Source organism: Halorubrum sp. CGM5_25_10-8B (assembly GCF_005435095.1).
Lineage (GTDB): Archaea > Halobacteriota > Halobacteria > Halobacteriales > Haloferacaceae > Halorubrum > Halorubrum ezzemoulense.
In genome coordinates this window covers 56,260-168,454 of sequence record NZ_SGTY01000002.1, presented here as the reverse complement: position 1 = coordinate 168,454, position 112,195 = coordinate 56,260, and the positions used below count along the sequence as shown (strand labels likewise).

103 protein-coding genes and 3 tRNA genes (2 of these 106 running past the window's edge) are annotated in these 112,195 nt (G+C 69.3%); 49 read left to right on the top strand and 57 right to left on the bottom strand.

Annotated features, from left to right (window positions below; translation table 11 throughout):
• From EXE51_RS02385 to EXE51_RS18100, 5 genes are all read left to right on the top strand, one after another.
• A protein-coding gene (locus EXE51_RS02385; RefSeq protein WP_137691968.1) for a hypothetical protein crosses the window boundary here: on the top strand, positions 1-1,793 show its 3' portion. The gene continues 1,429 nt to the left of window position 1, outside the view; only the last 1,793 of its 3,222 coding nucleotides appear in the window; the start codon falls outside the window, past its left edge; its stop codon occupies positions 1,791-1,793.
• 83 nt (positions 1,794-1,876) lie between these two features.
• On the top strand, positions 1,877-2,329 hold the full coding sequence (locus EXE51_RS02380) for a DUF5791 family protein (protein ID WP_137691967.1): 453 nt from the start codon (positions 1,877-1,879) through the stop codon (positions 2,327-2,329).
• Complete coding sequence (locus EXE51_RS02375) at positions 2,326-3,228, top strand: NAD-dependent epimerase/dehydratase family protein (protein ID WP_049931726.1); 903 nt, start codon at positions 2,326-2,328, stop codon at positions 3,226-3,228. Before EXE51_RS02380 ends, EXE51_RS02375 begins: the two co-directional genes overlap by 4 nt.
• Positions 3,229-3,351: 123 nt before the next feature.
• Positions 3,352-4,524 (top strand): bifunctional oligoribonuclease/PAP phosphatase NrnA, encoded by a 1,173-nt coding sequence (locus EXE51_RS02370; RefSeq protein ID WP_049931724.1) that lies wholly within the window; start codon positions 3,352-3,354, stop codon positions 4,522-4,524.
• Positions 4,525-4,613: 89 nt separating this feature from the next.
• Complete coding sequence (locus EXE51_RS18100) at positions 4,614-4,745, top strand: hypothetical protein (RefSeq protein WP_254921855.1); 132 nt, start codon at positions 4,614-4,616, stop codon at positions 4,743-4,745.
• 72 nt (positions 4,746-4,817) lie between these two features.
• Here the strand turns inward: EXE51_RS18100 and EXE51_RS02365 are convergent, their stop codons facing one another.
• Entirely contained in the window at positions 4,818-6,032 is a 1,215-nt protein-coding gene (locus EXE51_RS02365) for a proteasome-activating nucleotidase (RefSeq protein WP_049931723.1), read from the bottom strand.
• Between the two features lie 193 nt (positions 6,033-6,225).
• Here EXE51_RS02365 and EXE51_RS02360 point away from each other — a divergent pair, with 193 nt between their 5' ends.
• The 4 genes from EXE51_RS02360 (at position 6,226) to rad50 (ending at position 10,992) form a co-directional block, all read left to right on the top strand.
• Entirely contained in the window at positions 6,226-6,489 is a 264-nt protein-coding gene (locus EXE51_RS02360; RefSeq protein ID WP_049931722.1) for a helix-turn-helix domain-containing protein, read from the top strand.
• An 86-nt stretch (positions 6,490-6,575) separates the two neighbouring features.
• Positions 6,576-6,992: a hypothetical protein gene (locus EXE51_RS02355; RefSeq protein ID WP_137691966.1), complete on the top strand. Its 417-nt coding sequence runs from the start codon at positions 6,576-6,578 to the stop codon at positions 6,990-6,992.
• On the top strand, positions 6,989-8,308 hold the full coding sequence (gene mre11 / locus EXE51_RS02350) for a DNA double-strand break repair protein Mre11 (RefSeq protein ID WP_137691965.1): 1,320 nt from the start codon (positions 6,989-6,991) through the stop codon (positions 8,306-8,308). Before EXE51_RS02355 ends, mre11 begins: the two co-directional genes overlap by 4 nt.
• Positions 8,305-10,992 (top strand): DNA double-strand break repair ATPase Rad50, encoded by a 2,688-nt coding sequence (gene rad50, locus EXE51_RS02345; RefSeq protein ID WP_137691964.1) that lies wholly within the window; start codon positions 8,305-8,307, stop codon positions 10,990-10,992. Before mre11 ends, rad50 begins: the two co-directional genes overlap by 4 nt.
• Before the next feature lie 381 nt (positions 10,993-11,373).
• Here the strand turns inward: rad50 and EXE51_RS02340 are convergent, their stop codons facing one another.
• The 3 genes from EXE51_RS02340 to EXE51_RS17650 form a co-directional block, all read right to left on the bottom strand.
• Positions 11,374-11,841 carry a hypothetical protein gene (locus EXE51_RS02340; protein ID WP_086216174.1) on the bottom strand — a complete coding sequence of 156 codons (468 nt, stop codon included), beginning with the start codon at positions 11,839-11,841 and terminating at the stop codon, positions 11,374-11,376.
• A 25-nt stretch (positions 11,842-11,866) separates the two neighbouring features.
• Positions 11,867-12,289 carry a hypothetical protein gene (locus tag EXE51_RS02335; protein ID WP_086216173.1) on the bottom strand — a complete coding sequence of 141 codons (423 nt, stop codon included), beginning with the start codon at positions 12,287-12,289 and terminating at the stop codon, positions 11,867-11,869.
• A gap of 97 nt (positions 12,290-12,386) precedes the next feature.
• On the bottom strand, positions 12,387-12,560 hold the full coding sequence (locus tag EXE51_RS17650; RefSeq protein ID WP_167373101.1) for a hypothetical protein: 174 nt from the start codon (positions 12,558-12,560) through the stop codon (positions 12,387-12,389).
• Between the two features lie 102 nt (positions 12,561-12,662).
• Between EXE51_RS17650 and EXE51_RS02330 the strand changes: the two genes are divergently transcribed.
• The 6 genes from EXE51_RS02330 to EXE51_RS02305 all read left to right on the top strand — a co-directional run bounded on the left by EXE51_RS02330 (position 12,663) and on the right by EXE51_RS02305 (position 20,345).
• Positions 12,663-15,461 (top strand): DNA-directed DNA polymerase, encoded by a 2,799-nt coding sequence (locus tag EXE51_RS02330; RefSeq protein WP_137691963.1) that lies wholly within the window; start codon positions 12,663-12,665, stop codon positions 15,459-15,461.
• Positions 15,462-15,607: 146 nt separating this feature from the next.
• Complete coding sequence (locus EXE51_RS02325; protein ID WP_049931712.1) at positions 15,608-16,534, top strand: ABC transporter ATP-binding protein; 927 nt, start codon at positions 15,608-15,610, stop codon at positions 16,532-16,534.
• A 52-nt stretch (positions 16,535-16,586) separates the two neighbouring features.
• Complete coding sequence (sufB, locus tag EXE51_RS02320; RefSeq protein ID WP_129452286.1) at positions 16,587-18,017, top strand: Fe-S cluster assembly protein SufB; 1,431 nt, start codon at positions 16,587-16,589, stop codon at positions 18,015-18,017.
• A 1-nt stretch (position 18,018) separates the two neighbouring features.
• Entirely contained in the window at positions 18,019-19,233 is a 1,215-nt protein-coding gene (gene sufD, locus EXE51_RS02315; RefSeq protein WP_137691962.1) for a Fe-S cluster assembly protein SufD, read from the top strand.
• A 139-nt stretch (positions 19,234-19,372) separates the two neighbouring features.
• Entirely contained in the window at positions 19,373-19,858 is a 486-nt protein-coding gene (locus tag EXE51_RS02310) for a rubrerythrin (protein ID WP_049932324.1), read from the top strand.
• Between the two features lie 43 nt (positions 19,859-19,901).
• The gene (locus tag EXE51_RS02305; protein WP_049932320.1) at positions 19,902-20,345 is read left to right on the top strand and encodes a metal-dependent transcriptional regulator; all 444 of its coding nucleotides are present in this window, start codon (positions 19,902-19,904) and stop codon (positions 20,343-20,345) included.
• A 29-nt stretch (positions 20,346-20,374) separates the two neighbouring features.
• On the opposite strand, the gene prf1 is transcribed toward EXE51_RS02305, so the two are convergent.
• From prf1 to EXE51_RS02285, 4 genes are all read right to left on the bottom strand, one after another.
• Complete coding sequence (prf1, locus tag EXE51_RS02300; RefSeq protein ID WP_089308649.1) at positions 20,375-21,625, bottom strand: peptide chain release factor aRF-1; 1,251 nt, start codon at positions 21,623-21,625, stop codon at positions 20,375-20,377.
• A gap of 135 nt (positions 21,626-21,760) precedes the next feature.
• Positions 21,761-23,569, bottom strand: coding sequence for an arginine--tRNA ligase (gene argS / locus EXE51_RS02295; RefSeq protein ID WP_089308650.1), 1,809 nt, complete (start codon positions 23,567-23,569; stop codon positions 21,761-21,763).
• A 285-nt stretch (positions 23,570-23,854) separates the two neighbouring features.
• Positions 23,855-24,790, bottom strand: coding sequence for an NAD-dependent epimerase/dehydratase family protein (locus EXE51_RS02290; protein ID WP_086220086.1), 936 nt, complete (start codon positions 24,788-24,790; stop codon positions 23,855-23,857).
• A gap of 217 nt (positions 24,791-25,007) precedes the next feature.
• Positions 25,008-25,448 (bottom strand): DUF302 domain-containing protein, encoded by a 441-nt coding sequence (locus tag EXE51_RS02285; protein WP_049932310.1) that lies wholly within the window; start codon positions 25,446-25,448, stop codon positions 25,008-25,010.
• A 162-nt stretch (positions 25,449-25,610) separates the two neighbouring features.
• Between EXE51_RS02285 and EXE51_RS02280 the strand changes: the two genes are divergently transcribed.
• From EXE51_RS02280 to EXE51_RS02255, 7 genes are all read left to right on the top strand, one after another.
• Positions 25,611-26,027 carry a helix-turn-helix domain-containing protein gene (locus EXE51_RS02280; RefSeq protein WP_049932308.1) on the top strand — a complete coding sequence of 139 codons (417 nt, stop codon included), beginning with the start codon at positions 25,611-25,613 and terminating at the stop codon, positions 26,025-26,027.
• A gap of 84 nt (positions 26,028-26,111) precedes the next feature.
• Positions 26,112-27,395, top strand: coding sequence for a M20 family metallopeptidase (locus EXE51_RS02275; protein WP_137691961.1), 1,284 nt, complete (start codon positions 26,112-26,114; stop codon positions 27,393-27,395).
• Positions 27,396-27,482: 87 nt separating this feature from the next.
• Complete coding sequence (locus tag EXE51_RS17460; RefSeq protein WP_158413872.1) at positions 27,483-27,632, top strand: hypothetical protein; 150 nt, start codon at positions 27,483-27,485, stop codon at positions 27,630-27,632.
• 2 nt (positions 27,633-27,634) lie between these two features.
• A complete protein-coding gene (locus tag EXE51_RS02270) occupies positions 27,635-28,228 on the top strand; it encodes a class I SAM-dependent methyltransferase (protein WP_094583387.1) in 594 nt (197 codons plus the stop codon).
• 143 nt (positions 28,229-28,371) lie between these two features.
• Positions 28,372-28,608, top strand: a complete 237-nt coding sequence (locus EXE51_RS02265; protein WP_086216166.1) for a sulfurtransferase TusA family protein — start codon at positions 28,372-28,374, stop codon at positions 28,606-28,608.
• Positions 28,605-29,750 carry an NAD(P)/FAD-dependent oxidoreductase gene (locus EXE51_RS02260; RefSeq protein ID WP_137691960.1) on the top strand — a complete coding sequence of 382 codons (1,146 nt, stop codon included), beginning with the start codon at positions 28,605-28,607 and terminating at the stop codon, positions 29,748-29,750. Before EXE51_RS02265 ends, EXE51_RS02260 begins: the two co-directional genes overlap by 4 nt.
• Before the next feature lie 2 nt (positions 29,751-29,752).
• Positions 29,753-30,391, top strand: a complete 639-nt coding sequence (locus EXE51_RS02255) for a DUF1641 domain-containing protein (RefSeq protein ID WP_049932297.1) — start codon at positions 29,753-29,755, stop codon at positions 30,389-30,391.
• 144 nt (positions 30,392-30,535) lie between these two features.
• Here EXE51_RS02255 and EXE51_RS02250 read toward each other — a convergent pair whose 3' ends face one another.
• Together EXE51_RS02250 and EXE51_RS02245 are read right to left on the bottom strand one after the other, a co-directional pair.
• On the bottom strand, positions 30,536-31,123 hold the full coding sequence (locus tag EXE51_RS02250) for a DsrE/DsrF/DrsH-like family protein (protein WP_086220080.1): 588 nt from the start codon (positions 31,121-31,123) through the stop codon (positions 30,536-30,538).
• A 2-nt stretch (positions 31,124-31,125) separates the two neighbouring features.
• Positions 31,126-31,371, bottom strand: a complete 246-nt coding sequence (locus tag EXE51_RS02245; RefSeq protein WP_049932293.1) for a sulfurtransferase TusA family protein — start codon at positions 31,369-31,371, stop codon at positions 31,126-31,128.
• Between the two features lie 246 nt (positions 31,372-31,617).
• On the opposite strand from EXE51_RS02245, the gene EXE51_RS02240 reads away from it, so the two are divergent.
• Genes EXE51_RS02240 through EXE51_RS02225 form a run of 4 tightly spaced genes read left to right on the top strand, consistent with a single transcriptional unit; the run spans position 31,618 to position 35,024 of the window.
• Positions 31,618-32,811, top strand: coding sequence for an MBL fold metallo-hydrolase (locus EXE51_RS02240; protein ID WP_137691959.1), 1,194 nt, complete (start codon positions 31,618-31,620; stop codon positions 32,809-32,811).
• An 8-nt stretch (positions 32,812-32,819) separates the two neighbouring features.
• Entirely contained in the window at positions 32,820-33,377 is a 558-nt protein-coding gene (locus tag EXE51_RS02235) for a YeeE/YedE family protein (RefSeq protein WP_137691958.1), read from the top strand.
• Positions 33,378-33,836, top strand: a complete 459-nt coding sequence (locus tag EXE51_RS02230; RefSeq protein WP_049932289.1) for a YeeE/YedE family protein — start codon at positions 33,378-33,380, stop codon at positions 33,834-33,836. It begins immediately after the preceding gene.
• A gap of 12 nt (positions 33,837-33,848) precedes the next feature.
• The gene (locus EXE51_RS02225) at positions 33,849-35,024 is read left to right on the top strand and encodes an inorganic phosphate transporter (RefSeq protein WP_049932287.1); all 1,176 of its coding nucleotides are present in this window, start codon (positions 33,849-33,851) and stop codon (positions 35,022-35,024) included.
• A gap of 28 nt (positions 35,025-35,052) precedes the next feature.
• Here EXE51_RS02225 and EXE51_RS02220 read toward each other — a convergent pair whose 3' ends face one another.
• On the bottom strand, positions 35,053-35,898 hold the full coding sequence (locus tag EXE51_RS02220; protein WP_049932286.1) for a universal stress protein: 846 nt from the start codon (positions 35,896-35,898) through the stop codon (positions 35,053-35,055).
• 259 nt (positions 35,899-36,157) lie between these two features.
• On the opposite strand from EXE51_RS02220, the gene EXE51_RS17645 reads away from it, so the two are divergent.
• The gene (locus tag EXE51_RS17645) at positions 36,158-36,322 is read left to right on the top strand and encodes a hypothetical protein (protein WP_167373091.1); all 165 of its coding nucleotides are present in this window, start codon (positions 36,158-36,160) and stop codon (positions 36,320-36,322) included.
• Positions 36,312-37,370 (top strand): sulfite exporter TauE/SafE family protein, encoded by a 1,059-nt coding sequence (locus EXE51_RS02215; protein WP_394334817.1) that lies wholly within the window; start codon positions 36,312-36,314, stop codon positions 37,368-37,370. The genes EXE51_RS17645 and EXE51_RS02215 overlap by 11 nt, the downstream gene beginning before the upstream one ends.
• Positions 37,371-37,528: 158 nt before the next feature.
• Here EXE51_RS02215 and EXE51_RS02210 read toward each other — a convergent pair whose 3' ends face one another.
• Positions 37,529-39,139 (bottom strand): iron ABC transporter permease, encoded by a 1,611-nt coding sequence (locus tag EXE51_RS02210; RefSeq protein ID WP_049932282.1) that lies wholly within the window; start codon positions 39,137-39,139, stop codon positions 37,529-37,531.
• 113 nt (positions 39,140-39,252) lie between these two features.
• Between EXE51_RS02210 and EXE51_RS02205 the strand changes: the two genes are divergently transcribed.
• The 3 genes from EXE51_RS02205 (at position 39,253) to EXE51_RS02195 (ending at position 42,385) form a co-directional block, all read left to right on the top strand.
• On the top strand, positions 39,253-39,816 hold the full coding sequence (locus EXE51_RS02205; protein ID WP_086216159.1) for a gluconate 2-dehydrogenase subunit 3 family protein: 564 nt from the start codon (positions 39,253-39,255) through the stop codon (positions 39,814-39,816).
• Positions 39,813-41,483, top strand: coding sequence for a GMC family oxidoreductase (locus EXE51_RS02200; protein ID WP_094495588.1), 1,671 nt, complete (start codon positions 39,813-39,815; stop codon positions 41,481-41,483). Before EXE51_RS02205 ends, EXE51_RS02200 begins: the two co-directional genes overlap by 4 nt.
• Before the next feature lie 248 nt (positions 41,484-41,731).
• Positions 41,732-42,385: a dolichyl-phosphate hexose transferase gene (locus EXE51_RS02195; RefSeq protein WP_233125185.1), complete on the top strand. Its 654-nt coding sequence runs from the start codon at positions 41,732-41,734 to the stop codon at positions 42,383-42,385.
• Positions 42,386-42,808: 423 nt separating this feature from the next.
• Here EXE51_RS02195 and EXE51_RS02190 read toward each other — a convergent pair whose 3' ends face one another.
• The 4 genes from EXE51_RS02190 to EXE51_RS02175 all read right to left on the bottom strand — a co-directional run bounded on the left by EXE51_RS02190 (position 42,809) and on the right by EXE51_RS02175 (position 48,710).
• On the bottom strand, positions 42,809-45,112 hold the full coding sequence (locus tag EXE51_RS02190; RefSeq protein ID WP_137691957.1) for a glycosyltransferase family 39 protein: 2,304 nt from the start codon (positions 45,110-45,112) through the stop codon (positions 42,809-42,811).
• Positions 45,113-45,176: 64 nt separating this feature from the next.
• A complete protein-coding gene (locus EXE51_RS02185) occupies positions 45,177-46,325 on the bottom strand; it encodes an extracellular solute-binding protein (protein ID WP_049932273.1) in 1,149 nt (382 codons plus the stop codon).
• Positions 46,326-46,364: 39 nt separating this feature from the next.
• Entirely contained in the window at positions 46,365-47,546 is a 1,182-nt protein-coding gene (locus tag EXE51_RS02180; RefSeq protein ID WP_137691956.1) for an alpha-1 4-glucan-protein synthase, read from the bottom strand.
• Positions 47,547-47,576: 30 nt separating this feature from the next.
• Positions 47,577-48,710 (bottom strand): lysylphosphatidylglycerol synthase transmembrane domain-containing protein, encoded by a 1,134-nt coding sequence (locus EXE51_RS02175; protein ID WP_089308661.1) that lies wholly within the window; start codon positions 48,708-48,710, stop codon positions 47,577-47,579.
• 119 nt (positions 48,711-48,829) lie between these two features.
• Between EXE51_RS02175 and EXE51_RS02170 the strand changes: the two genes are divergently transcribed.
• Together EXE51_RS02170 and EXE51_RS02165 are read left to right on the top strand one after the other, a co-directional pair.
• Entirely contained in the window at positions 48,830-49,132 is a 303-nt protein-coding gene (locus EXE51_RS02170; protein ID WP_049932269.1) for a hypothetical protein, read from the top strand.
• A gap of 72 nt (positions 49,133-49,204) precedes the next feature.
• Positions 49,205-49,765 (top strand): rhomboid family intramembrane serine protease, encoded by a 561-nt coding sequence (locus EXE51_RS02165; RefSeq protein ID WP_086220264.1) that lies wholly within the window; start codon positions 49,205-49,207, stop codon positions 49,763-49,765.
• A 97-nt stretch (positions 49,766-49,862) separates the two neighbouring features.
• Here EXE51_RS02165 and rpsJ read toward each other — a convergent pair whose 3' ends face one another.
• The 5 genes from rpsJ to EXE51_RS02140 form a co-directional block, all read right to left on the bottom strand.
• Positions 49,863-50,171, bottom strand: coding sequence for a 30S ribosomal protein S10 (gene rpsJ, locus EXE51_RS02160; protein ID WP_004048854.1), 309 nt, complete (start codon positions 50,169-50,171; stop codon positions 49,863-49,865).
• Positions 50,172-50,174: 3 nt separating this feature from the next.
• Positions 50,175-51,440 carry a translation elongation factor EF-1 subunit alpha gene (gene tuf, locus EXE51_RS02155; protein WP_049932267.1) on the bottom strand — a complete coding sequence of 422 codons (1,266 nt, stop codon included), beginning with the start codon at positions 51,438-51,440 and terminating at the stop codon, positions 50,175-50,177.
• A gap of 166 nt (positions 51,441-51,606) precedes the next feature.
• Positions 51,607-52,602 carry a homoserine dehydrogenase gene (locus tag EXE51_RS02150; protein ID WP_089308662.1) on the bottom strand — a complete coding sequence of 332 codons (996 nt, stop codon included), beginning with the start codon at positions 52,600-52,602 and terminating at the stop codon, positions 51,607-51,609.
• A complete protein-coding gene (locus EXE51_RS02145) occupies positions 52,599-53,216 on the bottom strand; it encodes an amino acid-binding protein (RefSeq protein WP_049932264.1) in 618 nt (205 codons plus the stop codon). Before EXE51_RS02145 ends, EXE51_RS02150 begins: the two co-directional genes overlap by 4 nt.
• A gap of 334 nt (positions 53,217-53,550) precedes the next feature.
• Entirely contained in the window at positions 53,551-55,740 is a 2,190-nt protein-coding gene (locus EXE51_RS02140; RefSeq protein WP_049932262.1) for an elongation factor EF-2, read from the bottom strand.
• Between the two features lie 194 nt (positions 55,741-55,934).
• Here EXE51_RS02140 and EXE51_RS02135 point away from each other — a divergent pair, with 194 nt between their 5' ends.
• Positions 55,935-56,576, top strand: coding sequence for a bifunctional 4-hydroxy-2-oxoglutarate aldolase/2-dehydro-3-deoxy-phosphogluconate aldolase (locus tag EXE51_RS02135; RefSeq protein ID WP_137691955.1), 642 nt, complete (start codon positions 55,935-55,937; stop codon positions 56,574-56,576).
• A gap of 55 nt (positions 56,577-56,631) precedes the next feature.
• Here the strand turns inward: EXE51_RS02135 and polC are convergent, their stop codons facing one another.
• The 13 genes from polC to rnz all read right to left on the bottom strand — a co-directional run bounded on the left by polC (position 56,632) and on the right by rnz (position 74,865).
• A complete protein-coding gene (gene polC, locus EXE51_RS02130) occupies positions 56,632-61,677 on the bottom strand; it encodes a DNA polymerase II large subunit (protein WP_137691954.1) in 5,046 nt (1,681 codons plus the stop codon).
• Between the two features lie 34 nt (positions 61,678-61,711).
• Positions 61,712-62,131, bottom strand: coding sequence for a PPC domain-containing DNA-binding protein (locus EXE51_RS02125; protein ID WP_049932257.1), 420 nt, complete (start codon positions 62,129-62,131; stop codon positions 61,712-61,714).
• A gap of 246 nt (positions 62,132-62,377) precedes the next feature.
• Entirely contained in the window at positions 62,378-62,758 is a 381-nt protein-coding gene (locus tag EXE51_RS02120; RefSeq protein WP_049932256.1) for an iron-sulfur cluster biogenesis protein NfuA, read from the bottom strand.
• A 77-nt stretch (positions 62,759-62,835) separates the two neighbouring features.
• Positions 62,836-63,165 carry a DUF5783 family protein gene (locus EXE51_RS02115; protein ID WP_094593426.1) on the bottom strand — a complete coding sequence of 110 codons (330 nt, stop codon included), beginning with the start codon at positions 63,163-63,165 and terminating at the stop codon, positions 62,836-62,838.
• A 293-nt stretch (positions 63,166-63,458) separates the two neighbouring features.
• Positions 63,459-65,594, bottom strand: a complete 2,136-nt coding sequence (katG, locus tag EXE51_RS02110) for a catalase/peroxidase HPI (protein ID WP_137691953.1) — start codon at positions 65,592-65,594, stop codon at positions 63,459-63,461.
• A gap of 333 nt (positions 65,595-65,927) precedes the next feature.
• Positions 65,928-67,355 carry a dihydrolipoyl dehydrogenase gene (gene lpdA / locus EXE51_RS02105; protein ID WP_137691952.1) on the bottom strand — a complete coding sequence of 476 codons (1,428 nt, stop codon included), beginning with the start codon at positions 67,353-67,355 and terminating at the stop codon, positions 65,928-65,930.
• Positions 67,355-69,010 carry a dihydrolipoamide acetyltransferase family protein gene (locus EXE51_RS02100; RefSeq protein WP_137691951.1) on the bottom strand — a complete coding sequence of 552 codons (1,656 nt, stop codon included), beginning with the start codon at positions 69,008-69,010 and terminating at the stop codon, positions 67,355-67,357. The genes lpdA and EXE51_RS02100 overlap by 1 nt, the downstream gene beginning before the upstream one ends.
• Positions 69,011-69,097: 87 nt before the next feature.
• Positions 69,098-70,084 carry an alpha-ketoacid dehydrogenase subunit beta gene (locus EXE51_RS02095; protein ID WP_007345778.1) on the bottom strand — a complete coding sequence of 329 codons (987 nt, stop codon included), beginning with the start codon at positions 70,082-70,084 and terminating at the stop codon, positions 69,098-69,100.
• Complete coding sequence (pdhA, locus tag EXE51_RS02090) at positions 70,085-71,188, bottom strand: pyruvate dehydrogenase (acetyl-transferring) E1 component subunit alpha (RefSeq protein WP_049932323.1); 1,104 nt, start codon at positions 71,186-71,188, stop codon at positions 70,085-70,087.
• Positions 71,189-71,538: 350 nt separating this feature from the next.
• Positions 71,539-71,943, bottom strand: coding sequence for a CopG family transcriptional regulator (locus tag EXE51_RS02085; RefSeq protein ID WP_049932250.1), 405 nt, complete (start codon positions 71,941-71,943; stop codon positions 71,539-71,541).
• 124 nt (positions 71,944-72,067) lie between these two features.
• Entirely contained in the window at positions 72,068-72,700 is a 633-nt protein-coding gene (locus EXE51_RS02080) for an RPA family protein (protein ID WP_049932248.1), read from the bottom strand.
• Position 72,701: 1 nt separating this feature from the next.
• Positions 72,702-73,628, bottom strand: coding sequence for a replication factor A (locus EXE51_RS02075; RefSeq protein ID WP_137691950.1), 927 nt, complete (start codon positions 73,626-73,628; stop codon positions 72,702-72,704).
• A 304-nt stretch (positions 73,629-73,932) separates the two neighbouring features.
• Positions 73,933-74,865: a ribonuclease Z gene (gene rnz, locus EXE51_RS02070; protein ID WP_094593428.1), complete on the bottom strand. Its 933-nt coding sequence runs from the start codon at positions 74,863-74,865 to the stop codon at positions 73,933-73,935.
• Between the two features lie 117 nt (positions 74,866-74,982).
• On the opposite strand from rnz, the gene EXE51_RS02065 reads away from it, so the two are divergent.
• Positions 74,983-75,261, top strand: coding sequence for a hypothetical protein (locus tag EXE51_RS02065; RefSeq protein ID WP_137691949.1), 279 nt, complete (start codon positions 74,983-74,985; stop codon positions 75,259-75,261).
• 196 nt (positions 75,262-75,457) lie between these two features.
• The gene (locus tag EXE51_RS02060) at positions 75,458-77,404 is read left to right on the top strand and encodes an ABC transporter ATP-binding protein (protein ID WP_094495602.1); all 1,947 of its coding nucleotides are present in this window, start codon (positions 75,458-75,460) and stop codon (positions 77,402-77,404) included.
• Between the two features lie 46 nt (positions 77,405-77,450).
• On the opposite strand, the gene EXE51_RS02055 is transcribed toward EXE51_RS02060, so the two are convergent.
• Entirely contained in the window at positions 77,451-77,762 is a 312-nt protein-coding gene (locus EXE51_RS02055; protein ID WP_137691948.1) for a hypothetical protein, read from the bottom strand.
• A gap of 176 nt (positions 77,763-77,938) precedes the next feature.
• On the opposite strand from EXE51_RS02055, the gene EXE51_RS02050 reads away from it, so the two are divergent.
• On the top strand, positions 77,939-78,718 hold the full coding sequence (locus tag EXE51_RS02050) for a creatininase family protein (RefSeq protein ID WP_086215299.1): 780 nt from the start codon (positions 77,939-77,941) through the stop codon (positions 78,716-78,718).
• Between the two features lie 20 nt (positions 78,719-78,738).
• Here the strand turns inward: EXE51_RS02050 and EXE51_RS02045 are convergent, their stop codons facing one another.
• The 3 genes from EXE51_RS02045 to EXE51_RS02035 form a co-directional block, all read right to left on the bottom strand.
• The gene (locus EXE51_RS02045) at positions 78,739-79,137 is read right to left on the bottom strand and encodes a DUF5790 family protein (RefSeq protein WP_049932236.1); all 399 of its coding nucleotides are present in this window, start codon (positions 79,135-79,137) and stop codon (positions 78,739-78,741) included.
• Between the two features lie 124 nt (positions 79,138-79,261).
• Positions 79,262-79,489 carry a hypothetical protein gene (locus tag EXE51_RS02040; RefSeq protein ID WP_137691947.1) on the bottom strand — a complete coding sequence of 76 codons (228 nt, stop codon included), beginning with the start codon at positions 79,487-79,489 and terminating at the stop codon, positions 79,262-79,264.
• A gap of 64 nt (positions 79,490-79,553) precedes the next feature.
• Entirely contained in the window at positions 79,554-80,369 is an 816-nt protein-coding gene (locus tag EXE51_RS02035; RefSeq protein WP_094495605.1) for an aldo/keto reductase, read from the bottom strand.
• 198 nt (positions 80,370-80,567) lie between these two features.
• On the opposite strand from EXE51_RS02035, the gene EXE51_RS02030 reads away from it, so the two are divergent.
• Positions 80,568-82,244 (top strand): methyl-accepting chemotaxis protein, encoded by a 1,677-nt coding sequence (locus EXE51_RS02030; protein WP_094495606.1) that lies wholly within the window; start codon positions 80,568-80,570, stop codon positions 82,242-82,244.
• 1 nt (position 82,245) lies between these two features.
• The gene (locus EXE51_RS02025) at positions 82,246-82,995 is read left to right on the top strand and encodes a bacteriorhodopsin (RefSeq protein ID WP_137691946.1); all 750 of its coding nucleotides are present in this window, start codon (positions 82,246-82,248) and stop codon (positions 82,993-82,995) included.
• A 21-nt stretch (positions 82,996-83,016) separates the two neighbouring features.
• Here EXE51_RS02025 and EXE51_RS02020 read toward each other — a convergent pair whose 3' ends face one another.
• Together EXE51_RS02020 and EXE51_RS17640 are read right to left on the bottom strand one after the other, a co-directional pair.
• The gene (locus tag EXE51_RS02020) at positions 83,017-84,075 is read right to left on the bottom strand and encodes an Lrp/AsnC family transcriptional regulator (protein WP_137691945.1); all 1,059 of its coding nucleotides are present in this window, start codon (positions 84,073-84,075) and stop codon (positions 83,017-83,019) included.
• 158 nt (positions 84,076-84,233) lie between these two features.
• A complete protein-coding gene (locus EXE51_RS17640; RefSeq protein ID WP_167373093.1) occupies positions 84,234-84,392 on the bottom strand; it encodes a hypothetical protein in 159 nt (52 codons plus the stop codon).
• 301 nt (positions 84,393-84,693) lie between these two features.
• Here EXE51_RS17640 and EXE51_RS02015 point away from each other — a divergent pair, with 301 nt between their 5' ends.
• On the top strand, positions 84,694-85,785 hold the full coding sequence (locus tag EXE51_RS02015) for an anthranilate phosphoribosyltransferase (protein ID WP_049932227.1): 1,092 nt from the start codon (positions 84,694-84,696) through the stop codon (positions 85,783-85,785).
• Positions 85,786-85,803: 18 nt separating this feature from the next.
• On the opposite strand, the gene EXE51_RS02010 is transcribed toward EXE51_RS02015, so the two are convergent.
• The 3 genes from EXE51_RS02010 to EXE51_RS02000 form a co-directional block, all read right to left on the bottom strand.
• Positions 85,804-86,643 (bottom strand): NAD+ synthase, encoded by an 840-nt coding sequence (locus tag EXE51_RS02010; protein ID WP_137691944.1) that lies wholly within the window; start codon positions 86,641-86,643, stop codon positions 85,804-85,806.
• 104 nt (positions 86,644-86,747) lie between these two features.
• The gene (locus tag EXE51_RS02005) at positions 86,748-87,395 is read right to left on the bottom strand and encodes an NUDIX hydrolase (RefSeq protein WP_094495609.1); all 648 of its coding nucleotides are present in this window, start codon (positions 87,393-87,395) and stop codon (positions 86,748-86,750) included.
• The gene (locus EXE51_RS02000; protein WP_094520571.1) at positions 87,392-87,775 is read right to left on the bottom strand and encodes a hypothetical protein; all 384 of its coding nucleotides are present in this window, start codon (positions 87,773-87,775) and stop codon (positions 87,392-87,394) included. The genes EXE51_RS02005 and EXE51_RS02000 overlap by 4 nt, the downstream gene beginning before the upstream one ends.
• A gap of 165 nt (positions 87,776-87,940) precedes the next feature.
• Here EXE51_RS02000 and EXE51_RS01995 point away from each other — a divergent pair, with 165 nt between their 5' ends.
• The 3 genes from EXE51_RS01995 to EXE51_RS01985 all read left to right on the top strand — a co-directional run bounded on the left by EXE51_RS01995 (position 87,941) and on the right by EXE51_RS01985 (position 90,826).
• Complete coding sequence (locus EXE51_RS01995; RefSeq protein WP_137691943.1) at positions 87,941-88,897, top strand: DUF5787 family protein; 957 nt, start codon at positions 87,941-87,943, stop codon at positions 88,895-88,897.
• A gap of 34 nt (positions 88,898-88,931) precedes the next feature.
• The gene (locus EXE51_RS01990) at positions 88,932-89,339 is read left to right on the top strand and encodes a cyclic nucleotide-binding/CBS domain-containing protein (RefSeq protein ID WP_049932217.1); all 408 of its coding nucleotides are present in this window, start codon (positions 88,932-88,934) and stop codon (positions 89,337-89,339) included.
• Positions 89,340-89,461: 122 nt separating this feature from the next.
• Positions 89,462-90,826, top strand: a complete 1,365-nt coding sequence (locus EXE51_RS01985) for an LLM class flavin-dependent oxidoreductase (protein ID WP_086219935.1) — start codon at positions 89,462-89,464, stop codon at positions 90,824-90,826.
• A 391-nt stretch (positions 90,827-91,217) separates the two neighbouring features.
• Here the strand turns inward: EXE51_RS01985 and EXE51_RS01980 are convergent, their stop codons facing one another.
• Positions 91,218-91,691, bottom strand: coding sequence for a deoxyuridine 5'-triphosphate nucleotidohydrolase (locus EXE51_RS01980; protein WP_049932211.1), 474 nt, complete (start codon positions 91,689-91,691; stop codon positions 91,218-91,220).
• Positions 91,692-91,966: 275 nt separating this feature from the next.
• On the opposite strand from EXE51_RS01980, the gene EXE51_RS01975 reads away from it, so the two are divergent.
• Positions 91,967-93,952, top strand: coding sequence for an aconitate hydratase (locus EXE51_RS01975; protein ID WP_049932208.1), 1,986 nt, complete (start codon positions 91,967-91,969; stop codon positions 93,950-93,952).
• 134 nt (positions 93,953-94,086) lie between these two features.
• Here the strand turns inward: EXE51_RS01975 and EXE51_RS01970 are convergent, their stop codons facing one another.
• From EXE51_RS01970 to EXE51_RS01935, 8 genes are all read right to left on the bottom strand, one after another.
• Complete coding sequence (locus EXE51_RS01970; protein WP_049932207.1) at positions 94,087-94,740, bottom strand: 30S ribosomal protein S7; 654 nt, start codon at positions 94,738-94,740, stop codon at positions 94,087-94,089.
• A complete protein-coding gene (locus EXE51_RS01965; RefSeq protein WP_006111505.1) occupies positions 94,737-95,165 on the bottom strand; it encodes a 30S ribosomal protein S12 in 429 nt (142 codons plus the stop codon). The genes EXE51_RS01970 and EXE51_RS01965 overlap by 4 nt, the downstream gene beginning before the upstream one ends.
• Positions 95,166-95,430: 265 nt before the next feature.
• The gene (locus EXE51_RS01960; RefSeq protein WP_049932204.1) at positions 95,431-95,850 is read right to left on the bottom strand and encodes a NusA-like transcription termination signal-binding factor; all 420 of its coding nucleotides are present in this window, start codon (positions 95,848-95,850) and stop codon (positions 95,431-95,433) included.
• Entirely contained in the window at positions 95,850-97,064 is a 1,215-nt protein-coding gene (gene rpoA2, locus EXE51_RS01955; protein ID WP_049932202.1) for a DNA-directed RNA polymerase subunit A'', read from the bottom strand. The genes EXE51_RS01960 and rpoA2 overlap by 1 nt, the downstream gene beginning before the upstream one ends.
• Complete coding sequence (locus tag EXE51_RS01950; protein WP_137692014.1) at positions 97,057-99,984, bottom strand: DNA-directed RNA polymerase subunit A'; 2,928 nt, start codon at positions 99,982-99,984, stop codon at positions 97,057-97,059. The genes rpoA2 and EXE51_RS01950 overlap by 8 nt, the downstream gene beginning before the upstream one ends.
• Positions 99,985-99,990: 6 nt before the next feature.
• A complete protein-coding gene (gene rpoB, locus EXE51_RS01945) occupies positions 99,991-101,820 on the bottom strand; it encodes a DNA-directed RNA polymerase subunit B (protein WP_004599095.1) in 1,830 nt (609 codons plus the stop codon).
• Positions 101,821-101,822: 2 nt separating this feature from the next.
• Positions 101,823-103,388 (bottom strand): DNA-directed RNA polymerase subunit B'', encoded by a 1,566-nt coding sequence (locus EXE51_RS01940; protein WP_006111499.1) that lies wholly within the window; start codon positions 103,386-103,388, stop codon positions 101,823-101,825.
• Complete coding sequence (locus EXE51_RS01935; RefSeq protein WP_004599097.1) at positions 103,385-103,615, bottom strand: DNA-directed RNA polymerase subunit H; 231 nt, start codon at positions 103,613-103,615, stop codon at positions 103,385-103,387. Before EXE51_RS01935 ends, EXE51_RS01940 begins: the two co-directional genes overlap by 4 nt.
• A 239-nt stretch (positions 103,616-103,854) precedes the next feature.
• Between EXE51_RS01935 and EXE51_RS01930 the strand changes: the two genes are divergently transcribed.
• Positions 103,855-103,927: transfer RNA gene (locus tag EXE51_RS01930), tRNA-Asp, on the top strand.
• 30 nt (positions 103,928-103,957) lie between these two features.
• Positions 103,958-104,030 (top strand) — tRNA-Asp (locus EXE51_RS01925).
• 212 nt (positions 104,031-104,242) lie between these two features.
• Here the strand turns inward: EXE51_RS01925 and EXE51_RS01920 are convergent.
• The 3 genes from EXE51_RS01920 to EXE51_RS01910 form a co-directional block, all read right to left on the bottom strand.
• Positions 104,243-105,247, bottom strand: a complete 1,005-nt coding sequence (locus tag EXE51_RS01920; protein WP_049932199.1) for a histone deacetylase — start codon at positions 105,245-105,247, stop codon at positions 104,243-104,245.
• Positions 105,248-105,679: a histone family protein gene (locus EXE51_RS01915; RefSeq protein WP_049932198.1), complete on the bottom strand. Its 432-nt coding sequence runs from the start codon at positions 105,677-105,679 to the stop codon at positions 105,248-105,250. It lies immediately after the preceding gene.
• Between the two features lie 89 nt (positions 105,680-105,768).
• Entirely contained in the window at positions 105,769-107,259 is a 1,491-nt protein-coding gene (locus EXE51_RS01910) for a single-stranded DNA binding protein (protein WP_179231124.1), read from the bottom strand.
• 246 nt (positions 107,260-107,505) lie between these two features.
• Between EXE51_RS01910 and EXE51_RS01905 the strand changes: the two genes are divergently transcribed.
• Positions 107,506-107,578, top strand: a tRNA-Arg gene (locus EXE51_RS01905).
• Positions 107,579-107,914: 336 nt separating this feature from the next.
• Here the strand turns inward: EXE51_RS01905 and EXE51_RS01900 are convergent.
• A complete protein-coding gene (locus EXE51_RS01900; RefSeq protein ID WP_089308680.1) occupies positions 107,915-109,750 on the bottom strand; it encodes a sodium:proton antiporter in 1,836 nt (611 codons plus the stop codon).
• A gap of 489 nt (positions 109,751-110,239) precedes the next feature.
• Between EXE51_RS01900 and EXE51_RS01895 the strand changes: the two genes are divergently transcribed.
• Positions 110,240-110,488, top strand: coding sequence for a hypothetical protein (locus EXE51_RS01895; protein WP_241897935.1), 249 nt, complete (start codon positions 110,240-110,242; stop codon positions 110,486-110,488).
• A gap of 133 nt (positions 110,489-110,621) precedes the next feature.
• Positions 110,622-111,302: a hypothetical protein gene (locus EXE51_RS01890; protein WP_137691942.1), complete on the top strand. Its 681-nt coding sequence runs from the start codon at positions 110,622-110,624 to the stop codon at positions 111,300-111,302.
• A 38-nt stretch (positions 111,303-111,340) separates the two neighbouring features.
• On the opposite strand, the gene azf is transcribed toward EXE51_RS01890, so the two are convergent.
• Positions 111,341-112,195, bottom strand: partial view of an NAD-dependent glucose-6-phosphate dehydrogenase Azf gene (gene azf / locus EXE51_RS01885; protein WP_049932190.1) — the 3' portion only. It continues 39 nt past the right edge of the window; the window shows 855 of its 894 coding nt (coding positions 40-894); its start codon lies off the right edge, out of view — the gene reads right to left on this strand; its stop codon occupies positions 111,341-111,343.

Below are 112,195 nucleotides of genomic sequence, written 5' to 3'. Positions count from 1 at the left end.
CGAACGGAACGGTACAGGACGTGAGCGTCGACCGCGCCGTGACGAGCGACGAGGCGACGGACCGGTACCGCGTCCGCGTGTCGGTGACCGGGACGTACGCGCCGCGCGACGACGCCCCCGACGGGCCGACGGCGACGTTCGGCGCCGCCGACCGGGACGTTGCCGGGCCCGACCTCGCCGACACGCCGGCGGCCGCGAGGGCAGAGCTGAACGTCGAGACGGCGGGCGACGTCGATCGGATGGCTCGCGACGCCGTCGAACGGGGCGACGAGAGGCGGTCGACGGTCGTGTACGGCGACCGATCGGGCGCCGACCTAGACCGGATCGCGGCGGACATCTCGACGCTGTCGGAGCGCGTCCGCGACCTGGAGACCGAGGCGTCGATGGCCGACGCCGCGGTCGGCGAGTCGACGCCGTACGGCGATCTCGCCGCGGCCGTGCGCGATCGGCGCGACGCGCTACGCGACGCCCCGAGGCGGTACGACGGCGCGGTCGACCGGGGGCGCGTCGCCGCCCGCGTCGCGTATCTCGACGCCGTGATCGGGGAGCTCGAATCGGCGTCGGACGACAGGAAGGCGGCGTCTAACGGAGTTCTCGACCGCGTGAACGACGCGTTCGGTGGACCGCCCGTGGGCGAGGTGATCGCCAGCCGCGAGGCCGCACGCGACCCGGGGACCTACGCGGTCGGCGACGAGGGGCCCGCCGGCGCCGTCACGTTCGCTCCGGAGGGGTCGCCGGGGTATCTCCCGCGGACCGCGGTCGACGGCGAGCGCGTGGAAGGCGTCGACGGCACGACCACGAGGCCGCTCGCGGCTCGAAACGTGAACTACGCCACGCTCCCGTACAGCGACGTCTCCGGCGGGATCGCCGACCGGATTCTCGGCACCGACGACACGGTCCGTCTCGGCGTCGCCGGGCGATCGCTCCTCGCGGCCGACGAGGCCCTCGCGGCGGCCGACGACGACGACCTACGGGCCGACCGAAACGCGCTCGCCGGACGGGTTGACGCCTCGCTGGGACGCGTCGACGACGCGTTACAAGGCCGGCTCGCGAAACGGACCGACCTCTCGCGCGAGCAGCGGAACGCGGTCGTGGAGAGCGTCGCGTCCGAGTACGATTCGCTCGGCGACAGGGCCGTCGCGGTCGGCGACGGCGAGTACCCGAACCGCGTCGCGAGCGAGGCGGCCCGGGTCGGGTCGCTGTCGAGGGCCGAACGGCTCGGCCTCGCGGCGCACCTCCGGGTGGAGACGCGGAAGGCGGCGGGACGGGACGCGGTCCGCGTCCCGGCTCGCTTCGTCGACGCGACGACGACGGCGTCCCGGACGATTCGTCGAGACAGAGTCGAGTCGAAGATCGAGTCCCGCGCCCGGAAGGCGGTCGCGTCGGTGCCGGACGAGCGGGTGCCGAAGCCCGTTCGGAGCGTCGGCGCGGGACTCCCCGTCGCGCCGGTCCCCGGGTACTGGGTGGCGACGGTCAACGCGTGGAACGTTCAGGTGCGCGGAGAGTACCCGCGCTTCGCGCTTCGTGCGAACGTCGGGACGCCCGACCGCCCGTTCGAGTACGTCCGGGAAGCCGACGAGGTCAGCGTCGATGTGAACGGCGAGTCGGTCGCGCTCGGCGCGACGGAGCCGGTCGCGTTCGAGACGCGGACGGTCGTCGTCGTCGCGGTCCCCGCCGGGCCGCCGGGCGTCGGCGACGTCGACGGGACGCGCGAGGAGACGTCCGGCGGCTGGCCGTGTCCGGGATCGCTGAGCGCGTCGCCCGGAGAGGGGGACGAGTGTACGGAGCATTGAGGGAGGGAGGGAGAACGCGGGCGGCGAAGCGCCGGGACGCGGCCGACCGCAGGCGTTTTGCGACGGCGCGACCCAGAGGGAGTATGTTCCACGAGGTCGTTGACGACCGCGGAAGCGGGCCCGACGTCGACGCGGACGAACCGGCGGCGGCGGAGTTACTCGCGGCCTTCGAGACGCTGGTCACGGAGGCCGCGTCGGGCGTCGACGGCGACCGGCTCGTCGGCGAGGTCGGCCTGACGGAAGCGGACGCGAGCGCCGTCCGCGACGGGGACGTCGCGGCGCTCTCGCTCGCGGACGCGGCGGCCGTCCTCGCGGCGGCGGAGCCGGGGCGCGACACCGACGCGATGGTCGCGGAGGTGCGCGATCACCTCCTGATGGGGATGGCGACCGCCGTCCTCGACGTCGACGCGATCGCCGCGCGGATCGACGCCGACCTCACCGGGCAGGAGGTCCAACAGGCGCTGGAGGGGCGGACCAGATTAACTCTTGGCCAGCTCGCGGAGATACTCGCGGTCATCGAGCGTCGGAAGCCATGAGAGTCGTCGTCGTCGGCTGCGGCTACGTCGGGCTGGCGCTGGCGGAACAGCTCGACGCCCGCAGCCACGAGGTCGTCGGTGTCCGCCGGTCAAACGCCGGCCTCGACGCGGTCGACGCGGTCGGCTCCGGGGTCGAGGCCGTCCGGGCGGACGCGACCGATCCCGAGTCGCTCTCGGCGCTACCGGACGCGGACGCGGTCGTCTTCGCGGCCAGCTCCGGCGGCCGCGGTGCCGACGCGGCCCGGGAAGTGTACGTCGACGGCTTGGCGAACGTCGTCGACGAGTACGGCTCGCGGGCCGCGCCGCCGGACCGGCTCGTGTACACCTCCTCGACGGGCGTGTACGGTGACCACGACGGCGGGTGGGTCGACGAGGAGACGCCGGTCGACCCGACCACGGAGAAGACCCGCGTCCTCGCCGAGGCCGAGCGGATCGCGACGGAGCGCGCGGCCGACGCCGGGATCGACGGGACCGTCGTCCGGTTCGCGGGGCTGTACGGGCCGGAACGCTACCGGCTGGATCGGTACGTGGATGGCCCGGTGACGGCCGGTTACCTGAACATGGTCCACCGCGACGACGCCGCGGGATCGATTCGACATCTGCTGGAGACGGACCGCGCACGCGACCGCGTCGTCCTCGTCGTTGACGACGAGCCGGTCGGCAAGCACGTGTTCGCCGACTGGCTCGCGGACGCCTGCGGCGTCCGGCGCCCGGAGAAGCTGTCGAAGGACGAGCGGATCGCGGCGGGGAACCTCTCGGCGGCCGCGGAGCGCCGGATCCGAACCAGCAAGCGCTGTTCGAACGCGCTGCTCCGCGAGCTCGGCTACGAGTTCGCTCATCCCACGTTCCGGTCCGGCTACCGCGACGCGGTGCGAGCGTACCGGACGCGGACCGAGTAGCGCGTCTCGGACGGACGGCGGCCGGTTCGGCCCGTCGTCGTCCGACCGCGGTCGGTTCCGTCGGTTTCACTCCGTCAGAACGGTAACGAACCTTCATGTGTCGGGAGTGACTCGACACAACGCATGCGAGCGATGAGCGCGGTCGGCGACCGACTCTCGCAGGCGGAGGCAATGGTCCGGGAGAACCCGGAGATCGCCGTCGCCGGGGCGCTCATCGTCCTGATCGTCGTCGCCGTGGGGCTCGTCGTGCTCCGTGCCCGCCGGACGCCTGGGGTCAGGTTCCGCCGGCTGCTGGCCGACGAGGACGAGATAACGGTGTTGATGCACCCGAACCCGGACCCCGACGCGATGTCGGCCGCGGTCGGCGTGGCCTCGCTCGCCGATCAGGTGGACGTCGACGCAACCGTCCAGTACCCCGGTCAGATCCGTCATCAGGAGAACCGGGCGTTCCGGACGGTCCTCGACTTGGAACTGGAGCCGATCGAACACGTGAGCGACCTCGCGTCGGAATCGGTCGTCTTGGTCGACCACAACGAGCCGCGGGGGTTTGCCGGCGCCGACGGCGTGTTGCCGATGGCCGTCGTCGATCACCACCCCGGCGACGGCGCCGGTGGATCGTTCACCGACGTACGGACCGACTACGGCGCGAGCGCGTCGGTCGTCGCCGAGTACTTTCAGGACAACGACGCGGTCCCCGTCCCGCCGGACAAACACGCGAGCGAGACCGGGAGCGACCTGACGCTGTCGACGGACACGGCGACCGGGCTGTTGTACGGTATCTTGGCCGACACGAAACACCTCACCGTCGGCGCCAGCGAGCCCGACTTCGCGGCGGCCGCGTACCTCTATCCGGGCGTCGATCAGGACCGGCTCGACCGGATCGCGAACCCGGCGGTCGACGCGGAGGTGCTGGAGGTGAAGGCCCGGGCGATCGCTGGCCGTCGCATCGAGGGGTCGTTCGCGGTCGCGGACGTCGGCGGCGTGAACAACGTGGACGCGATCCCGCAGGCCGCGGACGAGCTCATCCAGCTGGAAGGAGTCAGCGCGGTCGTGGTGATCGGCGAGCGGGACAAGACCGTCCACCTCTCGGGACGCTCGCGGGACGACCGGGTCCACATGGGTAACGCGATAGCGGCCGTGCTGGACGACGTCGACAACGGGAACGGTGGGGGGCACTCCCGGATGGGCGGCGGTACAATCGAACCGGAGCTCGACCCCACCGGGGAGGAGCCGAAGACCGTCGACCGCGACGCCCTCGCCGACGGGCTGTTCCGGGCGATGGCCGGGGACGTGTGACCGCGATCGACGCGGCGGGCCGGCGGGGCGAGGCGTCCACGCCGGACGTGAGCGTGCGGATTTAAGTTCCGGGCGGCGATCCCTCCGCTATGTACATCGCTGACGCGCTCGACGACGGGTGGCTCGCGCTCGCCGGCGTCGGCGCCGGCTACGGTATCGCGGTCGGACTGGTGTTCCTGCTGGTCTTCGTCGTCCCGTACCTAGCCGTCACGGCGCTGTAGCGGGGCGCTTTCGTCAACGACCGAGAGGTGAAAACAGCGATCGGCGGGTCTCGATCTGTGGTCGTCCGGGTCTCAGGCGAACGCCAGCGAGTCGTCGGCGTTCGTCTCCTCGTCCTGCCGGAGCTTCTCGTGGGCCTCGAGGAAGTCGTCGAGCGTGACCTCCGTGCGGTCGTCGCGGATAGCGAACATCCCGGCCTCAGTACAGATCGCCTTGATGTCGGCGCCGGAGGCGTCCGGTGTCAGCTCGGCGAGTTCCGCGAAGTCGACCCCGTCGGCGAGGTTCATGTTGCGGGTGTGGATCTGGAAGATGATCTCGCGGCCCTCGGTCTCCGGCTTGGGAACCTCGATGAGCCGGTCGAAGCGGCCGGGACGGAGGATCGCGGGGTCGAGCATGTCGAAGCGGTTGGTGGCGGCGATGATGCGGACCTCGCCGCGCTCGTCGAAGCCGTCCATCTCGCTGAGTAGCTGCATCATCGTGCGCTGGACCTCAGCGTCGCCCGAAGTCTTCGAGTCCGTCCGCTTCGAGGCGATGGCGTCGATTTCGTCGATGAAGAGGACGGCGGGCTGGTTCTCGCGAGCGACTTCGAACAGGTCCCGGACCAGCTTCGCGCCCTCGCCGATGAACTTGTGTACCAGCTCGGAGCCGGCCATCTTGATGAACGTCGCGTCCGTCTCGTTGGCGACCGCCTTCGCGAGCATCGTCTTTCCGGTGCCCGGCGGGCCGTACAGCAGCACGCCGCTCGGGGGCGTGATGCCCACGTCCTCGAACATGTCGGGGTGTTCGAGGGGCATCTCGACCGTCTCGCGGACCTCCGTCATCTGGTCTTCGAGCCCGCCGATGTCGGCGTAGGTGACATCCGGGGAGTGTTCGACCTGCATCACGCGGGCGCGGACGTCGGTCTCCTTCTCCAGCTTCTTGACCACCGAAAGCGAGTTGTTGACCGCGACGCGGTCGTCGGGGTCGAGCTGCTCGCGCAGCTCGTCGGTGATCTCGGTGAGCGCCTCCTGGTTGTTCCCGTGCTGTTTGATCACGGCGCCGTCGGGCGTTATCTCTTGGACCGTCGCCACGAACAGCGGGGACTGCTTCAGCTTCTTGTTCTCGTGAGTGAGCCGCTCGAGCTTCTGCTGGTACTTGTTGTTCTCCGCGTTGGCGTCGAGGAGCTTGTCGCGCATCTCCTCGTTTTGCGACTCGAGGACGTCGAGCCGCTCCTGTAAGGAGTCGATCTTCTCTTGTTTCGACGCCGAGCCCTCGTAAGGCATGTCGACGTCGTCGACCGTATCGCTCATTGTGTTTATTAAAGGGTCTCGCGGATAAGAGGCTTCGGGTGGGGGCACGATGGCGGCCGTACCGCCGGCGAACCACCGAACGACGGCGGTCCGGGTCTACGCTGATTCGCAGGTTTGACGGGAAATAATTCCCAGTAGTAATCAAAATGGATAGTAAATATTATTATCCGGCATGCCAAGGATCGGTATACGAATGAGCACGACCGACGCCGTCACCGCCGACGACGGGACCGCGGACCGCTGGGCGGCCGTTCGCGACCTGCCCCCGAGCGCCAAGCTGGTCGCGAAGGTGTTAGACTACAACGACACGCTGACGCAGAGCGAACTGGCCGAGGAGACGCTGCTCCCGCCCCGGACGGTCCGGTACGCGCTGTCGCGGCTCGAGGAGGAGGACGTCGTCGACTCGCGGTTCTCCTTCACTGACGCCCGCAAGCGGCTGTACTCGCTGGGTATCTGAGCGCGGACCGCCCGATCCGCCGCCGACGCTGACGCCCGGACCGCCCGCGTGCGACGATTTATCGGCGATACCGCGGCAGTCGTCCCGTGGTCTCGACTACCGCCGTCAAGCGCGCGCTGGCCGCGCTCGCGACTCGAACCGACACCGCGAGATGTCCGTACGTCGCCGTGATCGACGAGGCGGACGCCGCGCGATCCGACCTCCGGCGCGCGGCCGGATTCGTCGACGCGATCGGGCTCGACGGGCTGGCGGAAGCGATTGACGCCGCGGACCGCGCGGACGACGACGCCGCCGTCGAGCGGGGGCACGACGCGCTCGCCGCGTACCGGTCGTTCCGGCGGGCGGCGGCGGGCGACGCCCCCGGAAACGGCCGCGAGGCGAACGCCGGGAGCGACGCCGACCGAGACAGCATCGGCGACCGAGACGGCGGCGCCGAGCGCGATCACTTCCGCTCCGGCCCCGGAATCCCTAAGCCGGACACCGGCCAAGACGCGGACAGATGACACGGGTGATCCACACCGGCGACACCCACATCGGGTACTCGCAGTACCACTCGCCTGTCAGACGCCAGGACTTCCTCGACGCCTTCGAGGCCGTGGTCGACGACGCGGTCGACGGCGGCGTCGACGCGGTCGTCCACGCGGGCGACCTCTTCCACGACCGCCGGCCCGACCTCCAAGACCTGATGGGGACGATTTCCGTCCTCCGTCGGCTCGACGACGCCGGAATCCCCCTCCTCGCGGTCGTCGGTAACCACGAGTCGACGCGGGGCGGCCAGTGGCTCGACCTCTTCGAGCGGCTGGGGCTCGCCACCCGGCTCGGCGACGAGCCGGTCGTCGTGGGCGACACCGCCTTCTACGGCCTCGACCACGTCCCCGTCTCGCGGCGCGACGACCTCGACTACGCCTTCGCCGACCACGACGCCGACTACGCCGCCTTGGTCGCGCACGGTCTCTTCGAGCCGTTCGGCTACGCCGACTGGGACACCGAGACCGTGCTGACGGAGAGCAACGTCGCCTTCGACGCGATGCTCCTCGGCGACAACCACACCCCGGACACCGCCGAGGTCGCAGACACGTGGGTCACGTACCCCGGGTCGACGGAGCGCGCGAGCGCGAGCGAACGCGAGGGCCGCGGCTACAACCTCGTCGTCTTCGACGCCGACACGGCGGGCGGCGACGACCGCGTGGAGATCCGGCGCCGCGCGCTCGACACGCGCCCGTTCGTCTTCGTCTCCGTCGAACTGCGCGAGGGCGAGGGCGAGTCGCGGGTCCGCGAGCGCGTGCGCGAGTTCGACCTCGCGGAGGCGGTCGTCCACGTGGAGATCACCGGGGAGGGTGACCCGGTGACGCCGGCTGCCGTCGAGGAGTTCGCGACCGACGAGGGCGCGCTCATCGCGCGCGTCGTCGACCGACGCGAGGTCGACGCCGACGGCGAGGTGGACGTGAGCTTCGCCGACCCGGAGGACGCGGTCCGCGACCGACTCGACGAGATGGCGCTCTCGACCGCCGCGCGCGACGTGGAGCGCGCGGTCCGCGAGGACACCGTCTCCGACGCGAACGTCCGCGAGACGGTGAAACGCAGGGTCGAGGAGCGGCTGGACGGAGACGGTGATCTCGACGCGTTCGACGCCGTCGAGGCCGGCGGCGACGGAGCCGAATCGGACGCCGACGGAGACGAATGGGACGGCGGCGGAGCCGAACCGAACGGCGACGCGTCGGAGCCGACGGAGCCGAACACCGAGCCGGAGGCCGCGGAGCCCGAGGACTCCGACCCGGCGTCGACGGATGGCCAAGTCTCCATGGAGGACTACCTGTGAAGTTCGACCGCGTCCGCCTCGCGAACTTCAAGCCGTACGGCGACGCCGACCTGCGGCTGACCGAGGGCGTCACCGTGATCCACGGGCTCAACGGCAGCGGGAAGTCGTCGCTGCTTGAGGCCTGCTTCTTCGCGCTGTACGGGTCGAAGGCGCTCGACGGGACCCTCGGAGACGTCATCACGAACGGCGAGGAGGAGACGGAGGTCGAACTGTGGTTCACCCACGACGGCGTCTCCTACCGGGTCGAGCGGCGACTCAAATCGTACGACGGTCGGATCGACCACAAGTGTACGCTCGAGTCGACCGACGGGAGCGACGTGGCCCGCGACGGCGCGCGCGCCGTCCGCGAGTTCGTCACCGAACTGCTGCGCATGGACGCCGAGGCGTTCGTCAACTGCGCGTACGTCCGGCAGGGCGAGGTGAACAAGCTGATCAACGCGACGCCCCGGGAGCGGCAGGACACGATCGACGACCTCCTCCAGCTCGGGAAGCTGGAGGAGTACCGCGAGCGCGCCGGTGACGCCCGGCTCGGCGTCGAGGACGTGCTGGAGAACCGCCGCGGGCGGCTCGACCAGCTCGACGAGCAGATCGCCGCGAAGGAGGACCGCGACCTCCACGCGCGGCTCAACGAGCTTGAGGGCGAGCTCGGCGACGTCACCGACGACATCGACCGGTACGAGGCCCAGCGCGAGCAGGCGAAGGAGACGCGCGACGCGGCCGCGGAGACGCTGGAGACCCACGCGGAAAAGCGGGAGAAGCTGGAGTCGGTCGAGGCCGAGATCGACGAGATCGAGGCCGCGATCCGCGAGGCCGAGCGCGATCGCGACGACCACCGCGACGCGATCGGCGAGGCCCGCGAGCGGATCGCCGAGGTCGAGGCCGCGATCGACGACCGACTCGACGACGCCGGCCTCGACGCGCCGACCGAGGCGGCCGTCGCGAACCGGCGCGCGGAACTCGACGACCGTGAGGAATCGGTCCGCACGGACCTCGACGACGCGCGGGTGAACGCCGAGGGGCTGCGGAACCAAGCGACGAACCTCGCCGCGAAGGCCGACGACCGCACCGAGCGCGCGGAGGAGATCGAGTCCGAGGCCGACGACCTCGACGACGAGGCCGAGACGGCGGCGGAGGAGGCGGCGGAGCGCGAGTCGTCGATCGAGACGCTCCGCGAGGAGGCGGCGGAGCTCCGCGAACGGTTCGCGGCCGCCGACGTCGACCGCGACGGCGTCGCCGACGAGCGCGAGACGCTGCGCGACGAGCGGGGAGAAATCCGCGAGCGAATCGCCGAGCTGTCGGCGGAGCTGAAGAACGCCCGCGAGCGCGTCGAGGAGGCGGAGGCGCTGCTCGCGGCCGGGAAGTGCCCGGAGTGCGGCCAGCCGGTCGAGGACTCGCCGCACGCGAGCGGGATCGACGAGGATCGCGAGCGAGTGGCGGAGCTCGAATCCGAGCTGGAGGCCGCCCGCGAGCGCGAGGGCGACCTCGACGAGCAGGTCGCGGAGTTGGACGAGCTCGCGAGCGCGGCGGACAGACTCGACGAGATCGACGAGCGGATCGCGACCCTCGAAGAGCGCGCCGAGGAGAAGCGCGCGGCGGCGGAGCGGAAGCGCGAGCAGGCCGCGGAGAAACGCGAGCGCGCCGCCGAGCTCCGCGCTGAGGCCGAGGACACGCGTGAGGTCGCCGCGGAGAAGCGCGAGGAGGCGGAGGCCGCCGCGGCGCGCGTCGAGGAACTCGAAGCCGATCTGGAGGCGGTCGCGGACGCCCGTGAGGCGGTGACGGCGGTCGAGGAGCGCCTGTCGGCGATCGCGGACGCCGAAGACGAGATCGAGCGGCGCCGCGAGAAGCGCGAGAACCTGGCGGAGGTGAACGACGAGCGGCGCGACCGACTGGCGGACAAGCGCGAGCGGCGCGACGAGCTCGCCGACGCCGTCGACGAGTCCGCCGTCGAGACGGCGAAAGAGCGGAAGGAAGAGGCGGTGGAGTACCTCGAGAGGGTCGCCGGCGAGCTCGAGCGACTCGACGAGCGGAGAGAGGAGCTTCAGAACGCGATCGGCGGAGTGAAAGGCGACATCCGCGAGCTAGAGGGGCTCCGGGAGGAGCGCGAAGCGCTCGGCGATCGGGTGGACGCGCTCGAGACGCTCCACGAAGAGACGAGCGAGCTGGAGACGATGTACGGCGACCTGCGGGCGGAGCTCCGCCAGCGCAACGTCACCGAGCTGGAGCGCACGCTCAACGAGACGTTCGAGCTCGTCTACGGGAACGACGCCTACTCGCACATCGAGCTCGACGGCGAGTACGTCCTCACCGTCTACCAGAAGGACGGCGAGCCGCTCGACCCCGAGCAGCTCTCCGGCGGGGAGCGCGCCCTCTTCAACCTCTCGCTGCGCTGCGCGATCTACCGGCTGCTCTCGGAGGGGATCGAGGGCGCGGCGCCGACGCCGCCGCTCATCCTCGACGAGCCGACGGTGTTCCTCGACTCCGGGCACGTCTCGCGGCTCGTCCGGCTGGTCGAGGAGATGCGCGGGTTCGGCGTGCGCCAGATCGTCATCGTGAGCCACGACGACGAGCTGGTGGGCGCGGCCGACGAGCTGGTCACCGTCGAGAAGGACCCGCGCTCGAACCGCTCGACCGTCCGCCGGGAGGACGCGGCGGAGCTCGACGTCGCGTCGCTCGCGGACGACTGAGCGTCACCGCCGCTTCACCGGGTCCTTTTATAAATATCAGACGGCGGCAGGAACGGTAGAAGCCCGCGGCGACGCCGCCGCTGAGAGGGACGGCGGCGACGGCTCGCACCTCCACGTCGGCGCGTGCCTGCGAGCGGCCGCCACCGGCGGCCGCGAGGAGCACGCGCGAGGGAGTCGGGCGCTCCGAGGGCGACCGAAGGGAGCCCGAAGGACGCGCCCGACGAGGCTGGGGAGGCGTGAGGTGCCGTGCGGTCGCGGTCGGGTGGGGCTCAAATGGGCAGCCTCGCGGCCGGGGCTTTGAGCTGTTCGCCGTCGATCTAGATCAACAATTTATAAGCGAACAGCCGCAGCCGGCCGCAGATCGCGGTTATATGTGAGATATCAGTCGCCGTCGCCCTCACCAACCTCGTCGCCCTCGTCCGCCGACCCGTCCCGCAACAGCCCCAGCGCCTCGGCCGCGACCGGGGTCGCCTCGTAGCCGCGTCGCCCCGCGACCTCGGCCTCGTCGACCAGTCCCGCCGCACGGAACTCCGTGAGCGTCCCGTGAAGGTCGGACTCGCACATGTCGGCGGCGTCGAGGAGGTCGATCGCGGCGATCGGCCCCTCGTCGGCGACCACCGCGAGCAGGCCGAGCGAGCGGTCGTCACGGACCGCCCCGAGCGTCCGGCGGACCGGCTCCGGCACGCCCGAAGCGGCGGTCGCGAGCGGCGACTCGCCGTCGACGACGCTGAGCTCCTCGTTGTCGACGTACCGCTCCGCACCGGTCGCGGGGTCGCGCACGCGACTCGACTCGGCGGATCGCTTCACGAGGAGGTACGTCTCGCCGTCGCCGTCGCGGACCGTCTGCATGGTCGAACCAGCGCCCCGTCGGACATTACGCTTCCGGGGGATCAGCGGTGGAGTCGGCATCAGTGTCATCGGCCTCTTCGGGGGGATCCGACTCCGACTCGTCGGCCTCGCCCTGCGAGCGCCGCCACGACCGGTACGTCTGGTACGTTCGGACCCCGGCGAGGAGACCGGCGACGAGCAGCGCCGGGCCGGCCCGCGACCACCCCTCGAAGAACCACACCATGGGGCCGAGCGCGACGAGGAGGACGGCGGCGTTGGCGTAGACGACGGCGACGACGAACGCGCGGAGGGTCCCCTGGTCGACGTCGCTCGCCCCCTCGAAGTCACCGCCGTCGTCGAACGTCTTCACCGACGGGGCTTTGGGGATGTCGGGCGTCATCTCCCGCTCGGCGTCGGAGCTCTCGCCGACGGAGATCTCGCCCTCGTCGTCCTCGTCGAGGCTGAACACGCCCGCACCTACGCCGGGCCGGGGCAAAGGGGTTCCGTCCGGGCGACGCCGCGGCTACGGGAGGAGACGGACGGAGCGCGCGGGGTCGGCGGGCCGGTCAGAGCGCGTCGGCGAGCCGCACCGTTCGGCTCGCTTCGACCCAGGCGAGGGGGTTCGTCGCGTCGAAAAGCACCACGTTCCCGTCGTCCTCGTACACCTCCACCTCGGCGTCGACCGCGTCGGAGTCGGCCGGGCGAGCCGCCTGGGGTCCGGAACGTGGATCCGAAGACATGGGCCGTGGTAAGAAGTCACACAATATATGCCTTTCCGTGGCGGGATACCTCGCCGCACCCGAAAGCCGTGTTTTTTAGCCGGGTGACGCCGAAGGACGGATATGACTCAGTCGGGGCTGTCGGACTTCTCGTCGGCCGGGGACGCGGACGGCGAGGCCGACGGCGACACGGACACCGAACGGGAGGAGCTGGCCGCGCAGGAGGCGGCCGTCGTCGCCGGGGGCGGACGGGGCCACGTGAACGACGTGGTCGACGTGGACGAGGCGAAGTTCCCGGAGTCGACGGGGACCGTCGAACTGATGATCACCCAGATCGACTACGCCGTCGAGGGGTACGGCAGCGACGAGTACCCGGTCGTCCACGTGTTCGGCCGGCGACCGGCGGAACACGTCGAGGACGCCGACCACGACGTGGTCGAACACCTCCGCGTGCTGGGCGTCGAGCCGTACTTCTACGTCCCGACGGCCGACCTCGACCGCGACCCCGTCGAGGAGTACGACGTGGTGATCGGGACGCGCGAGGCGGGCCCCGACGGCGAGCCCTACGAGAGCATCCGCGGCGAGCCGCTCACCCGGATCGTCACCCGTACCCCGCGCGACGTGGGGAACATCCGCGACGACTTCGCGACCAGCTTCGAGGCGGACATCCTCTTCCCGAACCGCTTCCTGATCGACAACGGGATCAACGGCGGCATCCGCGTCGAGGAGCGACGCCTCGACGACGGGGAAGAGACGATTCAGGTCCACGAGGGGCACCTCGAACCGGCCGAGGTCGACGCCGACCTGCGCGTGAACACCTTCGATATCGAGGTGGACGACCGCCGCGGCTTCCCCGAGGACGGCGAGGAGCCGATCATCTGTCTCACCAGCCACGACTCCTACGAGGACGAGTACGTCGTCTGGCTGTACGACGCGCCGGAGGCCGAGATTCCCCCGCCGGAAGACCTCCCGGAGTACGAGGGGATCGTCGGCGACGGCGCGGAGGTCGACTTCAGGGTCCGCACGTTCGACGAGGAGGCCGCGATGCTCGACGCGTTCGTCGAGTACATCGACGACACCGACCCGGACCTCCTGACCGGGTGGAACTTCGAGGACTTCGACGCGCCGTACGTCCTCGACCGGCTGGAGGTGCTCGACGACGGGAGCGAGTACGACCTCGACGTCGACCGGCTCTCCCGGATTGGCGAGGTGTGGCGCTCCGGCTGGGGCGGCCCGGACGTGAAGGGGCGGGTCGTCTTCGACCTGCTGTACGCCTACAAACGCACGATGTTCACCGAGCTGGAGTCGTACCGCCTCGACGCGGTCGGCGAGCGCGAGCTCGGCGTCGGTAAGGAGCGCTACACGGGCGACATCGGCGACCTCTGGGAGCAGGACCCCGAGCGCTTACTGGAGTACAGCATCCGCGACGTGGAGCTGTGCGTGGAGATCGACCGCAAGCAGGACGTGATCGCGTTCTGGGACGAGGTGCGCACCTTCGTCGGCTGTAAGATCGAGGACGCGCCGACGCCGGGCGACACCGTCGACATGTACGTCCTCCACAAGGCGTTCGGGAAGTTCGCGCTCCCGACGAAGGGCCAACAGGAGTCGGAGGAGTTCGAGGGCGGGGCCGTCTTCGACCCGATCACGGGCGTCAAGGAGATGGTGACGGTCCAGGACCTGAAGAGCCTCTACCCGATGTGTATGGTGACGATCAACGCCGGCCCGGAGACGAAGGTCGACCCCGACGAGTACGGCGGCGAGACGTACGTCGCGCCCAACGGGACCCACTTCCGGAAGGAGCCGGACGGGATCATGCGCGAGATGGTCGACGAGCTGCTCTCCGAGCGCGAGGAGAAGAAGGCGCTCCGGAACGACCACGACCCGGGCACCGAGCCGTACGAGCAGTACGACCGGCAGCAGGGAGCTGTCAAGGTTATTATGAACTCGTTATATGGGGTTACGGGATGGGATCGGTTCCGCCTCTACGACAAAGAGGGCGCGGCAGCCGTTACTGCGACCGGTCGCGAGGTCATCGACTTCACGGAGGAGGCGGCAGAGGAGCTTAATTATCAGGTAGCTTATGGTGACACCGACTCGGTTATGTTATCCCTTTCTGACATGTCGGAACGGGAGGCGATCGAGACCTCCTTCGAGATAGAGGACCACATCAACGAGCGCTACGACGACTTCGCGCGCGACGAGCTCAACGCCGACGAGCACCGCTTCGAGATCGAGTTCGAGAAGCTCTACCGGCGCTTCTTCCAGGCGGGCAAGAAGAAGCGGTACGCGGGCCACATCGTCTGGAAGGAGGGGAAAGAGGTCGACGACATCGACATCACCGGCTTCGAGTACAAGCGCTCGGACATCGCCGGGATCACGAAGGAGGTCCAACAGAACGTCATCGAGACGATCGTCACCGGCGACGACATCGACGAGGACATGGAGGAGGTGAAGTCGTACCTCGAAGGCGTCATCGCGCGGGTGCTCGACGGCGACGTGGACCTCGACGAGATCGGGATCCCCGGCGGGATCGGCAAGCAGCTCGACGCCTACGACACGCCGACCGCGCAGGTCCGCGGCGCGAAGTACGCCAACCGCATGCTCGGGACGAACTTCGGGAGCGGGTCGAAGCCGAAGCGGCTGTACATCGAGAAGGTCCACCCGGGCTTCTGGAGGCGAATGGAGGAGGAGGAAGGGCTCGACCCCCAGCGCGACCCCCTGTACGGGGAGTTCAAGCGCGACCCGGACGTGATCTGCTTCGAGTACGCCGATCAGGTGCCCGAGGAGTTCGAGGTCGACTGGGAGAAGATGCTGGACAAGACGCTCAAGGGGCCGATAGAGCGCGTGATCGAGGCGCTCGGGATGTCGTGGGAGGAGGTGAAGACGGGGCAAGAACAGACCGGACTCGGCTCGTTCATGTGACTGCCGACGAGCGCGAACGCGCTCTCTGGAAAGCAGTTTTCGATTGCTAGAAAATTTCTTGGTCGATATGCGATTTTTGACGGGGAGATGCGTAACCATTAACCCCCTCAACCCCCACCATCGATGTACGAGGCACGAGAATACATATGGCTACTCTCGAAATCAACGATCTTCACGCACGAGTGGCGGAAGAGGGCGGCGAACGCATCCTTCTCGGCGTCGATCTGACCGTCGAGTCGGGTGACATCCACGCGCTGATGGGACCGAACGGCTCGGGGAAGTCGACGCTCGCGAAAGTGATCGCCGGCCACCCCGCCTACGAGGTCACCGGCGGTGAGATTCTGCTCCACCTCGACGAGGCCGACGTCGCCGACGTGGACGTCGACCTCGATGACGAGGACTATCACTGGGAGCTCCTGGAGCTGGAGCCGAACGAGCGCGCCGCGCTCGGCATCTTCCTCGGCTTCCAGTACCCCGCGGAGATCGAGGGCGTCACGATGACGAACTTCCTCCGACAGGCGCTCAACGCGAAGGCGGACGAGCGCGAGGAGCTGTTCGAAGACGAGGAGGAGGAGGCCGCCGAGGCCGAGGCCGAGGACGACGACGAGGGGTACGAGACCTCCCCGATGGAGGGCCCCGCCGACGACGGCGAGATCGGCGTCGCCGAGTTCCAGGAGATTCTCTCCGAGAAGATGGAGCTCCTCGACATGGACGAGAAGTTCATGCAGCGCTACCTCAACGCCGGGTTCTCCGGCGGCGAGAAGAAGCAGAACGAGGTCCTCCAGGCCGCGATGCTGGAGCCGAGCGTCGCCGTGCTCGACGAGATCGACTCGGGGCTCGACATCGACCGCCTGAAAGACGTCTCGAAGGGGATCAACGCGCTCCGCGACGAGCAGGGCACGGGCGTCCTCCAGATCACGCACTACCAGCGCATCCTCGACTACGTCGAGCCCGACCACGTCCACGTCATGCTCGACGGGGAAGTCGTCAAGAGCGGCGGCGCGGAGCTCGCCGAGAAGCTCGAGGACGAGGGGTACGACTGGGTCCGCGAAGACGCCTACGAGGCGGCGTAACCGAATGTGGGCACGCGACACACGTAAACACGGGAATCAGTAACAATACACTATGAGTTCACAACAGGACGACCTCAAGGAGACAGACACCGAGGCTCGCTTCGAGTTCAAGAAGGAGGAGAAGTCCGCCTTCCAGACCGAGAAGGGTCTCACCGAGGAGACGGTCCGCGTCATCTCGGAGGACAAGGACGAACCGGAGTGGATGCTGGAGCGACGCCTGCGCGCGCTCGAGCAGTTCCAAGAGATGCCGATGCCGACCGACTGGCCCGGCCAGCCGGACCTCTCCGAGATCGACATCGACGAGATCGTACCGTACATCCGCCCGGACATCGAGGCCCGCGGCGGCGCCGAGAGCTGGGAAGACCTCCCCGAGGAGATCCAGGACACGTTCGACAAGCTGGGCATCCCGGAGGCGGAGAAGAACGCGCTCTCGGGCGTCGGCGCGCAGTACGAGTCCGAGATCGTCTACCAGAACATGCAGGAGCGGTGGGAGGAGAAGGGCGTCATCTTCTGTGACATGGACAAGGCCGTCCAGGAGCACGAAGAACTCGTCCGCGAGCACTTCATGACGAAGTGCGTCCCCCCGAGCGACAACAAGTTCGCGGCGCTTCACGGCGCCATCTGGTCGGGTGGCTCGTTCGTCTACATCCCCGAAAACACCACCGTGGAGATGCCGGTCCAGGCGTACTTCCGGATGAACTCCGAGGGGATGGGTCAGTTCGAGCACACGCTCATCATCGCCGAGGAGGGCTCCGAGGTCCACTACATCGAGGGCTGTTCCGCGCCGAAGTACTCGGCGTTCAACCTCCACTCGGGCGGCGTCGAAGTGTTCGTGGGCGAGGACGCCCACGTCCAGTACTCGACCGTCCAGAACTGGTCGAAGAACACGTACAACCTCAACACGAAGCGCGCCATCGCCGAGAAGGGCGGGCGCATGGAGTGGATCTCCGGCTCGATGGGCTCGAAGGCGACGATGCTGTACCCCTCGACGATCCTGAAGGGCCGCGGTGCCTCCGACAACCACATCACCATCGCCTTCGCGGGCGAGGGCCAGGACATCGACACCGGCGCGAAGGTGTACCACAACGCGCCCGAGACCAAGTCGACCGTCGAGTCGAAGTCGATCGCGAAGGACGGCGGCCGCACCAACTACCGCGGGCTCGTCCACATCGCGGACGGCGCCGAAAACTCCTCGACGGCCGTCGAGTGCGACGCGCTGATGTTCGACAACGAGTCGACGTCGGACACGATGCCGTACATGGAGATCAACGAGTCGAAGGTCGACGTCGCCCACGAGGCGACCGTCGGCAAGATCGGCGACGAGGACATCTTCTACCTCCAGTCGCGCGGGCTCGACGACGACGACGCCAAACAGATGATCGTCTCCGGGTTCATCGAGCCGATCACGGAGGAACTGCCGATCGAGTACGCCGTCGAGCTGAACCGCCTCGTCGAACTCGAGATGGAGGGCTCGCTCGGATAACATGAGCACGCAAGCAATCGAGAGCCTCTCGGAGGACACGGTACGACGCATCGCCGACGAACGCGACGAGCCCGAGTGGCTCTTGGAGACCCGTCTGAGCGCGCTGGCCGCGCTGGAGACCGCGGAGCTGCCCGACGTCATCCAGACGCCGGGCCGCCGCTGGACCGACCTCGAGGCGCTGGACTTCGAGTCGCTCGTCGACCCGCTGAACCAGGCGGACGAGACCGAGCGGACCGCGGGCGACGACGAAGTCGTCGTGCTGCCGTTCACCGAGGCGCTCGCCGAGTACGGCGACGTCATCGAGGCGAACTTCGGCTCCGTCCTCGACCCCGAACACAACTATCTCACGGCGCTTTCGGTCGCGCTGTTCACCACCGGTACGTTCGTCTACGTCCCCGAGGGCGTCGACGTCGAGGACGTGACGGTGCGCGCGGAGATGAACTCCCGTTCGCTGTTCAGCCAGACGCTCGTCGTCGCCGAGGAGTCGTCGTCGGTGACGATCCTCGAGTCGATCACGTCGGGCGACGCCGACGTGAGCGGCGACCGGTACTTCTCGAACCTCGTCGAGGTCGTCGCGGGCGAGAACTCGAACGTCCAGTTCGGCTCGCTCCAGAACCTCGACGACGACGCCTACACCTACTCGCTGAAGCGCGGCGTGACCGACACGTACGCGACGGTCGACTGGATCGAGAGCAACTTCGGCTCGAAGCTCACCCGCTCCGACATCGAAACCGAGCTCGAGGGCGACGGCTCCGAGAGCCAGATCGTCGGGACGTTCTTCGGCACGGACGACCAGCACTTCGACATCAACGCCCGCGTGTGGCACCAGGCGGAGCAGACGACCGCCGACCTCGTCACCCGCGGCGTGCTCGACGACGTGGCGCGCTCCGTCTACGAGGGCGTTCAGGACGTCGGCGAGGACGCGTGGAACACCTCCAGCTACCAGCGCGAAAACACGCTGATGCTGTCGGACGACGCCGAGGCCGACGCGTCGCCGAAGCTGATCATCCACAACCACGACACCGAGGCGTCCCACTCCGCGACGGTCGGACAGGTCGACGCCGAGGACCTGTTCTACCTCGAGAGCCGCTCGATCGACTCGCGGACGGCCCGGAACATGCTCGTCGAGGGCTTCTTCGTGCCCGTCCTAGAGGAAATCGCGGTCGACGAGTTCCGCGACGACGTCGAGGAGCTCGTCTTCGAGCGGCTCCAGTAAGCCGCCGGCGCCGAACGGATTTTTTCAGCCCTGCCCGGAGTCCCGGAGCGACCGGCGAGCGAGGGGAACCGCTTAAGACCGACGACGCCCGAGTTGTTCGTATGCGAACCCGCGTATCGTGCCGTCTCGGGTGGTCGCGGTGAGCGTGAGCCAGCGGGTCGCCTCCGACGACCAACTCGCGCGGCTGCTCCAGATCGGAATCGTGCTGGAGGAGGTCGTCGAAGCGCGAGCGCATCGCCACTACCAGCAGTTGGACGCCGAACTCGACGCAGAGGTGGAGACGCTCCTCGCGGACGCGGCCGAGGAGTCGGCGGACCACCGCGAGCGGCTGGAGTCGCTCATCGACGGGCTCGGCGTCGACAGCGTCCCGTTCGACGAGATCGAGTCGCTTGTCGACGCCCGCTACGGGCGGACGCGGCCGGAGGACTTCGACGACGTGCTGTACGACCAGCTGTGCAACGAGGAGACGGCGTACAAGTTCTACGACGACCTCATCGAGGCGATCGAGGGGTCCGACGGGTCGTTCTCGGTCGACCGCGAGGAGCTGATCGCGACCCTGGCGGCGATCCGCGACGAGGAGGCCGAGGGCGTACGCGAGGTCACGGAGGTCATGGAGCGCCGATGAACCGGACAGACGAGTCGCCGACGAGCGCCGACGGAGGACAGCCGTGAACACCGCAGATCAGTACCTCAAGACGATATACGTCGTACAGGACAGCGAAGACGGACCCGCCTCGACCGGGTCGATCGCCGATGCGCTCGGCGTCAGCCCGGCCAGCGCCAACGAGATGATCGGCAAGCTCGAAGAGCGCGGGCTCGCCGAACACGAGAAGTACAAGGGCGTCAAGCTGACCGACGACGGCATCGTCCGGGCCAGGGACGCCCTCCAGACCTACTGTATCATCGAGCGGTTCCTCGCGAACGTCCTCGCGGTCGAGGACTATCAGGCCGAGGCCCGGGAGCTCGAGGCCGTCATCGACGACACGGTCGCCGAGCGGCTCGACACGATCATCGACCGGCAGCCGGAGTGTCCGGACTGCTTCGACCCGGAGTCCGACGCCTGCGCGTGTTTGGAGATCGCGCCGGGGCCGGTCGAGCCGGAACAGCAGTAAAACGGCCGCAGAAACTTCTTCAGAGGTCCTTAGACTCCGGTCGAGTACCGCAGGATACCGGCGATGCCGCCGAACGCGTCGAGCAGCTGTTCGCCCTTCTCGAAGTCCGTGGAGATGAACTTCGTGTCCGTCCCGCGCTGTTCGGCGATGGCCATCAGGTGTTCGATGACGTCCTCTCGCTCCTCGACCTCGGCCGCCTCGCCGCACTCGCTACATTCGTGGTCCGGCGTCGAGTGGCGGGCGTCGACAACCTCGTACTCCTCGTGGCCGTCGGGGCACTCGTAGACGACGACGTCGGAGCGAAGGTCCTCGGAGATGAGCAGGCGGTCCACCGATCCCATGATCAGGTTGCGGCGGGTCTGCTCGAACCCGTAGGTCGCCTCCTGCCCGGTGTTGAGCTTCTCGAAGAACTCTTCCATGTTGCGTTTGTCCTCGACGATCTCCTGGTCGGCGAGCGCCTCGCTGGCGTTGTCGACGAGGTCTTTCAGGCCGGACTCATCGGTGTAGGCCACGTCGAACTTGCCGAGCACCTTGTCCTGAAGCTCGTGGTGGAGGTAGTCGCCGTCGAGGAACTCGTCTTTGGTCGGCGAGGGACCGCCGACGAGGATGCCGTCGAGCTCGTGGCGCTTGTCGACGAACAGGTCGTTGGCCATCCCAGCGACCTCCTGATAGAAGTTGTCGATCGCTTCGAGGCGCAGGCGGGCGAATCGCTGTGCGGACTGACCCCCCTTCCGCTGTTTGCCGGGGACGAGCGAGGAGGCGGACTTGACCGCCTCGACGCGTTTCCCCTTCAGCCAGCCGACGTTCGCCTCGCGGCGGTCCAAGACGATGAGCCCGAACAGCCCGGAGTCCTCGAGCATGTGTTCGAGCGGCTCGGTGAGGAACTCCGAGTCGCAGTGGTAGCGGAACGACTCGACGGGCTGCGGGGGCGACTCCAGCGTCCGGGTGACCATGTCGGTCTGGCCGCCGCCGCTGTCGATGGCGCCCGAGAATATCACGATCCCGTTGTCCGGCGGGAAGGTGTCGTAGTAGCGCAGCCGGTCCTTGATCGACGTCAACGCGTCCTGAACGGCCGTCCGCGTCTGCTTGGACTTGATGTTGGACGCCTCGCTGTGCTCTTGGGTGACGTGCGCCACCACGTCGGAGATCTGCCTGTCCTCGGGGATGTAGATGGTGACGAGCTGGGTGCCGGAGCCCTCGTACTCCTTGAGTTCCTCGATGACCTTGCGGAACTCGTACTTCCGGCGGTCCGCGTTCGCCTCCTGTGCGTCGCTACTCATTACTCCGAATACGGTCGCGTGCGTGTAAGTAATCTTTGACCTGTCGATACGGGCGGAAGCGTCCGTCTCGGCCGCGTTTGGCGGTGGATCGCTCGGAGCCCCGCTCCGGGCGACGGAGGGCGGGATACCCTCGATTTACATCGACTCCGGCGCCTCGACGCCCAGCACGTCGAGCGCGTTCGCCATCGTGTGCTTCGCGGCCGCGACGAGCGCGAGCCGGGCGTCCCGCAGGGCCTCGGTCTCGGCGGTCACGACGGGGCACTCGCGGTAGAAGGCGTTGTACGCGTCCGCGAACTCGCGGGTGAACGTCGCGATCGTGTGCGGCTCCAAGTCGTCCGCGGCGGCCTCGATTGCGGCGGGGAAGCGCGCGACCTCGCGGAGGAGCTCGCGGGCCGCGTCGGTTTCGAGCGCGCCCGCGTCGACGTCCAAGGCGTCGGGGTCGACCTCGCCGTCGGCGTCCGCCGTCACGCCCGGCACGTCGATCCCGGCGGCGGCCGCCTCTCCGAGGATGCCGGCGCAGCGCGCGTGGACGTACTGGACGAACGGCGCCGACTGCGCCTCGAAGTCGAGCGCGTCCTCCCACTCGAAGGTGATCGCCTTCGCGGGCTGTTTGGAGACGATGTCGTACCGGACCGCGCCGATCCCGACCTGGTGGGCGATGCGCTCGACGTCCTCGTCGGTGAGGTCGTCGTCGCGGATGCGGTCGTCCATGCGCGACTCGACGGCGTCGCGAGCGCGGTCGATCGCCTCGTCCAGCAGGTCGTCGAGCATCACGCCGGTCCCCCGCCGGGTCGACATCTTCCCCTCGGGCAGGTTGACGTACGAGTAGATGACGTGGCCGAGGCGGTCGGTGTCGTTGCCGAGCAGTTCGAGGGTCGCGTCGAGCTGGTCGGCCTGGAGCTTGTGGTCCTCGCCGAGGACGGTGACGGCGCGGTCGTAGTTCGCGAACTTCCACTCGTGGTGCGCCAGGTCGCGGGTCGTGTAGAGGCTCGTGTCGTCCGAGCGGAGGAAGACGAGGTTCTTGTCGATCCCCCACTCGTCGAGCTCCAGCTGCCAGGCGTCCTCCTCGTAGACGGCGTGGTCGGTCTCTTTCAGCCGGCCCGCGATGTCGTCGGTGGATCCGTCGCGCATGAACCGCGTCTCCTTGACGAACTCGTCGAACTCCGCGGGGAGGCGGCCGAGGCACGCCTTCATTCCACCGAGGACGGCGTCGACGACCTCGCCGACGCGCTCGTACGTCTCCTCGTCGCCCGCCTCGAGCCCCTGGAGGATCGACTGGATCTCCGCCTCCGCGGCCTCGACCGCGTCGTCGTCCGCCTCCTCTAAGAAGGCGTTCCCCTTCCGGTAGTAGCGCACGAGGTCGTACTCGGCGCGGTCGCGGGCGGGCTCCGCGTCGAGGTCCGACTCGTCGAACCGCTCGTACGCCCAGGTGAACACCGCCATCTGCCGGCCCGCGTCGTTGACGTAGTAGTGGCGGTCCACGTCGTAGCCGGCGTACGCGAGGAGGTTCGCGACCGCGTCGCCGACGATGGGGTTGCGCGCGCGGCCGACGTGGACGGGGCCGGTCGGGTTCGCGCTGGTGTGTTCGACCACGACGCTCGTGTCGCGGTCGGGGAGCGCGCCGTAGTCGGCGTCGACCGCGGCCGCGTCGAGCGTGTCGGCGAGGTAGCGCTCGTTCGCGTGGAAGTTGACGTACGGCCCCGCGGTGTCGACGCTCGCGACGTAGTCCGCGTTCCCGACCGACACCGCCTCGGCGACAGTCGCCGCGACGTTCGGCGGCGCGTCGCCGACCTCGCCCGCGAGTCGGAAGGCGACGCTGGAGGCGAGCGTCGCGTCCATGTCGTCGGGCGGGCGTTCGATGCCGAGGTCGTCGGTCGGGAGGGCGAGCGAGTCGAGCGCGTCCGCGAGCGCCGCCTCGACCTCCGACCGGAACTGCCGGAACATACCGTCCGTTCGACGGGCGGGTTAAAAGGCCCTTCCGAAGCGGCGCGGCGGGCGGAGACGCGGATCGAACCGCGAGCGACACCGCCACGGGAAACCCACCGGGTTGTGCGCAACAGCCGTCCGTATCGCTCCGTTGACGCCGCCGCCTCCGGTCGGTTATCGGGACAGTTTCGGCAGTCGAGCGATCCGGTCGGCGTTCGGGACCCCCTTCGGTTCGCCTGCGGCGGGACTGAAGTGCCTCCGCGGTCCGCACCCGACCGGCGGAGTTCGTCGGAGGGGATCGCGCTACTCCACGATCTCGTCGATCAGCTCGCGCGCACTGCGCCGAACCGCCGCGTCGCTCTCGACCGACGGCTCCCACCCGAGGGCGGCGAGCTTCTCGATCGACAGCCGCATCTTCGGTACGTCGCCGGTCCAGCCGCGGTCGCCGCCGGTGTAGGCGTACTCCGGGTCGACGCCGAGCTCCTCGCTCACGATGTCGGCGATGTCGGTGACGGAGGTCGTCGTCCGCGTCCCGAGGTTGTAGACGTTGTACGCGGCGTCTGCGTTCTCGACCACGTGCCGGATGGCGTCGACACACTCCGAGACGTGCATGTACGACTTCTCCTGCCGGCCGTCGCCGAGGATCTCCAGTTCGGTCGGATCCTCGGCTAACTTCTCGATGAAGTCGGGGATCACGTTGCCGCGCTGGCGCGGGCCGACGATGTTCGCGAACCGGAACACCCACGACCGGACGCCGTAGGAGTGCGCGAACGTCGATATCAGCGCCTCGTCCGCGAGCTTCGCGGAGCCGTACATCGAGATCGGTTCGAGGGGGGCGTAGTCCTCGGGGGTCGGTCGCGGCGCCTCGCCGTACACCGTCGAGGAGGAGGTGAACGCGAAGCGGTCGACGCCGACCTCGCGCATGCGCTCCAAGACGTTGTACGTCATCTCGGTGTTCTCCTCGAACAGCGCGCGGTCGTCGTCGTAGTTCGTGTCGGTGTACGCCGCGAAGTGGAAGACGACATCGAGGTCGTCGGTGACGACGCGCGCCACGTCGTCGGGGTCGGTCATGTCCGCTTCGACGAACGCCGCGCCCTCGGGGACGCGGTCGCGGGTCCCCTTCGAGAGGTCGTCGGCGACGCGGACGGTCGCGCCGCGGTCGAGCAGGTCGGCCGCGAGGTGGCTTCCGACGAGACCGGCGCCGCCGGTGACGAGGACGCGCGAATCGGCGAGGTCCATATCGGCCCGTCGGCGGTCGCGGATAAGTAGGTGTGGAATCGCGACGAGCGGGATCGACACGGAGGCGAGGCGAACGGAACCGGGTCACGTCCGTGTCGGTCGAAGCGCCGGCCGCACCGATCCGAGCGCAGACCGCGCCGATCCGATCGTCGCCGACGGCGAGTGCCGCCGAGCAGATCGCCGGCGACGCCGTAGGGACGGCTGTGTCAGAGCGTGGTCAGAGGTTCTCGAACGCCTCGTCGACCATCTCGCCGGTGTCGGCGATGATGCCGGCCATCTCGTCGTCGTCGGGCGCCATGCCCGCGAGGCGAGCGAGACGCATGATAGAGACGTGATAGACGCGCTGCGTCCCGGGCGCTTCCTCCCAGACGACGACGTTACACGGCATGAGCGCGCCGAGCTTGTTGTCGGTCGCGTCGAGCGCCCGGTCGGCGACAGCCGGGTTACACGCGCCGAGCACGTAGTAGGGGTCGCGACCCGCGTCGACCTTCTCGTTGAGCATCTCGGACGGCGAGAACTCGACCGGGACGCCGAATCCGGCGTCGGTGAACACCTCGCGGACGTGTTCGATCGCCTCCTCGTGGCCCATCTCGAGGGTGGCCTGCTCTTCGCCGATGTCGTCCGGGTCGATCTGCGTCGGGTCGATCGGAAGCGTCATTCGTGTATCGTCTTGGGCCTACGTAACAAAGGCTCTTCGGATGTCCTACCGAGAGAGCGGAGCAGCCGTGAACTGAACCGGACTGTCGCCGACTCGACTATAGTAGTATTGTACTAATTAGGAACAACTTTAACCCACTCTGTCGCCCTATTGTCCGATACGATGACCGCGTCAGTGCGTGACGACCTCGAACGGGACTTGGGGTGTATCGACCTCCTCGAGTGTATTCACGGGCTCAACGAGCGGGATCAGGCGGTGTTTCAGGCGCTCCAAGGAGTGAACGAAGGGCTCACCGTCGACGACGTGGCGGACCGGCTGGAGTGTGAGCGGTCGACGGCGTACCGGTCGATCTCGCGGCTCGTGGACGCCGGCGTCGTCGTCCAGCGACAGGAGAACTACGATCAGGGCGGGTACTACTACGTCTACCGGCCGCGAACGCCCGAGGAGGCCGCTCGCGAGATGCAGCAGCTGCTCAACAGCTGGTACGCGACCGTCGGTCAGCTCATCCAAGAGTTCGAGGACCGGTACGGCGGCGAGGCGGACGAGCGCGGGGATCGGTCGCTCCAGCCCGGACCGTGACGCGCGGGCGACCGCGACGCTCGCCGATTAGTATTGTGCGAAATATACAAAATAAATAAATCGTTGGGGATCGAAGGGGATGGCATGGCCGAAGACACGGGAGCGACCCGGCCGCCGACGGACCCGGACGACGCTCCCGCCGAGTACGTGCGAGCCAACCGGGAGGAGCTGGTCTCGCTGGCCCTCGATCTGCTCGCGGTCGACACGTCGAACCCGCCCGGCGATACGCGCGAGATCGTCGCGGCGATCGAGCGGTTCCTCGACCCACTTCCGGTCGAGTTCGAGCGGTTCGCCGTCGACCCGGCGAAGCCGAACCTGCTCGTCCGGGTCGACGGCGCGTCCGACCGAACGCTGCTGTACAACGGACACCTCGACACCGTGCCGTTCGACGCCGGCGCGTGGACGCGCGACCCGCTCGGCGAACGCGCCGACGGCCGCGTCTACGGCCGGGGCGCGACCGACATGAAGGGCGCCGTGGCGTCGCTGCTGTTCGCGCTCCGGGCCGTCGTCGCGACCGACGCGGAGCCGCCCGTCGACCTCCTGTTCGCCTTCGTGAGCGACGAGGAGGTCGGCGGCGACGCGGGGCTCCCGGCGCTGCTCGATGCCAGAGCGCTCGACGCGAACGCGTGCGTGATCGGCGAGCCGACCTGCGAGGAGGGTCGCCGCTCCGTCACGGTCGCGGACCGGGGGAGCATCTGGCTGACGCTCGAAGCCGCCGGCGAGGCGGCGCACGGCTCTCGACCGATGCTCGGGGTCAACGCGGTCGACCGGCTCTACGGCGCCGTCGAGACGATACGCGAGCGGTTCGGCGCCGAGCGGCTGGAGATCGACGCCGAGATGGAGCCGATCGTCGAGGAGTCGGTCGAGTACTACGCCCCGTCGATGGGCGAGGCGGCCGCTCAGGACCTATTCCGGTACCCGTCGATCAACCTCGGCGTCCTCGAGGGCGGCGACGCGGTGAACGCCGTCCCGGGGTCCGCCCGCGCCGAGGTCGACGTGCGGCTGACGGCGGGCGTCCACACGCCCGACGTGCTCGCGGCCATCCGCGACTGCGTCGCCGGCTGCGAGGGAATCACGGTCGCCGACGTTTCCTGGAGCGTCGGCACCACAGAGGACCCCGCCAGCCCGCTGGTCGACGCCGTCGCGTCGACGGCGGCGGCGGTCACCGGGGACCGCGTCTTCCGTCGGAGCGCCACGGGCGGCGGCGACGCCAAGAAGCTCCGGAACGCCGGGATATCGACCGTCGAGTTCGCCCTCGGGACCGACACGCTCCACGCCCCCGACGAGTACGTCCCGGTCGACGCGCTCGTCGACAACGCGGTGGTCTACGCCCGGCTCCCCGCCGCGTGGCGCTCTCGGGTCGACTAGCTGCCCGCGGACGAGCGGGGCGACTCGGGCACGCCGATCGGCGACGGTCGAGAAAGACTTAGATAGCGGACTGGTTCACGTATGGGTATGAAGGACAAGACCGATGCGACGAGCGAGCCGCCTCGGGGGGCCGACGACGGGTCCGTGAGCGGCGGATACGGGTTCGCGGGCGGCGGGAGCGACGGACGCCGCCTTCCGGCGGACGGAACGGGAGCCGGCGCGTCGGACCCCCGCTGACGATGGAGCGGTTCCAGAACACCGGCCAGCCCGACTGGGACTGGTGGGGGAAGCTCTGGCCGACGCCGGGCGCGACGCTCCGGCAGCTCGGGGTCGAGCCCGGCCTGTCGGTGGCCGAGGTCGGCTGCGGGAGCGGCTACTTCGCGCTCCCGGCCGCCCGCATCACCGAGCCCGCGCCCGTGTACGCCGTCGACTTGGACGAGGCGCTGCTCGACGAGCTCGACGCGCTCGCCGGGCGACAGGCGATCGGGAACGTCGTCCCGGTCCACGGCGACGCCCGGGACCTGACCGGTGTCCTCCCGGAGCCGGTCGACGTGCTCGTCGTGGCGAACACCTTCCACGGCGTCGACGACCGCACCGAGTTCGTCGAGGAGACGTTCCGAGCGGTCGCGCCCGGCGGCAGCCTGGTCGTCGTCAACTGGCACGACCGGCCGCGCGAAGCGACGACCGTCGGGGGGGAGCCCCGGGGACCGCCGACGGGGCTCCGGATGGACCCCGAGGAAACGGCGGAGGCCGTCCGGGGGGCGGCGCCGTTCGAACTCGACCGGCGGGTCGATCTGCCGCCGTACCACTACGCGGTCGTGTTCGACCGGTAGCGCCGCCGACGCCCCAACCGTCAGCGACACCCCGACTGCCGCCGACGCTGACCGATCCGCGCCGAACACGAGGATTTTTAGATTGTGGAATGAGCGCACAAGACTAATACGCCACGCGCGTAACTGTCTGGTGTGAGACCCCCATGACCGACATCGAACCCGAAGAAACCGTCGACGCCAGAGGCGCAGCGTGCCCCGGCCCCCTGATGGACCTCATCGGAGCGATCCGGAGCGCGGAGTCGGGCGACGTGGTCCGGCTCCTGAGCGACAGCGACGGGTCGCTCACCGACGTTCCCGAGTGGGCCGATGAGGCTGGCAACGAACTGCTCGCCGTCGAAGAGCTCGACGAGCACAACGCGTTCTACGTGGAGAAAGCATGACCGAACGCATCGTCATCGTGGGCGGCGGGACCGGCGGATCGGTGCTCGCCAACGACCTCGCCGACCGGCTCGGTCCGGAGCTCGACGCCGGCGACGTGGAGGTCACTCTGATCAACGACGGCCCCGACCACGTGTACAAGCCGGTCTGGCTGTACGTGCCGTTCGGCAAGCGCGAACCGGCGGACGGTCGCCGCGCGCTCGACGAGCTGGTCGACGACGCGGTCGACCTCCGGATCGACCGCGTGTCCGAGATCGACACGGATTCGCAGACGCTCCGGTTCGACGGTACCGAGCCGTCGATGGAGTACGACCACCTCGTGCTGGCGACCGGGTCGACGCTGGAGCCCGAGCAGATCCCCGGGCTCGTCGAGGGCGGACACGACTACTACAGCGAGTCGGGCGCGACGGCCCTTCGAGAGGAGCTGCTGGAGTTCACCGAGGGCGAGCTCGTCTTGAGCGTCATCGGGACGCCCCACATGTGTCCCGCGGCGCCGCTGGAGTTCGTCTTCATGACCGACGACTGGTTCCGCGAGCGCGGCCTGCGCGAGGACGTCGAGGTCACCTACACGTACCCGATCCAGCGCGTTCACGGGAATCCCCACATCGCCGAGTGGGCCCGTCCCATCATGGAGGACCGGGACATCAACGTGGAGACGTTCTTCAACGCCGAGTCTGTCGACCCCGACGCGGAGACCATCACGTCGATGGAGGGGACCGAGCTCGACTACGACCTCCTCGTCTCGATTCCGCCTCACGGCGGCGTCGACCTGATCGAGGAGGCCGGCCTCGGCGACGACGGCTGGGTCGACGTGGACAAGCACACGCTGGAGGCGGCGGCCGCGGACAACGTCTACGCGCTCGGCGACACCGCCGACACGGGCGTCCCGAACGCGGGCAGCGTCGCGCACTACCAGGCCGGCGTCGTCGGCCAGCGCCTCGCCAGCGAGGTCCGAGGCCGCCCCGCGACGGCGACGTACGACGGGAAGACCCTGTGCTTCATCGAGACCGGGATGGACGCTGCCTCGTTCGTCGAGTTCGACTACGAGCGCCCGCCGTCGCCCGCGCCGCCCTCGGAGAAGCTCCACTGGTCGAAGCTGGCGTACAACGAGTCCTACTGGCTCACCGCGCGAGGGTTGCTCTGACCATGTCCGAGACGCACGAACCCGAGCCGGACGACCTCGAAGCGGCCATCGCGGAGAACCCGGAGGCGGTCGCCGAGCTCGTCGAGCGGCTCGACGCGGTCAACGAGCTGTTGGACGTGCTCTCGCTGGGCGAGGGCGCGCTCTCAGACGAGATGGTCCGCGAGCTCTCGGCCACGGGGTCGACGCTCGCGGAGTCCGCCGACGGCCTGGCGACCGACGAGACCGTGGCGCTGGCCGAGGCGGTCGGCGAGAACGGCGACGAGCTGCGGGAGGCGCTCGACACGCTGCTCACGCTCCAGCGGAGCGGCACGCTCGACGAGCTGGCCGAGGTCGCGGAGGTCGGGTCGCTGGCGACCGCGGCCCTCGACGACGAGATGGTCGCGTCGCTGGCCGGGACCGGCGCCGCGCTCGGCGAGGTGGCGCAGACCGCGGCCGACGACGACACCCGCGAGGGCGTCGAGACGCTGCTGAAGGGGGTCGGCGAGGCGGAGCGCGACCCGCCGGATCGGGTCGGGGCCGTCGGGCTGATCCGCGGGGTGCGCGACCCGGACGTCCAGTACGGGCTGGGCTACCTGCTGGCGGTGGCGGGCGCGATCGGCCGCGAGCGCGCCGGGCGCGAGCGGAGCGAGGGATCGCGCTAGCGGGGGCGACGCGCCGTTCCGCGGCGCGAGCGGGCGGAGTCGGTCGTGGTCACTACTTGTTTTTGCGTTGTATCGAGGGTGTCTGGAGCGACGACGCCGGCGACGGCGCGGGCAAAACAGAACCGGGGGCTCGTTCCGCGGCGGTCAGACGAGCAGTTGGATGTCCGCCTCGGCCATGTCCTGAAGCGCGGTGGCGGCGCCGACGCCCGTGGTGACGCCGTCGTAGAAGTTGTCCTCGTCGTAGTCCATCAGGTCGATGGTCATCTGACAGGCCTGGAACTCCACGCCCATGTCGAGGCTCGTTTCGAGGAGCTCCTCGATCGTGGCGGTGTCGTTGTCCGAGATCCGGCGCTCCATCATCTTCGTCGTGACGCGGTCCATCCCGGGGAGCGCGGCGACGGCGTTCGGCACGGGCATGTTGGGGTTGCCGACGGAGCTGAGCTGGAGGTTCTTCGACCGCTCCTCGTGGAGGATGTCGAGCCCCCAGAACGTGTGGAAGACGGTCACCTCGTAGCCGAACGCGGCAGCGGTGCTGGCGAGGATGAGCGGCGGGTACGCCATGTCGAGCGTCCCCTTGGTGGCGATGATGCTCATCTTCTTGCCGCCGTCGTCGGCGGTGGCCTCGGCGAGCGCCTCCTCGAGCTCGTCGACGCGCGCGGCCAATTCCGCGCGGGAGGGCGCGTCGTCGGTCGGCGCGTCGTCGGCCGACGCGTCGGGTGTGTCCGTGCTCATCGTTACTCCGTCTTGCGGACGTAGTGTTTGTACACGTCGTCGCCTTCCGTCTGGTCGAGGAGCTCGACGCCCTCGGTGCCGTCGGCCCAGCCGTCGAGGTCGCTCATGCTTCCGGGGTCGGTCGCCAGCACTTCGAGGACCTCGCCCGCGTCGAGGCCGTCGACGGCGGACTTCGTCTTCACTACCGGCATGGGGCACGATGCGCCTTTCACGTCGAGCGTCTCCGCGATGTCGAATTCAGCACTCATTGTGTATCTGCTCCGGTGTCTGTATTGGAGCTAGCGCACAATACCCCCCGGTGAAGTAAAACTGTGTCGGTTCTTGGGAATTCTCCCAACTACTGTATAAAGTGAAACCTGTTTAGCCGCCGCATAAGCCCCTGAGTACAACAGTAGAAGATACGGACCGGATTCTATTGAATATAGTATTGCTTAGAAAAGGAAATACTATGAAAATGCTTTTGTGCGTCGACCCGGTATGAACGACTGCGAAACATGAATGCCGACGACTTCCCGACTCCGGACGTCGACGTCGACTCCGTCGACCCGGAATCGCTCAAAGACCGAATCGACGCCGGCGAAGACGTCACGATCCTCGACGCGCGCATGCAGTCGGACTACGAGGAGTGGCGCATCGACGGCGAGAACGTCACGTCGATCAACGTCCCGTACTTCGAGTTCCTCGAAGACGAGATCGACGACGACGTTCTCGACCGGATCCCCGACGACCGCGAGGTGACCGTCCTCTGCGCGAAGGGCGGCGCCAGCGAGTACGTCGCGGGCACGCTCACGGAGCGCGGCTACGACGTCGACCACCTCGAAGACGGGATGAACGGCTGGGCGAGCATCTACGAGGCCGTCGAGGTCGACCGCTACGACGGCGCCGGCACGCTCCTCCAGTACCAGCGCCCCTCCTCGGGCTGTCTCGGCTACCTCCTCTACGACGACGGGGAGGCCGCGATCATCGACCCGCTGCGGGCGTTCACCGACCGCTACCTCGACGACGCCGACGAGCTCGGCGTCGAACTGAACTACGCCCTCGACACGCACGTCCACGCCGACCACATCTCGGGCGTGCGCGACCTCGACGCCGCGGGCGTCGAAGGCGTCATCCCCGAGGCCGCGGTCGACCGCGGCGTCACGTACGCCGACGAGCTGACCACGGCCGCCGACGGCGACACGTTCGCGGTCGGCGACGCCACCGTCGAGACCGTCTACACTCCCGGCCACACGACCGGGATGACCTCCTACCTCGTGGACGAGAGCCTGCTCGCGACCGGCGACGGGCTGTTCATCGAGAGCGTCGCCCGCCCCGACCTCGAGGAGGGCGACGAGGGCGCCCCTGACGCCGCGCGCCTGCTGTACGAGTCACTTCAGGAGCAGGTGCTGACGCTGCCCGACGACACGCTCATCGGCGGCGCGCACTTCAGCGACGCGGCCGTCGCGGCCGACGACGGCACCTACACGGCGCCGATCGGCGAGCTCGTCGAGGAGATGGACGCGCTCACGATGGACGAGCAGGCGTTCGTCGACCTGATCCTCTCGGACATGCCGCCGCGCCCGGCCAACTACGAGGACATCATCGCGACGAACCTCGGACAGAACGCCGTCGACGACGACGAGGCGTTCACCCTGGAGCTCGGGCCGAACAACTGCGCCGCCAGTCAGGACTCGCTCGCGGGTGACTGACGACGCCGATGGTCGCTGACCCAGTACTGCTGCAGGCGGTCGCCGAGCTGTTCCCGAACGGGGTCAGCCGGTACGCCGTCGGCGGACTGCTCGTCGGTCTCGGGACCGTCGTCATCTACGTCGGAACGGGTATCCCGGCCGGGGCGAGCACGTTCCTGGAGTCGACGCTGTCGTACGTCTCCGGCCAGTCCCGGTTCCGGCGGTACGTCGGATCGCGGGACTGGCGGCTCGTGTTCACCGCCGGCATCATCCTCGGCGGGCTCGCGTTCGCCGCGACGTTCCAGTCGGAGCTAGTCACGAGCCCGCTCTACGAGCCCGGGACGACCGGCACGCTGTACGAGGTCGCCGGCGTGACGCTCTGGGCGACCGACGTCCAGCCGTGGCGGCTGTTCTTCGGCGGGATCCTCGTCGGGATCGGCACCCGCATCGGGAAGGGGTGTACGTCCGGCCACGGGGTCTGCGGCGTCGGATCGGCGTCGAAGACGTCGCTGGTCGGCGTCGCGACGTTCCTCGCCGTGGCGATCGGGACCGCCCAGGTCGTCGCCGCGCTGGGGGTGAGTCCGTAGATGGCGGACCGACATCCGCTGTTCAAGCCGCTGATCTTCGTCGGCGGCCTGATCTTCGGGTTCGGACTCGGGTTCAGCCACATGGCGCGGCCGGAGGTCGTGCTGAACTTCCTCACATTCGAGGACCTCGGCCTCCCGTTCGTCATGTTCGGGGCCGCGATCGTCTCCGGGATCGCGTTCGCGCTGCTGCCGCGCATCCGCGACGCCGCGCCGCTCACCGGGGCTCCCTACGAGCGCCGGCTGAAGCCGTTCGACCGGAACGTCCTCGTCGGCGGCGCCGTCTTCGGCGTCGGCTGGGGGCTCTCTGGCATCTGTCCGGGCGCGGCGTACGCGAGCCTCGGGGTCGGTAACGTCACCATCCTCTGGGCGCTCGGCGGAATGTTCGTCGGCGCGTACGCGCAGGGGTACTGGCGGAGCCGGAGCGGAGCCCGCGACGCCGCCGCGGCGGGCGCGGACTAACGCACCGGCTCCATGGACCCCGCTCTCATCGCCCTCTCCGTCGGCGCGGCGCTCGCGAGCCTGTTCATGGCGTGGGTGATCGGCGCCGGGTCGAGCGGCGCGACCCCGTTCGCGCCCGCCGTCGGCGCGAACGCCATCGGAACGATGCGCGCGGCCCTGCTGGTCGGCGTCTTCGGCTTTGCCGGCGCCGTCACGCAGGGCGGGAACGTCTCTGAGGCCGTCGGGAGCGGCCTCGTTGGCGGGATCAGCCTGCCCGTCGCCGGCGTCATCCTCGTGCTCGTGCTGGGCGCGGGGCTGATGGCGGTGGGCATCACCACCGGGATTCCGATCGCGACCGCGTTCACCGTGACCGGCGCCGTCATCGGCGTCGGGCTCGCGCTCGGCGGGACGCCGGTCTGGGCGAAGTACCAACAGATCGGCGCCGTCTGGCTCCTGACGCCGTTCATCGGCGGCGGCATCGCGTTCGCCATCGCCAGCGTCCTCCCGCGACCCGGGGCGCCCGAGCGGTACAGCGTCCCGGTCCTCGCCGGGCTGGTTGGGAGCGTCCTCGTGAACGTCCGGTTCAGTTTCCTCGGCGAGGGGACCGCGCCCGGGACCGTCCGCGGTCTCGGACAGCGGACCCTGTCGCTCGACGGGACCGCGTCGGCGGTCGCGATCACCGGCCTCGCGGCGCTGGCCGTCGCGGCCGTCGTCTGGTGGGACGTGAGCCGCGACGAGCAGGGCGGGCTGCGGCGCGTGCTGCTCGCGCTCGGGTCGCTCGTCGCGTTCTCCGCGGGCGGGAGTCAGGTCGGGCTCGCGGTCGGACCGCTCCTACCACTGCTCGACGAGGTGGGAATGGTGTCGGCCACCGCCGTCCTCGTCGGCGGCGGGCTCGGGATGCTGGTCGGCTCGTGGACCGGCGCGCCCCGGATGATAAAGTCGCTGGCGCAGGACTACTCGTCGCTCGGGCCGCGCCGCTCCATCTCGGCACTCGTCCCGTCGTTCCTGATCGCGCAGCTGGCCGTGCTGCTCGGCGTGCCGGTCTCGTTCAACGAGATCGTCGTGAGCGCGATCATCGGGAGCGGCGCGGCCGTCGGCGGTCGGGAGGCCGTCGACGCGGAGAAGATCCTCACGACCGTGGGGGCGTGGGCCGGCTCGTTCGGCCTCTCGTTCGCGCTCGCGTACGCGGCCGCCGCGCTCGTCTTGTGATCGGCGCGCGCCGCGGCGTCGCCTACTCTTAAACCGCCCGAGGCGGCGGGACGAGGAAGACGTTGCCCGTCGCCCGCGTGACGATCTCCTCCGAGACGCTGCCCAGCAGGAGCCGCCGGATCCGGCTCCGCCCCTTCGACCCGACGAGGACCGTCGACGGAGTGACCTCGGCCTCGACGGCGAGGATCTCCTCGGCGGGGTCGCCGCGGCGGACCTCGGTCCGCGTCTCGATCCCCCAGCCCTCCAGCGTGCTCGCCCGCTCTGCCAGCCGCTCCGCGGGACCGCCGCCGGCGTCCGGCCCGTCGTCCTTCGGCGACCGGACGTGGACGAGCGTCGCCTCCTCGGTCGCGCGACGGAGGTACGAGAAGGCGTCGAACGCCCGGTCGGCGTGCTCAGAGAAGTCTGTCGCGAAGAGGACGTGCCGGAAGAGGTGTTCGCGGAGGACATCGGGGTCGTCGGCCGCCCGCTCGACGCGGTTGACCAGCAGCGGGACGACGGTGGTCCGGGCGAGGTTGCGGGCGGTCGAGCCGACGACCCGGTTCTCCAGCGGGCTCTGTCCGCGCGAACCCACGATCGTCAGGTCGGCGTGAACGGTCTCCGCGATGCCGTTGAGGCGGCGGTACGGGGTCCCGCGAACGACGTGCGTCTCGACGTCGAACCCCGCGGCCTCGATCACCTCGCGGTACCTGTCGAGCCCCCGCCGCCGGCGCTCCTCGAAGTCGACGCCGGGCATGCCGGGGTGGACGTTCGCCGAGACGACCGTGACGAGGTGGACCGTCCGGACGCCGATTCGGTCCAGGCAGCCGAGGCAGGTCTCGTTCTCGATCGTCGCCTCGCTGGCGGCCGACAGGTCGGTTGCGCACAGGGCCCTCATGTCGATCCCTTCGGCGGGCGGCGACAACACGATTTTGTTCGTCGTTTGATACTTCAGCGAGCGCGAGCGCGTAGCCGGCGCTCGGGCCGACGGAGGCGCCGTATTATCTCTGTAAGTTATCGGTACTCCCGCCGAGGTTACCGGGATATAGTATTGTACATCAAGCCCAAAACCGTTATAGGCACGAAGCGGATAGTGGACACCGAGCAGAAATGTGCCAAGACCGAATTTCCGCGTTCGGAAGCCGGAGGACGAATAGATGGCTGGACTAGAGATACCCTCGTGGGACCCAGAGACGGTCCTACTCATCGGCACGATTCTCCTGGAAGCGTTCGTGTTGTACGTGGGGTACGGCGGCCTCGAACGGCTCGTCGGGCCCTATCTGATGCGGCTCTTGGTCGGGGGTGACGCCAGTGCTCGGTAACTTCCTCGGCGGCCTCGGCATCTTCGAGACGAGCCCCGAGATGTTGGCGCTGTTCGTCGGGTTCGGCCTCGTCGTCGGGGTGCTGTTCGGGTTCTTCGGCATGGGCGGGTCGTTCCTCGTCACCCCGGCCCTCCTAATGCTAGACTACCCGGCCTCCGTCGCCGTCGGGAGCGGGATGGCGTTCGTCTTCGGAACGGCCGTCATCGCGACGCTGAAACACCACGACCTCGGGCAGGTGGACTACAAGCTCGGGGTGATCATGATCACCGGGACGACCATCGGCATCGAGGCCGGGCGCGCCAGCGTCTACTACCTCGAATCGATGGGGCTCGCCGGCGGCGTCATCAGCGTCGCCTACGTTGTCCTGCTCGGCGGCGTCGGCGCGATGGTCACGCGCGACGCCCTCAAGGGCGACGACGACGGCGGCGTCGACCACGAGGCCGCCGACAAGGACCTCGACGAGTACGAGATCCCCGACGTCGCCAAGAAGATCCAACGGACCGTTCGGATCCCGCCGATGGTGACGCTCCGCGGCGACGTCACCGTCTCCGTGTGGGTCATCACGGCCGTCGCCTTCTCGACCGGCGTCCTGTCCGGGTTCCTCGGCGTAGGCGGCGGCTTCATCCGGATGCCCGCGATGATCTACGCGATCGGCGTCCCGGTGCCCGTCGCCGTCGGGACCGACCTCTTCGAGATCGTCTTCTCCGGCGGGCTCGGGAGCTACCTCTACGGACAGGACGGCGGCGTGAGCCTCGGCATCGTCGCCCCGCTGCTGTTCGGGAGCGCGCTCGGCGCGCGCGTCGGCTCCGCCGCGACCGCCGTCGTCGACTCCGACGAGATCAAGGTGTACTTCGGCGGGATGCTGCTCGTCGGCGCCCTCGCCGTGGGCATCGGCGAAGTGGGCTCGTACATCGGCAGCTCGACGCTCGAACTGCTCGGACTGGTGCTTACCATCGGCGCGGCGGTCGTCGTCGCCTTCGCGGTCCTCTACACGACGATCAGCTCGCTCCGCGTGACGCGTCAACAGCAGACGTCTGCCGCGGACTGACCCGTTTTTCTCCAGTCCACGGCCGCGGTATTGTTAGTTTCTTTCAACACTATCGAGAGCGACCGGTCTCTCGGACCGACGGGAGCGGCGGCGACCGCCGCATCTGGTGGCGGCGACCCGGCGCGGACCGCCACATCCGAGGACGGTGACCGCGACCCTCACAGCCCTTCTTCGCCGCCCTCCTGCGTGAGGAGGACGACCATCGAGAGCCCGGAGATGAGGAGGAGGATGAGCGTCGGCACCACGGCGTACTGGTAGAGCGCGGTCGACTGTGCGCGCCAGATCTGCGTGACGATCGTGTCGAACCCCGTGGGGCGGAGCACCAGCGTGACCGGTAGCTCCTTCATCGTCGTGAGGAACACGAGCGCGGCCCCGGCGACGATCCCCGAGCGCGTGAGCGGGAACGTGACGCGCTTGAACGCGCCGGTCGGCGACTCCCCGAGCGTCCGCCCGGCCTCGACGAGCCGCGGGTCGACCTGGAGGATCGACGTGCGGGCCGAGCCGACCGCCTGGGGGAGGAAGCGGACGACGTAGGCGAACACCAGCAGGGGGAGCGTCTGGTAGAGCCACGGGACGTAGCCGGAGCCGAAGTACACCAGCGCGAGCGCCAACACGATGCCCGGCACCGCGAACCCGACGTACGTCGCGCGCTCGAAGACGACCGCGAGCGGCGAGTCGTGGTTCGCGGCAAAGTACGCGATCGGGAGGGCGGCCAGCGCGGCGACGACCGCCGCGGCCGCCGAGACGGACACCGAGTTGAGCACCTGTATCGGCTCGAACGCGAGCGAGGGGCGGCGGCCGGCCTCCGAGCGAACGAGCCACAGCCCGAGGATCCACAGCGGGACCAAGAGCGCAAACGCGGACACGCCGGCCGGGAGCAGCGTCGCCGGCCACCGCAGCCACCCGAGCGACACCCGGTCGTCGGTGCGGCCCGCGTCGTCGCCGCTCGTGTCGCGGTCCGAGCGGACGGCCCACTCCAGCGCGAGCACGAGGACCACCACGACGAGCAGCTGGAGCGACAGCAGCGCCGCGTAGTCGCGTCCGAACGCGTTGTACTCGACGTAGATCTGGCGGGTGAACACCGGGAGCCGCATGATCGACGGCGTCCCGAAGTCCGAGACCGCGTACAGCGCGGCGAGCAGCGACCCGGCGGCGATCGCCGGCCGAATAGTCGGGAGGGTCACGCGGCGGAACGCCGCGAGCCGCCCGTGGTTCAGCGTCCGGGCGGCCTCCAGCAGCGTCGTGTCGAACGACAGCAGCGCGGCCCGGGTCGTCAGGTAGACGTACGGGTAGGTGTACAGCGTGATGACGAGGATCGACCCGGAGAGGCCGCCGATCTCGGGGACGCGCTGGACGCCGAGCGGCGCGAGGACCTCGTGGAACTCGCCCTGCGGGCCGAACGCGGAGACGAACGAGAAGGCTCCCACGTAGCTCGGGACGACGAGCGGAAGGGCGGCCGCGACCGACCAGAAGCGACGGAAGGGGAGGTCGGTCCGGGCGGTGAGGTACGCGAGCGGCACGCCGATCGCGACCGAGAGGCCGGTGACGCCCGCCATCAAGAGGAGGCTGTTGACGAGGACCTCCGCGGTGCCGGCGCTGAAGAGGAGGTCCGTCGCGCGCCCGCGGTCGACGGCGATCGCCTCGATGACGAGCCACGCCAGCGGGAACACGAGCGTGGCGGCGATCGCCGCGCACAGCAGCGTGAGCCCGATCGGCAGCCTGTCGTCGCCGTCGGTCAAGCGGTCGCGGAGCCGGTTTCGCAGGGTCATTGTACGGGGCAGAGTCTCTGTCCGAGCGTGGTCGCGGCCGGCGTTAGGGGTTCCGATCGCGCGTCGAGCGCGCTCCGACGGATATATTAATTTAGGGCTGCCTAAAATATTCCATGGAACTGACGCGACGCGACGCGGCGGCCGCGCTGGCCGCGATCGGCGCGACCGGCGGCGTCGCGCTTGGTGTCCGTCGGGCGACCGGCGACGGCGGTCGGGGAGGCGCCGAGGCGGAGCCCGCGCGGGACGGCGACGGCACCCCCGGCGACGAGGCGGTCCGCGAGGCGATGACGGCGGTCGCGCGGACCGTCTACCCGGAGGCGGTCTCCGGGCTCGACGCGTTCGTCGACGGCCTCCTCGACGGCCGCCTCGACGGGTCGGCGCACGCCGAGGGGATCCGAGCCGCGGTCGCCGAGGTCGAGTCGGCCGCCCGGTCGTGGTACGGCGCGCCGGTCGCCGACCTCTCGCCCGCCGACCGCGACGAGCTGCTCCGGGAGATGGGCGCGGACGTGGCCGAGGAGAACCCGGACGGAACGACCGCGGAGCGAGTCCGGTACTACGTCGTCAACGAGCTGCTGCTCGCGCTGTACGCCTCGCCGACGGGCGGGGAGCTCGTCGGCATCGAGAACCCGCAGGGGCACGCGGGCGGCGCGGAGAGCTACCGGCAGGGGCCCCGATGAGCGGCGCGGAGGACGCGAGCGGCGGACGGGACGCTCGTTACCGGCAGACCGGCGACCGGGCCCGCGGCGACGTCGACCGCACGCCCGTGCCGGACACGGACGTCTGCGTCGTCGGAGCCGGCCCCGCGGGAGCGCTCGTCGCCGACCGGCTGGCGGGCGACCGCGAGGTCGTCGTGCTCGACGCGGGCCCGCGATTCGACCCCGCCGACCGGCTCGCGAGACAGGAGCGCGCGATCCGCCCGTTCTACGACCGGCCGGACGTCTGGGACGTGGGCGGCGAGCGCGACGCCCACGAGACCGCCGGCGACCGCCCGTACCCGCTCAACCACGCCCGCGTGAAGGGCGTCGGCGGGTCGACGCTCCACTGGCAGGGGATGGTGATGCGGCTCCACGAGGACGATTTCAACTCCGGCACGGCGCGGGGCGTCGGACCGGACTGGCCGATCGACTACGAGGACCTCCGCCCCTACTACGCCGAGGCCGAGCGCGAGCTGGGCGTCGCGGGCGCGTCGGACAACCCCTACGCGCCGCCGCGCGAGGAGCCGCACCCGATGCCGGCGTTCGAGCCCTCCTACAGCGACTCGCTGTTCGCCGAGGCCTGCGAGTCGCTCGGGATCGCCATGCACTCCGTGCCGAACGCGCGCAACTCCGAGCCGTACGACGACCGGTCCCCCTGCGTCGGCTACGGCACCTGCCAGCCGGTGTGTCCGAGCGGCGCGAAGTACGACGCGACGGTCCACGTCGAGCGCGCCGAGGAGCGGGGCGCGACCGTCATCGACCGGGCGTCCGTGCGGTCGCTGGAGCACGACGGCGACGACAGGGTGACCGCGGCGGTGTACGCGACCCCTGACGGGGCTGAACACAGGCAGACGGCCGACGCCTTCGTCGTCGCCGCGGGCGGCGTGGAGACGCCGCGGCTCCTGCTCCTCTCCGCCTCGGACCGATACCCCGACGGGCTCGCGAACGGGAGCGGTCACGTCGGCGAGTTCTTCATGGACCACCTGTTCGCGGGGGCGGGCGGCACCCTCGACGAGCCGACCAGACAGAACCACGTCGGCTTCTACACCAGCGCCTGCGACCAGTTCTACGACGAGGCCGACGAGGCGCAGGCCCCGTTCAAGCTGGAGTTCTTCAACTACGCCGGCCCCTCGCCGGTCGAGACGGCCCTGTCGGGCGACGACTGGGGCGACCCGCTGCTCGACCAGCTCCGTGAGGGGTACGGGAATCACGTCGCCATGGGCGGGCTCGTCGAGCAGGCCCCGCGGGCCGACAGCCGGATCGCCCTCGCCGACGACCGCACCGACGATCACGGGGACCCGGCGCCGCGGGTCGAGTGGAGCGTGGGCGAGCGCGCGCTCGACACGATCGAGCGGGCGAACGAGATCCAGGTCGCGATCTTGGAGGAGCTCGGCGCCGACGTGGAGTGGGTCGCCGGGCCGGACGCGACCGGGCCCGCCTACCACCACATGGGCACGACGCGGATGAGCGACGACCCCGACCGGGGAGTCGTCGACGCCGACTGCCGGACCCACGACCTCGACAACTGCTGGATCGCCTCCAGCTCCGTCTTCCCGACGAGCGGCGCGATGAACCCCACGCTCACCATCGCCGCGCTCGCGCTCCGCGTCGCCGACGACGTGGAAGCCCGCCTCTCGGCGCAGACCTGACTGCCGTCGAACATTATTTTAGGTAAACCTAAAAACTCAAGTAGGTGCGAGCGGAGATCCGGGTAATGAGCGACTCAGCACACGCGACGAACGGATCTGCGAGCGCCGTCGACGTGACGGAGACCGTCGGGGAAGAGGGCGGAGGCTCGGCGGACGAGGAGATCGAGAGCGCGGCGGACGAGAAAGGCGAGAGCGTGGCGAACGGGGGGGACGGCGGGGCATACACCTTCGACGACCTCAGCGTCGTGATGGGGACGTACAACGAGGCGGAGGCGATCGGGACGGTCCTCGATGACATCGACGAGGTCACGGACGGGAGGGCGGAGGTCGTCTGCGTCGACGGATCCGACGACCGCACTCCGGAGATCGCCCGCGAGCACGGCGCTCGGGTCATCGAACAGGAGCCGCAGGGGTACGGCGTCGCCGTCCGCGAGGCGATCCTGACCCCCGACCGACCGGTGGTCGTCACGACCGACTGCGACGACACCTACCCCATGGAGGCGCTGCCGGAGTTCCTCGCCGAGGTCAACGACGGCGCGGACGTGGTAAGCGGCGACCGGCTCTACCACGGCGCGGAGGCGATGCCGGCGTTCAACCGCTTCGGAAACCACGCGTTCGCTGCGGTCGCGAGCCTGCTCATGGGCGAGCGCGTCCACGACACCACGACCGGGATGCGCGCGTACCGTCGCGAGGTGGTCGAGGAGATCGGCTGGACGGAGAACACCGGCCTCTCAGCGGAACTCCTCATCCGCCCGCTGATGCGCGGCTACGACGTGCGCGAGCGCCCGATCGCCTACGCCGAGCGGCTCGGCGACACGAAGCTCGACCCAATCGGCGGCGGCGCCGCCATCGCGAAGTCGATCGTCACCGTCTGCCTCGAAGAGCAACTGCGGCGCTTCTGAGGGCGCTTCGCCCCCGACGCGACGCCGTACGGCGGTCCGGACGGACGCTGTGGGCACAGTGGACCGCCGCCGGCGACGGTTTCTACGACCCTGAGCGACAGCGCCGATCATACATAAACAGACGCGGCGGTCGGCGCGTGCCGACGAACGCCCGCGGGGCGTGAGTCGCAGGCGCGAGGGAGTCGCTGGCTCACGGAGCGAAGCGGAGGGTGCCAGCGACGAGGCTGGGGAGGGGTGAGGCGCGGGGCGGTGCTGTGAGGGGCGGGACTCAAAGGGATAACCCCGAGGCCGCGGTAGGCGACGTAAGCATCGCAGCGAGCGGAGCGACCCAAGAGCGCAACGAGCGTACCGCGGCCTCGCGGCTGAGGCTTTGGAGGTTGTCACCACCGATCCACCAGCAACTGCGTGTGAGATATCGACGTATTAGTCGCTCGCCTCGGCGGCCGTCTCGAAGACGACCCACTCGGGGTGGGCGTCGGGCTCGTCGGGGAGGTACGTCCCCTCAGTCCCGCACGCCGTGACGAGCCGACAGGTCGAGCGCTCGGGCGGCCAGACGACCTCGACGCGCTCGCCGCTGGCTCCCGCCTCGCTGCCCTCCGTCACCCGAACCGTCATCTCCTGCCGGTATGTGAACGTCGCGCCGGCGGGGTCGACGAGCGTCACGGTCACGGCGACCGCGTCGCCTTCGGGGTCGAGCGGCACGGGGTCGCCCGCCTCGGGGTCGCCCGCGGCCGCCGCGCCGGGCAACCGGACGCCCTCGGGCGTCACCGCCCAGTCGACCGCGAGCGAGTCGCCGAGATCGCTCACCGTGTAGGAGACGTGGTCCGGACCGCCCGGAGCGCCCCGTCGCGGGTCGACGCGGACCTGCGCGCGGGCGACGCGGTCCGGCACGCCGACGGTCGTCTCGGCGTCGATCCGAGCGCCAGTGCGCCGGTCGAGCGGCTCCAGCTTCGGCGTGACGCGGGTCTCCGGATCCGCGGTCCAGACCCCCTGATAGCCGTAGCGGTACAGGGTGCGGTCCGGGTACGCGTCCAGCACCGCGAAGTTCTCGACCGGGTCGCGGTCGAGCGCGTACACGACCTCGCCGTCGAGCCCCGGCCCGTTCCGGAGGTACTGGAACGGGTGGTTCTGCCACTCGCCGTACGGCGTCGGCACGAAGACGAGCCCGTCCTCGAAGGTCGTCTCGTCGAACGGCGCGTACGCGGCCTCGTGTTTCGCGTCGACCGCGGCGTTCCGCTCGATCGGATCCGCGGCCGCGTCGACCGCGGCCACGCCGGCGACGACGACCGCGCTCGCGACGACGACCGCGATCGCCACGCGGGCGACCGTCCCCGAGGCGCCGCGGGAGACGAGCCGGTCGCGGGCCGCGGACAGCGCCCGGGCGGCGGCGGCGACGGCCAGCCCGCCGAACACCGACAGCGGGACGAGCAGGTCGAAGTGATAGAACGGGCCGAACAGCGACGCGAGCCCGTCGGTCGGGTCCGAGAGGTCGGCGAGCGCGTTGTGCGTCCCCCAGAAGTAGAGGTTCCCGACGACGACAGAGACGGCGACGCCGACGAGCAGCGCCGTCGCTGTCCGTCGGAAGCCGGGCGTACCGGACGCGTCGTCGGCCGCCCGGTCGTAGAGGAGTCCGCGCGGATCGCCGGTCGCGCGCCACCCGCGGAGCGCGACCGCGCCGCCGACGAGCGCCGCGAGCGTTCCGAGCGGGCCGGCGGCGAACCAGCGGGTCGCGATCTCCCGGAGCGCGTACCCGTTCGACTCCAGCGCCAGCCCGAGCGTGTAGTCGACCGAGTGGCCGAGGATCCGGCGCTCGCCGAAGCCGGGGCCGTCCATCGGCGCGAACACCTGGTACGGGAACACGAGCGGGGACCCCGTCATCCGGGCGTTGTACGCGAGCGTGACGCCGACGAACAGGGTACCGAACAGCGCCGTCAGCCCGTGGCGGCGGACCGGGTCGGGGAGCCCGCGGACGCCGGCGTCGACCAACGCGCGCGGCGTCGACGCCGCGGACTCGGCGCCGAACCGCCGGGTCGCCGACGCGACGCGCCACAGCGCGTGACAGATGAACGGGGCGGCGAACAGCACCGCCGTGTACGGCCGCGCGAAGAAGGCGACCCCGATCGCGAGGCCCGCGACGCCCGCGGCCCTGAGGGACTCGTCCCGGACGCTCCGGAGGTACGCGACCGCGAAGACCAGGTTGAAGAGCGTCGTCGGCGCGTACGGAAGGAACGCCGAGGAGGTCGCGATCGCCATCGGCGACGCGGCGAAGAGGACGGCCGCGGCGAGGCCCGCCCGGCGACCGACGGCCGCGGAGCCGAGCAGGTACACCAGTGCGGCGTTCCCGGCGGCGACGACCGCGAGAGTCACGCGCGGCTCGCCGAACAGGGCCATCGAGACGGCGAACGTCGCCGCGGGAACGGGGTTGTACTTCGGGTAGAGCCGCCCGCCGTCCTCGATGAAGAACCACGGGTGGACGGCGTCGGCGAGCGAGCCGGCGTGGAACGCCAGCTGACCGTCGAGGAGGAGGGCGGCCTGCGTGAGGTAGACGCCCTCGTCGTGGTTCGCCGAGTGGTGCGAGAAGACGGTGACGGCGACCGCGAACGTCAGGGCGCCGGCGGCGACGGCGACGAGCGCCGCGGCGAGGCTCACCCGGTCGGCGCGTTCGAGTCGCTGGCGGAGGTGGACGAGGAGCCGGCGGGGACGGAGCGACGGTGGGAGAACTGACACGGTCGGTGGAGTGAGGCTGTGAGCGTGACGGGCGCGCGGCGCGACGCGGGGGTGAGGCGGCGGCTCAGATCTGGACGCCGGCGTCGCGCATGAGGTCGATCGTCGGTTCGAGGTTGGACAGCTCCGAGAGGTCGATGTCCGGGACGTCGAGCTCGTCGATCGTCGGGAGGTCGCCGATCGGCTCGACCTCCGGAATCAGCGGGTACTCGAAGGTGGAGCGCGCGAAGTAGTCCTGCGCCTCCGCCGACAGCAGGTGGCGGACAAAGTTCGCGGCGAGGTCAGCGTTCGACGCGGTGTCGACGACCGCGGCGCCCGCGACGTTGAACACCGCGCCCGCGTCGCCCTGCGTGAAGGAGGTCGCGATCGGGGCCTCCGGGTTCCCGTCGAGCACGCGCTGGATGTAGTAGTGATTGGTGAACGCGGCGTCGATCTCGCCGTCGGCGATCTCCTGACACGCGCGGAACTCGTCCGGGTACGTCGCGGCGCCGCGCTCGACCATCGCTTCGAGCCACTCGCGGGTGGCCTCCTCGCCCTCCAGCAGCCGCATCGCGGTGACGAACGCCTGCGCGGAGCCGTACGACGGCGCCCAGCCGAGGTCGCCCTCGAACTCGTCGGGGTACGCCATGATGTCGTCCGGGAGCCCGTCTTCGGAGACCGACTCGGTGTTGTACGGGACCGTCCGGGCGCGCCCGGAGGTGCCGACCCACTGCTCGGTGTGGAACTCCCCCCGGACCTTCCCGGTCACGTCGTCGGGGAGCGCCTGCGTGCGTCCCGCGTCGGCGAGCGCGCCGAGCGAGCCAGCGTTCACCGAGTAGAACACGTCGGCCGGCGACCCCTCACCCTCGTTGATGATCGCGTTCACGTGGTCGGTCGAGCTGTTGTACCGAACGGTCAGGTCGAGGTCGTCGTACAGGTCGTCGATGTAGCCGACGAGGTCGCCGACGAGGAACTCGCCGCGGCCGGAGTAGACGGTGAGTTCGCCCTCCAGCGCCGGCATCTCCGCCATCGGCGTCCCGCCGGGGGCGTCGCGCCCGGCGCGGCCGGAACCGATCTGCCCGATCGCCGGTCCGCCGTCGCCACCGTCGGAGCCGTCTTGATCGTCGCTCCCCGTACAGCCGGCGACCCCCGCGACGCCGACCGCGCCGGCCGCCGCGAGGAACTTCCGCCGTCGAACGTCGCGCCCGTCTCGTGCGTCGGATTCGTGGGTCGTCATGTGTTTTAGGCTTGCCTAAATGGTTTTAGTCGTGTCGGTTCAGTCGTCCGCGGGCGCCGGCGTCCGCCGGATCGCGTCGAGGCAGTCGAGCCAGTCGCGCATGTACTCGCCGCAGTGGTTGAGGAACGCGCCGTTGTTCCACTCGTCGAAGTCGCCCTCGGCGAGCGCGTCGGCCATCGCGTCGAAGACCGCCGCGTACGAGTCGGCGTCGGCGCCCGCCTCGTCGACGACCTCCCAGACGTGCTCGTTCAGCTCCAGCCCGGCCACCTCGTTCGCGAGGTCGTCGAACGTCGAGCGCGGGGCCTTGTTGTGTTCACAGAGCGGGTCGCCGTTGTAGATGCGCTTGCCGAGCACGTCGCAGGCGCGCTTTAAGAACAGCCCCGACCAGATGTCGTCGAACCGCCCCACGTCCCACTCGTTGTCGTCCATCGGCAGCTGGTAGAACGCCGGGATCACCTCGCGGCGGAACGCGAGGTTCATCGAGCAGACGGTGAGGTAGTTGCCGCGCGCGGCGACGAAGTCGTCGCCGAAGTCGTCGGCGGTCGCCCGCGTCTGCGCCTGGCCCTCCAGGTCGCCGTCCATCAGGATCCGGACCGCGTCGAGGTCAGGGACGTTCGTCCACAGCCCCTGCGAGGCGACGACCTCACCGGCCTCGACGTCGACCGCGTCGGTCTCGACGGTCTCGTCCATCGCCGAGTACGGGTAGCCGCGCGGGTAGAGACCGTGCTCGTCGGCGTTGTCGTAGAGGACGTTCACCCAGTCCTCGTCGGAGCTGACGCGCTCGACCTCTCCCTCGAGCGCGAGGTTCGCCATGTGTCGACCGAAGTAGTCGACGTCGTCGTGCGGGAGCGTGTCGTCGTCGATGAAGACGCCGTAGTCGAACGACTCGTCGGCCCACATGTACAGCAGGCCGAAGCTCGTCTCGGCGTGGCTCGCCGCCGGGACGACGTGGCCGTACTCCGCGACGCCGTTGGCCTCGTACCACTCCTCGCGGCGGCTGCCGTCGAACACCTCGCCGGAGACGTCGAGGTCGTCGAGCATCGCGCGCATCTCGTCGGTCTCGCAGAAGTCCTCGGTGACGAGGACGAAGTGGAGCCGCGAGACGTCGAACCCGTGCTCGCGGGCGTTGGCGACGTACGCGCGGAGGCACTCGTACTCTCTGATCGTCGGAACGATGACGCAGATATCCGAGCCGTCGCCGCTCGGGGCGGTAGCCGTCATACGCGTTAGTTTTTAGGCTGGCCTAAAAGTTTAGCGGTCCGTCGTCGGCTGCGTCGCGGTCGCGTCGGGTTCCCGCTCCGACTCGTCGGGAGCGCGCGTCGGCGACAGGTCGAACGCGGCCGCGACGGCGCCGCCGCCGGCGAGCGTGACGGCGTTCTTCAGCGCGTGGTCGAGGGCCGCCGCGGCGAGCGCGACTTCGGCGGAGATCGGCGTCGCGGCGACGACGATCCCGGTGAACGCCGCCTCGTACAGCCCGATCCCGCCCTGCGAGAGCGGCAGCACCTTCGCGAGGTTCCCGGCCGAGACGGCAAGCGTCCCGACGACGGCGAGCGCGACCGGATCGACGGCCCCGCCGAACCCGCCCACGAGCGCCGCGAGGACGAAAACAGCGGTCGCGACGTCGAGCGCCCACACGACGCCGCTCGCGAGCGACACCCGAACGAGCGCGCCCGCGTCCGCGGCGACGACGCGGACGGCGGCGCCGAACCGGACCGCCGCGTCGACGGCACGGGCGAGCCGGGATCCCGCAGCGCGATCGCGGAGGGCCGGACCGAACTGCCGGTCGCTCCGAGCGACGACGACGGTGAGCGCCGAGAGCAGCGCGGCCGCGATCGCAGTGCCCCCGGCGACGACGAGCACCCGACCGGAGCCGTCGGGCGCGACGACCCGCCCCCCGGCGAGGCGGACGGCGAGCGCGGCGCCGCCGAGCGCGCCGAGCGCGATCAGGTCGAAGGCGCGCTCGACCGCCAGCGATGCGACGCCGGTAGCGTAGGGGACCTCACGGCGGTCGTTCAGCAGGTACGCGCGCACCCCGTCGCCGGCCCGGGCGGGGACGATCAGGTTCGCGGTCTGGCTCGCGAACACGGTCGCCGTGAGGAACGCCGTGCGACACCGGTGTCCCATCGGCCCGAGCACGTCGCCGTACCGCCGGCCGCGGACGGGCCACGACGACAGGTACGCGACGAGCGCGGCGGCGACGTAGACCGGGTCCGCGGTCGCGACCGCGTCGACGACGGCGGCGAGGTCGAGGGTCTGCGTCAACACCGCGCCGCCGATCGCGAGGACGAGGACGGTTCCCGCGACCGCGAGCGACCCCCGAGGGACGCGCGCTCGGAGCCGGGAGAGGCGCTCGCGGAGTCGAGCGGCGGCGGTTCGCGGTCTCATACGATTATTTAGGTCGCCCTAAAGAACATAACGCTGGCGGTTCGCGGAGGCGAACCGGCGGGGCGGGCCGGACCCGGCGCGACGCAACACGTTTGTTCGCGGCAATCGAACAACTACGCATGAGCGCGAACGAGGCAGACGCCGGCGCTGCGACCGAGGACGTGCGGATGTGGCTCGTCGAGCGCACGTACTCCGACGACGAGCAGAACATGGTGATCCTCACGTACGCGACGCCGGACGGCGAGCGCTACTTCCGCAAGGAGCGCGCGCTCACCTCCTTCACGGACGTGCGCGACACCACGGCCGCCGTCGACGCGGCGCCGTCGAACGTCGGAGCCGTCGACGACCCCGACGACCGCGAGCGCTACGCCGCCGAGGCGACGCGGATGGCCCGCGTCCACGACCCCGACGACGTCATCTGAGCCGCACCGCGGACGGGCCGCGAGCGACCGGGCCGCACAGCCTTTTCACCGCCCGGGCCCAACGCCCGGCCGATGCGCGCCACTCTCGAAACGCTCGGCGTCGCCCTCCTCATCGGCGCCGCGCAGGCCCTCCTCGGCGTCGTCGGCCTCGCCGGACTGTTCGCGCTGTCGACCCCCGTCGCCGTCGCTCCCTGGACGCTCGTCACGAGCGTGTACGCGCACGGCTCCGTCGGCCACCTGCTGGCGAACGCCCTCGCGCTGCTGCTCGTCGGGCCCCTGGTCGAGCGCCGGACGACCCGCGCCCGCTTCCACGCGTTCGTGGTCACGACGGGCGCGCTCGCGGGCCTCGCGCAGGTGACCCTCGGGAGCCTACTCGGCCCGCCGGTCGCCGTGTTGGGGATCAGCGGCGCGGTGTTCGCGCTCGGCGGTTACCTCCTCGCGGGAAACGTCGTGAGCGAGACGCTGTTCGACCGCCTGCGCCTCTCGCCGCGAGTCCAACTGGTCCTGTTCGGGCTCGTCGCCGTCGTCCTCACCGCGACGACGGCCGCGCCGGGCGTCGCGCTGATCGCGCACGCGACCGGGGCGTTCTGCGGGCTCGTCGCCGGACGCGTCGGCCTGCTCGACGCGCGGTGACCGGAACCGGACCGGACGGTGGGCGCGGGCCGCGATCGACGGCGCCGGGGCTAGGCGGTGTGAAAAACGAAAGGGTGAAAGAGAAACGCCCTAGCGCTCAGTCTTCGAGAACGATCTCGATGCTGACGTCGTTCGGCACTTGGACGCGCATGAGCTGGCGGAGCGCGCGTTCGTCGGCGTCGATGTCGATCAGACGCTTGTGGACGCGCATCTCCCAGTGCTCCCACGTCGCCGTCCCCTCACCGTCCGGGGACTTGCGCGACGGGATCTCGAGCGTCTTCGTCGGCAGCGGGATCGGGCCCGACAGGGCGACTCCCGTCGAGTCCGCGATCTCGCGGACGTCGTCGCAGATGTCGTCGAGGTCCTCGGGGCTCGTGCCGGCGAGGCGGACGCGTGCCTGCTGCATCGATTATCGCTCGTTGACGTCCAGCACCTTGCCGGCCGCGATGGTCTGACCCATGTCGCGGATGGCGAAGCTGCCGAGTTCCGGGATCTCGCCGGACGGCTCGATGCTGAGCGGCTTCTGGGGACGCACGGTGACGACCGCCGCGTCGCCGGACTTGATGAAGTCCGGGTTCTCCTCGGCGACCTCACCGGACGAGGGGTCGATCTTCTGATCGATGGACTCGATCGTACAGGCGACCTGCGCCGTGTGGGCGTGGAAGACCGGGGTGTAGCCGGCCGTGATGACCGACGGGTGCTGCATGACGACGACCTGGGCCTGGAACGTCTCGGCGACGCTCGGCGGGTCGTCGGCCGGGCCACAGACGTCGCCGCGGCGGATGTCGTCCTTGCCGATGCCGCGGACGTTGAATCCGACGTTGTCGCCGGGCTCGGCCTTGGGCACCTCTTCGTGGTGCATCTCGACCGTCTTCACCTCGCCGCCCACGTCGGACGGCTGGAAGGAGACGTTGTCGCCGGTGTTGAGGATCCCGGTCTCGACGCGTCCCACGGGGACGGTCCCGATACCGGAGATGGTGTACACGTCCTGGATCGGCAGGCGGAGCGGCGCGTCCGTCGGCGGCTCGGCCTCCGGCAGGTCGTTGAGCGACTCCAGCAGGGTGGGGCCGTCGTACCACGAGGTGTTCTCGGACGCTTCGGCGACGTTGTCGCCCTCGAAGGCCGAGATCGGCACGAACGTGGTGTCGTCGGTCGCGAAGCGGACCTGGTTGAGCAGGTCCTCGACCTCGCTGATGACCTCCTTGTAGGAGTCCTCGCTGTAGTCGACGAGGTCCATCTTGTTGACGCCGATGATGAGCTCGTTGATCCCGAGCGTGCGGGCCAGGAACACGTGCTCGCGGGTCTGGGGCGCGACGCCGTCGTCGGCCGCGACGACGAGCACCGCGTTGTCGGCCTGCGAGGCGCCCGTGATCATGTTCTTCACGAAGTCACGGTGGCCCGGACAGTCGACGATGGTGAAGTAGTACTCGTCGGTGTCGAACTCCTGGTGGGCGATGTCGATCGTGACGCCGCGCTCGCGCTCCTCGGCGAGGTTGTCCATCACGTAGGCGAACTCGAAGCCGCCCTTGCCCTTCTCTTCGGCTTCCTCGCGGTGCTGCTCGATTACGTGCTCGGGGACGCTCCCCGTCTCGAAGAGGAGGCGACCCACGAGCGTACTCTTGCCGTGGTCGACGTGGCCGATAATGGCCAGGTTCTGGTGCGGTTTGTCACTCATGGGGTAATCACGCGCTAAGGCGCTCTGTGAGTAAGTTTCGGTTGATTCCACTAAAACGGTTTCGATACGGCCCACAGAGTATCGTGCCGCCGTCTTGCGATTCTCGACAACCCGGGGCACGCCACACGGCCGCACGGAGACCGTCGGTGGGCGAGTCGGGCGTCGGCTACTCCAGCCGGCCCACGTCGCCGAGGACCGCGCTCGCGGTCTCGGGGCCGCCCGCGCCGCGGCCGGAGATGTTGAGCCGGCCGGCGTGGGAGGTCTCGATCTGGACGATGTTCTGCGTCCCCGAGACCGCGAGCGTGCCGTTCTCGGGGACGAGCCGCGGCGCGACGCGGACGGTCTCGCCCGTCGCCTCGCCGATCAGCCGGACCGTCCGCCCGTCCTCGGCCGCGAGGCGGAGCGCGGAGCCGGGCACGTCGCGGATCCCCGAGACGTCGGCGTCTTCGAGCGTGAACTCCCGGGCGTCGGCGGGGTCGTCGACCGCGCCGAACGAGAGCACGTTTGCGAGGATGACGCACTTCAGCGCCGCGTCGGTGCCGTCCACGTCGAAGGAGGGGTCCGCCTCCGCGACGCCGAGGTCCTGCGCCTCCGCGAGCACGTGGTCGTAGTCCAGCCCCTCGGCGGCCATCCGCGTCAAGATGAAGTTCGCCGTCCCGTTGAGCACGCCCCGGACCGCCGTGACGTGGCCGGGCTCGATGTCCTCGACCGTCGACACTGCGGGGATTGCGCCACCCACGGTCGCCTCGAACCGGATCTCGCCGTCGCTGTCGCCGACGGCCGCCCGTAGGTCGCCGTACCGCTCCGCGACGGGGCCCTTGTTCGCGAGGACCGCGTGGCGGTCGCGCTCTAAGGCGGTCGTCACGTGCGAGAAGCCCGGCTCGGCGTCGCCGAGCGTCGTCGGCGTCGCCTCCACGAGGACGTCGTAGTCGGCCGCCAGCGCGTCTGCCGGGTCGTCGTCGCCGACGATCCCCCGTTCCGCCTTCCGCGCCACGACCGCGTCGGGGTCGACGCCGACGGCCTCTCCGCCGGAACCGCCCGTCCCGTCCGCGACGACCGCGGTCGACGAGTCGGCGACCGCGACGACCTCGTGGCCGTGTTCGCCCGCCAACTCGACGACGGAGCGCCCGACGGCGCCCGCACCGATCACGGCAAGTCTCACGCCTCCACCCCCGTGAGTGGCTCAACGACGCGAAGGTCCTTCTCCGCGGCGAGGTCGCGGACCGCGGCGAGCGCCGCGTCCGTCTCGCCGGCCCGGGCTTCGAGCCGGAGCCGCGCGCTCGACACCTCCTCGGTGCCCTGCGGGGCCGCGAGCGACACGTCGGCGACCGACGCCGACTCGCAGGCCTCAATGCTCGAGAGCGTGTCGGAGAGGTCGGTGTCGATGAGGTGGCCGAAGAGGAGCAGCGTCACCTCCTCGGCGTACCGCTCCGTGCCGGCCTGCATCACGTTCACGCCCTCGCTACGGAGCGCGTCGACAATCTCCTCGAACCGGTCCGGCGTCGCCTCGAAGTCGACCTCGACCGGGATCCGGCCGCGGGGCGTCTTGTTCCCGCGCTCGTGGTAGATCGACAGGAGGTTCCCGCCGTTGTCGGCGATCGGGTGGAGCGCGGCGAGCAGCTGCCCGGGCTCGTCGACCAGCTCCAGCCGGACCGTGTGCGTCGAGACCGCCGTCGAGGCGTGGCCGCCGTCGGGCGACGCTCCCGAGTCGGGCTCGTCGACGCCCGCCTCCGCGTCGAGCGCGGCCTCCGGCGCCCCGTCGCGACGGTCGCTCACGGCGCCACCTCCGGCGCCGCGCCGCGCCCGGCTTCATCGCGGCCGGTCGAGTCCGGATCGCTCGTCCGCGGACGCGCTCCTGTCCCCGACGTGGAGCGGTCGCTCGGTGGCTCCGTCGCGGTGCGCCGGGGGGGAGTCGTGCCCGTCTGCATACCCGAACGGAGTCGGACGATCCGGTATAAGCCTTCGGCGCTGGCAGGCGTTGCCTCGCTTCCGTGCCTGTCAACGCGGCGCACGGTTCGGGGAGGTCTGCCGCGATCGACGGCGTCGGGGCTCTCAGGCCGAAGACACCAGAGAGAAGTTGACCGCAGAGACCGCGGACCGCGTCGTCGACTTAGAAGTAGTCGATCGACTGCGGCAGTTCGAGCTTCATCCCCTTGCGCTCGCGGATCTCCATGATCTTCTCGCGCTGGAGATTATCGACGAGGACGCGGAAGCCCGCGTTCTCGGTGTTCCACGAGGCGCGGCCCTCGGTGGCCGAGCGGATGTCGGAGGAGAACCCGATCATCTCCTCGACGGGCGCGATGCCCTCGACGACCATGAGGTCGCCCTCCTGGTACATGTCGTCGACGCGGCCGCGACGACCCTGGATCTCGCCGGAGGCCGCGCCCATGTGTTCGCTGGGCACGTCGATCCGGACGTCCTGGATCGGTTCGAGCAGGCGGACCTCGCCGTCGATCAGCGAGCGGTGGACCGCGTCGCGGACCGCCGGGATGACCTGCGCCGGACCGCGGTGGATGGTGTCCTCGTGGAGCTTCGCGTCGTGGAGTCGGAACAGCGACCCCTGGACCGGCTCGGCGGCCAGCGGACCGTCGTCGAGCGCCTCCTGAAGCCCCTCCAAGACGAGCTCCATCGTCTCGTTGAGGTGCTGGATCCCCTTCGTGTCGTCGATGAGGATGTTGGTCCGGTGGATGTCCTCGACGTTTTGGGAGGTGTCCTTGTCCATGCCGGCCTCCTGTAGCGCCTCGCGGCGCTCCAGTTCGGGCATGTCCATCGAGACCTCGCCGAGCTGGATGGCGTCGACGATCTCCTGGTCCATCGGCTCGACGGTGATGTAGAACTTGTTGTGGCGGTTCGGCGACTGCCCCTCGACCTCGCGAGAGGACTCCTGGGGCTGCTCGCGGAACACGACGATCGGTTCGCCGGTGATGACCGGGATGCCCTGGTTGTCGCGAATCCGCTGGGTGATCACTTCGAGGTGGAGCTCACCCTGCCCGCTGATCAGGTGCTCCCCGGTGTCCTCGTTGATCTCGATCTGGATCGTCGGGTCCTCCTTGGCGACCTGCTGGAGCGTCTCGATGAGCTTCGGCAGGTCGTCCATGTTCTGCGCCTCGACGGACTTCGTGATGACCGGCTCGGAGATGTGTTCGATCGACTCGAACGGCGTCATCTCGACCGAGGAGACGGTGGAGCCGGCGATGGCGTCACGCAGTCCGGTGACGGACGCGATGTTCCCCGCCGGGACACGGTCCACCTCCTCGCGTTCGGACCCCATGAAGAGCCCCACGCTCTGGATGCGGTTCTTCCCGGCCGTGCCGGAGACGTACAGCTCCTGGCCCTTCTCCAGCGTGCCGGAGAAGACGCGGCCAGTCGCGATCTCGCCCGCGTGCGGGTCCATGGAGATGTCGGTGACCATGAAGACGACGTCGCCGTCCTCGTCGACCAGCTGCATCCCCTCGGCCAGCTCGGTGTCCGGGTCACCGCGCCAGATGCGCGGGACGCGGCGGGGCTGCGCGTCGACCGGGTTCGGGAAGTGTTCGCAGACCATGTCGAGCACGACGTCAGACAGCGGCGTCCGCTCGTGGAGCTCCTGCCGCTTGTCGTTCTGTTCGAGCTCCATGATGTCGCCGAAGTCCATGCCGGTCCGCTGCATCGAGGGCATCGAGACGCCCCACTTGTACAGCGCGGAGCCGAAACCGACCGTGCCGTCCTCGACGGAGACGGTCCAGTCCTCGGGGATGTCGTCCATGTTCTCGGCCATCCCGCGGATGAGCTCGTTGACGTCGGCGATGACCGACATCAGCCGCTCTTGCATCTCCTGGGGCCCCTCCTGGAGCTCCGAGATGAGGCGGTCGACCTTGTTGATGAACAGCGTCGGCTTCACGCCCTCGCGGAGCGCCTGTCGGAGCACCGTCTCCGTCTGGGGCATCGCGCCCTCGACGGCGTCGACGACCACCAGCGCGCCGTCGACCGCGCGCATCGCGCGAGTGACGTCGCCCCCGAAGTCCACGTGGCCCGGGGTGTCGATGAGGTTGATGAGGTGGTTGGTGTCCTCGTACTCGTGGGTCATCGAGACGTTCGCCGCGTCGATGGTGATCCCGCGCTCCTGCTCGTCCTCCTTCGTGTCCATCGCGAGCTGCTCGCCCGCGGTGTCCTCGGAGATCATCCCGGCGCCCGCCAGCAGGTTGTCAGACAGCGTCGTCTTCCCGTGGTCGACGTGGGCGGCGATGGCGATGTTCCGGATGTGCTCCGGGTTGTCCATCAGCCGCTCACATTCCTGAACGATCTTCTTGCGTCGGCCCATTATACCGAGTGTTACCGAAAGGAGGGTCAAAAGGGTAGTGTTTCGTCGCGGCCGATTCGCCGGGGATCACCCCCGATCCCCGGCGATTTCGTGTCGCACAGTGTCACGGAACGACCGCCGCGGGCGCCCGGGTCGAGACCCCGGCGGAGCAGGCATCGGCGCGGTTTTAAGGGCCGACTCGGGAAACGGTGAGTATGAACGAGACGCTCTCACGGCTCGTCGACAGCGGCGTCGTCGCGGTGCTCCGCGGGGTGCCCGCCGACCAGCTCATCGAGATCGCGGAGGCGCTCCGCGAAGGCGGCGTCACCGCCGTCGAGATCACCGCCGACACGCCGAACGTCGCGGACCTCATCGACGAGGTGACCGCCTCCTTCGACGACGAGGTCGTCGTCGGCACCGGTACCGTCCTCGACAGCGAGACCGCCCGGACGACGCTGATGGCGGGCGCCGAGTTCGTCGTCTCGCCGAGCCTCCACGAGGACGTCGTCGAGACGTGTAACCGCTACGGCGCGGTCAGCGCACCCGGCGTGATGACGCCGACGGAGGCGGTCCGCGGCTACGAGGCGGGCGCCGACTTCGTGAAGGTGTTCCCCGCGAAGACGGTCGGGCCGGCCCACCTCGGCGCGATGAAGGGGCCGCTCGGCCAGATTCCGATGATGCCGACCGGCGGCGTCGGCCCGGACAACGCCGCGGAGTACGTCGAGGCGGGCGCGTTCGCGGTCGGCGCGGGCGGCGCGCTCGTCGACTACGACGCCGCCGAGCGCGGCGACTATGAGGTCATCACCGAGACCGCCCGCGAGTTCACGCGGGTGGTCGAGGAAGCGCGCGGCGACTGAACCCCGAGGGTCCGGCGCGGTGAGGCCCGCTCGACCCGCGGCCGCTCCCCCCACCTCACATGAAGTCCGCGATGCCGGACTGCTTGTTCGTGTCGTCCTCGAAGATCGACTCTAACGACTGGTCTAACACCTTCAGCCGCTGTTTCGTGTAGGGCCGGCAGTCGAACCGCTCCGCCACCTCGATGGCGGTGTCGACGTACTTGCTCACCGACCCCTCGTGGACGGTGAGGTTCACGCGGCCGCCGCACTCGCGGCACTCGCCCGTCAGCGGCATCCGCCGGTACTTTTCGCCGCAGTCGAGACAGCGCGTTTCCTGCCGCGAGAACGCCCGGAGGTTCCCGATGATGTCCGGCAGGAAGTGGTACTCGATCACCCGCTCCGCCACGTCGGTCTCGTCGACCGCGCGGAGCTTCCGGGCCAGCTCCAGCTGGGCGTCCATCTTCTCCATCATGTCGCCGAGCGTCTTGTACGCCGAGAGGTCCGGTCCCATCGCGATGTCGGTGGTGTCGTGGGTGTGGTCGAACCCGTGGTACTCGTCGTCGGTGCCGAGCGTGTCCTCGCCGATCTGGATCAGCTCCTCGACCGCCTCCGGGTCGGCCATCTCTCGGGACGCCTCGTACAGCTCTTTGGGGTACTCCCGCACGATGTCGACGTTGTGCGCCTCGTCGTCGATCTCGGAGGGGTCGATTCGCGAGGACATCACCAGCGGCGCGTCCATCCGCCCGCCGCGCTGATCGGGCAGAAATTCTTTCGAGAAGTTGAGCAGTCCGTCCATAAGCAGCATCACGCAGTCCTCGTCACCGTCACACTGACCGGAGTACACGTCGTTCGCGACGAGCGTGTTTGTCTCCTCAACAGTCAGACAGTATGTGAATTCGATGTCGGACTGGACCATCTCGACAGAGACGACTTCGTCAACCCAAACGTCGCCTCCGTCACCGAAGAGTCGCTGTGTTCGGGTATCGACGCGGTCCAGCACGTCAGTAAGCGTCTCGTCCTTGCGGCCGAGATGGAAGCCGACTCGGTCGGCGAACCGCACGGCGTTCTGTGATGTGATCTTGAGGACCCAGGATTCGAACGACTGCTCGCCGTCGTAGAACTCGGCCACCGCACCCGTCTTCGGGGTACGCTCCTCGCGATACACTTTCGTAGCGATACCGAACCGCTTGAGGGCTGCGATTAGGTCGGACTGTAGGTCGTCGCTCACCGTATGTGCGCGAACCTCGACGCGTTCGCTAGACGTGCTTCCGTCGCCAGAGAAGTACGCCGCGAGGAACGTTCGGAGAATCGAGTCCGGTGCGGAGAGCACGCAGTCCGGGATTAGTTTCGTCTCCGCACGACTCCCGGCGTCAAGAACATCCGAGAACAGCGTCGTGACGAGGCGACTGGAAACAGTAATCTTCCATTCGTTCTCCTCGAACGCCTCAACGTCAAATACGTCGTCAAAGACGTCAATGATCTCGTCGCGTGGCACGTCGTCCGGCGTACAGATTGTCGTCTGGTAAAATGACCCAGCCTCCTGCCGGGTGAACCCTTCTGCAGCGTAGTATCCGAGCATCGTGCCGACCGTCTCGTCGACATCGAACTGACGCGAAATCGAAGCGCTGTCTCGACGGATTCCAAGTGTCACGTCGGTGGGAACGCGTTCGACGACAGTGTCGCAGTCGTACAGTTCGATCAGAACGCCGGCCGAGATGCTGTCGCGAGACACCCAGTTGTACACCGTCGACTGACTAACGTCGAGGAGTTCCGCAACAGGCTTCAGGTAGTTCTCGGCGTCTGTCGCATCATCGAGGAGTTGTTTGAGATTAGATTCGCCGAGCCCTCGGATCATCAGGTCGTCGTTCGAAACGGCGTCCGCGTCGAGGAATTCCGCGAGCAGGTCGAACGTCGCTGTTTCCCCGTCAACCGAGATCTGTTTCGGCGCAGGGAGCGCATCTTCCGTGGTTAATTCTCGGGCCGACACGCGCTCGATTCCATCGCCGGTCCACCGACGCATCGAGTGGTCGGGCGTCACCGTCAGCTCCTGCCCACTCTTTGTTTCGACGCGGACGAGGTGGTCAGGCGAAGGATGCTTCGAGAGTGCTTCAGCCCGTTGGAGCGTTTTCTCGCCATCCTCAGTTACGGACGGTACATACACATCGTCATCGAGTTTCTGGACAAGCGTCCCGAAGTCGTCCTCTTCAGCCGTTTCGGCGTCAAGTCGGTCCTCAACGAGTGTCTCGATGGGGTCGTAGTGCCACTTTCCGGCTTCGTCCTCGTACCAGATTTTCGTCTCCGGGTGGAAGCAGTTCCGCCGTTTCGCGGCGTGAAAGTACGGATGAGCGTATCCGACCGCGGCCGACGTGAAACCCACCACTCTCCCAACAGTCGCGGCGCTCGTGTGGGGCGCCATCCCGAAGACGAGCTCGCCGACGAGGTCGTCGCGCTCGTTCACCTCGTAGAAGCGGTCGAGCCCGTAGAACTGTTCGAGGAGGTCGTCGACGAAGTCGGCGGTCTTGAGCATGTGCTCGGCCGCGCCGTCCGAGAGGACGATGTCCTGGACGCGCAGTTCGACCACCTGGTCGTCGTGGCGCAGCGGCTCGCCGTCAATATCGGTCTCGTAGCCGAGCTCGCGGAAGTGGTCGGCGGTGACGTCGAGCTCCTCGGGCCGGACCGCGGTGACCGGGAGGTCGGTCATGTCGTACCGGACCGTTCCGTCCTTGAACGACGTGACGCCGTTCTTCGCGCGGAGGACGCCCTTCTCGATCGGCTCCGGCGTCTTGTTCCGCGAGGTGAGCCCCTGAACCCCCTTCAGGATCTCGAAGGCGGACTCGCGCTCGCCGACCGTCTCCAAGGCGGTGCGGTACGCGTCGTTGACGTCGACCTCCTGATACCCCGCGGCCGTCACCTCCCACTCGCAGTTCGGGCACTCGACGCGGCCGGCCTCGTCGGGCTCGCAGACGGTGCCGCAGTCGTTACACTCGTAGTGCGGTTCGGTGTGCGTCTCGCAGTCGGGGCACAGCGCGGCGTAGGTGTGCTCGCCGCAGTCCGGGCAGACGCGGTCGGAGACCTCCAGTTCGTGTCGCCCCCGCCGGCCGGTGTCGTCCATCACGTTCGCGGCCTCGGCGACGTCGCGCTGGGGGCCGCCCGCCTCGTTGATCGGGAAGAGGGTGTGGACCGCCGGCGAGAGGTCGCGGCTCTCCGACTTCTCGGGGCGTCCCATCCGGTTACCGATGCGGGTGGGGGCCCGCTCGCGCACTTCGAAGGGGGCGACCTCGTTGACCGCGCGGATCGCGTTCTCGCCGTCGGCGTACTCCCGGGCCGCGGGGGAAAGGTCCGCGGGGTCCCACTCCTTCCGGAGGCCGTCGTCGATCCCGAGCGACCGCGCGAGCGGCCGCCACGTCGGGATCCGGAGGGCGTCCGGGGTCGCCGCGTGTTCGATCAGCAGCGACTCCAGCGTGTCTTGGACCTGATCCGTGCGCTCGATCGCGAGGACGCCCTCGACGACCTCGCCAGCCGCGATCGCGTCGGCGAGCGCCGCGAACGCGTCGACCGACACGTCGTGCCAGAGGTAGGTGTACTCGGGGTGGAGCGGGCAGTCGTGCTCGCGAGCCCACGAGAGCGCCCGGTCGACACCGGGGTGTTCGAGGTCGACGTGCGGGTCGTCGCGGAGCGCGCGGACGTCGGCGCCGGCCGCCTCGAACTCCTGGACCCACCACTCGGGGGCGTACGAGGCGGGCGCGAGCGGGTGGTTGTTCTCGACGAACTCCCCGTAGTTGACGAGGTACTCGCCCAGGTCGAGGACCTTCTCGACGCCGTTGCGGAGCTCCTTCGCCTCCTCGGGGTCGTCGATCCGGCGGACCTCGCCGTTCGCGAGCCGGACCGTGGGGCCCTCGATGGAGTCGACCGGGACGACGCCGTGCGCCTTCCCCGGCCGCTCGGTCTTGATCTGCGTGCCGGCCGCGAGGAAGTCGTCGACGATGTGCATCGTGGCGGGGTGGACGCCGCCGGTCGCGAAGCCGTGGTTGCGCGCCCGGCCGTACCGGAGTCGGAAGCCGCCCGCCTCGCTCGGGTGGGTGAACACGGGCCGCCCCGCGATGAGGTCGCGGAGGAACTTCTGTGAGGGGTCGGCCCGCGGCGGTCCGGCCGCGTCGTCGGCCGCGCTCTCGTCTCCCTCGGTGTCCGCCGCGTCGTCGGCTTCGGCGTCGCCGTCACCGTCTCCCGTGCCGCTCTCGGTGTCCTCGTCGGCCGCGGCGCCCCCGTCGCCCGCCCCGTCTTTCCCGATCGTCCCGTCGATCAGGTCCTGGAGCCACGGCCAGTCGACCTCCTCGAGGTCACGGGTGTACCGCTCGATCTTCGGGGCCTTCAGCGCGATCCCCTCGGCGGCGACGAGGCACATCCCGCCGCGCGCGGAGTTGGTGTCGACGCGTTCGAGGTCGCGGAACCCCGAGACCTCCTCGTCGCTCGTCGCCTCCCCGTCGAGCATGACGGGGATGTGCTTGGCGATGAACTTCGACTCCTTGTCCTTCGGCGTGTACTGGAGCCCGGTGTCCTTGTCGTAGAGGGCGATCTCCTCGGCGTAGCGCTCGACCTCCACGTCGCGGGGCTTGTACTCGTCGACGTCGAGCAGCGACCGGGCGTAGTCGGCGACGAGCACGGACAGCGCCTGCGCCGTCCCGCCCGCCGAGCGGATCGGACCGGCGTAGTAGACGTTGACGAACTCCGTGCCGTCGTCGTTCTCCAACAGCTCGACGCGGTCGATCCCCTCGATCGGCGCGGCGACGACCCCCTCGGTGAGCAGCGCGACCGCGGTCCGGACCGCCCCCTCGATCTTCCCCTCGCGGGAGTCGTAGTCACCGACGTTGCCGTCGACGAAGTCAGTGACCAGCTCCAGAGCCGCCTCCTCGCGAGACATCTCGCCCTCCAGCTCGCGGACGCGCTCGGCGACGCCGTCGATGCCGAGGATGTTTTCGACGCGGTCGGCCATGTCGCGGGCGATCGGGATCTCGATCTCCGGCTCCGGGTCCCGGCCCTGCTCTTTGGCCGTCTCCGCGACATCCCACGCCTCGTCGAGCCGCTCTTCGATCCGCGCGAAGTAGCGCTCGTCGTCCGGTCTCATCGGGCCTCTGGGGTCCGGTGGCGCGGTCGACGGGTCACAGCCACAGGTCGAGGTCCGTCGCCTCGTCGTGCGAGCGCTCCAGCGGCTCGGCGAACGCGCGCAGGTGACACTCGCCGGCCCAGACCGTCGCCGAGTCGAGGTGCCCCGCGAGCGCCTGTCCGCTCGGCCGCGAGAGGACGGCGTGGGTGTGTGCGAACACGTCGCCCTCCAACAGCGAGACGTTGCCCACGCAGGCGGCCACCTCGAGCGGTTCGTCGAACGTCACCGAGCGATACTCGGTCTCGTCTTGGTCGTAGAACCAGACGTCCGCGTCCTGGACCGCACCGAGCGCCGTGAACCAGCCGGCCTCGACGTCTTCCTCGCGGGCGAGCGACTCGATCTCCTCGCGCCAGTCGGCCCCCGTTTCGAACCGCGCGACGTACTCCGCCGTTGGTTCGACCTCGCGGTGGTACATAGCAACTCCCCACGGCGGCCGGGGAGAAAAAGGCTTCAGTCGGACCGAGGAGGACGGCGAACTCAATTCGATATAGCGTTATGTGATACATCTAGCGACGACAGCGAGAGTCAGAGAGACGACAATAAGGCCGAGAGAACGCGTCTACACCGTAGAAACGGTGGATCTACAGAGATAGGCGGTTCAGTAGCTGACGGCGTTGCGACTCGCGGAGCGGAAAGAGAGGAAAGGCGTGGTCGGCCGGGTTCAGAACGGCGCCTGGGGGCCTTCGTCGTCGCCGTCGTCGTCGGTCGTCTCCCCGGGGAAGGAGGGAGACATCCCGCCGCCGCTGCTGGTGCCGCCGAGGTCGCCGTCGGCGCCGGCCGACGCGCCGGTGTCGGCGTGGACCGTCTCGATCTCGGGGATCTCTTTGACCATCCGGGACTTGATCGCCTGGATCGTCATCGGGGAGATACCGCAGCCGGAACAGGCCCCGCCGAGCTGGACCGTCACCTCGCCCTTCTCGCGGTCGAGGTGGGCGATGGCGGCGCTGCCGCCGTGCATCTGGATCTGCGGGAAGTTGCGCCGCAGGAAGTTCGTGATCCGCTCGCGGAGTTCGTTGTCCGCGTCAGCCGTGTCCGTGCTCATGCCCGCGAGTTGGCGGGCACCGGGCTTATGCCTTTGGTTCGGCCGGATCCGCTCCCGTCGCGGGCCGCGTCGGACCCCTACTCCGGTCGGTCGACCCTAAGGGTCCGGTACAGTTCGGACTCGATCCGCTCGACGTACTCCTCGAGCGTCTCCTCGAACGTCTCGTCGTCGACCGCGACGGCGCCGCGGATGCGCTCGCGCGGGTTCTCCGGGAGCTCGACGCGGAACTCGCCGTCCTCGTAGAACGGCTCCGACTCGTTGAGCACGGTCTGGTCGATGCCGTGGATCAGCTCCGAGTCGTACCGGTCGTTCATCTGGTTGAACGCGTTCTTGTACGCCCGCTGGAGCTCGTTGAAGTAGTGCGCGTACTTGTCCTCGAACTTCTCCGGGTCGAACTCGTCGGCCATGTCGCCAGCGAGGGCTCGGCGGGAAAAAAGCCGGTCGATCGCCCCCGAGACGCCGAAACGGGGGCCCCCTCGAACTCGCGGCTCGGGGAGAGATTCGAACGTGGCCGACAAGATAAATTATATGTCGCGATATAGAATTTGATCGGCGCCGGTCACCGGGTCCGAAGCGAGAGTCACGACTCGGCGGCCGACAGCGAGAGGCTCGAACGGCGGGCGACGGCGGAGCGACGCACCGCCGGCCCGCGTTCGGCGGGGGCAGAGTCAGAGAGAAAACCGGGAGCGCGGCGATCGGGTTACTCGAGATCGAAGCGGTCGAGCTTCATGATCTCGCTCCACGTCGCGGCGAAGTCCTCGACGAACTTCTCCTCGTCGCTGGCGTACACGTCCGCGATGGTCCGGAGTCGCGCGTTCGAGCCGAAGATGAGGTCGGCGCGCGTCGCCTCCCACGCGACCTCACCGGTGTTGCGGTCGCGGATCTCGTAGACGTCCTCGTCTTCGGTGACCGCGTCCCACTCGTACTCCATGTCGAGCAGATTCGCGAAGAAGTCGTTGGTGAGCGCGCCGGGCTCGTCGGTGAAGACCCCGCGGTCGGAATCGCCGTACGTCGCGCCGAGCGCGCGCAGACCGCCGGCCAGAACGGTCATCTCGCTGGCGGTCAGGTTCAGCAGGTCCGCCTTGTCGACCATGAGGTCCTCGACCGGCTCGTCGGCGTCGCCGAGGTAGTTACGGAAGCCGTCGGCCTCCGGCTCGAGCGCCTCGAAGGAGTCGACGTCGGTCTGCTCCGCCGTCGCGTCGACGCGGCCGGGCTCGAACGGCACCTTGACGTCGTAGCCCGCGTCGGCCGCGGCCCGCTCGACGGCCGCCGTCCCACCGAGCACGATGAGGTCGGCGAGCGAGACGCGGACGTCGTCGTCGCGCGACTCGTTGAACTCGGTCTGGATCTCCTCGAGCGTCGAGAGGACGTCAGCGAGCGCCTCGGGCTCGTTGGCCTCCCAACTTCGCTGCGGTTCGAGGCGGATGCGGGCGCCGTTGGCACCGCCGCGCTTGTCGCTGTCGCGGTAGGTGGACGCCGCCGCCCACGCAGTCTTGACGAGTTCGCCGGTCGACAGGCCGGACTCGAGGAGCGCGTCCGTGAGCTCGGCGACCTCCGCGTCGCCGATGGCCTCGTAGTCGGCCTCGGGCAGGGGGTCCTGCCAGATCATCGTCTCTTCCGGGACCTCGGGGCCGAGGAACCGCTCCGGCGGGCCCATGTCGCGGTGGATGAGCTTGTACCACGCCTTCGCGAACGTCTCCTGGAACTCTTCGGGGTCGTCGCGGAACTCCTCTAAGACGGCCCGGAAGTCGTCGTCGTGCTTCAGGGCGACGTCCGTCGTGAGCATCATCACGTCCTCCTTGTCGTCGGGGTCCGCGACGCCGGGCGCGGCGTCGTCGAGCTCGTCGTTCTCCGTTGTCCACTGCCACGCGCCGCCGGGACCCTTCTCCGGCTCCCAGTCGTAGGTGAGCAGGTTGTTGACGTAGCTCATGTCCCAGACGGTCGGGGTGGCGTTCCACGGCCCCTCGATGCCGCTGGTGATCGCGTCGGGGCCCATCCCCTCGCCGAACTCGTTGTCCCAGCCGAGTCCCTGGAGGTCGATGGGGGCGTCCTCGGGCTCCGGACCGAGGTTGTCGCCGTCGTCGGCGCCGTGGACCTTGCCGAAGGTGTGGCCGCCGGCGATGAGGGCGACGGTCTCCTTGTCGTTCATCGCCATGCGGCTGAACGACTGGCGGATGTTCTTCGCGGACCCTTCGAGGTCGGGCTCGCCGTTCGGCCCCTCGGGGTTCACGTAAATGAGGCCCATCACGGTGTTGCCGAGCGGCGCCTTGAGGTCGCCCTCCTCGTCGAAGCGCTCCTCGGAGGTCGTCTCGAACTCGCTCTCGGGGCCCCAGTCGACCGCGTCGTCGCCCCGGAAGTCGTCCTCGCGCCCGCCCGCGAAGCCGAACGTCTCGAAGCCCATCGACTCGAGCGCGACGTTGCCGGCGAGGACGATGAGGTCCGCCCACGAGAGCTTCTCGCCGTACTCCGTCTTCACTGGCTCCAGCAGCCGCCGGGCCTTGTCGAGGTTCACGTTGTCCGGCCAGCTGCTGATCGGGGGGAGGCGCTGGTGGCCGCCGGCGGCGCCGCCGCGGCCGTCGAGCGAGCGGTACGTGCCGGCGCTGTGCCACGCCATCCGGATGAACAGCGGCCCGTAGTGGCCGTAGTCGGCGGGCCACCACTCCTTCGAGTCGGTCATCACGTCTTCGAGGTCGGACTTGACCGCCTCGAGGTCGAGCTCCTCGAACGCCTCGGCGTAGTCGAACTCCTCGCCGTAGGGACCGATGTCGGCGGAGTTCTGATCGAGCAACTCCAGGTCCAACTGGTCCGGCCACCACTCTTGGGTGTTACTAGCCATCAAAAAATAGTCGCCCTTCTTTACGGATAATATTGTCTAATACGAGGAGACAATAATCGATATAACGGAGAGTTTCTATCGAGAAACTGAAGTTCTGTTTTCCGATCTGCGAAGTCGGCGTCGTGGACCGCAGCGGCGCTCCGCATGGCGTGCTCCGCCGAGAAGTGAGTGGCGACCCCGCTACGGATCAAGAAGTCGACAGTTCGATAATCATGTGTGAGAGTTCCACCCGAGGGAGGCGGGCGCGTCCGTTCGCCTCGCGGCCACTTCTGACTCCGCGCGGGAGCGTCGAGTCGCCGACGGCGCCGACCCGGGGTCTCGAAGACGGGCCGCTCAGCGGTTCAGCGTGTGGATCGCCTGCCCGCGAGCGTTCTCCGCGGCCTCCATCACCGCCTCCGCGAGCGTCGGGTGGGTGTGGACGGTGGCGGCCACGTCTTCGAGGGTCGCGCCCATCTCGACCGCGAGCGCGACCTCCGCGATCAGCTCCGACGCCTCGGGTCCGACGATCTGCCCGCCGAGGACGAATCCGGTCTCCTCGTCGGCGATGATCCGGGCGAACCCCTCGGTGTGGCCGGTCGTCATCGCCCGGCCGGAGGCGTTGAACGGCATCTCGCCGACGACGGGATCGAAGCCGGCGTCCTCGGCCTCGGCCTCGGTCATCCCGACCGTCCCGATCTCGGGGTCGGTGAACACCGCGGCGGGGACGGCCTGTCGGTCGAGCGCGGCGGGTTCACCGGCGATCACCTCGGCGGCGACGATCCCCTCGTTCGAGGCCGCGTGCGCGAGCATCGGGTCGCCCGCGACGTCGCCGACGGCGTGGATGTGCTCGACCGCCGTGCGCGTGCGATCGTCCGTCTCGATGAAGCCGCGGTCGTCCGTCTCGATACCGGCGTTCGCTACGTCGAGGCCGTCGGTGACGGGCTGACGGCCGACCGCGACGAGGATCTTGTCGACGCCGTACGTCGACTCCTCGCTGTCCTCCGTCTCGGTGTGGAGGAGGTACCCGCCGTCGGGCGCCTCCGACCACTCGCTCGCGCCCTCGCCGAAGTTGAACTCGACGCCGATCTCCGCGGCGCGCTCCCGGACGATCCGCTTCACGTCGTCCTCGTAGGGGTCGAGGATGTCGTCGAGCATCTCGACGACCGTCACGTCGGCCCCGAGCTTGGCGTACGTCGTCGCCAACTCCATCCCGATGTAGCCGCCGCCGACGATCCCGAGCCGGTCCGGGACGGTGTCGGCGTCGAGCGCGTCGGCGGAGCTCCAAACGTGGTCCTCGGCGAACTCGAAGCCGGGGATCTGGATCGGACGCGAGCCGGTCGCGACGACCGCGTGTTCGAACGAGAGCGTCTCAGAGCCCTGCCCGTCGCCGCCGTGCGCGACGCGGACGGTGTCCTCGCCGACGAACGAGGCGGTCCCTTCGATCAGGTTCACGCCGTTCGCCTTACAGAGCTTCTCGACGCCGCCGGTGAGCCGGTCGACGACGCCGTCTTTCCACTCGATCATCTTCCCCATGTCGACGGCGGGGTCCGCGTGGACGCCCATGAACTCCGCGTTGCCGGCCTCGTGGGCGAGCCCGCTCCCCGTGATCAGCGCCTTCGAGGGGATACAGCCGCGGTTGAGACAGGCGCCGCCGTAGGCGTCCTTCTCGACGAGGGTCGTGTCGAGCCCCTCCTGTGCGGCGCGGATGGCGGCGACGTAGCCGCCCGGCCCCGCGCCGATGACCAGTACCTCCGTTCCCGTGGTGACATCTCCGACGACCATTATTCGTTGAGTAACAGCAGGGGGTTTTCCAAGTGTTCCATGACGGTGTTCGCGAACTCGGCCGCGACCGCGCCGTCGACGACGCGGTGGTCGATCGATAAGGACAACGGGAGCGTCGGCGCCGGGACGACCGTCGAGTCGTCCGAGTCGTCGAGGAACTCGGACTCGACGTCCGCGTGGTCGCGGACGACAGGGCGCTCCTCGATGGCCCCGAGCCCGAGGATCGCCGTCTCGGGGTAGTTGATGATCGGCGTGGCGTACTCGCCGCCGATCGCGCCGAAGTTGGTGATAGAGAAGGTCCCGCCCTGCATCTCCGCGGGCTTGAGCTTCCGCTCTCGGGCGCGCGAGGCGAGGTCGTTCACCGCGTCGGCCAGCTCGAAGAGCCCCTTCTCGTCGACGTTCTCGACGACGGGAACCATGAGACCCGCGTCGGTCGCGACCGCGATGCCGAGGTTGTACTCGCTTTTCAACACGATCTCCTCGTCGTCCTCCCGGAGCTCGCTGTTGAGGTACGGGTACTCCTTCAGCCCGGCGACGATGGCCTTCATCACGAACGGCATGTAGGTGAGCTTCACCCCCTCGGCCTCGGCCTTCGGCTTCAGCTCCTCGCGGGCCTCCACGAGCGCGTCGACCTCGGCGGTGTCGTGGTGGGTGACGTGCGGCGCCGTGAACTTTGAGCGCTCCATCTGCTTGCCGATGGTGCGCCTGACGCCGCGGTACGGGACGGTCTCGTCGCCCGACGCGGGAGCGCTCGTCTCGGACGCGTCGCCGGCGGTCACGGCGGGCTCCGTGCCCGCGCCCGTCTCGACCGGTTCCGGCTCGGGCGTCGACGCGGGCGACTCCAGCGCGTCGGCGTACGCGTTCACGGCCTCGGCCGTGACGAACGCCTCGCCGTCCCGGGTCTGGTCGGTCGGCACGTCGTCGATGTCCACGTCGCGGTCGCGCGCGGCCTTCCGCGTGGCGGGCGTCGCGAGCGTCGTCTCCCGGCCCGCGGGGTCGGGCCCGCCGGCGGGCGTCGCCGGGGCGTCGGCGGAGCCGTCGTCGGCACCGCGCTTGCTGACCGCGGACTTCCGCCCGTCGGAGCCGGTATCGGTCGGCGTCGGCGCGGGACGGGGTTCGGGGCCGTCGTCCGGGCCGCCCGCGTCGGCGGCCCCGGCGTCGCCCTCGGCGTGGGCGCGCACGTCGGCCTCGGTGACGCGGCCGCCGGGGCCGCTCCCGTCGACGGCCGCGACGTCGACGCCGAGCTCGCGGGCGAGCCGGCGGGCCGACGGCGGCGCGAAGGTGCGTCCGGCGGGCGTGTCGGGCTCGGCGTCGGCCGCCTCGGTGGTCGGCTCCGACGCCGACTCGTCGGGCGAGTCGGGCTCCGGCTCCGGTTCGGCCTCCGCGTCGTCGCCGGCGGCCGCCTCGCCGTCCTCGTCGACGCGGAACGAGATGATCACGTCGCCGACGGGGACCATCTCCCCCTCCTCGGCGAACAGCTCCTCGACGACGCCGTCGTAGCTCGACGGCACCTCGACGAGCGCCTTGTCGGTCTCGACCTCGGCGACGGGCTGGTCCTCCTCGACGCGGTCGCCGGGCGCGACCAGCCAGCTGACGAGTTCGCCCTCCGCGACGCCCTCGCCGACGTCGGGCAGTTTGAACTCCTCGACCGTCATTCGTCGCCCCCCTCGGCGGTCGGGCGTCTCCCCTCTGCCGTCGTGCGCCGGTCCTCGGCGTTCATGGGTGTACCTCTGCCGGACATCTTAAAATTCGACCGCCTCCAAGATTCCGTCCTCGATGCGGGCGGCGGACGGGAGGTAGTAGTCCTCCAGCGCGTACAGCGGGTACGGCACGTCGAAGCCGGTGACGCGGCCGATCGGCGCCTCCTGGTACAGCAGCGCCTCCTCCTGAAGGATCGCCGTGATCTCGCCCGCGAGCCCGCCGGTCTTGGGGGCCTCGTGAACGACGACCGCGCGACCGGTCTTCTCGAACGCCTCGACGACCGCCTCGCGGTCGAGCGGGGAAATCGTGCGGAGGTCGACGACCTCGCACTCGATCCCCTCCTCCCCGAGCGTCTCGGCGGCCTCCAGCGTGGGGCGAGTCATCGCGCCGTAGGTGAAGACGGCTACGTCGTCGCCCTCGCGGCGCGTGGCCGCCTCGCCGATGGGGACCGTGTACGGCTCCTCGGGGACCTCCTCGCGGAACGCCCGGTAGATCAGCTTCGGTTCGAGGAATATCACCGGGTCGGGGTCGCGGATCGACGCCGCGAGCAGCCCCTTCGCCTCGTACGGCGTGGAGGGGATGACGACCTTCAGCCCGGCCTCGTGGGCGTAGAACGCCTCCTTCGACTCGGAGTGGTGTTCGGGCGCGCGGATCCCGCCGCCGTAGGGGGCACGTAGCGTCATGGGGAGCGTGAACCGCCCGCGGCTGCGGGTCCGGAACCGCGCCATGTGCGAGACGATCTGGTCGAAGCCGGGGTACATGAACCCGGAGAACTGGATCTCCGGGACCGGTCGCATCCCCATGGCGGCCATCCCGACCGCGGTGCCGACGATGCCCGACTCGGCCAGCGGCGTGTCGATCACCCGGTCGCCGCCGAACTCGTCGAACAGGCCCTCGGTCGCGCGGAAGACGCCGCCGTTCTTCCCGACGTCTTGCCCCATCACGACGACGTCGTCGTCCTCGCGCAGTTCGGTGTGTAGTCCGTCTCGTATCGCCTGTACCAGCGTGAGGTTCTGTGTCTCGGTCATTTACTCCTCCAGGAACGCCGCGTCGCCGCGCTCGTCGCGCAGGGCGGCGAACTCCTCGTACTGCCGCTCCAGCTCGGGCGGAAGCTCCGCGTACGCGTGTTCGAACAGCTCGCGCGGGTCGGGGCGCGCCATCGATTCAGCCTCGTCTATCGCGTCCGCGACCCGGGCCTCGACCGTCGACTCGATCTCCGCGACGCGCTCGTCGTCGAGGACCCCTTCGTCCCGGAGGTACGACTCCAGCCGGTCGATGGGGTCCTTCCGCTTCCAGCGCTCGACCTCGTCGTCGTCGCGGTAGACGGTCGGGTCGTCGGCGGTCGTGTGCGCGCCGAACCGGTACTGGACCGCCTCGATCAGCGTCGGCCGCGGCCGGTCGGTCTCGGGGTCGCGCGCCTTCTCTAAGGCCGCTTCCGTGACGCTGTACACCGCCAGCGGGTCCATGCCGTCGACCTGAACGCCGTCGATCCCGTACGCCTCCGCCTTCTGCGCCAGGGTCGCGCTCCGGGTCTGGCGCTCTCGCGGAACGGAGATCGCCCACTGGTTGTTGTTACAGAAGAAGACGGTCGGCGTGTCGAACACGCCGGCGAAGTTGATTCCCTCGTGGAAGTCGCCCTCGCTCGTCGCGCCGTCGCCGAAGTAGCAGACGAACGCGTCGTCCTCGCCGCGGAGCTTCGAGGCCCACGCGGCGCCCGTCGCGTGGGGGATCTGCGACGCGATGGGGACGGCGACCGGGAAGACGTTGACGTCCGTCGGCGCGTTGTTGCCGTCCTCGTGACCCATCCAGTAGAGCAGGGTCTGTTTCAGCGGGAGCCCGTGGACGAGGGCGGCGCCGTGTTCGCGGTACGACGGGACCATCCAGTCGTCGTCGTCGAGCGCGAACGCCGAGCCGATCTGGGCCCCCTCCTGGCCGGAGAGCGGGGGGTACGTCCCCATCCGCCCCTGTCGCTGGAGGCTCACCGCGCGGCCGTCGAAGTGACGCGCCAGCCGCATGTGCCTGTACATGTCGACGAGCGATTCGTCGTCGAGGTCCGGCACGTCGCCGACGACCTCGCCGTCCTCGTCGAGGACGCGAACCGTATCGTCGTACGCCCTATCGAACACGTTCACGGTCGAACCCACCTTCGCATGTAGGATCCCTTCACCGCCCGGGTAATATCGTTTTCGTAAATAATTTAGTATACTCAGAAATAGCGGCGTCGCTCTGAGAGACCGTCCATCAGACGGGTCGAGAATCGGACGTTTCTGAACAAACTCGGAGCATCACGGCAATATTTTCGCCAACATGGGCGGTTCAGCGGTTAGTAACGGACGAACAGGAAGGTTTTCGTCCGCGCGTCCGACCGTCATCGAAGTACGGTCCGAACGTCGCGGACGGTCGGAGCGGACGGCGCCGTAGCTCAACGGTGGACGGGTCTCTCCCGGATCGACGGAGCGGTGGAAATGGAAGGAATCGGCGGCTACCCGAGGCGGAAAGCGGGTTCGTCCGGCTCGCCGTCGAGGTCTTCGAGCTGGATTACGTCGTCGTCCTCGTCCTCGAGCTGCTCCCGGAGGTGATTGACGTACCGCTTGTGCTCTTCGAGCTGCTCCCGGAGGTGTTCGGCCTCGAGTTCCAGCCGCTCGTGCTCGCGGACGAAGCTCTTCGGAACCTCGACTTTCGGGGGAAACGGCTCGCCGTCGTCGCCCGCGTCGGCCAGTTCCGACTCCGGGACGACCCGGACCTGGCCGTCGTGGGCAACGAGCGCGTCCACGTAGTCTCGGAACACCGCCGACAGCGAGATGTCCCGCTCCTCGGCGATGTCGCGAAGGGCCTCGAACGCGTCCTCGTTGACGCGGAACGAGATGGTCTTGTTCTTGTTGCCCATCGCCCGAAACGTGGGCGCGCGGATCACTTAATGGTTTGTCAGACAGTCGCAAGAAACGGCGAAAAGTGAGTCGTTACGGGGTGACGCGCCCGATCGGTTCGTCGGGGCGGTCGGCCGTCGCCGGTCAGGGCTCGGGCGTCCCGGCCGGGTCCGGCTCGTCGCCGGCGTCGCCGGCGAGCTCGTCGCCGCTCTCGTCGAGGTCCTCTAACGCCGACAGCGCGGCGGCCTTGTACGTCTCGGGGTCGAGGTCGTACTCCTCGCGGGCCATTCGCGCGTACTCGTTGCCCTCGTCGTCGAACGCGGCGACGCGCTCGACGGTACGGCGGGCGGTCTCCGCGACCCAGCGGTCGCGGGTGGCGGCGTCGACCTCGGTGATCGACTCGGGACGGACGGACACTCGGACCGTGCCGTCGTCGGTCTCGTAGGTCCGGGGTTTCCCCACGACTGCGACGTAGGCCGGGGGCTCCAGGTCCCGGAGTTTGGAAGCGGCCTCGGGCTGGTACTGGCCGGCGTACACGAAGAACGTGCCCGTCGGGTCGACGATGCGACCGCGCCAGTACTCGCTGTCCTCGCCGACGTCCTCCTTCTCGGTGAGGGTGCCGACGAAGAACACGCGGTTCGAGGACTCGCCCGTCGGCAGCAGCGCGTAGACGGGGGCCCGCTCGTCGTCGGACTCGGTGAACGTGTAGCCGGCGTCGTTGAACTCGCTCGCGAACACGCGCCGGGCGACCTCTCGGGTGGGGGCTGACTGGCTCATTTCAAATCGACCTCGCTTCGATCAGCGCGCTTTCAACGTCGACGGTGCCGGGGTCCTCCATCTCGTCGACCAGGACGTACCGCCCGAAGGTCGGGCCGGTGACGCGGTAGTAGCGCCCGAGCACGTCCTCGCCCATCTCCTCGGCGACGACGGTGGTGTCGAGCGCGTCCATCGCCATGTCCTTGGCCTCCTCGAGGGTCATGCCGGTGAGATCCTCGGTGGCCTCGCGGTCGAAGATGACCTCGGTGACGGTCTCGCCGTCGTCGAGGACGCCCTTGATCCGCAGGTCGAACTCGCCCTCGACCTGGCCGTGCTCGGAGCAGCGCCCGTTCTGGAGGACGCGCGTACAGTCCTCCTCGGGGCAGCGCTTGATCAGCCCGGAGCCGGACTGGATGTCGACCAGCGCGCCCTCGACGGTGTCGGCGTTGTCGCCGACCTCGATCGCTTCGTCGATCTCGGTGATACCGGTCGTCCGGTTGAGCTTCACCGAGTAGCTCCCCTCGTACTCGTCGGTGACGACGTTCGAGAGCTCGTACGCCTGTCCCTCCGTCAGCTCGGGGAGGTCGGAGGTCTCGAAGGCGACGAACTTGATCGTGCCCGACTCGTCGCCGAGGAGCCCGACCTGCGAGATGGAGTCGCTGCGGGGCTCCCACAGGTCGACCAGCTCGACGCGCAGGTCCACCCACTGCTCGTCCTCGTCGATGTCGTTGACGAGGACCTCCTCGCTGCCGCCGCGGCCGAGCTCGTCGCGCTCCATCCCGGCGTCTTCGAGGTAGCTGTTGGTGACGCTCCGGCTCGCCTCGTCGAGCGGCACGCGGTACTCGTCGACGAGCGTCGTCAGGCGCTCCTCGACATTGTCGGGGTCGACGTCCGTGTGGTCCGAGAACTGTTCCGCTATCGCTTCCGCTTCCTGTCGCAGTTCGCTCATGGGGTGTCTCCGCCTCCGGTCTTGTTTCACTGGGAGGCGTACGGCCGTTGGTTCCTCACCGTATTAAAACGCCCGTGACCGCGGTGAAAGTGAACGTATCCGTCGAGAGCGCGCTTCTCTCCGGAGTTCTCCGGATCGGCGCCGGACTGACCGCGGATCAGATGCTCGGAAGACACCGGTGCGGCGGCGGCCGCGTCAGACGCGCGTCAGCCGTGCGCGGGCGCCGTTTCGAGTGGAACCGTCCCACGGTTTGCGGTAGCACGGAGGGAGACGAGCCGAACGGAGGAACGGGTGTTCGGGACCCTCACTCGTCGGCGTCGGGGAACGGCACCTCGATCAGGTCGCCGTCGTCGGGGAGCAGGCACTCGCCGTCGAACGCCTCGCGGGCGTCGCGGCGGATCGGGCGCGGGTCGGCGGCGTAGCGCGAGGAGATGTGGACCAAGGCGAGCCGCTTCGCGTCCGCGCGGTCGGCGATCGACCCCGCCTCGCCGCCGGTCGAGTGGGCCGTGTCGCGGGCGCGGTCGGCCATGTCGTCGGCGAAGGTGGCGTCGTGGATGAGCAGGTCGGCGTCCGCGGCCGCTTCGACCGTCGACTCGCGCGGGCGCGTGTCCGCGGTGTAGACAAGCTTCCGGCCCGGACGCGGCGGGCCGACGACCTGCTCCGGCTCGACGACCGTGCCGTCCTCGGCCTCGACCGGCTCGCCCCCGTGGAGGCGGCCGAACTTCGGCCCGACGGGGACGCCGAGCTCCTCCGCCTTCGGGCGGTCGAACCGGCCGGGGCGGTCGTCCTCCGCTAGGACGTACCCCTGCGAGACGGTGCGGTGTTCCGTCTCGAACGCGCGGATCTCGTACTCGTCGGTCTCGTGGGCGACCTCGCCGGGAGCGACCGGCTCGATCCGGATCGGGAAGGCGGGGTCGTGGCCGGCCGCGTGGACCAGGTCGTGGAGGTGCCCGCCGGTCCCCGGCGGGCAGTGGATCGCCAGCGGGTCGGTGCGGTCGTTGAATCCGAGCGTCTGGACGAGGCCGGGGATGCCGAGGACGTGGTCGCCGTGGAGGTGCGAGACGAACACGCGGTCGACGGCGAACCCGGTGCCGCTGCGCATCATCTCGCGCTGCGTGCCCTCGCCGCAGTCGAAGAGGAAGCGGTCGCCCTCGCGGTTGACGAAGACGGCGCTGGCCGCGCGCTCGACGGTGGGAACGGCGCCGCCCGTCCCGAGGAACGTGACGCGAAGAGACATGGCGACTCATCGGGTCGGCGGTTGTAAACCGGTGTCGATGCGGGGGAGGAGGGCGCCGGATCGGGCGGGCGGCCGATCGGTCGACACCCACATGAGTCCGGCCGCCCGAGAGCGACCATGCGAAAGCCGATCGCCGCCTTGGTCAGACAGGAGGGGTGGCGCGCGGAGGGCGCGGCCGCCCGCGTCCACTACGAGGGGGGCCGGGACCGGTACGGGGTGGAGTTTTACGCCGAGACGGGCCACGTCCTCTACTGGTCCGTCCCGACCGACGAAGACGAGGAGGGAACGGCGACGCCGGTCCCGCGGGACGGGGTGCCGGACCCGCTCCGGCGACGTGTGCGCGACGACCTCGACGAGGCCGGGATCGACACCGCCGTCGAGCGGCGCGAGCTCTGAGCCCGGCGCGCGGTCGGCGTGACCGAGGTCGCCGCGCGTGCCGGACTGACCGTCGGGTCGACCGCTGCGCCGACGCCGGTGACCGCGGTGGTTCCGGGAGAGATCACCCGATCGAACGGGTGTTACCGGCGTTTTCTGCCGACGTATTTCGGTTCGAAGGAAACCTATTTGCCCGCCTACCTGATACGAACTCGTGATGAGTGGCGTCGAATGGGAGGACGACGATCCCTTCGAGGAGCAGCGGGACAAGATAGAGAATCCGATGAAGCGGCTGTTCGTCGAGTACGGCCGCGACTACGTCCCGCAGGTGACCGTTGGGGTGTTCGCGAGCGTCTTCGCGCGGCTGCTCGACCTGCTCCCGCCGCTGATGCTCGGGATCGCCATCGACGCCGTGTTCTACGAGGACGCCCTGTTCAGCGAGCAGATCCCGCTCGTCGTCCTCCCCGACGCGTGGCTGCCGACGGGACAGACCGCGCAGTTCTGGTTCACCATCGCCGTCATCGGGGGCGCGTTCGGGATCGGGGCCGGGTTCCACTGGATCCGGAACTGGGGGTTCAACGCCTTCGCCCAGAACATCCAGCACGATGTCCGGACGGACACCTACGACAAGATGCAGCGGCTCAACATGGAGTTCTTTTCCGACAAGCAGACCGGAGAGATGATGTCGATCCTCTCGAACGACGTGAACCGGCTCGAACGGTTCCTCAACGACGGGATGAACTCCCTGTTCCGCCTGTCGGTGATGGTCGTCGGCATCGGCGTCCTCCTCTTCTGGATCAACTGGCAGCTCGCCTTAGTCGCGCTGCTGCCGGTGCCGATCATCGGCGGGTTCACCTACCTGTTCATCAGGATCATCCAGCCGAAGTACGCCGAGGTCCGCTCGTCGGTCGGGAAGATGAACTCCCGGCTGGAGAACAACCTCGGCGGCATCCAGGTGATCAAGTCGTCGAACACGGAGCCGTACGAGTCCGACCGCGTCGACGACGTGTCAATGGACTACTTCGACGCCAACTGGGACGCGATCACGACCCGGATCAAGTTCTTCCCGGGGCTCCGCGTGCTCGCCGGAGTCGGCTTCGTGGTGACGTTCATCATCGGCGGCCTCTGGGTGTTCCAGGAGACGCCGCCGGGACCGTTCACCGGCGAGCTCTCGGTGGGGATGTTCGTCGTCTTCATCCTCTACACCCAGCGGTTCATCTGGCCGATGGCGCAGTTCGGGCAGATCATCAACATGTACCAGCGCGCCCGTGCCTCCTCCGCGCGGATCTTCGGGCTGATGGACGAGCCGTCGAGGCTCGCCGAGGACCCGGGCGCGGAGGACCTGACGGTCGGCGACGGCGACGTGGTGTACGACGACGTCTCCTTCGGCTACGACGACGAGACGATCGTCGAGGACGTCGACTTCGCCGTCGAGGGCGGCGAGACGCTCGCGCTGGTCGGCCCGACCGGCGCGGGGAAGTCGACCGTGCTCAAGCTGCTCCTCCGGATGTACGACGTCGACGAGGGGTCGATCGAGATCGACGGACAGGACGTCCGCGACGTGACGCTCAAGTCGCTCCGTCGCTCGATCGGCTACGTCGGGCAGTCCTCGTACCTGTTCTACGGGACGGTCCGCGAGAACATCACCTACGGCACCTTCGACGCCACCGACGAGGAGGTCCGCGAGGCCGCCGAGGCCGCCGAAGCGCACGAGTTCATCCAGAACCTCCCCGACGGCTACGACACCATGGTCGGCGAGCGCGGCGTGAAGCTCTCCGGCGGGCAGCGCCAGCGCGTCACCATCGCGCGGGCGGTGCTCAAGGACCCGGACATCCTCATCCTCGACGAGGCGACCTCGGACGTCGACACGGAGACGGAGATGCTGATCCAGCGCTCGCTCGACCGGCTCACCGAGGAGCGGACGACGTTCGCGATCGCCCACCGGCTCTCGACGATCAAGGACGCAGACACGATCCTCGTGTTGGAGGGCGGGCAGATCGCCGAGCGGGGGACGCACGACGAGCTGCTCGACAACGACGGGCTGTACGCGCACCTCTGGGGCGTTCAGGCGGGCGAGATCGACGAGCTCCCGCAGGAGTTCATCGACCGCGCGCAGGAGCGCACGGCGCGGATAGTCGAAGAGGCCGATACCGACGACGACTGATCGGGGCCGCGCGCCGAGCGGAACGGGGCGGAGCTCGACCGAAGAGTCACCGCGGAAGCCGCGTCCACTCGTCGGCGGCCGCCTCCGGGGACGCGTCGGCGTGCCCGAGCGCATCGAGAACGGCCTCGCGGACCTCCGACGGATCCCGAAACTGCGTCTCCTCGCGCCCTTCGAGCAGCCCGTCGAGCCGCGCCGTCCTCGTCGGCGTCTCCAACGTCGCGGCGCCGTACTGCTCTATCAACTCCGCCGCGGTCACCGGATAGCGGTGTTCGCGGAGCGCCCGCTTCAGCGGGCCGAACGTCACGGCCGGAGCCGAGTCGTGTGTCCCCGTGTCGTGATCCGCGTTGTCACCGCTCATGGAGCCGCGATCCGCGGGAAGCGTCATAATACCCCGGGAGCGGCCGCGGGGCGAGCGCCCATGCCTCGCGAGCGGTCGACCGCCCCTGCGCCGCGGCGACCACCAGACGCCGACGGTGACCACTCGGCATCGGCGATGACCGCCGGCTATACGACGCCGGCCACCGAGGCATCGGTATGCGCCTCAGCGAGGTCACGTGGACCGACGTTCGCGACGCCGACGTCGACGTCGCGTTCCTCCCGGTCGGCAGCACGGAACAGCACGGGCCGCACGCCCCGCTCGGCACCGACGCGCTGAACGCCGTCGCGGTCGCGGAGGCGAGCGCGGACGCCTACGAGGAGACGGGAACGGACGACGAGGGGTCGGGCGGCGAGCCGGGAGCGGACCGCGGGGAGGTCGCGGTCGCGCCGCCGATCCCGGTCGGCGTCGCGGAGGAGCACCGCGCCTTCGACGGGACGATGTGGGTTTCCCCGGAGACGTTCCGGGCGTACGTCCGGGAGTCCGCGGAGTCGCTGGTCTCGCACGGGGTCGACCGCGTCGTGTTCGTCAACGGGCACGGGGGGAACGTCGAGGCGCTGGCGGAGGTCGCCCGCCGCTTCTCGCGCGACGACGCCCACGCGGGGTACGGGGTGGCGTTCACGTGGTTCGAGTCGGTCGGCGACCACGCGAGCGACATGGGTCACGCTGGCCCGCTGGAGACGGCGCTGCTGCGCGCGACGAATCCGGACTTGGTCCGCGAGGAGCGGGTCGACGATGCGAGCGCGGGCGCCGCCGACCGGTGGGGCGAGTGGGTGTCTGGGGTGAACCTCGCGCACGACTCTGCCGAGTTCACCGACAACGGCGTCGTCGGCGACCCGCGGGAGGGCGACGCCGAGCGGGGCGCGGTCCTGCTCGACCGCGCGAGCGCGGCGCTCGCGGCGCTGGCGGAAGCGGTCGCTGACCGGAAGTCGACGTAGGGCGCGGCCGGAGCGGAGGGTTACTCCTCGTCCGCCGCGTCCTGAAGCGCCCCGCGGATCGCGGGGACGGTGCCGGTGAGGGAGGCGACCTCGTCGGCGGCGCTCTCGATGTCGCCGACGAGCGATTCGAGCTCCTCGATCTCCGCTTTCAGGTCGGCGGCGTCCTCGAAGGCGTCGGCGCGCTCGCCGAGGACGTACGCCTTCTTCGCCGAGCGGACGCTGTCGACGGCGTCGCCGGCGTCGAGCGCGGATTTCAGTCCGTTGAGCGCGCCGAGGACGTTGTCCGCGTCCGTCTCCCACACCGCGTCCGGGTCCGGGAGTTCCTCGCGCGCCGCGGCGAGGTGATCTTCGACCTCCGCGCGGGTCTCCGCGGCCGCCTCGCCGAACAAGTCGTCGTCATCGAACGTGGACTGGCCCATACCGGACCCGTCTCGCCCGCGCCTTTTAAAAACGCGCCCGAAAGCGGAAGTGAAACCGACGGAGAGGACGGGTCGAGTGCCGGATCGGGCGGGTCTCGCGTTCAGTTTCGGTCGGCCGGCGGGCTCAGATGCGAACGAGCAGCTCGACAGCGATCAGCGTCACGAGGAGGACGAGAAGGCCAGCGAGGACCGCGAGCGTCCGGAGCTGATCGAGCACCGCGTCCGTCCCGGGCGTCGCCGCGAGGAGGGCGGGACGGTCGCGGAGACCGGACTCGCCGTCCGGGTCCGAGTCGCCGCTCGGGGAGCCGCCGGCGGGCGGGCCGGCGTCGGTCCGCGAGTTCGGGTCCGGCACGGGCGGGGGTTCGATCCGAATCCTCGTTAAACCGACTATGAGGCCACAATACCGGTATTGAGCGTTACGGAGATCGGTCTCGGTTCCACGACGCCTCCTCGAAGTCGACGATCCGCTCGCGGCGGTCGAGCGCGTCGATCCGGGCGAGTTCCTCGTCCGTCAGGTCGATCTCGCGGGCCGCCCAGTTGTCCTCGACGTGGCCGAAGTCGGCCGCCTTCGGGATCGGCGCGACGCGCTCCTTCGAGAGCAGCCACGCGAGGCTCACCTGGGCCGGGGTCGCGTCGTGGGCCGCGGCTATCTCTCGGAGGGCGTCGACCTCGGCGACGCGGTTGCGCGCGATCGGCGAGTAGGCGACGAGCCAGTGGTCGTGTTCGACGGCGTACTCGCGGAGCCGCTCCTGTTGAAGCAGGGGGTGACACTCCACCTGGTGGGCGAACACGTCGTGGTCGAGGCGGTCGAGCGCCTCGTCGAGTTCGTCGGGCTCGAAGTTCGAGAGCCCGATCCGATCTATCACCCCGTCGTCGACGAGGTCGTCGAGCGCGGGCAGCGTCTCCGCGGGCTCGTAGGTGTTGATCGGCCAGTGGACGTACAGCAGGTCGATCGAGTCGACACCAAGCCGGTCGCGGCTGGCGCGGGCGGTCTCGACCGCGTCGTCGTACGAGAGGTTGTCCGTCGAGAGCTTCGTCGCGACGAACAGGTCCTCGCGGTCGCGGTCGCTCCGGTCGATCCCGTCGCCGACCGAGGCCTCGTTGTCGTACCCCTGGGCGGTGTCGACGTGGCGGTAGCCGGTCTCGATCGCGTGGGCGACGCCGGCCGCGCACTCCTCGCCGGCGGCCAGCTTGTACGTCCCGTATCCGAGTCTGTCGAAGGCGGTCACCATGCGCGTCCGTGCGGGCGGCGACGCCCTCAACGTACCGGTCCCGGCGGATCGGGGTGTCAGGCCCGGCGGCCTCGCGCACGTGCTCGCTTTCTGCTCGCCGAGCCGCCGGTACCGCCCGACTCGACCGCGAGCAGAGTATCACTGGTAATATTCGGGGAGGAGTTATTATGACGATAGGATCTCTGCCGTTCGGTATACATGCAAGAGGGATCGGCCTCGGGCGTCCGATCGAGCTACGGTGCGAAGCTCGCTCTGTCGCTGATCGGGGTCATGGCGGTCTCAGTTTCGTACGGAGTCATCGTCTATCTACGCGCGGAGGGGACCGGCGCCGCGGGCGCCGAAGTGCGCTCCGGACTGATCGGGATGACGCTGTTGACGGTGATCGGGCTCGCGCTCATCGGCGTCACCGTCGGCTCGAACACGGTCATCTCCCTGCGGCAACTGACTGACAAGGCCGAGCGGATGGCCGAGGGAGAGCTCGACGTGCGGCTCGACACCGGGCGAACCGACGAGATCGGGCGGCTGTTCCACGCGTTCGACGAGATGCGCGGTTCGCTGCGCTCGGAGATCTCCGACGCCGAAGCGGCCCGCGAGGAGGCGGAACGAGCGCGACGGGAGGCCGACACGCGCGCCGAGACGGTCGAACACAAGGCGACCGAGTACGAGTCCGCCATGCGCGCGCTCGCCGACGGCGACCTGACGCGCCGGGTCGACCCCGAGAGCGACAACGAGGCGATGGCGCGGGTGGGCGCCGCGTTCAACGAGATGGCCGACGAGCTGGAGGGGACGGTCGCGTCCGTCGCGACCGTCGCCGAGGACACCGCCGACGTGGCCGGGACCGTCGACGACCGCACGGAGGACCTGCGGGCGACGACAGGGACCGTGAGCGAGGCGGTTGAGGAGATCGCCGAGGGCGCGCGCACCCAGCGCGACGACCTGCGGGCGGCGACCGACGAGGCCGAGAACCTCGCGTCCTCGGCCGAGGAGGTCGCCTCCACCGTCACCGACGTGGCGGAGACCGCGGAACACGCGGCGGAAGTCGGCGACGAGGGTCGCGAGGCCGCCGAGGAGGCGCTCGCGGAGATGGACGCGGTCGAGGAGACGACCGCGGAGACGACCGCGGAGGTCGAGGCGCTCGCCGCGGAGGTCGAGGAGATCGGCGAGGTGGTCGACACCATCTCGGAGATCGCCGAGCAGACGAACCTGCTCGCGCTGAACGCCTCCATCGAGGCGGCCCGCTCCGGGGCCGACGGCGCCGGCTTCGCGGTCGTCGCCGAGGAGGTGAAGGCGCTGGCCGAGGAGACCCAGGAGTCGGCGAGCGAGATCGAGGCCCGGATCCGCTCCGTCCAGGAGCGCGCGGAGACGGGCGCCGACGCGATGGCGCGTACGGAACAGCGGATCTCGGCCGGCGTCGACACGGTCGAGACCTCGATCGACGCCCTCGAACGCCTCGCGGAGGCCTCCGAGCGCACCGACGCGAGCATGACCGAGATTACCCGGACGACGGAGACGCAGGCCGACTCCGTCGACGCGGTGGTCGGCCACGTCGAGGACGTCTCCGCGATCAGCGCGCAGACGGCCAGCGCGGCCGGCGACGTCACCGGTGCGGTCGACGAGCAGGAGCGGACCCTCGGGGCGGTCGAGACCGCGGCCGGGTCGCTCTCCGACCGGGCGCTCGCGCTGCGCGACGCGGTCGACGACTTCGAGTTCGCGGCCGGCGACGGTCTCGGCGCCGCGGGCGACGGGACGGGCCGCGGCGCGGCGGCCGACGGCGCCACCGCCGTCCCCGACGGGGGAGGCGACGGCGACGGGAGCGAGTTTGACTTCTCGCGCGGCGGGGGCGACGACGCGCCCGCCGGGGAGGGGGTGAACTGAGATGCTCGTCGACACCACCGTCTGGGCGTGGATCGGCGCGCTCGCGATGGGCGCCGGAACGGTTCCCCCGCTGTGGGCGTGGCTCTCCGGATCGTCGGCGACCGACGAGTCGCACGGCGTCTACTACGGGACCCTCGCCGGCGTCACCGGCGTCGCGGCGCTCGCGTACCTCGCGATGGCGCTCGGCGTCGGCACGCTGTCGACGGCGGCCGGCGAGCTGGAGGTCGTCCGGTACGTCGACTGGCTCGTGACCACGCCGCTCATACTCCTCTACCTCGGGCTGCTCGCCCGCCCGTCCCGACGGGTGCTCACCGGGCTGATCGGCGTCGACGTGGTGGTCATCGCCGGCGGGGTCACCGCCGCCGCCACCGGCGGAGCGGTGTCGTGGGCCGCCTTCGCCGTCGGCGGAGCCGCGTACCTCGCGCTCGTCTACGGGCTGCTCGTCGCGCTCCCGGGGTCGGCATCGGCGGAGGGCGACCGGGTCCGCGCCGTCTTCGGCACGCTGCGGAACATCACCGTGGTGCTGTGGACGCTGTACCCGGTCGTGTGGCTGCTCGCGCCCACCGGCTTCGGCCTGCTGACGTCCGCGACGGAGATGCTCGTGTTCGTCTACCTCGACATCGTCTCGAAGGTCGGCTTCGTCGTCATCGCGGTCGCGGGCGCGGACGCGCTCGACCGCCTCGGCGCCGATGAGTTCGCCGCCGCCGACTCGGCGGCAGAGGAGCGGACGGCCGCCCTCGGCGACGACTGAGCCGCGGAGATTTTTCCTGCGTTACGCGTCGTCCGCGACGAGGTCCTCGTAGCGCGCGCCGGTCTGTTTCAGCGTCTCGGTCGAGTAGAGTCGCTCGTGGTCGAACGGGAGGTGGTCGGTCGCCAGCTCGTCGATCTTCGCGTCGACTGCCTCCGCCTCCCGACCGTGGATCATCGTGAACAGGTTGTACTCCCAGTCCTGGTCGGGGCGACGCGGGCGGTGGTAACAGAGCGTGACGTACGGGAAGCTGCCGACCGCCTCGCCGCGCTCGTCGAGTTCCTCGTCCGGCACGTCCCAAACCACCATACAGTTGTTCGTGAAGCCGGTGACGACGTGGTTGACGACGCAACCGATCCGCTTGATACAGCCGTCGCCGAGGAGGCGCTCGACCGCCGCGAGCACGTCGTCGACGGGCGCGTCGATCTCGTTCGCCACGTCGGCGTAGGGGGTCGCGGACAGCGGGAAGCCGTCCTGGATCGCCAAGAGGAGGTTCGCTTCGAGCGGGCTCAGGTCGCCGCGCGCGTCCTCGGAGATGCGGGTGGCGGAGACGTCGGTGTGGTCGAGCGACTCCCGCGCGAACCGGTCGGCGTTGACTACGGGGAACTCAAGGTCGATGTAGTAGTCCGTGAGCATCGGGAGCGCGAGTACCTCGCAGCCGGTTCGCTCCTCGATCTCCGCGAGGATCTCGTCGCGCTTCTCGCGGGAGCCCGCGGTGACGACGAACCACTGGTTCCACTCGTGGTCGCGGCGGTAGTTGTGGTTCACCTGCCGGTACCCGTTGATCACCTCGGCGACCTCGTCGAACCGGTCGTCCGGCGCGCGCACCGCCGCGAGCGTCGACGAGCCGATGACCGGCGGGTTGAGGACCGCGCCGAACCGGCGGAACACGCCGCGCTCGCGGAGGTCGCGGACGCGGTCGAGGAGGTCGTCGGCGTCGACCGCGACGCCCGTCTCGGCCGCGATCTCGCGGGCGACCCGCTCGAACGGACGGCGTTCGACGGGGAAGCCGCTCTGGTACTCGTCGATGAGGGCCGCGTCGACCGCGTCGAGGTCGGCCCGCCAGTCGGCGTCCAAACTCATTGGAAACGCTTGGGGCGGAGTGTACCTACGGGTTTCGGAGGGCGCCGACCGTCAGGGGGACACCACGTTCGGGGCGGAGCGTCGGTCGGGGTGGAGCGTCGGTCGGGGTGGAGCGTCGGTCGTCGGCGGGGGGCCTCGCCGGGCGTCGCGACGGTGATTCAGTCGTCGGCGGGGGCCTCGCCGGGCGTCGGCGCGAACGCCCGGGCGCTCTTCTCCAACTGCGCCGTCGAGCAGCCGCCGACGGTCGCGGCCTGTTCGAGCGTCAGCGTGCGGGACCGATACAGCGTGAGCGCGGTGGCGACGGATTTGGACGTCATCGGGTACGATCGCTAACTATCTGGACAAGCATATAACTCTAACGCTATTTTGACTCTGATACGGCACACTTACAGAGCAAGTTTAGCGCTTATTCACATATATTCTTACAGAACAAGACATTCGTTCATTTGTACTGTGTGGGTGAGTACCACAGATCGGGCGAGAGCGGTCGCGCCGTCCCGGCTCATCGCTCGCGCGCGGTGTTGCCGCGTCGAGTCGGAGGGCGGAGGCGGTCCCTCTCGTTCCCGCGGTGCGGGAGTCGAACGGGGGACTTTTCGTGCGAGAAGCCTAACGGAGCGTATGGCTCAGGCGACTCAGGAGTTCGGCGACTGGCCCCTCAAGCGGCTGATGACCGAGGTCTGCGGCTCCGGCCACAAGTCGGCCGACGACCTGACGCGCGCGCAGGCGACCGAGGCGTTCGAGCGCATCCTCGCGGGCGAGCCCGACCCGACGACGCTCGGGGCGTTCTGGCTCTCGAACCGCTGGAAGCGGAACACGGCCGAGGAGCTCGGCGCGTACGTCGACGTGATGTGCGACCGCGTCGAGTACGCCGAACCCGACGCCGACCCCGTCGACTGCGGCGCGAACTACGACGGGAAGGGACGGACAGCGATCCTCGGCGTTGCGGCGGGCGCGGTCGCGGCCGCCGCGGGCACTCCCGTCGTCGTCCACTCGGGCGACCGCGTGCCCACGCAGAAGCAGGACGCGTACAAACACGTCCTCGACGAGCTCGGCGTCCACACGGAGCTGACCCCCGCCGACTCAGCCGACATGGTCGACGAGACCGGCTTCGGCTTCTACTACCAGCCCGCGTTCAACCCCGCCATCGACGACCTGTTCGACCGGCGCGACCAGATGGGCGTCCGGTCGTTCGTCAACACCGTCGAGACGCTGGCGAACCCCGCCGGCGCGTCCGTCCACCTCGGCTCCTTCTACCACCTCGCGTTCGCGAAGAAGGTGGTCGACACGTTCGTCGAAAGCGAGTTCCACGACCTCGACCGCGTCCTGATGTTCCAGGGCATGGAGGGGTACGACGACGTACGCCCCGGCTACACCAAGGTCGCCGAGTGGGACGCGTCGGGCGACGACGGCGAGGGCAGCGAGGGCGCGTCCTTCGACGACTTCGAGATCGAGACCGCGGAGTACGGGATGGACCTCGAGGAAGACGACCTCGCGGTCGACGACGTCGCGACCGACTCCGCCGCGATCACCGAGGAGGTGCTGGCGGGCGAGCGAGACGGCGCCTTCGCGGACGCGGTCGCGGTCAACGCCGCGCTTCGGATCTACGCCGGCGGCGACGCCGACTCCATCGAGGAGGGTCTCGACGCCGCCCGCGAGGCCATCGACGACGGCTCCGCGCACGACGTGCTCGAAGCGATGCGGGAGTTCTGAAGGGGCGCGACGCGGGCGTTACAGTTCGCGGGCGGGCGCCGGGGGCATCGCCCGCTTGTGGGCGCTGCGCTCGTGGAGGTCGACCACGCGGTCGACGGCCTCTTCGGGCACGTCGAGTTCGCTGACCGTCGCCGACCGCGAGAGTCCGCCGTCGACGTGGACCGCGAGGATGGCGTCGACGGTGTCGTAGTCGAGCCCCATCTCCTCGGCGTCGGTCTGGCCCTCCCACATCCCCGCGGTCGGCTCCTGCATCACGAGGTCGCGGGGGACGCCGACGTGGGCGGCCAGCTGGCGCACCTGCTGTTTGTAGAGTTTGCCGATGGGGTTACAGTCGACCGCCTGGTCGCCGTACTTCGTGTAGTAGCCGGTCATCGCCTCGGCGCGGTTCCCGGTGCCGAGGACGACCCGGTTCTCGGCGTTAGCGACGAAGTAGTTCAACACGGCGCGGGTGCGGACGTAGACGTTCCCGGCCGCCATCTGGTCCGTCGCGGCCTCCGGGACCGCGTCGAAGAAGGCCTCCGCGATCGGCTGGATCTCGATCACGTCGTACTCGACGCCGAGGTCGTGGGCGACGCGCTCCGCGTCGCTCATCACGTCCGCGTCGTTCACCGCCGAGGGCATCGTGAGGCCGTGGAGGCCGTCCTCGCCGAGCGCCTCGACCGCGAGGTGGGCGGTGAGCGTCGAGTCGATACCGCCCGAGAGGCCGAGGACCGCCCCCTCGGCGCCCGCGTCGTCGACGACGTCGCGGATGAACGAGACGATGCGCTCGCGGGTCGCCGCAAGTTCGTCGTCCGAGAGGCGGAGGTCGAGCGGGGGGTCGTCCGACAGCAACACCGACTGCTCCGATGCGTGGCTCATACGTCTATTGAGGGGCCGCAGCGATTAATACCTCCGCGTTGGCCCCGTGAACTGGACGCGTGTCGGGTTCTGTCCGGTCGCCGGCGGACGCCCGGAGGGGTCGCCTACAACAGCCCCTCGCGCTCGGCGAGCAGGAGCCCTTCGAGCGTCGCGTCGTTCGTCGGGGGCTCCCGGGCGATGTCCAGCGCCTCGTCGACCGGGACCGCTCGCGGCGCGAGGAACTCGTTGCTGTCGTGGTCGACGTCGACCGGCTCCAACCCCTCGGCGAACACGTAGCCGCGCGTGTGGCGCAACACGCCCGTCGAACACCACACCTCCTGGAGCAGCGACGTCGAGGACGGCGCAAAGCCGGTCTCCTCGGCGAGTTCGCGCGCACCGGCCTCGGTGTAGGACTCGCCGGACTCGACGATTCCGGCCGGGAGCTCCAGCTGCGTGTTCCGCACGGTGGGCCGGTACTGCTCGACGAACAGCACCCGGTCGTCGGCGACCGCGACGATCACCGTCGCGGGCGACAGCTCCGCCCAGTAGTACTTCTTCGCCGTGCCGTCGGGCTGCTCGACGCGGTCGTAACCGCCGACGAACCACCCCTCGTCGTACTCGACGACGACCTCCTCCACCGGCCACTCGGGCTCGCCCGGCAGCGAGTGGTTGCGCCCGTCGGAGAACGCGGGGAGCTCGCGGAGGTCGGCGGCCGGCGCGTCGGCGCCGGCGGGTCCCTCGTCCGCGCCGGGCGCCCCGTCTTCGTCCGTCACGGGCGGACCACCTCGGCGTGGTACACCTCGCCGCCGCGGCGCACCCGCACGCCGGTCTCGGTCGAGGCGTTCGGCACCTGTTGGGTGAGCGCGTCGACCTCGTCGAACGGGGTGTGGGTGAACCACTCCTTCATCCCGTACGGCCCGGCCTGGTAGCCGTCGGAGCGCCCGTCAGGGCTCTCTATCGCACCGATCAGGTACGGGTACCGGCGGTCGGAGACGTTGTTCACGTCGGCGGCGGTGCCGTTCGTCTCGATCGGCTCGACGCTGAGGTAGTAGGGGTCGCCGCTCCCGAGGTAGCTCGGGAGCGCGCCGAGCGCGAGCAGCGCGACGACGACGAGAACGATGGCGATGAGGAGGTTCCGGGTGACCCGGCGCATGGTCGCCGTAGGGTCCCGCGGGGAATACCGGTTTCGGCCGACCGGACCGCGGTCGGCGGGACGCGACCGCGTGGGTGACGACTCGCGGTGACGCGACCGCGACGGCGGCGACTCACGGCGAGAGGGCGGCGACGCGTTTTAGCCCGAGGCCGCCCTGTTCGCGGTATGGAGTACCGGTTCGAGCTGGCGTTGTGCGCCGCGCTCGAATCGCCTGACCGGGTCGTCGCCCGCCAGCTCGGGGCGGGCGTCGAGACGCCCGGCGCGCGCATCGTCGATGTCTGTCTGCTGTCGCCGGGACCCGGCTTCGACGACCGCGCCGCGATCAGCGCCGAGCGGATCCCCGGTCCGGCCGTCGAGGCCGCGGTCGGCCCGGGCGAGGCCGTCCCCGTCGCCGACGCCTTCGACCTCCCGCCGGACCGGGCCGCAGCCGTCGTCGACCGCGCGGTCGAGGTCGGCTACCTCGAACGCGAGCGGCGGAACGGCCGGGAGGTCGTCCGCGCGACCGCGCGCTACCCGGACGACTGGGTGGGCGAGCTCGTCGCCGTCGAGAACAAGCCCGACCTCGGGACGCCGGGCGACCTGGAGGCGCAGCTCCGGTACGACGCCGCGCTCGGACTCTTCGACGAGGTGGTCCTCGCCACCGCCTCGTACGTCACCCGCGCGCACCTCAACCGGATCCCGGACGCGGTCGGGGTCTGGCGGTTCGACCCGGAGACGGGCGAGCGCGAGGTCGTCCGCGAGCCGACGCCGCTCGACCCGGCGGCGCCGGGCGTCGAGATCCGCGACGAGCGGCCCTCCCGCACGGACGTGGCGCTCGTCGGCCCCGAGGCGAAGGCCCGCAAGCGGCGGCGGGTCGCCGAGCGCGCCTACGGGAAGGGGTGGCGCCCCGAGCCGCCGGCGTGCGCGCACGGCGAGACGACCGCCGACGGGCGACCGCGCTGCGCGCACTTCGACCGCGTCGTCGACCCCGGCCGCGAGTGCGGAGGCGGGTGTCCCGCGTTCGAGGCGGCCGACCGGCCGGCGGCCGAGCGCGACGGCCTCCGCGACGAACGGACGGCGTGGGTCGCGGCTCCCGAGGGGGACGGCCCGCGCCGTCAGTCCGGGCTCTCACGGTATCTGTGAGAACGCTTATACGGCGAGGGCGGGTCTCTCCGGTATGGACGAGATCGAAGACGTCTTCGTCGCGCGACTGATGTCGACGGACCTCCACACGGTGACGCCGGACACGTTGGTCGAGGACGCGGCCGCGGTGCTGCTCGAAAACGACATCAGCTCCGTGCTGGTCGTCGACGACGACGGCGACCTCGTCGGGATCCTCACCTCGACGGACTTCGTCGACATCGTCGCCAAGAGCCAACCGAAAGCCGAGACGACCGTCGAGCGGTACATGACGCGCGACCCGATCACCACCGGCGCGCAAGACGACGTGTCGGCGGTCGCCGCGACGATGCTGGAACGCGGGTTCCACCACGTCCCGGTCGTCGACGGGAGGACCCCCATCGGCATCATCACCACCTCCGACTTCGCCGCGTACGTCTCCTCGCCGGAGTCGGTCTCCGCGTAGGGCCCGCGGGTCGGCGTCCGGTCGGCGGTCGCTCCGCGCGTCTCCGTCGCGAGGCGTCCGCGACCGCGACAAGTGACGCCACTTCCTGTGGCCGTATTACCCCGGAACGCGTACGGTGGTCCGTGTCCGATCACCTACACCTCAACCTCTTCACCATGACCTCGGTGGAGCACGTCTCGCCCGGGTCGTGGCGGTACCCCGGCGACCGGTCGGCGGACTACGCCGACCGCGAGTACTGGACCGAGGTCGCGCGCACCGCCGAGCGCGGCGGCTTCGACGCGGTGTTCTTCGCCGACGTGCGCGGAATCTACGACGTGTACGGCGACGACCGCGAGACGGCCGTCGAGCGGGCGGTCCAGACGCCAGCGAACGACCCGCAGCTGGTCGTGCCCGCGATGGCGGAGGTCACGGACGACCTCGGCTTCGCGGTGACGCGCTCGACGACGTACACCCACCCCTACCAGCTGGCGCGGGAGTTCTCGACGCTCGATCACCTCACCGACGGCCGGGTGGCGATCAACGTCGTCACCTCGTACCTGGAGTCGGCCGCGGCGAACCTCGGCCTCGACGATCGGATGGACAAGGAGACGCGCTACGACCGCGCCGACGAGTTCCTCGACGTCTGCTACGAGCTGTGGGAGGAGTCGTGGGAAGACGACGCGGTCGAGGTCGACCGCGAGGCCGGGCGGTACAGCGACCCGGAGAAGGTCCACGCGATCGATTACGAGGGCGACCACTTCTCCGTGCCGGGGCCGCACGGCTGCGAGCCGTCGCCTCAGCGCACCCCCGTCGTCTACCAGGCCGGTTCCTCCGACTACGGCCGGTCGTTCGCCGCGCGCAACGCCGAGGCCGTCTTCGCCAGCCAGCCGACCGAGGAGGGCGTCGTCGAGTACATGTCGGACGTGAAATCGCGCGCGGCCGACGCCGGGCGCGACCCCGAGAGCCTCCGCTTTTTCATCGGCGTGGTGCCGATCGTCGGCGAGACGCAGGCGCTCGCGGAGGCGAAGCACGCGGAGTACAAGCGGCACGTCGACGTCGAGGCGACGCTCGCGCTGCTGTCCGGCTTCCTCGACATGGACCTATCCGAACTCGACCCCGACCAGAAGGTCGAACACATCGAGACGGACGCGATCCAAGGGACGATGAACGCGTTCACGAAGGCGCAGCCGGACCGCGAGTGGACGGTCCGCGAAGTCGCGGAGTTCTGCGGGCTCGGCACCACCTCGCCGAAGATCGTCGGCACCCCGGAGGTGATCGCCGACGAGCTCCAGCGCTGGCACGAAGAGGTCGGCGTCCACGGGTTCAACGTCAAGGAGGTCGTCCGCCCGGACTCGCTCGTCGACTTCGTCGACCTCGTCGTCCCGGAGCTCCGCGAGCGCGGGCTCGTCCCCCCGGCCGACGCCGAGCCGCCGGGTGAGACGCTCCGCGAGCGACTCCTCGGCGAAGGACAGACGCGGCTCCGCGCCGACCACCCCGCCCGCCAGTAGCGGGAGAGAGTCCGCCGCCGAGTCGACGGGACCGGACCGCAGTCGGGCTGTTTCGGTTCCTGTTGGTCACGTGTTGTGAACATCTTGCCGCTAGCTAATACGATAACGCTGCCGCCCCCGGCACGCTTAAGTATCTACCTCCGCTTGTTTCAGGTGACGCTTCGCTTGGAGGGCCGAAGCGTCAGCGGGGACCTACTGAACGACACGCTCGTGCCACCTTTTCCCGGCACGGGCGTGCCGTTCGTTCCTTTGACTCCCGAGCTACGGGTGTTCCGTCCGTTTGCGACGACGGCGTGGTAGTGGTGGAAGCGCTCGTCACCGACCGGTGCGCCCAGCGGCATCGCACTCGCGCGCGGCGGTGGATGTGGCTGACGGGCGCCAACCGATCGTTTCAGAGGTTCTCTTGCTGGTACGCGCCGTCGTACGTCCCGTCGTGGTCGGCCTCTGCGAGCACCAGCTGCGCGATCCGCGCGCCCGGCTCGATCTCGATCGGGTGTCCCACGTCGAGGCGCCCCTCGCCGACCCCCTCGTAGCCCGCGTCCCACACCGCGGTGTCGAGGGTACAGGCGTTCCGCAGCAGCGTCGAGCGCGGGAGGACGAAGCCGATCCGCTCGTCCGGGATCCGCACCGGCTCGCCGTACCGGACGACGTAGCTCCCGCGTTCGAGCCGGTAACAGTCGCCCCGCGGCTCCAGCTCCCGGCGCTCGCCCACGCGCTTCCCGTCGCGCCCGAGCCGGCCCGGTTCCGCCTGTTCGAACAGCGCGTCGACGGTGAGGTCGACGCCGTTCGGCTGTCGCTGCGCGTCGTCGAGGTCGGCGCCGGCCGCGGAGAGCGCCGCCGCGACCGCGGCTCCCGAATCGAACATGCGCGTCCGGAACCGCGGCCGAGCCTAAACGGTGTCGACCGCGCCGCGGGTCGCTCGGGCGGAAAGCGGCAGCTCTCGCTGGAGGCGCGGAGACGGTGGTTTTCGGCCGTTTCAGGCGTTTAATGACCTAAAATACTCGGCACGGCTACGTATTTCACGGTGTATGGTACCACTGCGAGGTCACAGCGAACGTTGCCGCATCGGACGATCTAACACGGTCGATCTTCGGGAAACTCGCGGGTTTTATATCCACGGGAGAGCCAACTGCGGATGATATGGGACAAACGATTACAGAGAAGATCCTCGATGAGCATCTCGTCGAGGGCGAGCTGACGCCCGGCGAGGAGATCGGCATCGAGATAGACCAAGTGCTGACGCAGGACACCACGGGGACGATGGTGTGGCTCCAGTTCGAGGCCCTCGAAATGGACGAGGTCCAGACGGAGCTGGCCGCGCAGTACTGTGACCACCAGACGTACCAGTTCGACTTCAAGAACACTGACGACCACCGCTTCCTCCGCTCCGCGGCCGGCACGTACGGCGCGTACTTCTCGCGGCCCGGCAACGGTATCTGCCACCAAGTCCACAAGGAGAACTTCGCGGCGCCCGGCAAGACGCTGCTCGGCTCCGACTCGCACACGCCGACCCCCGGCGGGCTCGGCCAGCTCGCGATCGGCGCCGGCGGGCTCGACATCGCCGTCGCGATGGGCGGCGGCCCCTACTACGTCGAGATGCCGGAGGTCGTCAACGTCCACCTCGAGGGCGAGCTCCCCGAGTGGGCGACCGCGAAGGACATCGCGCTCCACCTGCTCGGCGAGCTGACCGTCAAGGGCGGCGTCGGCAAGATCTTCGAGTACACCGGCCCCGGCGCCGAGAAGCTCACGATCCCCGAGCGCACCACGATCACGAACCTCGGCACCGAGCTCGGCGCCACCTCCTCGATCTTCGCGACCGACGAGAAGACGAAGGACTGGCTCGCGCGCCAGGACCGCGAGGACGAGTTCGTCGACCTCCAGCCCGACGAGGACGCGGAGTACGCGGAGACGATCGAGGTCGACCTGACCGAGCTCGAGCCGCTCGTGGCCGCCCCCTCGATGCCCGACAACGTCGCCCCCGTCAGCGAGTACGAGGGCACCGACGTCGAGCAGGTCATCGTCGGCTCCTGTACCAACGGCGCCTACGAGGACATCCTCCCCAGCGCGAAGATGCTGGAGGACCGCGAGGTCGCCAAGCAGACCGAGATGATCGTCGCGCCCGGCTCGAAGCAGGCCTCCGAGATGCTGGCACGCGAGGGCTGGACCGCGGAGATGATGGCGGCCGGCGTCAACTTCTCCGAGGCGACCTGCGGCGCGTGTATCGGCATCGGTCACGTGCCCGCCTCCGACTCCGTCTCGCTGCGCACCTTCAACCGCAACTTCGAGGGCCGCTCGGGCATCGAGGACGACTCCGTCTTCCTCTGCTCGCCCGAGGTCGCCACCGCGGCGGCCATCACCGGCGAGATCGTCGACCCGCGTGACCTCGCGGACGAGCTCGGCGACCTCGAAGCGCCCGGTCTCGAAATGGGTACGAAGTACGGCCCTGGCATGGGAGAGGACGACTCCGACATCATCTCGCCCGACGAGGCGATCGACGACGGGCTCGTCAAGGGTCCGAACATCGGCGACGTGCCGCTGAAGGACGACATCGACGTGGACGGCGGCGAGGCCCTCCTCAAGATGGAGGACAACATCACCACCGACCACATCATCCCGGCGACGGCGGACATCCTGAAGTTCCGCTCGAACATCGAGAAGCTCTCCGAGTTCACGCTCTCGCGCGTCGACGACACGTTCGCCGACCGCGCGCTCGACGCCGACGGCGGCGTCCTCGTGGCCGGCGAGAACTACGGCCAGGGCTCCTCGCGCGAACACGCCGCGCTCTGTCCGATGTACCTCGGCATCGAGGCCGTCTTCGCGCAGAGCTTCGCCCGCATCCACAAGGCGAACCTGTTCAACTTCGGGATCGTCCCGCTGGCGATCGACGAGGAGACGTACGAGGAGATCGACCAGGGCGACGACCTCGAAATCGTCGACGACGTGCCCGCGGGCGTCCGCTCCGGGCAGGAGGAGTTCACCGTGAGCGTCAACGGCGAGTGGGAGTTCACCGCCGACCTCGACGCCTCCGAGCGCGAGCGCGACATCCTCGCGGCCGGCGGCAAGCTCTCGTGGGTCAAACAGCAGCACGCCGACGGCGGCTCCGGCGCGACGCCGGCCGACGACTGACGCCGCGACCGCGCGGCCGAACCCGACTTTCTTTTTTCGCTCCTCACCAGCGGCGGCGACGCGCCCGACGCGGCGAGATCGAGGCGGACCCGTCGGTGGGCGGTCGGAAAGAGATGTAGAAAACGCCGGCGGCGTCAGCGGGCCGCGGCGGCGACGCGTTCGCGCTCCTCCTTCTGCGAGATGGAGTAGGAGCCCTCGACGTCGTAGTCGGCGGCGGCGACGAGTTCGTTCGCGAGCGCCTCGGCGGCGGCGGTCGTCGACTTGTACGTCGCGCTCGCGACGGCGTCGGAGATGAAGAGCAACGCCTGATCGACGCGGCGCTGGGGCGCGACGTCGACCGCCTTCGGGACGGAGATGCCGCCGTACTTCAGGCGGACGGTCTCCTCGCGGGGCGCGGCGTTCTCGACGGCGCTCACGAGGATCTGGACCGGGTTCTCCTCGGTCCGGTCGTGAACGATGTCGAAGGCGTCGCGGACGATCCGCGTCGCCTGCTGTTTCTTCCCGGTGTTCTCCTCGGTCTGCATCAGGCGGTTGATCAGCCGCTCGACCAGGGAGATCTCCGACTTCTTGAACTGCTTCGACGCGTGGCGGCCCATCGTGTGCGCGATGGGCGTCACCGTCATGTACCGCTTCGTCGAGGGATCCTCGTAGGCGATCTCGGTGACGTCCCAGACGCCGAACAGCTTGGCGTTCTCGTTGGCGGCCTCGCTCGACGCGGGCGCGTCCGGGTCCGGCTCCTCGGCGGCGACGTCCTCCTCGGACGGCGCCTCGGTTTCCTCGCCGCTCATCTGACCGGCTTCTCCGCGTTGCCGCGAACCAGTTCGATCATCGACACGCCGTTGACCTTCTCGACTTTGTAGTTGACGCCGGAGAGGTCGCCCATCGCGCGACCCTTCGCGCCGCCGATCCCGGCGATCGTGACCTCGTCGTGCTCGTCGATGAACGAGATCGCGCCGTCACCGGGGCAGAACGCGGTGACCTGCTTCCCGTTTTTGATGAGCTGAACCCGGACGCACTTTCGGATCGCCGAGTTCGGCTGCTTTGCCTCGATGCCGACCTTTTCGAGGACGATGCCGCGCGCCTGCGGGGCACCCTCCAGAGGGTCGGACTTCGTCTTGAGCCCGCGCTCGCGCCGAGCGTACTCGGAGTCGGACCAGCGTCGCTTCTGCCGGTCCTTTTTGAGCTTACGGGCCGCGTACTTGCCGTTCGCCATCGTACGTCTACTTCCGAACGGAGCTACTTAAGCGTCGTCTTTCGCCGCCGCGAAACGCCCTCAGATCCGTCGAGAGGTACCGCTCGGGGAATCTGAGGGCGTTTCGCGGCGGAACGACGGGCGCAAAACAACGTTGAGGCGATAAGCCGCCGAGAGACGCGTTCGTTCTCCGGTCGAAGCCGGCGGAAGAGTGCGCGGGTTCGGGCGCCCTCGGCGCGCGAACCGGGGCGTCCGACCCGGGACGACCGGCGGAGCGTCGCTCCCCTCAGGTCAGCTGTACGTCGTCGACGTCGTAGTGACGCTCGGCGAGCCGGCGGGCGGTCTCGATGTTCGCACCCTCCGCGCCGATGGCGACGCCGCGGTCCGCCTCCGGAACCTCGACGTACGCCACGCGGTCGTTCTGCTCCGAGATGGTGACCGCGTTGACGGCCGCCGGCGCGAGCGTGCTCGCGACGAACGCCTCGGCGGTGTCGGCGTCCTCGACCAGTTCGATCGACTTGTCGAGCCGCCGCTCCGCCTCCGTGACGGTCTCGCCGGCCTGCCCGATCGCGGCCGCCATCTCGCCCGCGGGTACCACGAACACGAGCCGGTCGCCCTCCACGAGGCAGTCGGTCGGCGTGACGCCGGTCAGCTCGTCGAACCGACCGATGTAGCGCCGCGCCTCGTCGGAGAGCTCGACGCGCATTAGTCGTCGCTCACGACGCGCGACCCCATCCGGAGGTCGACGTCGCCGGTCCCCATCGAGATGGGCTTGCCGGCGATGACGTTCTCGATGACCCCGTCGAGGTCGTCGTACTCGCCGTGGATCGCGGCGTCGAGCAGGTGGTTCACCGTCACCTCGAACGCCGCGCGCGCGAGCACCGAGTCCTTGTTGCCGGAGATGCCGTGCCGGCCGATGGACTCGATCTCGCCGTTGTTCGTCATGATGTCGGCGACGAGCATGAGGTGGCGGACGTTCACGTCGTCGAGCCCCTGCTCTTCGAGCGTGTTCTTCGTCTCGTCGATGATCGTCTCGCGGGCCGCCTCGACGCCGAGGTTGCGGTAGATCTCGTGGATGTTGTTACACGTCGTCCGCGAGGCGTCGACGCCCTCGATGTCGAGGGTGTCGCCGAACGCCGACCCCTCGGTGTAGAGGACGAACTCCTCGTCGCCGTCGATCTCCTCTTTGCGGATGACGACGCGCTCGATCTCTTCGATCCCCTTGAAGACGATCTCCCGGAGCCGCTCGACGAGTTGGAGCAGCTCGCGGTAGCTCGGCTCGTTGGGGCCGAACTCGATCACGGTGCCGGCCTGCCGGGCGTCGACGCCTAACGCGTCCTCGATCGTCTCGGCGATGATCCCCGCGATCTCCGTCGGGTCGGAGTGGGTGGGCCACCGCTCCAAGAGGGTGTCGTCGTTTAAGTCGATCCGGACCAGCATGTCCGCGACGTTGGTCGATACGTCGCCGAGCGCGAGGATGCGCGTCGCCTCGATCGACCAGACGACCTCGTGGGCCTTCTCGCGGTCCGTCGCGTACTCCCCGTCGAGGTGGACCGTCATCATCGGCGTGTCCGGCGTCTTCCGGGCGTCCACCAGCTCGATGAGTCGGGGGAGCCCCTGCGTGACGTCGATTTCTGCGACGCCAGCGTAGTGAAAAGTATTCATTGTCATCTGAGTACCGGGTTCACCAATCGATTGGGCAGAAACAGTGCCCACAGGGTCCAAGGGATCAACCCGCGTCTGCTCGTAGCGGTTCTCGACGCCCTCGGCGATGTCGGTCGCCTGCTCGATGGTGACCTCGCCGGCCTCCTCGGCCTTCCGGTCGATCGCCTCGTACACCTTCGTCCTGAGTCGGCGGGGGAGCTCGGTCGCCTCCACGACCGCCTCCATGTCGTCGGTGACGTTGTCGTACTCAGTCATCGGACTCCACCCCCGGCCCGCCGGCCTTGTTGAGCCCCGGCCCGGCGTGCTCCGAGAGGTTCGTCGGCGGCTCGCGCTCGCCGAGGAACCGCTCCTTCTCCTCGTCGGAGGCGAACTCGGCGTCGACCACGCGGTCGACGATCCCATCGACGTCGATGCCGTCCTCCTCGCCGGAGGAGACCTTCACGGGCGAGGTGCCGTCCTCGCCGAACTCGAACTGGACGATCCGGCCCGAGGTGTCCCGGACCGTGCCGTCGTACTGCGCCTCCAGCTCGGAGAGCGCGTTGATGAGCCGACGCTGGAGGTAACCGGACTTGGAGGTCCGGACCGCCGTGTCGACGAGCCCCTCGCGGCCGCCCATCGCGTGGAAGAAGAACTCCTGCGGGGTGAGCCCGCCGCGGTAGGAGTTTTCCACGAAGCCGTGGGCCTCAGAGGAGAGGTCGTTCGGTCGGTAGTGCGAGAGCGTCCGGTCCTCGTAGCCGCGGTTGATCCGCTCGCCGCGGACCGCCTGTTGGCCGACCGACCCGGCCATCTGCGTCAGGTTCAGCATCGAACCGCGGGCGCCCGAGCGCGCCATCACGACCGCCGGGTTGTCGTCGCCGAAGTGCTGGTCGGCGATCTCCCCGGCCGAGTCGCGGGCCTTCCCGAGCGTCTGCATGATCTTCATCTCGAGCGTCTCGTCGACGCCGCGGCCCGGCAGCGACTCCAGCTCGTCGGCCTCGTACGTCGCGATGAGCTCCTGAACGCGGTCGTAGGCGCTCTCGATCGCTTCGTCGACTTGCTCTTCGGCCTCCGGCGGGATCGACTCGTCGTCGATCCCGATCGAGAACCCGAAGTTCATGATCGCGCGCATCGCCAGCGACGCGATCTCGTTGATGAACACGCGGGCGCGGGTCTCGCCGTACTCCTTCGTGAGCGTGTCGACGACCTCGCCGCCGAACGCGCCGACCGCGTCCTCGTCGATGGTCCCCTCTATCAGCTGTCCGTCCTCGATGACGACGCTGTCGCCGGCCGAGGAGGTAAAGGAGAGGTCGAGGTCGTCCGGGAGCAGCTCCGAGAACAGCGTCCGGCCGGTCCAGAACTCGCGGCCGTCGTCGTCGACGCCGTCCGCCTCGGGCAGTTCGTCCACGCGCGTGGCGCGGAGCAGGTCCAGCGCCTGCGTCTCCGTGAACTTGGGGTTCGAGTGGGTGAGCAGGTAGGTGCCGGAGATGTGGTCCTGGATCGCGCCGATGATGTTCCCGCCGAACCGGGGCGAGAGGATCTGCTCTTGGACGCGCATGAGGACGCGGGCCTCGGCGCGGGCCTCCTCGTTTTGGAGCGCGTGCATGTTCATCTCGTCGCCGTCGAAGTCGGCGTTGTACGGCGGGCAGACGACAGTGTTGAGCCGGAACGTCTTGTACGGCATCACCACGACCTCGTGGGCCATGATGGACATCCGGTGGAGCGACGGCTGTCGGTTGAAGATCACGATGTCGCCGTCCACGAGGTGGCGGTTCACCTCCCAGTCGGCATCGACCTTCTCGGCGAGCTCCTCGCAGTTCTTCTCGGTCACCTTCAGCCGGCGGCCGTCGGGACGGCGCACGTAGTTCGCGCCGGGGTGGGCCTCGGGCCCGTTGCGCACGTACTGCCGCGCCTCCTCGACGTTGCGCTCGGTGACGTTGAGCGTCTGGGTCATCTCCTTGGCGACCCGGTCCGGAACACCGACCTCGTTCAGCGAGAGGGTCGGGTCCGGCGAGATAACGGTCCGGGCGGAGAAGTTGACGCGCTTTCCGGAGAGCGAGCCGCGGAAGCGGCCCTCCTTCCCCTTCAGCCGCTGACTGAGGGTCTTGAGGGGACGGCCGGAGCGGTGTCGCGCCGGCGGCGTCCCGCTGATCTCGTTGTCGACGAAGGTGGTGACGTGGTACTGGAGCAGCTCCCAGAGGTCCTCGATGATCAGCTGCGGAGCGCCGGCCTCGCGGTTCTCCATGAACCGCTGGTTGATCCGGATGATGTCGACCAGCTTGTGGGTGAGGTCGTCCTCGGAGCGCTGGCCGTTGTCGAGCGTGATCGAGGGACGAGTGGTCACCGGCGGGACCGGGAGCACTGTCAGGATCATCCACTCGGGGCGGGAGTGCTCGGAGTCGATGCCGAGGACCTCGAGGTCCTCGTCCGGGATGTCCTCGAACCAGTCGCGGATGTCCGAGGGCATCAGCTTGTTCATGTCCTCCTCAGTGAGGTCGACGTCCAGCGCCTTCTCGATGGCGCGGCGGTCCTCCTTGCGCGGGCGGAACTCGCCGGCCATGATCTCGTTGATCCGGTCGACGGCGATGTCCGTCTTCTCGGCGAGCTCCTGCGGCGAGGTGCCCGGGTCGTCTTCCTCCTCATCGGGCTGCATCGCGGCCGCGATTCGCTCGGAGTAGTCTCCGGAGAGCACGTCCTGAACCTCGTAGTAGGTGGTCGGCTTCTCGTGTTTGATGTCCGCCTGCGGCTCGCCGCAGAACGGGCACGTCGACGCCTTGCGGGCCTGCCGGACGGCGGCCTTCAGCACGTCGTGTTCGTCGTCGCCGAGCTCCTTCGCCCGCTCGTAGCGGTCGCGGAACTCGTCGCGCTGGGCGTCGTCCAGGGCGAGCCGACCGCACTCGCGGCACGTCGAGCGCAGCAGCCGCCGGATGAGCTTCGTGAAGCCCACGTGGATGACCGGCGCGGCCAGCTCGATGTGGCCGAAGTGGCCGTTACAGGAGCCGGAGTGGGAGCCGCAGGTCCGGCACTCCAGGCCGGGGTCGATGACCCCCAGTCGCGGGTCCATCAGCCCCATGTCGATCGGATAGCCGTCGTCGTCGTACGTGTCGGCCGTGATCACCTTCGTCGCGGACATGTCCCGGTACGTCTCCGGGTCCATGAGGCCGAAGTCGATCCCGCCGAGCACTTTCGGTGTTTGCATTGACATCTAAATCGCGTCCTCCAGTTCGAGTTTCGGTCGGATGCCGAGGGCGATCATCTCGTCGAGCAGCAGCTTGAACGCGTAGCTGACCTCCAGCTCGTGGATGTCGTCCTCGTCGCCCGTGACCGGGTCGTACACGCGGCGCTGCTCGCGGTCCTCGACGGCGACGAGCCCGGTCTCCGCTGAGACGTGGACCGTTTCGGCGTCAGAGGACTCCAGCAGCCGCTCGTTGAGCACCATCGACGCGCCGTGGCCGATGATCGTGTCGCGCTCCATCTCCCCGACGCGCAGCCCGCCCTCGCGGGCGCGCCCCTCGGTCGGCTGGCGCGTGAGCACCTGGACCGGCCCGCGCGAGCGGGCGTGGAGCTTGTTCGACACCATGTGGTACAGCTTGTGGTAGAAGATCGTCCCGACGAAGATCTCGGCGTCGATCTTCTCGCCGGTGACGCCGGAGTACATGACCTCCTTGCCGGAGGACTCGAAGCCGTACTCCTCCAGCTGACCGCGGAGCTCCTCCTCGTCTTCCCCCTGGAACGGCGTCCCGTCGACGCGCGAGCCGCGGAGCGAGCCGACCTTCCCGCCGAGCATCTCCAGCACGTGGCCGACCGTCATCCGCGACGGCAGCGCGTGCGGATTCATCACGAGGTCCGGGACGACCCCCTCCTCGGTGAACGGCATGTCCTCCTGGGGCGCGAGGTGGCCGACGACGCCCTTCTGTCCGTGTCGGGACGCGAACTTGTCGCCCAGTTCGGGGACGCGCTGGTCGCGCACCTTCACCTTCGAGAGCTTGGAGCCGTCCTCGCCTTCCATCAGCGTCACCGTGTCGACGACGCCCGATTCGCCCGAGCGCATCGTCACGGAGGTCTCGCGGCGCTTCTGCGGTGAGAGCCCGCCCATGTCGTCCGGCTCTTCGAGGAAGCGCGGCGGACTGGTCTTCCCGAGCAGGACGGACGACTCGTCGACCTTCGTCTCGGGGTTGACGAGGCCGTCCTCGTCGAGGTGGGTGTACGCGTCCTCGCCGCGCGCGCCGCGAACGTCCTGGTCCGGAATCTCGAAGCGGTCCTCCTGGCCGCCGGGGTACCGGCGCTCCTCGCCCTCGTAGGTCCGGAAGAAGTGCGATCGGGTGAGCGCGCGGTCGACGGAGCCCTGGTTCATCACCAGCGCGTCCTCGATGTTGAAGCCCTCGTAGGACATCACGGCGACGACGAAGTTCTGCGCCGCCGGCCGCTTGTCGAAGCTGATCTGGTCGGACGTCTGCGTCTTCACCATCGCCAGCTGCGGGTAGTGTAGGAGGTGCTGACGCGTGTCCGGCCGGATGCGGTAGTTGGCCGAGGGGAGCCCGAGCGACTGCTTCATCATCCCCGCGCCCATGGTGATCCGCGGGCTCGCGTTGTGCTCGGGGTACGGAATCATCCCCGCGCCGATGCCGAAGACGAGCTGCGGGTCGATCTCGAGGTGCGTGTGGTCCTCGGTCACGTCCTCCTCGTCGACCGCGACGAGGATGTCCTCCTCCTCCTCCGCGTCGATGAACTCGACGTAGCCGCGCTCGACGAGGTCCTCGAACTCGACGTCGCCGCGTTCGAGGGCCTCGATCTCCTCGTCGCCGAGGAGCGGCTCGCCGTTCTCGACGACGATGAGCGGGCGTCGCGCCCGCCCCGCGTCGGCGTTGACGATGACCTCGCGGGTCCGGTCTTTCACCGAGACGTTCACCATCTCCGAGACGTCGCCGCGGCGGCGCGCCTCGCGTATCTGTTCGGCGAGCTCGTCCGGGTTTTCGTGGGTGCCGACGAGGCTCCCGTTGACGTACACCTTCGCTTCGCGTTCTGCTTGTGCCATGATCAGTCGTCCGCCGTCTGTCGTTCGACGCCCTCGATGCCGGGGATCCCCTCGACACCCATCGACGCCAGTTCTCGTTTCAGCCCCTGTTCGTCCTCAACCGTCTGCGAGAGCTCCATCGCCTGCGCGAAGTTCTTCACGAGCCCGCAGTTCGGCCCCTCCGGCGTCTCGGAGGGACAGATGCGACCCCACTGGGTCGCGTGGAGGTCCCGCGCCTCGAAGTGCGGCTGCGACCGCGACAGCGGCGAGCGCAGGCGCCGCAGGTGCGAGAGCACGCCCATGTAGTCGGTCCGGTCGACGAGCTGGGAGACGCCCGAGCGGCCGCCGACCCAGTTCCCCGTCGCGATCGGGTGTTCGAGGCGCTCGGTCAGCACGTCGGAGCGGACCACCGTGTTGACGGTGAGCTGCCGGTTCCGCATGTTCGCGCGCTCCAGCTGGTACTTCACGTCGCGCGCCAGCTTGTTGAGAGCGGTCCGGAACAGGTCGCGCATCAGGTCGCCGGAGACCTTCAGGCGCTTGTTCGCGTAGTGGTCCTTGTCGTCGGCCTCGCGGCGGTCGAGAGCGAGCTCGAAGCACGCCTCGGCCATCCGGCAGAGGTAGTACGCCTTGTTGATCCGCACGTCCTCCTCGTCGACGCCCTCCTCGTGGAGGTGCGGGAGGAGGTAGCGGTCGATGACGTAGTTCGCCCGCTTGAGCTGGTAGTTCTTCCCCTGACCGCTCGCGACGCGCTCGCCGAGGGTCTCGATTGCCTCCTCGGTCGTCTGGACCGAGGCCTCCTCTAAGTTCTCCAGCATGAACTTCACGATCTCGGGGTCGTCCGAGACGCGGTGGACGATCTCCTCGTCGGATTCGAGCCCGAGCGCGCGGACGAGCGTCACGAAGTCGATGGATCCGGAGACGGAGGGGAACGACACTTCGAGCAGCCCCTCGCGGTTGCGTTCACAGAGCACTAAGGCGCGGTAGCCCCGGCGCTGGGAGAACGTCTTCGCGACCTGGATCTCGTCGCCGTACTTCGAGTCGTACTCGGCGAGGATCTTGTTCGGCGCCAGGTCCTCCGAGGTCATCAGCACGCGCTCGGAGCCGTTGACGATGAAGTAGCCGCCGGGGTCGACGGGGTCCTCGCCGATGTCGATGAGCTCCTCGTCGGAGAAGCCCGCCATGTTACACTTGTCCGAGCCGACCATGATCGGCATCCGACCGACCTTCGTCTCGGTCGTGTCGACGACCTGCTCCGGTTCGTCCTCGCCGCCGCGGACGATGGACATCTCCATGAACACGGGCGCCGAGTAGGTGATGTTGCGGAGGCGCGCCTCCTGGGGATAGAGCAGCTCCTCGGAGCCGTCGGCCTCGCGGACGCGCGGGGTGACCATCCGCACGTCGCCGAGCTCGACGTAGACGGGCTCCTGGCCCTCCTTGTCGCCGATGTCCGTCTCGATCGTCTCCTTCTCGTCGACGACTTCCTGCATGCCGCGGTCCAGGAAGTTGTTGAACGAGCGGAAGTGGTGTTCGGCGAGCCGTTCGTCGGAGAAGTATTCGCGTGAAACCACGCGTCGGTCTTGCCTGTTCATGAGACGACCAGTCGATACACGACCGCCTCGTCGGTCGTGCGGGAGTCGCGGACGATCTTCACCACGTCCCCGACCTCGGCCTCGTCGGGGAGCGCGGGATCCGTGCGTTTGATCTTCGGTAAGTTCGTTTTCTTCACGTCGTACTCCGCCAGGACCTCTTCGACCTCCTCGGGGTCGTCGAGGAGGACGTGGTCCGGGACGAGTTCGTGTTGGCTTACGTCTACCATGGGTGCTGGTGGTGGGGAGAAGCTATCACGAGATACTACAGGCAGGTATATGCGCCAGCGTCATAAGACTTACCAAGCGCCGCCGCGCGCGGCTCACGGGTCGCGGGGCGTTCGACACTCCCACACACGCGAGGTTGACACAAAAGGATATCGGAGGTGGCCCCCCTGTCACCGGACCCCATCCTCGTCGGCGATGACAAGCCTTATTTGCCAGACAGGGATACGAACTGGTACGACAAGCCCGGATGGTGTAGTGGCCCATCATACGACCCTGTCACGGTCGTGACGCGGGTTCAAATCCCGCTCCGGGCGTCCCCGGTTTCGGGGCGCTGTCGCTTGGTTGCCCGGATGGTGTAGTGGCCCATCATACGACCCTGTCACGGTCGTGACGCGGGTTCAAATCCCGCTCCGGGCGTTTCTGCTGTCGCAATTGCGAGCGAGGAGCGGTAGCGACGAGCGAGTACCGCGACAGCAGAAACCGTCGAAGGGATTTGAGTCAGGGAGTGAAGCGAGCGTAGCGAGCGGAACAACCGGGGTTCAAATCCCGCTCCGGGCGTTTCTGTCGACGCCGACTACGAGCGAGGAGCGGCAGCGACGGGCGAGTCCGGCGTCGACCCACCTTCCGGGCTACAGGTCCAGTTCCGCCCGCAGGTCGTCGACGAGGGACTCGGTCTTCGCGTCCGGGTCCTCGTCGGTGTCGACCGGGGGGCGCCCGTCGTACGTCTCGTGGACCATCGAGACCCCCTCGGCGAGCGTGTCGAGGCCGTATCCGCCCTCCAGCACGTACGCGTGGGCGGCGCCGGCGTCATCGGCGAGCGTCCGGATCCGGTCGGTCAACAGCGCGTACCCCTCCGAGGAGACGCGCATCCGCGAGATGGGGTCGTGGCGGTGCGCGTCGAACCCCGCCGAGACGATCAGCAGGTCGGGGTCGAACCGATCGATCGCAGGCCCGATCCCCTCGTCGACGGCGTAGAGGTAGTCGGCGTCGCCGGCACCGGCCGCCAGCGGGAGGTTCACGGTCGTCCCGTCGCCGTCTCCCTCGCCGGTCTCGTCGAGGTCCCCCGTGTCCGGGTAGAGGCCGTCCTCGTGGATCGACGCGTAGAGGACGTCGCCGCGGTCGTAGAAGATGTCCTGCGTGCCGTTCCCGTGGTGCACGTCCCAGTCGAAGATCGCGACGCGGTCAGCGAGGTCCTCGTCGAGGGCGGTCTGGGCCGCGACGGCGGCGTTGTTGAAGAAGCAGAACCCCATCGCGTCGTCGGTGACGGCGTGGTGGCCCGGCGGGCGGCCGATCGCGAACGGGGTCTGCCGCCCGGTCGAGCCGTCGAGCGCCGCGCGGGCGGCCCACTGGGCGAGCCCGGCCGAGGTGAGCGCCGCGTCCCACGTCCCGTCGCTGGCAACGGTGTCGGGGTCCCAGCTGCCGCCGCCGTCCGCGACGAACGACTCCAGTTCGTCGACGTAATCGGGGTCGTGAACGGCCGAGACGGCCGCCTTCGCCGCGGGATCGGCCTCGACGTACTCGACGCCGTGCCGCTTCGCGAGACCGCGGCGGATCGCGCGGAGTCGGTCCGGGTTCTCCGGGTGTCGCTCGCCGGTGTCGTGGTCGAGACACCGCTCGCTGTAGCCAAACTGCATCTACTCGAACAACGCGAAGTACGTCTCGATGTCCTCGGCCTGTACGGTCCGTCGGTCCGCGTGCCGGGCCAGTGTCGCGGCCGCGCTCGCGACGTTGTCGGCGTAGTCTTCCAAAATGTCGGCCAGCGCGACGCGCGCGTCGACGCCGACCCGATAGCGGTCGTCGATCCGGAGTCGAGCGATCCGGTCGATGGGCGCGACCGGGAGCGTGAGATCTTCCCGGCCGACGACCTGCTCGACGCCGAAGTCCGCGGCCATCAGCGTCTTCCGGCCGTCCGCGGTCGCCTGCTCGGCCGCGTCGACGGCGAGCTCGGCGCCGTGCGATTGGATCCGTCGCGCGAGCTCCTCGGCGGCGTCCGCGCTGACGCGGAGTTCCCCCGCGTTCCGCCGGATGATCCCGTCGACCGGCGCGAACGGTAACTCGACACTCATACACACAGTCGCGTCCGTGTGTCGTATAACGCTTTCCGTTACCCGCTTTGCCGCCGGATCCGGACGGGCCGCCGCGGCGGTCGGGCGCGTCAGAAGACGTCGTCGGCGTCGATGGTCCCGTCGCGCTCCGGGCCGCGGACGGTTATCTCCTCGCCGAGCCGGAGGCTCGCGTCGGTGTCGACCGATTTCGTCTGCTGTCCGTCGTCGAGCACGACCGGGTCCCCGGTCTGGACGACCGTGCCGGTGAACTCGACGGCGCCGTCCGATCGCTCCGCCGCCGCGGTCGCCGCGCCGCCGCTCGCACCGCTCCCTTCCTCGTCGCCGGCCTCACCGGCGACGGCCTCGGCCGCCGCCTTCTTGCCGTCATCGGAGAAGGCACCGAGGCCGGTTTCGTTCGACCCGCGGCCGTCTCCGTCGCCCCCGGTGCTTCCGGCCCCGGACGCGCCGCCCGCGACGCCGGCCGCCGCGTCGCTCCCCTCGTCGAGGACGGAGACGGTCGAGCGCCAGTTCGCGGACGCCTCGAGGTCGTCCTGCCAGCCGTCCTGGATCTCGACGTCGGTGAAGACGACCCGATCGGCCAGTTCGATCTCGCGGTCGGCCTTGTCGCCCCACAGCGCGACGCGGATCTCGCCGGTCTCGTCTTTGATCCGGACGTTGCGGACCTGTCCCTCGCTGCCGTCGTCGCGGTCGAACGTCCGCTTCGGGTCGGTCTCGATGACGCCGCCCCCGATGTCGACGGTCTGGCCGATCTCGAGGTCGGCGATGTCGGTGGTCTCCGGGACGTACTCGACGTCCTCGTCGACGCGCTCGACCGTGCCGCGGTCGCCGACGTGGAGTTCCAGGTCGCCGTCGCGCTCGCGGACGTAGCCGTCGCCGACCTCGACGACCTCGCCCGCCGCGAACTCCTCGGCGAGGTCGGCCTTCCCGTCCCAGAGCGTGACGCGCACGCGCCCCGTCTCGTCGCCGAGCGTGAGGTTGGCGACGCGTCCCTCGCTGCCGTCGTCGCGGTCGAACGTCCGGATCGAGTCGGTGTCTAACACCTGCCCCACGAGGTCCACGTCGGACGCCCCGAGCGTCAGGTCCTCGACGCGGTAGGTGTCGAGCACTTGGACGTCGACCTCGGCGTCCTCGTCCGGCTCGACCTTGTCCGCGCTCACTTCGAGGCCGCTGTACCCCTCCTTGGGACGGCCCATGACGCGGAGGACCTGCCCGACTTCGAGCTCCTCCTCGGCCGCCGCGGCCATGTCGTCCCACAGTGCGACCCGGACGGAGCCGGAGGCGTCGGCGACATCGACGTTACACACGCGACCCTCCTCCGCGTCCTCGTCGTCGCGCTCGAAGGTCCGGATCTCGCCGATGGCTGTCACCTTGCCGAGGAACTTCACCTCGTTCATCCCCGGTTCGATGTCGGCGATGGTGTCGGCCTCCTCGTCGCGCAGTTCGTGTGCGATGAGCATCGCGGCGGTCTCCTCGTCCGCGAGCCCGCCCATCTGCTCGACCTTGTCCTCGACGGCGGCCTCGAACTCCTCGAACTCGACGTCGGTGTCGAGGTCCTCGTACACCTCCTCTATGGCGCCCATACTCGTCCCTCCGTGGTCGACGGGTTCGCGCATAAGCGTTGCCGTTGGCCGGGGGTCGCGCCGGGCACCCCCCGGTCGGCACGGGGACCGGAGCGGGTCGCGGTCGCGGCTCGAAAGCGTCTCATGGGCGTTCATGGGTCCCGTCGATACAAAAGGTGTTCATCCGGCACGGGGAGTATGCGGACCGCAGGCACGCGGCCGCCGGACCGTAACCGTCTTAAGTTCCACCGCGATACGTAGAGATGAGTCCTGGTAGGGTAGTGGACTATCCTCTTGGCTTGCGGAGCCAGGGACCGGAGTTCAAATCTCCGTCAGGACGTTTTCGGACAAACCAAACGGCGAGCGTAGCGAGCCGTGCGTGTGTCCGAAAACTCCGCGAAGATTTGAGCAGGAAAGTCGCAGCGGCCGAGCGAAGCGAGGCCGAACGTCTTTCCGAGTTCAAATCTCCGTCAGGACGCTCACTTTGCGGCTGCCTCACTTCGTTCGGCAGCGACTGCGTTCGGTCCCGACGTGCCCGACGCTTGTTTCACTCGCGTCGGACTCCGTCGAGACGTTTCGGCCACACCAAACGACGGGCGCAGTGGAGAGTATGTCGCCCCCGCGACTGGGGCTCAGAGCCGGTCACCCTCACTCCACGGGCGATCTGACCGAGCTGTTAATCGTGCGGGTGGAACCGCTCCATCGCTCGGCGGACCCCGTCGGTGGCGCCGATGAACGTCACGCTGTCGCCCATTTCGAGGACGCTGTCGGCCGAGGGAACGCGGTTCTCGCCGTCGCGGCTGATCACGGCGACGAAGGTGTCGTCCGGAATCCGCGCGTTGAGGTCGCGGATGCTCTTCCCCGCCAATTCGCGAGAGGTCACCTCAACCTCCTGAACGTCGTGGCTGTCGCCGAGCTCGTTCATCCAGTGGGTGAGCGCGGGGCGTTCTATCTCGTCGTCGATGGCCGCCGCGGTCGCCGTCGTGGCGTCGATGCCGGTGACGCCGATGCTGTCGAAGGCGTCGACGTTGTCCGGGTCGTTCACCCGTGAGTAGACGGACGCAACGTCGAACTTGGTGATGGCGAGCTGGCACGCGAGGAGATTGATGTCGTCGTCGGCCGTCGTCGTGATGAACCGCTTCGCGTCGTCGATGTCGGCGGCGCGAAGCGCCTCCGTGTCGCTTCCGTCCCCCTCGTAGACGGTGAACCCCTCTGCGCGCGCCCGTTCGGCGACATCCGGGTCCGTCTCGACGACGACGACGTACTCGCCCCTGTTCTCCAGTCGCGTAGCGAGCGCCTGACCGACCCGGCCCCCGCCGATGATTATCGTGCGCATTGGTGACACTCCGAGAAACTCTCCGATCTGCCGCGCGAACCCCGCCTCGACGAGGACCGTCGCGAAGATGACCGCGAACACCGTGCCGACGAGCAGTTCGCCGGCGGCGATGCTGCCAGCGAGCTCCAACTCGATGGCGAACAGCGTCGCCACGCTCGCCGGGATGATCCCCCGCGGCCCGACGGTCGCGATGAACAGGCGCTCCGGGCGGGTGAACCGCTCGACACCGAATGTCGCGAGGAACGCACCGAGGGGTCGCAAGACGAGCATGATGACGGCGACGATCGCGATCACGCCGACCCCGAGGCCGGCGATCGCCTCGACGTCGATCAGCGCGGCGAGCGAGATGAAGACGAAGGATAAGACGATCGTGGTGGTGTTCTCCGCGAACGTCTCTATCTCCTCGCGGTTGTCGATCCCGAGGTTCCCGAGGAGGATCCCGCTCGTCGCCGCCGCCGCGATGCCCGCCTCCGCGGCGACGGCCTCGGCGGCCGCGAACGAGCCGATCGCGGCCGACAGCACGAGGAACTGCGACGCCTGTACGTCGCGTTCGGGGACGATGTCGCTGTCCAGTAACAGGTAGATGATCCCCGTGGCGAGCAGCCCCGCGGCGACCCCGACGCCGAACCGCTGGAGGAACGAGAGCACCGTCGCGGGGACGCCGAGGTCATCGAGCAGCAGCGTCTCGAAGATGACGACCGCGACGATCGCGGCCGTCACGTCGTTGACGATCCCCTCCGTCTCCAGCGCGGTCGCGACGTGGTCCCGCACCCGGACCACGTTGAGGATCGGCGTGATGACGGTCGGGCCGGTCGCCACCAGCAGCGCGCCGATCAGCAGCGCGATCTCCCACGTGCCGTCCGTGAACGCGCGGACCGCCGCCGCGGTGCCGAGGAACATCACGACCGCGCTGATCGTCACCAGCCGGAGCGACACCGTCGACGCGCGGCGAATCCGGTCGATCCGGAGCGCGAACGCCCCCTCGAAGACGATGATCGCGACACTGAGTCCGACGATGATCTCCAGCCCCTCACCGAACGTCTCCAGCGTGACGAGGCCGAGCAGCTCGGGTCCGAGCACCACGCCGATTGCGAGGTAGAAGATGACGCTCGGCACCCGGAGCCGGTGAGCGAGCAGCTGGACCGCGAGCCCCGAGACGAGAATCACCGCGATCACTGGGAGTAGACTACTGGACACGTCGATCGACAGTACGACCCCCCACGTGGTTAGTGTACTGGTGGATCCGCCGACGCCGAGCGGAGTGGCGGAGACCGGCCACGACATTGGTTTCCACACACGGGAAACTATTAATCCGGTTCCGTCACACGGTGAACGTACGCCCGGTCGGTCCCCACCGCCGGGTCGAATCCATGACCGTCCGCGACCCCATTCCGACGTTCGCCCCCCGCTGGAGCGTCCGGAAACGGGTCCGCGGGCCGGTCGCCGCTCTCCTCGGTGCCGTCGCCGCGTGACCCCGACGCGGGGGCGGCCCGCTCGCTGCCGACGCGAGCGACCGCTTCTACCGGACTGCTCTCGACACCGATCCGTCGCCCTCCGACCGCGCGGTGCGGTCTCCGGCGGCCGAACTGACGCCGACCGCGAGGCGCACGCCTCGCACCACACCCCAATCCGACGATGACAGCAGATCGACCCCCCTCCAGACGCATGGTTCGCCCCGACCTGTACGCGTGCCCGCACCCGACCGAGTCCCTCCCGTCGCTCGGCGCGACGATCGCCTTGGCGGCGCTGCCGGCCGTGGTGGTCGGGGTCCTCGCGTTTCCGATCGCGGCCGCGGTCGCGCTGGCGGCCCTCGCCGGCGCGGTCGTCGGCGCGGCGCTCCACCGACGGTATCCGAGCGCGGTCGGCCGGACGCTCCGCCTCCCGGCCGACGACGCGAGCATCCGAGAGACCTGACCGACCCCGCTGACGCACGAACCCTCCGCCTCCCGCTGACGCACGAACCCTCCGCCTCCTGCTGACGCTCCGCCCTCCCCCGAGCCGCTCGCGGAACTCGACATTTATCACTCGCCGCCACCGACCGCGACGCGTGAGCGACCGCGACTCGGAGGCACGGAGCGACCGCGGGGACGCCGTCCATCGCGATCGCGTCGTCGCCGGCGCCGCGCTGTTCAACGAGGGGCACCCCCTCGCGGCGCGTCACGTCTGGGAAGCGGCGGGGGCGTCGATCGATGACGGCGGCGGGGAAGACGCAGAGCGACCGGAGGACGCCGAGCGACTGCTTCGGGGGCTGACCGCGACCGCGACGGCGACGCACCGCGCGGCCGACGGCGACGAGCTGGGCGCTTCCGAGCGCGCGGCGGACGCCGTCACGGCGCTGACGGCGGACTCCGACTCGCTGGGGGTCGCGATGGCCCCCGTCCGGGAGTGGGCTGAGCGGCTCGCCGAGGCGCCAGAGGCGACGGGGCCGGCGACGCCGCCGCGGATCCGCGTCGACGGCGAGACGCCGACGTTCGGCGATCTGTCGCTCGGGGCGGTGGGTCTCGCGGTGCCGGCGCTCGCGGCGACGGGCGAGCCGGGCGACGCAGCGACGCTCGCGACCGCGGCCGAGTTCGCGTCCGCGGAGCGCGGGACCGGGCGGACCGAGTTCGCCGAACTGCTGCTCGCGTACCTGCGGACGCCGGACGCGCGGCCGCAGGTGGCCGCGCGACTGGGCGACCACGTGGAGCGAGAAGAGCGGAAGCGGCGGGACGTCGAGGACCTGTTCTAGCGGCGCGGTCCGGCGCGAGGGCGGCCGGCGGCGGCCGCTCAGGCGTCGTCGCTCGGCGCGTCCGGGTCAGCCGGGAAGTTGGGCTCAGCGGGCGCGTCGGCGGCGTCCGCGCCGGCGGCGTAGCGGCCGCCGTTCGTCTCGGTGTCGCGGTCCGGCTTGGGTTCGCCCTCGAAGGTGTAGTCGCCCGAGTTGTCCGCGGGGTCGTAGCCCAGCGCCTCGCGGGCTCGCTCGATGGAGTAGTAGCGCCGGTCGTTGTCCGAGATGCCGTACACGACCTCGTAGCCGTACGTCGCCCGGAGACAGCGGTCGAACAGGTGCGCGCAGTCGCGGTGCGAGAGCCACATCGCCTGCCCCCGCTCGTACTCGCGGGGCGGGTGGTCCTTGGTGAGGTTCCCGATGCGGACGCAGACGACGCTCATGTCGAACTCGTCGTGGTAGAAGCGGCCGAGCGACTCGCCGGCCGCCTTCGAGACGCCGTAGAGGTTGCCGGGGCGCGGGAGTTCGCTCCCGTCGAGCCGGTACTCGTCTTCGGGGCGGTACAGGTCGGGCGTCCGCTCGTCGGTCTCGTAGCCGCCGACGGCGTGGTTCGAGGAGGCGAACGCGAACTTCTCGACGCCGGCCTCGGCGGCGGCGCGCATCACGACCTGCGTCCCGTCGATGTTGTTCCGGAGGACGGAGTCCCACGGCGCCGTCTTCCGCGGGTCGCCGGCGAGGTGGATCACCGCGCCGACGTCGGCGATCGCCTCGCGGACGGCGCGCTCGTCGGTGATGTCGGCGACGTACCGGTCGGCGTCGGTGACCCCGTCGGGCACCTTCGCCGCCGGGAGCGGCTCGCGGTCGAGGAGCCGCCAGTCGTAGTCGTCGCCGATACCGCGGAGGATGGCCTGTCCCAC

What these genes read in the sequence shown, in the direction of transcription:
- EXE51_RS17460 (WP_158413872.1), top strand. Translation starts at nt 27,483, where the DNA reads ATGAAGGACAAGACCGATGCGACGAGCGAGCCGCCTCGGGGGGCCGAC.
- EXE51_RS02340 (WP_086216174.1), bottom strand. Translation starts at nt 11,841, where the DNA reads ATGCAGACGGTCCGCGACGGCGACGGCGAGACGTACCTCCTCGTGAAG.
- EXE51_RS02125 (WP_049932257.1), bottom strand. Translation starts at nt 62,131, where the DNA reads ATGTACCACCGCGAGGTCGAACCAACGGCGGAGTACGTCGCGCGGTTC.
- EXE51_RS02365 (WP_049931723.1), bottom strand. Translation starts at nt 6,032, where the DNA reads ATGAGCGATACGGTCGACGACGTCGACATGCCTTACGAGGGCTCGGCG.
- EXE51_RS02255 (WP_049932297.1), top strand. Translation starts at nt 29,753, where the DNA reads ATGTCCGAGACGCACGAACCCGAGCCGGACGACCTCGAAGCGGCCATC.
- EXE51_RS02260 (WP_137691960.1), top strand. Translation starts at nt 28,605, where the DNA reads ATGACCGAACGCATCGTCATCGTGGGCGGCGGGACCGGCGGATCGGTG.
- EXE51_RS02195 (WP_233125185.1), top strand. Translation starts at nt 41,732, where the DNA reads ATGGGGACGTACAACGAGGCGGAGGCGATCGGGACGGTCCTCGATGAC.
- EXE51_RS18100 (WP_254921855.1), top strand. Translation starts at nt 4,614, where the DNA reads ATGTACATCGCTGACGCGCTCGACGACGGGTGGCTCGCGCTCGCCGGC.
- EXE51_RS02330 (WP_137691963.1), top strand. Translation starts at nt 12,663, where the DNA reads ATGACTCAGTCGGGGCTGTCGGACTTCTCGTCGGCCGGGGACGCGGAC.
- EXE51_RS02035 (WP_094495605.1), bottom strand. Translation starts at nt 80,369, where the DNA reads ATGGTGACCGCCTTCGACAGACTCGGATACGGGACGTACAAGCTGGCC.
- EXE51_RS02115 (WP_094593426.1), bottom strand. Translation starts at nt 63,165, where the DNA reads ATGGCCGACGAGTTCGACCCGGAGAAGTTCGAGGACAAGTACGCGCAC.
- EXE51_RS02240 (WP_137691959.1), top strand. Translation starts at nt 31,618, where the DNA reads ATGAATGCCGACGACTTCCCGACTCCGGACGTCGACGTCGACTCCGTC.
- EXE51_RS01935 (WP_004599097.1), bottom strand. Translation starts at nt 103,615, where the DNA reads ATGGTAGACGTAAGCCAACACGAACTCGTCCCGGACCACGTCCTCCTC.
- prf1 (WP_089308649.1), bottom strand. Translation starts at nt 21,625, where the DNA reads ATGAGTAGCGACGCACAGGAGGCGAACGCGGACCGCCGGAAGTACGAG.
- EXE51_RS02030 (WP_094495606.1), top strand. Translation starts at nt 80,568, where the DNA reads ATGCAAGAGGGATCGGCCTCGGGCGTCCGATCGAGCTACGGTGCGAAG.
- EXE51_RS17650 (WP_167373101.1), bottom strand. Translation starts at nt 12,560, where the DNA reads ATGTCTTCGGATCCACGTTCCGGACCCCAGGCGGCTCGCCCGGCCGAC.
- EXE51_RS02230 (WP_049932289.1), top strand. Translation starts at nt 33,378, where the DNA reads ATGGCGGACCGACATCCGCTGTTCAAGCCGCTGATCTTCGTCGGCGGC.
- EXE51_RS02280 (WP_049932308.1), top strand. Translation starts at nt 25,611, where the DNA reads ATGACCGCGTCAGTGCGTGACGACCTCGAACGGGACTTGGGGTGTATC.
- EXE51_RS02140 (WP_049932262.1), bottom strand. Translation starts at nt 55,740, where the DNA reads ATGGGCCGACGCAAGAAGATCGTTCAGGAATGTGAGCGGCTGATGGAC.
- EXE51_RS02245 (WP_049932293.1), bottom strand. Translation starts at nt 31,371, where the DNA reads ATGAGTGCTGAATTCGACATCGCGGAGACGCTCGACGTGAAAGGCGCA.
- lpdA (WP_137691952.1), bottom strand. Translation starts at nt 67,355, where the DNA reads ATGGTCGTCGGAGATGTCACCACGGGAACGGAGGTACTGGTCATCGGC.
- EXE51_RS02380 (WP_137691967.1), top strand. Translation starts at nt 1,877, where the DNA reads ATGTTCCACGAGGTCGTTGACGACCGCGGAAGCGGGCCCGACGTCGAC.
- EXE51_RS02285 (WP_049932310.1), bottom strand. Translation starts at nt 25,448, where the DNA reads ATGACGCTTCCGATCGACCCGACGCAGATCGACCCGGACGACATCGGC.
- EXE51_RS01970 (WP_049932207.1), bottom strand. Translation starts at nt 94,740, where the DNA reads ATGAGCGGCGAGGAAACCGAGGCGCCGTCCGAGGAGGACGTCGCCGCC.
- sufD (WP_137691962.1), top strand. Translation starts at nt 18,019, where the DNA reads ATGAGCACGCAAGCAATCGAGAGCCTCTCGGAGGACACGGTACGACGC.
- EXE51_RS02375 (WP_049931726.1), top strand. Translation starts at nt 2,326, where the DNA reads ATGAGAGTCGTCGTCGTCGGCTGCGGCTACGTCGGGCTGGCGCTGGCG.
- EXE51_RS02170 (WP_049932269.1), top strand. Translation starts at nt 48,830, where the DNA reads ATGAGCGCGAACGAGGCAGACGCCGGCGCTGCGACCGAGGACGTGCGG.
- EXE51_RS02065 (WP_137691949.1), top strand. Translation starts at nt 74,983, where the DNA reads ATGCGAAAGCCGATCGCCGCCTTGGTCAGACAGGAGGGGTGGCGCGCG.
- EXE51_RS02100 (WP_137691951.1), bottom strand. Translation starts at nt 69,010, where the DNA reads ATGACGGTCGAGGAGTTCAAACTGCCCGACGTCGGCGAGGGCGTCGCG.
- EXE51_RS02225 (WP_049932287.1), top strand. Translation starts at nt 33,849, where the DNA reads ATGGACCCCGCTCTCATCGCCCTCTCCGTCGGCGCGGCGCTCGCGAGC.
- EXE51_RS02045 (WP_049932236.1), bottom strand. Translation starts at nt 79,137, where the DNA reads ATGGGCCAGTCCACGTTCGATGACGACGACTTGTTCGGCGAGGCGGCC.
- EXE51_RS01940 (WP_006111499.1), bottom strand. Translation starts at nt 103,388, where the DNA reads ATGAACAGGCAAGACCGACGCGTGGTTTCACGCGAATACTTCTCCGAC.
- EXE51_RS02370 (WP_049931724.1), top strand. Translation starts at nt 3,352, where the DNA reads ATGCGAGCGATGAGCGCGGTCGGCGACCGACTCTCGCAGGCGGAGGCA.
- EXE51_RS02290 (WP_086220086.1), bottom strand. Translation starts at nt 24,790, where the DNA reads ATGGACCTCGCCGATTCGCGCGTCCTCGTCACCGGCGGCGCCGGTCTC.
- EXE51_RS01995 (WP_137691943.1), top strand. Translation starts at nt 87,941, where the DNA reads ATGGAGTACCGGTTCGAGCTGGCGTTGTGCGCCGCGCTCGAATCGCCT.
- rnz (WP_094593428.1), bottom strand. Translation starts at nt 74,865, where the DNA reads ATGTCTCTTCGCGTCACGTTCCTCGGGACGGGCGGCGCCGTTCCCACC.
- EXE51_RS02000 (WP_094520571.1), bottom strand. Translation starts at nt 87,775, where the DNA reads ATGCGCCGGGTCACCCGGAACCTCCTCATCGCCATCGTTCTCGTCGTC.
- EXE51_RS02095 (WP_007345778.1), bottom strand. Translation starts at nt 70,084, where the DNA reads ATGACCGAGACACAGAACCTCACGCTGGTACAGGCGATACGAGACGGA.
- polC (WP_137691954.1), bottom strand. Translation starts at nt 61,677, where the DNA reads ATGAGACCGGACGACGAGCGCTACTTCGCGCGGATCGAAGAGCGGCTC.
- tuf (WP_049932267.1), bottom strand. Translation starts at nt 51,440, where the DNA reads ATGAGTGACAAACCGCACCAGAACCTGGCCATTATCGGCCACGTCGAC.
- EXE51_RS02175 (WP_089308661.1), bottom strand. Translation starts at nt 48,710, where the DNA reads ATGAGACCGCGAACCGCCGCCGCTCGACTCCGCGAGCGCCTCTCCCGG.
- EXE51_RS01965 (WP_006111505.1), bottom strand. Translation starts at nt 95,165, where the DNA reads ATGGCGAACGGCAAGTACGCGGCCCGTAAGCTCAAAAAGGACCGGCAG.
- EXE51_RS02220 (WP_049932286.1), bottom strand. Translation starts at nt 35,898, where the DNA reads ATGAGGGCCCTGTGCGCAACCGACCTGTCGGCCGCCAGCGAGGCGACG.
- EXE51_RS02270 (WP_094583387.1), top strand. Translation starts at nt 27,635, where the DNA reads ATGGAGCGGTTCCAGAACACCGGCCAGCCCGACTGGGACTGGTGGGGG.
- EXE51_RS01920 (WP_049932199.1), bottom strand. Translation starts at nt 105,247, where the DNA reads ATGCAGTTTGGCTACAGCGAGCGGTGTCTCGACCACGACACCGGCGAG.
- EXE51_RS01975 (WP_049932208.1), top strand. Translation starts at nt 91,967, where the DNA reads ATGGGACAAACGATTACAGAGAAGATCCTCGATGAGCATCTCGTCGAG.
- EXE51_RS01990 (WP_049932217.1), top strand. Translation starts at nt 88,932, where the DNA reads ATGGACGAGATCGAAGACGTCTTCGTCGCGCGACTGATGTCGACGGAC.
- katG (WP_137691953.1), bottom strand. Translation starts at nt 65,594, where the DNA reads ATGGCTAGTAACACCCAAGAGTGGTGGCCGGACCAGTTGGACCTGGAG.
- mre11 (WP_137691965.1), top strand. Translation starts at nt 6,989, where the DNA reads ATGACACGGGTGATCCACACCGGCGACACCCACATCGGGTACTCGCAG.
- EXE51_RS02015 (WP_049932227.1), top strand. Translation starts at nt 84,694, where the DNA reads ATGGCTCAGGCGACTCAGGAGTTCGGCGACTGGCCCCTCAAGCGGCTG.
- EXE51_RS02180 (WP_137691956.1), bottom strand. Translation starts at nt 47,546, where the DNA reads ATGACGGCTACCGCCCCGAGCGGCGACGGCTCGGATATCTGCGTCATC.
- EXE51_RS02080 (WP_049932248.1), bottom strand. Translation starts at nt 72,700, where the DNA reads ATGAGCCAGTCAGCCCCCACCCGAGAGGTCGCCCGGCGCGTGTTCGCG.
- rpoB (WP_004599095.1), bottom strand. Translation starts at nt 101,820, where the DNA reads ATGGCACAAGCAGAACGCGAAGCGAAGGTGTACGTCAACGGGAGCCTC.
- EXE51_RS01980 (WP_049932211.1), bottom strand. Translation starts at nt 91,691, where the DNA reads ATGTTCGATTCGGGAGCCGCGGTCGCGGCGGCGCTCTCCGCGGCCGGC.
- EXE51_RS02075 (WP_137691950.1), bottom strand. Translation starts at nt 73,628, where the DNA reads ATGAGCGAACTGCGACAGGAAGCGGAAGCGATAGCGGAACAGTTCTCG.
- EXE51_RS17640 (WP_167373093.1), bottom strand. Translation starts at nt 84,392, where the DNA reads ATGACGTCCAAATCCGTCGCCACCGCGCTCACGCTGTATCGGTCCCGC.
- EXE51_RS02010 (WP_137691944.1), bottom strand. Translation starts at nt 86,643, where the DNA reads ATGAGCCACGCATCGGAGCAGTCGGTGTTGCTGTCGGACGACCCCCCG.
- EXE51_RS02050 (WP_086215299.1), top strand. Translation starts at nt 77,939, where the DNA reads ATGCGCCTCAGCGAGGTCACGTGGACCGACGTTCGCGACGCCGACGTC.
- EXE51_RS02275 (WP_137691961.1), top strand. Translation starts at nt 26,112, where the DNA reads ATGGCCGAAGACACGGGAGCGACCCGGCCGCCGACGGACCCGGACGAC.
- EXE51_RS02325 (WP_049931712.1), top strand. Translation starts at nt 15,608, where the DNA reads ATGGCTACTCTCGAAATCAACGATCTTCACGCACGAGTGGCGGAAGAG.
- EXE51_RS02250 (WP_086220080.1), bottom strand. Translation starts at nt 31,123, where the DNA reads ATGAGCACGGACACACCCGACGCGTCGGCCGACGACGCGCCGACCGAC.
- EXE51_RS02165 (WP_086220264.1), top strand. Translation starts at nt 49,205, where the DNA reads ATGCGCGCCACTCTCGAAACGCTCGGCGTCGCCCTCCTCATCGGCGCC.
- EXE51_RS02055 (WP_137691948.1), bottom strand. Translation starts at nt 77,762, where the DNA reads ATGAGCGGTGACAACGCGGATCACGACACGGGGACACACGACTCGGCT.
- EXE51_RS02135 (WP_137691955.1), top strand. Translation starts at nt 55,935, where the DNA reads ATGAACGAGACGCTCTCACGGCTCGTCGACAGCGGCGTCGTCGCGGTG.
- EXE51_RS02185 (WP_049932273.1), bottom strand. Translation starts at nt 46,325, where the DNA reads ATGACGACCCACGAATCCGACGCACGAGACGGGCGCGACGTTCGACGG.
- EXE51_RS02060 (WP_094495602.1), top strand. Translation starts at nt 75,458, where the DNA reads ATGAGTGGCGTCGAATGGGAGGACGACGATCCCTTCGAGGAGCAGCGG.
- EXE51_RS02020 (WP_137691945.1), bottom strand. Translation starts at nt 84,075, where the DNA reads ATGAGTTTGGACGCCGACTGGCGGGCCGACCTCGACGCGGTCGACGCG.
- EXE51_RS02205 (WP_086216159.1), top strand. Translation starts at nt 39,253, where the DNA reads ATGGAACTGACGCGACGCGACGCGGCGGCCGCGCTGGCCGCGATCGGC.
- EXE51_RS02085 (WP_049932250.1), bottom strand. Translation starts at nt 71,943, where the DNA reads ATGGGCAACAAGAACAAGACCATCTCGTTCCGCGTCAACGAGGACGCG.
- EXE51_RS01915 (WP_049932198.1), bottom strand. Translation starts at nt 105,679, where the DNA reads ATGAGTGTCGAGTTACCGTTCGCGCCGGTCGACGGGATCATCCGGCGG.
- EXE51_RS17645 (WP_167373091.1), top strand. Translation starts at nt 36,158, where the DNA reads ATGGCTGGACTAGAGATACCCTCGTGGGACCCAGAGACGGTCCTACTC.
- sufB (WP_129452286.1), top strand. Translation starts at nt 16,587, where the DNA reads ATGAGTTCACAACAGGACGACCTCAAGGAGACAGACACCGAGGCTCGC.
- EXE51_RS01960 (WP_049932204.1), bottom strand. Translation starts at nt 95,850, where the DNA reads ATGCGCGTCGAGCTCTCCGACGAGGCGCGGCGCTACATCGGTCGGTTC.
- EXE51_RS02120 (WP_049932256.1), bottom strand. Translation starts at nt 62,758, where the DNA reads ATGAGCACGGACACGGCTGACGCGGACAACGAACTCCGCGAGCGGATC.
- EXE51_RS02200 (WP_094495588.1), top strand. Translation starts at nt 39,813, where the DNA reads ATGAGCGGCGCGGAGGACGCGAGCGGCGGACGGGACGCTCGTTACCGG.
- EXE51_RS01950 (WP_137692014.1), bottom strand. Translation starts at nt 99,984, where the DNA reads ATGCAAACACCGAAAGTGCTCGGCGGGATCGACTTCGGCCTCATGGAC.
- EXE51_RS01910 (WP_179231124.1), bottom strand. Translation starts at nt 107,259, where the DNA reads ATGGGCGCCATAGAGGAGGTGTACGAGGACCTCGACACCGACGTCGAG.
- argS (WP_089308650.1), bottom strand. Translation starts at nt 23,569, where the DNA reads ATGTTCCGGCAGTTCCGGTCGGAGGTCGAGGCGGCGCTCGCGGACGCG.
- rpoA2 (WP_049932202.1), bottom strand. Translation starts at nt 97,064, where the DNA reads ATGACTGAGTACGACAACGTCACCGACGACATGGAGGCGGTCGTGGAG.
- EXE51_RS02235 (WP_137691958.1), top strand. Translation starts at nt 32,820, where the DNA reads ATGGTCGCTGACCCAGTACTGCTGCAGGCGGTCGCCGAGCTGTTCCCG.
- EXE51_RS02025 (WP_137691946.1), top strand. Translation starts at nt 82,246, where the DNA reads ATGCTCGTCGACACCACCGTCTGGGCGTGGATCGGCGCGCTCGCGATG.
- EXE51_RS02210 (WP_049932282.1), bottom strand. Translation starts at nt 39,139, where the DNA reads ATGACCCTGCGAAACCGGCTCCGCGACCGCTTGACCGACGGCGACGAC.
- EXE51_RS01895 (WP_241897935.1), top strand. Translation starts at nt 110,240, where the DNA reads ATGGTTCGCCCCGACCTGTACGCGTGCCCGCACCCGACCGAGTCCCTC.
- EXE51_RS02265 (WP_086216166.1), top strand. Translation starts at nt 28,372, where the DNA reads ATGACCGACATCGAACCCGAAGAAACCGTCGACGCCAGAGGCGCAGCG.
- EXE51_RS02360 (WP_049931722.1), top strand. Translation starts at nt 6,226, where the DNA reads ATGAGCACGACCGACGCCGTCACCGCCGACGACGGGACCGCGGACCGC.
- rpsJ (WP_004048854.1), bottom strand. Translation starts at nt 50,171, where the DNA reads ATGCAGCAGGCACGCGTCCGCCTCGCCGGCACGAGCCCCGAGGACCTC.